The organism is Wansuia hejianensis (assembly GCF_014337215.1).
GTDB classification, from domain to species: Bacteria; Bacillota; Clostridia; order Lachnospirales; family Lachnospiraceae; genus Scatomonas; species Scatomonas hejianensis.
In genome coordinates this window covers 310,515-425,321 of record NZ_CP060635.1, presented here as the reverse complement: position 1 = coordinate 425,321, position 114,807 = coordinate 310,515, and the positions used below count along the sequence as shown (strand labels likewise).

Sequence of the window (114,807 nt, the reverse complement as noted above, 5' to 3'; positions counted from 1 at the left end):
CTGATGCTGGCCCACGTCTGTGCAGATGATCGCCTGCCCCTTCGTCGCACGGTATATCTCTTCTATCACAAACGGGCCAGTCAACCCATCCGGGCTATAAGCGAGCGGATAGGCTTCTTTCATTTTCATGATGTCTGAAACCCATTCTCCACCCTCCTTCTCGGCGACCATGGGAAGCAGCCGTTTCAATACCTCTTTGATATCACCGATGACGCTGCCAGAGACAATCACATTTTTGTTAATCTCCGCCGGGTCCACATCAATCTGAAGGATTTTTGCCTGTTCTGCGAAAGACTTCGGATTGCCCACATCCCGGTCTGAGAACCTGGCCCCCAGAACGATCAGCAGGTCGCAGGCATACATTCCCAGATTGGAGGTCTTGGTTCCGTGCATACCCAGCATCCCCGTATATAACCTGTCATCCCCAGGAAAAGCGCCTTTTCCCATGAGTGAATCGCAGACCGGCGCCTGAATCTTATGGGCCAGCGCGCGCACCTCCTCAGAAGCGCCAGAGATTACTGTACCTCCGCCCACGAACAGAAATGGCTTTTTGGACTGGTTAATCATCTCGGCCGCCCGGTTCAAATCTTTTTCTGTAATTCTATCAGTCTCCGGGACAATCTCTTCCGGTTTCTTATAAGTATATTCATAAGTCGCGGCGGTGACATCCTTCGTCACATCCACCAGCACAGGGCCGGGCCTGCCGCTCTTCGCAATCTTGAACGCCCGGCGCAGAGTATCGGCCAGGCGGTCGATGCTTTTCACAATCATGCTGTGTTTCGTGATGGGCATGGTGACGCCCGCAATATCAATTTCCTGAAAGCTGTCCTTGCCCAGAAGCGGCTTTCCCACATTAGCAGTGATCGCCACGACCGGTACGGAGTCCATATAAGCAGTAGCGATGCCGGTCACCAGATTGGTTGCCCCCGGACCGCTGGTCGCCAGACAGACACCCACCTTCCCGGTAGCTCTCGCATAACCGTCAGCCGCATGGGAAGCCCCCTGCTCATGGGAAGTCAGGATATGACGGATCTCCGGATGCTTATACAGCTCATCATAGACATTCAAAATCGTTCCGCCCGGATATCCGAAGACAGTATCTACACCTTGTTCCTTTAAACATTCAATGATAATCTCTGAACCATTTAACTGCATACGATCTGTTCTCCCTTCTTCCATATTCAGTCCGGAATCTCCAGCACCGCTCCCCGGTTGGCGCTGGTCACCATTCTGGCATAGCGCGCCAGATATCCGGTGGTAATATTCGGCTTTCTCGGCTTCCATTCCGCCTTCCGCCTCGCCAGCTCCTCGTCGGACACAGCCAGCTCCAGACGGCATTCAGGAATGTTAATCCGGATCGTATCTCCCTCTTCCACGAGTGCAATCGGCCCGCCCACAGCCGCCTCCGGGCTCACATGTCCGATAGAGGCCCCACGGGAAGCACCTGAAAAACGGCCGTCTGTGATCAGAGCCACGGAAGAACCCAGTCCCATCCCTGCAATGGCAGAAGTAGGGTTCAGCATCTCTCTCATGCCCGGACCGCCTTTAGGACCTTCATACCGGATGACCACAACATCTCCGGCCACAATTTTTCCGCCTTTGATCGCCGCAATCGCATCTTCCTCACAGTCGAACACCCGGGCAGGTCCTTCATGAACCATCATCTCCTCACAGACTGCGGAACGCTTTACGACTCCGGTATCAGGAGCCAGATTGCCCTTCAGGACGGCAATTCCGCCTGTTTTACTGTATGGATGATCCACTGTCCGGATAACCTCCGGATTCTTATTTTTCACGTCTTTTATATTTTCCCCTACAGTCTTTCCTGTCACGGTCATGCAGTCCAGATTCAGCAGGTTCAGCTTTGACAGCTCATTCATCACCGCATATACGCCGCCTGCCTCGTTCAAGTCTTCCATATAAGTGGGGCCTGCAGGCGCCAGGTGACAGAGGTTGGGGGTCTTCGCGCTCAGCTCATTGGCCATCTCAGGGCGGAGATCAAATTCCACCTCATGAGCGATTGCCGGAAGATGCAGCATGCTGTTGGTGGAACAGCCCAGGGCCATATCCACGGTCAGAGCATTCAGAAACGCTTCCTTGGTCATGATGTCCCGCGGACGGATGTTCCTGCGCAGCATCTCCATTACCTGCATTCCCGCATGCTTCGCCAACTTCAATCGTTCCGAATAGACTGCCGGTATCGTACCATTGCCCTGAAGTCCCATCCCCAGCACTTCCGTCAGGCAGTTCATGCTGTTGGCCGTATACATGCCGGAACAAGAACCACAGGTAGGACAGGTCTTGCACTCATATTCTTCCACATCCTCCGCAGTCATGATCCCGGCCGCATAAGATCCTACAGCCTCAAACATGGAGGACAGGCTTCTCTTCTGGCCTTTGACATGACCTGCCAGCATCGGTCCGCCGCTGACAAAGACAGTGGGGACATTGATCCTGGCCGCCGCCATCAGAAGGCCGGGAACATTCTTATCACAGTTCGGAACCATCACAAGAGCGTCGAACTGGTGTGCCAGAGCCATGGCTTCTGTAGAGTCTGCAATCAGGTCTCTGGTGACCAGGGAATATTTCATCCCAATATGACCCATGGCGATTCCATCGCAGACTGCTATGGCCGGAAATACTACGGGAGTTCCGCCGGCCATGGCCACACCCATCTTGACAGCTTCCGTTATCTTATCCAGGTTCATATGGCCTGGCACAATTTCATTATAGGAGCTGACAATCCCTACCAGAGGGCGCTCCATCTCTTCTTTTGTCATTCCAAGGGCATTGAAGAGGCTTCTGTGCGGAGCCTGCTGCATGCCTTTTCTTACCGCATCACTTTTCATTCTTCTGTTCTCCTTCTGATTAAAGATAGCTGACGATCAGATCTCCCATCTCGGATGTGGACACCTGCCTGCAGCCATCAGACATGATATCAACGGTCCGGTATCCGGCCGCTAGTGCTTTCTTCACTGCGCTCTCCACTGCATCAGCCTCCGTATCCAGATCCAGGGAATAACGGAGCATCATGGCCGCTGACAGAATCGTGGCAATGGGATTGGCGATATTCTGGCCGGCGATATCAGGCGCCGATCCATGGCTTGGCTCGTACAGGCCGAACTTCGTCTCATTCAGGCTGGCCGAAGACAGCATTCCGATGGAACCCGTCACCATACTGGCCTCATCAGACAAGATGTCGCCGAACATATTCTCTGTCAGGATCACATCAAACTGGGCGGGATTCTTCACCAGCTGCATTGCGCAGTTGTCTACCAGCATGTGCTCCAGCTCCACCTCAGGATAATCCTTCGCAACCTCCTCCACGACAGCTCGCCAGAGCCTGGAAGAATCCAGCACATTTGCCTTGTCGACGCTGGTCACTTTCTTTCTCCGCTTCATGGCGATATCAAAACCGCGTTTCGCAATCCGCCGGATCTCCTGTTCATTATAAGTCAGGGTATCGACAGCCGTTCTCACACCGTCCACTTCCGTCGTCTTCCTCTCGCCGAAATACAGCCCGCCGGTCAGCTCCCGCATGATCATCATGTCGAATCCGCCGCCGATGATCTCTTCCCGCAGCGGGCATGCCGCCCGAAGCTCATCGTACAGATAAGCCGGCCGCAGGTTGGCGAACAGGTTTAGCGCCTTGCGTATCCCCAGAAGCCCTGCTTCCGGACGCCTGGAAGGCTCCAGCTGATACCAGGGCGATGTCTTCGCGTCGCCTCCGATGGAACCCATCAGCACGGCATCACAGTCTTTCGCCTGGCCCACCGTCTCATCCGTCAATGGCACGCCGCAGGCGTCAATAGACGCGCCGCCCAGCAGCAGTTTTGAATAAACAAAGGTGTGCCCATACTTCGTACAGACCGCATCCAAAACCTTCTTAGCCTCATCAACGATTTCCGGACCAATTCCGTCTCCATGGATCAATCCTATTCTGTGTTCCATCGTAATCTCCCTCTTTTCAACTAAAATCATTCACTCACAAACCCCTGATTTCACAGGAAATTCCGGTGTTCGTGTAGCTATAAACTATATCATACTTCATATTTATGGACTTTTCAACAAAAAAACTTAATAATTTCTGTGAAATAATGCCTATTCCGTATTATGAAGCAAGGGAATATCCGGTATTTAAACACTGTCTCTGACGAAACAGCCGGTAATGAGAAACCGTTACAAAAGCCCGTCCCAAAATTGCTTCCGGAACGGGCTTTTGTATAAAATTATCACTTATTTCTTCTTGGTATCTGTGGGCTTAGTGTCCTTCTCGGTCACCGCCGCTGCCTCTTCCGGCTTCTCCACCTGGGCGATCGCAGCCTTTCTCATGGGAATCCTGCAGTTTTTGTTGTTGCCGAATTCTACGATTACATCTTCTTCCGTTATGTCAATCACCACACCGTAAAAACCGCTGTTCGTTACAACGGCATCGCCGATCTCCAGGGCGGAAAGCATGGCCTGCATTCTTTTCTGTTCTTTCTTCTGGGGACGGATCATCATAAAGTACATCAGGGCGATCAACGCCACCATCAAAATAATCATACTCATAGAACCCATTCCACCGCTGCTGGCAGCTGTACTGCTTGCAAAAATCATTTCCATATCCTCCTAATTAACCATTTCGCTCTGCTATTATGCGCTACTACCATAATACACAATCCGACGTTAATGAGCAAGTGTTTTTTGTGCTTAATCCCTTAATTAATTATAAACTGTCCCCATCAGCAGCCGCTTTCTGAGATTAATCCCTCCAGCTTTGCTTTTTTATAAGACGCAAATCTCCCTTCATCCAGAGCCGCCCGTATCTCTGCCATCATTGTATTGTAAAAATACAGGTTATGGAGCACGCACAGCCTCATGCCCAGCATTTCCTTTGCCTTCAGCAGATGGCGGATATACGCCCTGCTGTATCTCCGGCAAGCCGGACAGCCACATCCGTCTTCTATAGGCCTGTCATCCAGTTCATATCTCGCATTCAAAAGATTTAGCCTGCCGTGGTTCGTATACACATGCCCATGGCGGCCATTTCTGCTGGGATAGACGCAGTCAAAAAAGTCCACGCCCCGCTCCACGCCTTCCAGAATATTAGCCGGAGTCCCCACGCCCATCAGGTAGGTCGGTTTATCCTGCGGCAGAAAAGGCACTGTCTCTTCCAGAATATAATACATCTCTTCATGGGTTTCCCCCACCGCCAGGCCTCCTACCGCATAACCGTCCAGCTCCATCTCACTGATCTGCTTCGCGTGGCAGATTCGTATATCCGGATAAATCGCTCCCTGATTGATTCCAAACAGCATCTGGCTGCGGTTTATGGTATCCTCCCTCTGGTTCAGCTCCGCCATTTTCATCTTACAACGCGCCAGCCACCGGGTCGTCCGGTCTACGGAATTCTGAACATATGTCCGGTCTGCCACACTGGAAGGGCATTCATCAAACGCCATTGCGATCGTAGAAGCCAGATTGGACTGAATCTGCATACTTTCCTCCGGTCCCATGAAAATCTTCCTGCCATCCACATGGGAGTTGAAATAGACGCCCTCCTCCTTAATCTTTCGCAAGGTCGCCAGCGAAAACACCTGGAACCCACCGGAATCCGTCAGGATCGGCTTATCCCACACCATAAATTTATGCAGGCCTCCCAGCTTCTTAACCACTTCATCACCCGGACGCACATGGAGATGGTAGGTATTCGACAGCTCAACCTGCGTGCCTATGCGCTCCAGATCCTCCGTAGCCACAGCCCCCTTAATCGCCGCAGCCGTCCCCACATTCATAAAAACCGGCGTCTGGATCGTCCCGTGAACCGTCTCAAACTCCGCCCGTTTCGCTCTGCCTTCAGTTTTTAAAATACGATATTTGCCCATTTTCTTCATCATCCATTTCTAATCTCATAATTCCCATAATAAAATAAACCAGTCCTACCGAAACAGTATACGCAACTTTTCCCAAATACGCAATAGCATTATGGTTTTCTGGCTGTTTCAGAGGGTACGGCGGCTCTCGCCAGAGGTGGGAACCCTGATGGTCACAGACGGTAGGTTTCGATATTCAATAAAGAAATACTGGCACCAATCAGCTACAATCAGCCAGTGACTGCTGTCTGAGACCATACTGATGACACTTTCGGAGAACCATGGTGAAGTGTTTTAAATCACCAGAAAGGCTGGGCATCCAACCTCTCACCCCTCCCTGTGTTTATTCTTATTTAATAGTTTTTAAGGAAAGGTGTGAATTTTACCAATTGTATTTGGGCGAATCTTGTCGTATAATCTTAAGCAGTGATAGATTAGGAGAATGTGATATTTATGAATAACAAAGTATATACCCTGGGAATCGATATCGGTTCCACTACGGTTAAGATTGCCATACTGGACGAAGGAATGAACCTCCTTTTCTCAGATTATGAAAGGCATTTTGCCAACATCCAGGAGACGCTCGCTGCGCTTCTTGGCAAGGCCTACCAGGAGCTGGGAGAGATGCGCCTGAAGCCGGTCATCACCGGAAGCGGCGGCCTGACGCTGGCCAAGCATCTGGAGATTCCATTTGTTCAGGAGGTGATTGCGGTTTCCACAGCTCTGCAGCACTATGCGCCTCAGACAGACGTGGCGATTGAGCTGGGCGGCGAGGATGCCAAGATCATCTATTTTGAAGGCGGCAACATTGAACAGCGCATGAACGGGATCTGTGCCGGCGGTACGGGTTCCTTCATCGACCAGATGGCCTCTCTTCTGCAGACAGATGCCGTCGGCCTCAACGAATATGCGAAGAACTACAAAGCGATTTATCCCATTGCCGCACGCTGCGGCGTGTTTGCTAAAACTGACATACAGCCTCTGATCAATGACGGGGCCACTAAGGAGGACCTTGCAGTATCCATTTTCCAGGCAGTTGTTAATCAGACGATTTCCGGCCTGGCCTGCGGCAAGCCCATTCGTGGACATATCGCCTTCCTGGGCGGCCCGCTCCACTTCCTTTCTGAACTTCGTACATCCTTCATCCGGACTCTGAAGCTGGATGACGAGCATACCATAGTTCCCGAGAATTCTCATCTGTTCGCGGCTATCGGATCGGCCATGAATACCGCCGAAAGCTCTGACATATCTCTGGAAGAGCTGAAGCAGCGTCTGGAATCCAAGGTCAAGCTGGACTTTGAAGTCGCGCGTATGGAACCGCTGTTCGCCAGTCAGGAGGAATATGCTTCTTTCCTGGACCGCCAGAGTGTCAACAATGTGGCGACGGCAGATTTTTCCTCCTACGAGGGCAATTGCTATCTGGGCATTGACGCAGGCTCCACGACGACTAAGGCCGCCGTAGTAGGCGAGGACGGCTCTCTTCTGTACTCCTTCTACAGCAACAACCACGGAAGCCCGCTGGCCACATCCATCCGGGCCATCCAGGAGATCTACCAGCTGATGCCGGACTCCGCCCATATCGCCTATTCCTGCTCCACCGGCTACGGTGAAGCTCTGATAAAGGCCGCCCTGATGCTGGACGAGGGGGAAGTGGAAACAATCGCACACTACACGGCGGCGGCTTTCTTTGATCCGTCGGTAGATTGTATCCTGGACATCGGCGGACAGGATATGAAATGTATTAAAATCAAAGATCATGCGGTTGACAGCGTGCTTCTCAACGAGGCCTGCTCCTCCGGCTGCGGTTCTTTCATAGAGAATTTCGCTCAGTCCTTGAACTACAGCGTACAGGACTTTGCCAGAGAGGCTCTTTTTGCCGAACATCCCATCGACCTGGGCACCCGCTGTACCGTATTCATGAATTCCAAGGTGAAGCAGGCCCAGAAAGAAGGCGCCACCGTAGCGGATATCTCCGCAGGATTGGCATATTCTGTAATCAAAAACGCCCTTTACAAGGTAATCAAGGTATCCGACGCCTCCGAACTTGGGAAACACATCGTCGTGCAGGGAGGCACCTTCTATAATGATGCGGTTCTGAGGAGTTTTGAACGAATCGCTGAATGCGAGGCAATCCGGCCGGACATCGCCGGAATCATGGGCGCCTTCGGAGCCGCCCTGATCGCCCGTGAACGGTATGAAGGCAAGAAAAGCTCCATGCTCCCCATTGAAAAAATAAACACCCTGGAATATTCTACGAAGATGGCCAACTGCAAGGGGTGCACCAACAGCTGCCGTCTGACCATCAACCGTTTTTCCGGCGGACGCCAGTACATCAGCGGCAACCGCTGTGAACGGGGAATCGGCAAGGAAAAGAATGCGAACCACATCCCAAACCTGTTTGAATATAAATACAAGAAGCTATTTGACTATACGCCTCTCTCTGAGGACGAGGCTCCCCGGGGCAAGGTGGGCATCCCGAGAGTTCTGAATCTCTTTGAAAACTACCCGCTGTGGTTTACCTTTTTTACCAAACTGGGGTACCAGGTTGTGCTCTCTCCCACTTCCACCAGGAAGATTTACGAACTGGGCATTGAATCCATTCCCAGCGAATCCGAATGCTACCCGGCCAAGCTCGCCCACGGCCATGTGACCTGGCTGCTGCGCCAGGGTGTGAAATACATATTCTATCCCTGCATTCCTTATGAGCGAGACGAATTTGACGGGGCCGTCAACCATTATAACTGCCCCATTGTAACCTCCTACGCGGAAAACATCAAGAATAATGTGGATGAGCTGAACGATCCTTCCATCACCTTCCAGAACCCATTCCTGGCGCTGACTAGCGAAACTGTTCTGGCCGACGAGCTGGTAAAGGTCTTTCCTCAGATCCCCGAAGATGAGATCCGCATGGCCTGCCGCGCGGGCTGGGATGAAATGGCCCGGATGCGTGAAGACATCAAACGGAAGGGCGAAGAAACCCTGAAATGGATGGAAGAGACAGGGCACCGCGGAATTGTACTCGCAGGCCGCCCTTATCACATCGATCCGGAGATCCATCACGGCATTCCGGATATGATTAATTCCTACGACATCGCCGTCCTGACAGAGGATTCCGTCTCCCATCTGGCGCCTCTGGAACGGCCGCTGCGCGTCAATGACCAGTGGATGTACCATACCCGGCTGTATGCAGCCGCCAATTACGTCAAGACCCGGGAGGATCTGGACCTGATCCAGCTGAACTCCTTCGGATGCGGCCTGGATGCCGTCACCACCGACCAGGTATATGAGATTTTGACCAGAAGCGGTAAAATCTATACGTGCCTGAAGATCGACGAGGTCAACAATCTGGGCGCCGCCCGGATCCGTGTCCGTTCGCTTCTCGCAGCGCTCCGCGCCAGGGATAAGAATCCAGAACAGCGGACCATCAAGCCGGCCTCCATCGAAAAAGTGGTATTTACGCCGGAGATGCGCAGGAACTACACGATCCTCTGCCCGCAGATGTCACCGATCCATTTCGAGTTGATCCAGCCCGCCTTTAACGCCGGCGGCTATACACTGGAGATCCTTCCGAATGATAATAAAGAGGCGGTGGATGTGGGCCTGAAGTACGTGAATAATGACGCCTGTTATCCGTCCCTGATGGTTGTCGGCCAGATCATGCAGGCTCTGCTGTCCGGCAAGTACGACTTACATAAGACCGCAGTCATCATGACCCAGACCGGCGGAGGATGCCGGGCTTCCAACTACATCGGATTCATACGCAGAGCACTGAAGAAAGCAGATATGGCCTACATTCCGGTCATCTCTCTGAACCTGAGCGGTCTGGAGAGCAACCCAGGCTTCAAGATCACGCCGAAGCTGGCCATGCGTGTGGTCTATGCGGCTGTATTTGGAGATATACTGATGAAATGTATCTATCGGATGCGCCCCTACGAGAAAGTGAAAGGTTCTGCCAACCGCCTGCACCAGAAATGGAAAAAGATCTGCACAGACTTCGTCAGCGGCTCCAAGCTGTCTCACACGAAATATAAGCAGATCTGCCGGACCATGATCCGGGATTTTGACCGGCTGCCGATAACCGATGAGAAAAAGCCAAGAGTAGGCATTGTAGGCGAGATCCTGGTAAAATTTCTTCCCGCCGCCAATAACCACCTTGCAGAACTGCTGGAGAAAGAGGGCGCCGAAGCTGTCTGCCCGGACCTGATTGATTTCTTCATGTACAGCTTCTACAACGCCAACTTCAAAGAAAAACACCTGGGCGGTAAAAAATCCACCTCCGTCCTCTGTAATCTGGGAATCAAGGCGATTGAATGGCTGAGAGGCGCAGCCTCCAAAGAATTTGAAAAGAGCGTCCACTTCACACCGCCCGCCAGAATTGAAGACCTCGCAGAGTACGCGACTCCAATTGTCTCCGTCGGCAATCAGACCGGAGAGGGTTGGTTCCTGACCGGAGAGATGATGGAGCTGATACACGGAGGCGTGGAAAATATTGTCTGCATTCAGCCTTTTGGCTGCCTGCCGAATCATATCGTAGGAAAAGGCGTCATCAAAGCCATCCGCAAGAATTATCCGAAATCTAACATCGTAGCCATTGACTACGATCCCGGAGCGTCCGAGGTAAATCAGCTAAACAGAATCAAATTGATGCTCTCAACAGCCAATAAAAACCTGGAATCCGAAGCATAATTATAATTCCTATAGAAAATGCCCTGTGAGCAGTCATGCTGTATTAGCGGTGACTTCGCTCACAGGGCATTTTCTATGGCCGCCTTCCATACAGCGCCCTGTACCCGCAGAATACCAGAAGCGCCAGCACCGCGCCATCTGCCACAAGCAAAACGCCGACCCATCTCACAATCCCCTTCGTAAACAGAAGTGTGAAAACCTCTGCGGAAAGTGCCACAAAACATAAATAATTCGTAATATAATCCGCCATACTTTTCCGGAAAACCGTCCGCCGCTCCAGCCATTGCAGCAAAAACGGCCGCAGCAGGAAGCGGACCAATACGCAGGCTGCCGGATAGGCAAAAATCCATCCTCTGTCAGCCAGCGACGATGCCGTCTCTCCACTCCACTGAACCGGAATCCTCTCCGGCAGCCCCTTATAGGACAAAACAGCCGTCAGAAGGCTGGCCATCACCAAAAGGCCCCAGACAACAGCTCCGCCCCAGAGGCAAAAGAACCCTGCCGCATCCGCTGCAAATACCCTCCTGTTTTCTTCCCAATATTCCGGGAGTTTCCCGATATACCGCTCCACCTCAAAGCTCTCGAAATCATTTTCTTCATTCTTAATCATGCGGGCGCACAGCTCTTTTGCTCTCTTCAGAGCCTCCTCCTGCGCATTCAGGCTGCGCAACTGCTCTTCCAACACCTGCCTCAGCTCCTTCTCATGCCCAATAACTTTCCGTATGCCGTCTACGGGTATCCCAAGCGTCCGCAGAAATGCAATCTTCTGAATCGCCCTCACATCTTCCTCCGAATAATCCCGGTACCCATTCCGGCCGTCCCGTCTGGGACAGAACAGCTTCTCCTTCTCATAAAAACGAATGTGAGAGCGGGAAAGTCCTGTTGTCTCTTCAACCTCTTTAATCGTCATAACGCCGCCTCCTCTTACCCGGAAGTATAAGGTATAAACCTTATTTACAGTCAAGCATATTCAGAAAAATCATCACCCCGCCTATGCTTTTCGTCCGGGAATTCACGCTCCCGCCTTAACGGTTTCTTCACTTTTAAGAGGGCAGCTCACCTCCGCTTTCTGAATTTTCCGGAATATCCTCTTCCCCATATCCCGTCACGTCCGTAATATACTGGCTGTATTCCTCCAGCTCCGCGGACGGGCTATACTCCAGATCAGGATACAGGAACTGATGCAGCTTTATCACATTGCTGCGCAACGTCACCGGCACTACGCAGTCAAGCCCAGTCGCATCCTGAGCGATCTCACCCCAGATATGGTCAAACGGAAATCCCTTCGTGTCCTCAATGGAATATCCCCGGACCGCCAGCCCCAGCTGTATGATGTCCTCTTTGGAAATATTCGTATACAGATTCGGCATCAGGGCATCCAGCGCCGTGTACAGCGTCCCCAGATCCGAGGTTTTCAGCTTGTCAACCAGTTTATACAGGACTGCTCTCTGACGCAGGGTTCTCCTGAAATCATATCCCTGTCCCTTGCGTATCCGCATATAGGATACAGCCTGGACGCCATTTAGATGGTAGGTTCCCTCCACCTCAGGCTCTATGCGGGTATATTCCTTCCCTGTAACCTGAGAAGTCTCCACACAGTAATTATTCACATGAACCGTCTCATCAGCAGTCAGCGTCATATCAATACCGCCTAACAGATCAATCATATCCGCCATGACTGAGAAATCTACCGTCACAAATTCCGTCACGTTCAGATCCAGATTTGTGTTAAGCATACTCAGAAACTGTTCTGCCCCTCCCCGGTTATACGCGGCGTTGGCTTTTTCAAAATCCCCCTGGCTGACTCTCAGATAGGTATCCCGGTACAAGGACACGATTTTAATCCCACCCGTATCATTATTGATCACGACGATCATCATGGTATCGCTGTTTCCGGTATCTTCCACATCTTCCCGCGAATCCACGCCCACCAGAGCGATGGTACGGTATCCGGTCAGATGGGGGTTCTGGGACGGGTCCTGATTCTGTACAGAAGAATTCACCTGTACATTTCCAAAATCAATTTCCGCCTGGTTCACTTTGTCGAGAGTTGCACTCAGCTTAAAGTATAAAAACAGGCCGCAACCCACCAGTGCTGCCAGAACCAATTCGATAATCAATATATTTCTGGCAGTGCGCTTCCTTCTTCTACGTTTTTTTCTTACAGACATTTTTCCGCCTTTCCTGTAACGCAATGGATAGCAGTCAGTGATATCTAACGATATACTTTTATCATTCTCAGCACTTTCACCAGTTTGCTCCCCATAGGGAAGCGAAGCATTTCCTCTTCTGTAGTCCTTGATACAATCACATACAAGACCAGATAGGCCAGCACGGCCACCAGCACGGCAATGACCAGGGAAATAAACGGCCGCCTTGTCAGATGAAACAACCCGTAATACACGGCTGCAGCCACCGCTCCCATCAGCGCCGACGCCACCAGCGGCTCCACATACGTCTTTCTCAGCTCGTTCCGGTGCCCCAGATATTTTCTCAGAGCAACCCCGTTCATCACGCAGTAAATCACTGAAAAAAGAATATTTGCCAGCATCACCCCATAGATATCCATCTGCGGGAATATGAGAAGCAGAATCGTAAGCACTATCAGATTCACCACCAGGGCGATCCCTGCATTGATCAGGGCCACCTTCTGTTTCCCTATGGACTGCAGCACGCTTCCGGTAATGGTAGCCAGCGCTGTGAAAATCACATATAAAGCGCCTGCCATCAGCAGCCTGGAAGCCAAAACCGTCGCTGACGGGAACAGCACGCCCATGATCGGGAAAGCCAGGACCGTCAGGCCAACAGTCGCGGGAATACAGATGAACATGGTCAGACGGATAGTCTGATTGATCTGCCGGTTGGCTTCCTTCATGCTGCCCGTAGCATACCTGGATGAGACCTCAGGCATCAGGGCAGATGCGCTGGCTGACGCCATCGCCAGGGGAATATTGATGATGGGAAGATAGTAATTGCTGAATTCCCCATAAGCAGCGGAGATGCTGTCCGCCGCGATGCCGTGCATCCCCTGAACGCTGGAATATATATAGCTGTCCAGATAATTGCTGGCATTATTGATAAACGTTGTGAAAATAATGGGAGTCACCATAAAGAAGATGATCTGAAACACTTCCCCATAGCTCTCCTCTCTTCTATGCCTGTCCCTTGCCGTCTGCCTTCCGAAAACCGGACGGTTCAGAACGAACACAAACAGCATGAATAAAAGCCCCGTCAGAACACCCGCACCTGTTCCCAGCGTACCGCCCATGGCTCCATAGACGGCAGCATCCGTGCCTCCGGCAGGCGCCAGGTTCTTAATCAGAATCCAGGCTGCCAGCACGCTGACAACCGCGTTGACAATCTGCTCCGCGATCTGTGAAATTGAGGTGGGAGTCATCGTATGGTGAGCCTGAAAATACCCCCGGAACACGCCCAGTATTGCGGAAAGGAAAATCGTAGGCGCCAGCACCTGCAAGGCGGGCACCGCATTCTGCTGATTCGCGGGAAGCAGGATGCCGCCGCCGAAGAACGCCACAAGCGCTGTCACACCGCCCACAAGGACCGCATACAGCAAAGCCCCTTTAAAAACCTTATGCGCATTTTTATATTGTTTCAGCGCCAGCCGCTCCGACACGATCTTGGAAACAGCCATGGGAATACTGTAGGAGGATATCAGCAGCAGAATCGAATACAGGTTGCTGGCATATCCATAATAGCCTAGTCCTACTGACCCCAGCACCGCTCCCAGCGGGCGGCGGTAAATCAATCCGATAATCCTTGAAATGATCGACGCGATCATCAGAATTGATGCATTTTTTATCAGTGTGTTCTTCTTTGACATGCTCTGTCTCCCTTGCCCAACAGATATTTTCTTATGCTTTAATATTCTCGATCTGCCAGTCTACCGGCGTGATGCCGTTCCGGGCCAGATAGTCATTGGCCTGTGAAAAAGGCCTGCTGCCGAAGAATCCACGGTAAGCAGAAAGCGGGCTGGGATGCGGAGCCTCCAGCACCAAATGCTTGGGATTGTGAATCATCGATTTCTTCATCTGGGCCGGTTTGCCCCAGAGTATAAAAACCATGGGCCGGTCCTGCTCTGCCAGCACACGGATGGCAGCGTCAGTAAATTCCTCCCAGCCAATATCCCGGTGGGAATTGGCCTGATGGGCCCGGACGGTCAGAACCGTATTCAACAGCATGACGCCCTGTCTCGCCCATTTTTCCAGATATCCATTATTGGGAATATAGCAGCCCAGGTCATCCTCCAGCTCCTTGTAAATATTCACCAGGGACGGCGGAATTCCCACGCCGGGCTTTACAGAAAAGCACAGGCCATGGGCCTGCCCCTCCTCATGATAGGGGTCCTGCCCCAAAATCACCACCTTCACCTGGTCCAGAGGCGTGAAATGAAACGCATTGAAAATGTCGTCAGCCGGCGGATAAATCCTCTTTGTCCGGTATTCTTCACCCACAATGGTAAACAACTTCTTATAATAAGGTTTCCGAAACTCCCCCTGCAAGGCCTTTGCCCATTCTCCCGCAATCGGCGGCATCTTCTCTCCTCCTCTCTGTTCCTCAGCGCCTTACGGATACTCCGCGGCCGCTAAGGTATTCCTTTACCTCCCGTATCTCCAGTTCCTTATAATGAAACAGGGATGCCGCCAGAACCGCATCCGCCTTCCCGTCTGTCAGAGCTTCATAGAAATGCTCCAGCTTTCCCGCGCCTCCCGAAGCAATCACAGGTATTTTTACGGCTTCCGCGATCCTGCGTGTCAGCTCAATATCATAGCCGGCTTTCGTTCCGTCGCAGTCCATACTTGTCAGCAGGATCTCTCCTGCCCCCAGCCGCTCCGCCTGCGCCGCCCATTCTACCGCGTCCATTCCCATGTCCACCCGTCCGCCGTTCTTATAAATATTCCAGCCGCTTCCGTCGCCCCGGCGCTTGGCGTCTATGGCCACCACCACACACTGGCTGCCAAATTTGAAGGCCGCCTCGCTGATCAGACGCGGATGGTTGATTGCCGCAGAATTAATAGAAATTTTGTCCGCTCCTTCCCGGAGCAGCATCTTGAAATCATCGACTGTGCGGATTCCTCCGCCCACTGTAAACGGTATGAACACATTTTCAGCAACCCGGCGCACCATATCTACCACTGTGCCCCGCTGATCACTGGAAGCTGTAATATCCAGAAAAATCACTTCATCCGCTCCGGCCTTGTCATAGGCCTTTGCGATCTCCACCGGATCACCAGCATCCTGCAAATTCACAAAATTGACGCCCTTTACCACCCGTCCGTCATTCACATCCAGGCATGGAATAATCCTCTTTGTAAACATCCTCATGCCCCCTTTCCGATTGATGCAAAATTTTTCAGGATCGTAAGCCCCACATCAGAGCTTTTCTCAGGGTGGAACTGGCATGCAAAAACATTCCCCTGTTCCACGGAGGCATGGATTCTAGTGCCATATTCCGCTGCGGCACGTACAATCCCCTCGTCAGAGGCTTCTAAATAATAGGAATGGACAAAATATACATATGGCTGTCCTTCAATCCCCCGAAACAACCGGCCATTGTTCTGTAGCTCCAGCGAATTCCATCCCATATGGGGGATCTTCAGCCCCTCTTTTTCCGGAATACGAAGAATCTCACCCTTCAGAATCCCAAGTCCGGGTATCCCCGGACTCTCTTCACTTCTCTCAAACAGCAGCTGCAGCCCCAGGCATATCCCCAGAAAAGGCGTTCCCCTGTCAGTGATCTCATGGATCACCGGAACCAGACCAAACCTGTTCAGATTCTCCATCGCGTCCCCAAAGCTGCCCACTCCCGGAAGGATCACTCTGTCAGCGGCCAGCAGCTTATCTCTATCCCTGGTCAGCACCACTTCCTCGCCCAGAAGCTGCAGTGCCTTCTCCACACTCTTAATATTGCCCGCATCGTAATCAATCAATGCTATCATTTATATTTTCCTCCACCAGTTCAGGCCAGAACAGGCTGCGTCCGCGCCTTAGCCAGCAGCCAGAATAAACCAAAATATAGGAGTATTTTAACACAAACCTACATAAATTGCAATTTCCTATGCAGAAGCCGTCCCGATTCCAGAATATCCTCTTTTTTCGTACATTCCACCGTCCAAGTCAGTCCGGGGTTCCCCCTCTCCAGGGCCGGAAGCACCTCATCCAGCGGTATATTCCCCCGCCCAAGAGCCCGGTGGGCATCGCAAGAGCCATCGTTATCATGAACATGGACATGACGAATATGCCCGCTCAGCCTCTCTGCCCATTCCAGAACCGGATGCTCAGAAAAGCAATGGGCATGCCCGATATCCAGGCACAGGCCAAAATCTGGATGGCTGATCTTCTCCGCCACTTCCAGGAGGCCGGAATACTCCGGATCAAACACATTCTCCATGCAAACTGTGATTCCCGATTTCCCTTTCAGAAATTCTTCCCAGAATTCAACCATTCTCACGGCCCATCCTTCCAGATATACTGTAGCTGGAATCAGTCCGCTGTGATAAACGACTCTGTCTGCACCGAGAATCCGCGCCGCTTCATACGCCTGCTCAAACCGTTCCTTCGTCACCTGGCGCACTCTGCTGTCAAAACTCATGGGATTCAGGTCCAGAAAAGGCCCGTGAACGGAAAGCGGAGGGTTCCCCAGATCCCTGAGGTCTCCCCTGGCAATCTCAATCTGCCGGCTGAATTCATCCAGATTCATCGCCACACTGAAACGGATTGTCTCGACCCCCATTTCCGCCAGTTCCAATACCTCTTTTAATTCTTCCTTCGGTATCAGATCCGAAGCATAGCACTGTCCCATAATCTGAATATCCTTTCCTATTTAATGGCAGTTCTTCGCCGGCACCGTTCCCAGATACCATTTCTCATAACTGAAGCTCATTATAACACGTTCCCTTCTTGCTTGCAAACTGGCGGAAACAATGCTATTATTACCCTGTTAATCAGAATTTTACAAAGGAGCTTACTCACATGAATCACCAGAATATCCGCAATTCTTTTCTTCTCCTGCTTGCCGCCGTCATCTGGGGCGTGTCTTTTGTCGCCCAGAGCGTCGGCATGGAATATATCGGACCCTTCGCATTTAATGGTATCCGCTGCCTGATCGGCGGCCTGGTGCTGATCCCGGTCATTCTGCTGCTAAACCGCAATAAAGCTTCCGGCCAAAAGGAAGCAGAACTCTCAGGTCATCCCGTCAACCGTCATAACTGCCTGCTGGCCGGCGGGATAATCTGCGGCATCTGCCTGTTTCTCGCCAGCACCTTCCAGCAGTTTGGCATCCAGTACACCACCGTTGGGAAAGCAGGCTTTATCACTGCCTTCTACATTATACTGGTGCCCGTATTCGGCCTGTTTTTGAAGAAAAAATGTACGCCTCTGATCTGGATATCCGTCCTCCTGGCTCTGGGCGGCCTGTACCTGCTCTGCATTAAGGATGGGTTTTCCATCGGCCTCGGCGATATTTATGTATTTATCTGCGCAATCCTGTTTTCCGTACATATTCTCGTAATAGACTATTTCTCCCCGCGGGTTGACGGTGTGAAGCTGGCTTGTATTCAATTTTTTATCTGCGGAGTTCTGTCAGTCATCTGCATGCTTATTTTTGAAAGTTCCACCACCCTGACGGCTGTCCTGTCGGCCTGGAAGCCCTTGCTCTATGCAGGAGCCCTTTCCTGTGGGGTGGCTTACACGCTGCAGATCATCGGACAGCGGAACATGAATCCCACAGTGGCCTCACTGCTGCTCTCCATGGAATCCTGCATATCAGTCATCGCAGGCTGGCTGATCCTGGGCCAGGCGCTCACCCTGCGGGAGATAGGCGGCTGTGTGCTGATGTTTATCGCCATTGTCCTTGCACAGGTGCCTGCTAAAAACCCCTTTACATCTGGTAATAAAAACTATATAATGTAGATAGTTACTTCGCAAATTTATCACACATAAAGAGGTATTTCATGAAGATTGATACAAAAGAAATGCTGCATGACATTTTAAGGGAAATTGCTGCGCTGGATTATATCAAGCCGGATTCTATTCCAAATATCGATCTGTATATGGATCAGGTTACGACTTTTATGGATGAACATCTGGCCAACAGCCGGCGTCATTCGGAAGATAAGATTCTTACGAAAACCATGATTAATAATTACGCCAAGAACCATCTGCTGCCGTCACCTCAGAAGAAGAAGTACAGCAAGGAACATATGCTCTTGCTGATTTTTATCTACTATTTCAAGGGCATACTGTCCATCTCCGACATCCATACACTGCTGGGCCCTCTGACGGATCAGTTCTTCTCCCAGGAAGAAGGCCTCACGCTGAAGGATATCTACAATGAAGTATTCGGCCTTGAGCGCACACAGATGGAACATCTGATGCAGGATATTGTTCAGAAATTCGAGCTGTCACAGACCACCTTCCAGGATGCCCCCGGAGACAAGCAGGAAGAGCTTCAGTTCTTTTCTTTTATCTGCCTGCTCAGCTTTGATGTTTATATGAAAAAACAGATGATTGAACGGATGCTGGACCGGATACAGGGTCCTGAAAAGCCTTCTTCCGATGACATACAGGCATGAAATAACAAATACCAGATACAGAAAACCTTTTGGGTCAGTTCCGTATCTGGTATTTTTATTATGAAAACAGCTTTTCAATCCTTTTCTGGCCGCTCACCAGCAGCTCTGAGATCTTATCGGGTTTTTCCTGCATTTCCAGAAAAAGATCTTTGATAATCAGTTCGATCTCTCTGGGCTTCACCAGCTTCTGTTTCCCCCTGTAAGGGTAGATTCTGGACCGGGAGCTCTTCTGACCGCTCTCACTCAGCGTCAGCCAGGGATACAGCTTAATCAGCTCATGATTCTTATGGGGGTAGACGACCGCAGACTGTCCCGACAGAATCGTCATATAGTAGCTATTCTGACGGCCGCTGCACCAGTCAAAAAACTTCTCGATTGCCTCCATCTTCTCTGTTCTGGGATTGACCCCCAGGTTCCATCCAACATTGGCCGGCATCCTGCCAGGCATCTGGCTGTAGCCGATTTTCGTAATGATATCGCTGTGAGTCTCATCCCTGATCTTCGATGCATATTCACTGAAGGAGATCATCATCGCTATTTTACCGTTTCCGAAGTCCTGGAATACTTTGTCACGGGAAGTTTCCGTCGCGTTCTGGCAGGTATAGGAGGCTGTCTCCAGAATACTCTGAAAACCCCGGATATTCTGAGGCGTGTTCAGCGTCAGTTTGCCATTCTCATCCAAGAGCCCGCCGCCAAAACTCCAGAGCCGCACCAGAATCTCCAGTGTCAGATCCTCCGTGAGGCCGCCTTCTATGGCCGTCCCGGCCAGGGTGGGTGAATCCGGGTTGTATTTTCGGGTAAAAAATTTAGCAATCCCGTTAAATTCCGTCCAGGTTGCGGGTGGACGCAGGGGCAGGTGATGCTGCTGCTGGAACGTCCTCTGGATAGACGGAGTCTCAAACAGATCCCTCCTGTAAAACAGAAGATGTGTTCCGCCTATGATCGGCACTCCATAACAGACGTCGTGATAGTAACAATTGCTCAAATTCTTCTTCATGAATCTGGCTTTCAACTCCGGCCGGTCCTCCAGCAGATTCGTCATGTTCTTCAACACGCCGGCATTCGCCAGGTATCGCAGCCAGGATACGTCATAGACACAGATATCATAAGAACTCTCCGGCTGATCCGCTTCCTGAACAATCCGGTCGAACAGCTCCTGCAGATCACAGGTCTCAAATTCCACGTCAATCTGTGTCTGCAGCGTAAAATTCTCTGCCAGAAGCTGGATGGCCTGGATGGAATTCAGTGTCAGCGAGGTGGCCAGTATGCGAAGAACGTCGTTTTTCTTCTCCGGCCTATTCCGCGGCGCAGGTCTGACTGCCTCTGGTATTTCCAGTCTGGACTCTTCCAGATCTTCCAGGTTATCATCCAGCAGATGGAATTCCTTCTGAAACAGCGCAGGCGCCTCCATGTCTTTTAAAAGAAGGCGTGTACACTGCTCTCCCATCGCATAGGCCGAACGCGAGGTGTGCAGCACACCGGGATAAGAATTTGAACGGTTCCATGTTTCCTCTCCGAGCGTCAGCACGCATATATCTTCCGGCACTCTCAGCCCACACACCCGGAAAGCCTCCAAAGCTCCCTTCAGGATAGATTCCGAGGGGGTGATCACTGCCTGAGGAGGATTTTTTATCAACTGCTGCATCGTTTCACGGAAAGAGCTTTCCTTAGAGGAATCTGTATGCACTACCAGCGCTTCATCCACTTCTTTTCCCTTGCTCTTAAGCGCGTCTTCATAGCCTTTGATGGCGCTGTACGCAGGAGGGAGCCTCCAGGGGCCGGTAACCACGGCAATCCTTTCATAGCCCTTTTCCAACAGCTTCTGTGTCAGGTAATAATATGATTTATAATTATCAAAAGCCAGGAAGTTCACGTTCAGGCCTTCCGGACAGTGTTCAATAAAGACGTTTGAAATATTTCTCTCCAGTACATTTTTCCTGAAATAATCTGCATTTTCAGGCTGACAAGTGTCAATAATCAAGCCTCTGACATTTTTCCCGACAAAATCATTGATAATCTTCCGCTCCATCTTCGGTGAATTATAGGAAAACGCCACTGTTACCGAATAGTTCTTCCCTTCTGACTGATCGACAATCCCCTTAAGAATCTCCGAACGGTAATAATCGTCAATATCAGGAAATACAACGCCTATTTCCATAATCGATTCACTTTTCAGACTTCTGGCAGCAGCATTGGGGACGTAATTCAGCTCTTCAATGGCCTTCATCACTTTACTTCGGGTAGCAGCCGAAACGGATTTTGTCCCATTCACACAGTATGAAACTGTCGCTATGGAAACTCCCGCCCGTGTTGCCACTTCTTTTAATGTAATCACTTCACTGCTCCTTTCTCTATTTATCAAACTGCTCTGTTTTCCAGATATTGGGCCCTACACTTAGGATAAACCGGGCTGCCTTTCCTTAGCGCGAAGGCATTGGCTCACTTAGCGAATGAAATGAGCTTAGTGAACAAGCCCACATCGTGTTGCGCATCCCCCGAAGGGTTTTATTTCATAGGATGAACTTTCCTATGAAATAACAAAAGGCCGCCGCCTCATGACTGTCCATTCATGAAACGGCGGCCTGCGCTCTCTCTGGCTCATTATCTCTCAGTCCAGATGGTAAATCTCCTCCATGTCGGACCAGAATTCGCCTTCGTTGCGGTCATCCAGCGGCTGCATCAATGGCTTTACCAGACTCCACCAGTGCTGGGTAGTCGGATCGGCTGCCATTTTCTCCATATCAGCCTCATAGTCATCCCCATCATATTCAAAGTAGGAAAACATGTAGTCGCCCCTCTGATAGATCGAATAATTTTTTAAATTACATTCCTTGATCATCTCATTCACACCTGGAAGGGGATTGGCGTGATAAGCTTTGTACTGCTCCAGCCCTTCCGGCTTGATTTTAATCATCGAACCAAATCTGCGTACCATACAGGCTCCTTCCTTTCAGAACGATCAATAAATTTTATTAGCCTCGTCAAACAGCGCTTTGATATTTCTGGGAGGAACATCCGCCTGAAGCCCTTCATGGCTCGGGGAAACAATCAGTCCCGTCGGGAAATAAGTCCGCAATTCCTTCACTTTTGCCGCTACCTGCTCAGGAGTTCCATTGGGAAGCAGATCCTGCGTGTCAACACCGCCGCAGAAAGAAACCTGTCCCTCAAATTTCTCTTTCAGGTTAGCCGGATCCATGCCAACTGCCAGCGCCTGGATCGGGTGGATCACATCCACGCCTGCTTCAATCAGCAGCGGGATCGCATCTACGATAGACCCACAGGAATGATACATCACTTTCACGCCGTAGCTGTGAGCCAGCTCAACCAGCTTCTTAGCTCCCGGAATAACAAATTCAGAAATCAGGGACGGGCTGATCATAAGACCTCTCTGGCTTCCCATATCATCACCGATCAGGATCGCATGTACTTTACCCTTTGTCGCCTCCAGGAAAATTTTAAGTGCTTTCAGATAGAAATCGACAATGTGATCATCCACATAATGAACCATCTCCGGCTCAGCCACCATATTCATCAGGCAGGTCTGCATGCCGAAAGCGGCGCATACATCCTGGAAATGACAGGCCCAAAGCATGCCCATAACAGCTTTATCTGAAGGAGCTTCTTCCACCAGACGTCTGCACTCTTCCGGATCAATATATTTCTCCGGATCCGGCCACGGGAAATTCACAGCTTTCACGTCTTCCAAGTCTTCACAATTCGCGAAGCAGCCGTCAGCTGTCAGCGTACGATGCTCGGTGTCCACATTGCTTCCGTTCATATACCAGTCAAATGCTGCGAAAATCGCATTACAGGTCTCTGAATGGTAGGGAATCTCCACAGCGTAGAAATCATCTCCACATACTCTCTTGAGCTCTTTGATATCTTTCACTTTATAGTAATCACAAAGCGCCGGTACAGCTTCCGGAGTTGGATCTCCCAGCCAGCAGGCAGGCCTGTCAACCGGTTTCCGTTCTACAGTTGCTAAAAATCTCTCAATACTGTTCATTTTCAAATCCTCCCTTGTGCTTGATTATGACCTTCGCATATCATTTTTTAACATTCCGCCTGTTCATGGTGCTGTCAATTGCACCTCTCATGTCTATGGATTGATTATAGCACATATTTACTCAGGATACATTAATTAAATAAAAATTCATTTAAACGTTTAGCTTAACTTTGGATAAAGGGGAGCAGCTCCGGTCTTTTGCAACCGGAAGATGCCCCTTCCTTGTGGATTATTCCGTCTTTTTAATTTTCTTAGTCTTTCGGAATTTAAACCCGTCACCCTGCATGAAGGTACTGAGAATCAACACGACGATTAACAGTCCGCCATAGATAAAGCTGCCGTGATAGGTATTCAGTCCTTTGAACATATTCACTCCAGATGTAATCATCTGAATGATCAATACAGAGAAAATCAGGTTGCCGATTTTACCGATACCGCCATCCGGAAGGATACCTGCCAGTACCAGGATCAGGATGATCTTCATAACATAAGACTCACCGTTATCTGCTTTCGCGCTGTTCAGAGTGGAAACCATCAGCATGCTTCCGATACAGCAGATCACATCACAGACAATGAAGGTGGTGATAATCATGCGGTCGGTATTAATGGCAGAGAATTTCGCAGCCTTCAGGTTGGTACCGCACATATACAGCTTCTCGCCATATGCGGTAAAGCGCAGAATCAGAGCCGCTACTATAAATACGAGAATAAAGATGAACAGCGGGAAAGGAATAAAGCCCAGCACATCTGAGTGGCCGATCTCTGCATACAGCGGAACTCCCTTCAGCGACAAGGTATTACCCTGAGTGACGCCGGTGGAAAGGCCCAGCCATACCATCTGCATGGCGATTGTGGCTATTACAGGAGGTATATTCAGCTTACAGACCAGAAGGCCGTTAATGATACCGCCAACAACTCCCACAGCCATTACAATCAGGAACGCGACAACCATGACTCCAAATACCTGCGCGTCTGACATGCCGTCCGACGTATGTCCCAGAATATACTGCACGCCCATAATCGTAGCAAAATTGCCAAGCATAACAAAGGACATATCAATACATCCGATAATAAAGCAGAACAGCACGCCGATGGCCATAACGCCAAATTCGGGGAACTGCATAACGATGCCCTTCCAGGTGCCCGGCTTCCAGAAGGTACCGGCCTTTGTTACTGTAAAAATCAACATAACAACTACCATCAGGATCAGCAGTATCGTGGTATACTGATTTTTCTTAAAAAACTCTTTTACTTTCATCGAATACGCCTCCTCCTTTAACCATTGCGCCGTTTGGCCTGAACTGCAGATACGGTAATACCGATCAGGATGATGATTCCGTTAAACAGGTTCTGCCATTCTGTACCAATATTCAGCAGCAGCATACTGTTGGACACTACCGTTATAAGGCCCATCGCACAGACAGTACCAAATACGCTTCCCTCACCTCCGAAGATACTGGCGCCTCCGAGGATAACAGCCGGGATGATGGTCATTTCCTTACCGATCAATGCCTTCGGAACAGATTGGCTGGTCAGACATACACGAAGCATGCCTGCAAAACCGGCAACTGCACCAACAACTGCATACAGAATGAATTTCACTTTCTTAACATTGTATCCGGCACGCTCAGCGGAAACTTCATTGCCTCCGATGGCATACAGCGCACGTCCAAACATGGTCTTATTCAGAATAAAGGAAGTGAGGATACAGAAAATAATCAGGAATATAATTGTAACAGACAAATCGGAGCTCACCTGACGGTTGCCCACAGTAGTCGTATATGTAGTCAGAGACGCTTTTCCCAGATTCTTAAAGCCAGCCGGCAGGGTTGAAGTAATCTCCTTCATTTTCAAAAGACCCATGGACAGGCCGGTGAAGAAGGTCTGGGTTCCCAGTGTAACCAGCATGGTGTTCAGTTTAAAGTTGGAAATAATCCAGCCGTTGAACATACCCAGAACAAAGCCGATCACTATCGCCAATATGAAACCGGCAATCGGGTTATCATTACACCAGCCGTTGTTCAGGCAGATAGTGGTTGACAGAGAATATGCCAGCGCCGCAATCGCGGGGAACGACAGGTCGAATCCGCCGGATATCATGACAACCAGCGAACACAGTGCGAAAATACCGTCAACAACCATTGCGCGCAGGATTGTAAAAATCTTATCCGGAACCAGCAGCTGCCCGCTGGACGCAATATGAATCACAATGCACAAGGCAATCATTACAATAAAGATATAAAATTCCGTGCGCTTTGTCATGCGCTTAAACGAAGATTTATTCATTATACCATCCCCCTTAGCGAATTATTTCGAGGATATTTTCTTCTGTAAGATCCTCGCTGGTCATTTCACCTACGATTAAGCCGTCCTTCATGACGATAGCACGGTTACAGTTCACAACAACCTCAGGCAGGTCATCAGAAATCATAATAACCGCCAGGCCTTCATTCGCCAGCTCATGAACCAGATGATGAATATCCTGTTTTGCACCGACATCCACGCCAACAGTGGGGCCGTTCAGAATCAGAACGTCCAGGTCGTTGGAAAGCCATTTGGAAAGAACAATCTTCTGCTGATTACCGCCGGACAGAGTGGAAGCGAACTTCCTGACATCATCTGTCTTGATGGCAAATTTTTCTTTCCATATGTTAGCATCCGCAATGATGTCTTTCTTCCGGATAATGGATAATGAATTGGACAGGCGTTTCAGGGACGCCAGCGTAATATTGTCCGCGATCGGCTGCTGCAGGCAGAGTCCCTCTGTCAGACGGTCCTCAGGCACATAGCCGATCTTCGCCTTCTGTGCAGCCATTGGAGAGGAAATTTTCACTTCCTTGCCTTTCAGCTCAATCCTGCCGGATTCAATCTTCTCCAAACCAAACAGCGCAAGCGCAAGCTCTGTACGGCCAGAACCCAGCAGACCTGTAACGCCGAGGATCTCACCTTTTTTCAGTTCAAAAGAAACATTCTTACATCTCTTATCCTTTAAAGTCAGATTCTCAACCTTCAAAATCGGCTCTTCACTGATATTCTTCGGAACAAAGTAATCCGGCTCCAGGTTACGTCCGGTCAGATAATATGTATATTTCTCGCGGGTCAGCTCTGCAGTCGGTCCGGAATATACATTCTGGCCATTCCGCATGATACAGACATCGTCAGAAATTTCAAAAATTTCTTCTGTTTTATGACTGATGAACATGATGGCGATACCGCTGTCACGCAGCTGCCGTACAGTCTTAAAGAGAGCCTCAACCTCTTTTTTGGTTAACGCAGTTGTGGGCTCGTCCATGATAATCAGCTTCGCGTTAAAAAGAAGTGCACGGCAGATGGCAACCAGCTGTTTGTCAGCTACGCTCAACTCACCCATGCGTGCGTGCAGATCTATATTATATCCTATTTTAGACAATGCTTCTTTTGCTGTCGCTTCCCAGCGCTTTTTATTAACAAGTTTTTTTCCGGCAGTAATTTCGGAGTTTATTGCCAGATTCTCCATAACCGTCAGGTTTGGAAAAATAGACAGATCCTGATAGATAACCTGTATTCCCAACTGAGTAGCCTCGGCCGGAGTAATTTTAGATATTTTCTTACCCTCGAAGGTCACTTCACCTTCATCTTTTGTATATACACCCGAAATAATTTTTACCAATGTAGACTTTCCGCAGCCATTTTCACCGGCCAAACACATAACCTTACCAGGTCTAACTTTAAAATCCACATGGTCTAATGCATGAACACCCGCAAATGATTTGCAAATCCCAGACATTTCAAGTAAGTATTCTGACATAGACGCGCATACTCCTTTTCCATAGACTTGACCTTTGTAAATGGTCAGCAAAACACAGACGCTGTAGGATCTCTTTTCTTTTTAACTTCCACTTTGTATAAAAGCAAATGATACACTACAGCGTCTATGATTATCGAGGCAGAGAAACTCGCTTCTCTGCCTCAAAATTATGTTTAATACTTATTGGTGCTCTTACCCTTGACAGACATGAGAGAATTAGATTCCAACTTCCAGCCACTCGTCGATGTTGTCTTTTGTGATTGCGATCTGGCCATCACCGATTACCAGCGTGCCGTCCACTGCACATGCATCATATCCGTCAACGCCAAGGTCAACAGTAGCTCCGATCTCTTCTCCGCTGAACATCTTGACAGCCAGATTACACATAGCTTTTGCGGTTACGCCTGCGTCCCAGAGAGCTACAGACTGCAGAGTGCCGTCATTAATATAGTCAGCCACTTCGCTGGGCATAGCTACGGAAATAGCGAATACCTGTCCTGTCAGGCCCATTTCCTGAATCGCACGGGCTGCACCAGGAGCATCGAAAGAACCTGTTCCCAGGATGCCCTTCAGATCCGGATATTTCTGGATCAGCTCTTTTGTCTTGTTGTATGCTATGTCTGCATCAGAGTCATCAACAACTCTTTCATCCAAATATTTCATGTTCGGATATTCTTTTTCCTGCTGCGCGATAGCAGCGTCTGCCCAGTTGTTCTGTGATTCCATGGTCAGAGAACCTACCATTGTTACATATTCGCCTTCTTCGCCCATCTGAGCAGCCAGCTCATCCATCAGGAATGCGCCGAGTCCGCTTTCATCAAAAGCTTCGATGTCGTAATCTACGTTGGTCATTCCGGATGCCTCGGTAGCGATAACAATGATTCCCTTGTCCATAGCTTCTTTGCAGATAGCTTCGCAGGCATCAGGATCGTTCGGGGAGAACAGAAGTGCGTCGATCTCGCCCTGGTTAACCAGGTCTGTCATAATCTGTACCTGAGCGGCTGCATCAACCTCCGCCGGTGCCTGGTATGTAACTTCAACGCCTGTATCTTCTGCCCACTCATTCACGCTATCCTGTACATGATCCCACCAGGCCTGGCCTTCAACCTTACCTACGAAAGCAATCTTCGGGGTTTCACCATCAGCCTTCGGGGTGGATGTGGATTTCGCCTCTGATCCAGAGCTGGAAGCGCTGGATGCACTGCTGGCTGCGCTTGACGCGCTGCTGGCTGATTTGGATGAACCTGAAGCCGCTGTGCTGGAAGTGTTATTTGAGTTTCCGCAAGCTACCAGCCCTACCGACATTGCTGCAACAAGCAACATAGCAATCCTCTTTTTCATTGTGTTTTTCCTCCTTTTATAAACTTTATTTATGAGTTCCGCTCTCGCGGTAACTGCCGAACATGTACAGCGGAATCCCTGTCATGATTCCGACGCATGCTCCCTTCTCTTCCACGCCTGCCGCGGCGCACAAAAAAAGCTGAAAGTCCACTTCACTCTGATGATACAGGAGTGACATGCGTCTGCTGTAGTCAGTGTTAATAAAGAATAGTATCCCTCAGCTGTCCGTTACAAATCCGCAGGCATAAGCTTACTTTATGCTGCCGGATTTTTTTCTTAAGACTATATTACCACAGTTTTAATTTTTTGCACATTAGTCAAAAAAAATTTCTTCTAAACGTTTAAATATTTTTTATTTACCAAAGCACCTCCCTGTTTACATTTTCATTCTATCATATCTCACAAAGAACTGCCAATTTTATTTATTTCCATATTCTCCTGATATTTCTTCACCGGCCTCTTTTATATAACCCTGGAAGCCTTTCCGGTACTTTTCATCGTCGGCGGGGCTCAGCGTTCTGATCACCCGGCAGGGATTGCCTGCTGCCAGAACATTGTCTGGGATGCTCCGGTTCACAATACTTCCTGCCGCAATCACACTGTTGCTGCCTATGCTGACCCCGCCCATGATCTTAACTCCGCCCCCGATCCATACATTGTCACCGATCCGGATGGGCCAGGCGTATTCCACGCCTGTCAGCCGCAGATCCACATCGAAAGGATGGCCCGCCGCATACAGGCCGCAGTCCGGAGCGATCCAAACATTATCCCCGATCTCAATCTTATTGCCTGCCAATACAACAAAATTGTAATTGGCAAAAAAATTGTCTCCTACAAATACCCGCTCCCAGAAATCGCAGTGAAAGGGCTGCTCAATCACACAATTATTTCCCGCGCGCCCCAGATGTTCCCGGATCATGCGCTCCCGTTCTTCCAGCTGGCACGGAGCCAATGTGTTATAAGCAAAGCTCAGATCCTGGCTCCTTCTTCTGCCCCTGTCTACTTCGGGATCGGAATGGGCGTCATACAGAAGTCCGGCTTCTGCCTTTTCATATTCAGTCATGTAACTCTCCTTTTCCTTTGCTGCCGACGGAATCCTGGCCGTTTTCTTTCAGACTATGATTTTGTCCAGCGTTTCCAGGGCGCATTGTACCATGTGTTTTCCCAGCTCCATGCTGGTCTCTACGGAATTCAGCGCAAACCATTCTGTGTTCTTCTTGGTCCGCTCCAGATCCACATGATCTGGATACAGCGCATACATCAGGCTGGATTCATATTTTCCCGCATGATCGAAGCCGCCGCATTTATGCTGCGCCTCTGCGGATAAGAGAGGGATCACCTTAATGTACGAGAACGGATCATCTCCGGATCCCAGATTCTCATAATAGTCCGCATAATCATTGCTGCCCCACCAGCCCTTGCCGCGTGTCTCTTCCATATATTCCATAATCACCTTTTTACCGGCCTTATGGCAGGCCAGCGTCATCGGCATAAGCCCGGCCTCTTCGGTCTGATGGTGGGCCACGCAGTAAATATTCTTGACGCCCCCGTATATCATAGATTTCAGAATGCAATAAAGGTAATTCTCATAAGCATCCACATCCACCTGTATCGTGCCTTTCTCCGGACCGGATACCGCATAGCTGGCAACGCCGTACCAGATTGGAGGACATACTACGATTTCCTTGGTTTTTTCCAGCTCTCTCAACACCCCGTTGATCACCATGGTGTCCGTCCCGCAGCTCGCATGAAGGGCATGGTACTCAATTGTTCCGATCGGAATTACAAACGGGACCTTTCTCTGTTTGGCATCTTCCAGTTGATCATAAAACATATCTACCATCTGCATAATTTTTTCTCTCCTTTTCATATATCCTCAGTGCACCCCGTAATGCATTCCTGACAGGCAGGGGCATAAGTTACGGGATACTCTGGAGTATGCACAGCGGTCCCCGGCATTCATCGCCGGGAACCGCGGGAATTCTCTTATTCAATCAAAAATCAAGCTCATACAGTGTCCCGATCTCCGGCGAGAGCACGTCGCAGCCGCTCTCGGTTACAGCGATGCCTTTTTCCCAGCGGACGCCAAAGGTTCCTGTCGAGATGAAGGTATCAATCTGGTAGCACATATTCGGCTTCAGCGCATAATCAGAAGTAGTCTCTACCCATGGAGCCTCAACTTCTATCATTCCTGTTCCATGGAGAGGTCCGTATACGAAATTATCTTTGTATCCGTTATCCACAAAATACTGATAGAAATTCTTGGCTATGTCACAGGCCATCACACCGGCCTTAACCTGTTTCTGGGACCAGTTATGAGCTTCCAGGCCAAACATTACAACATCCCTTCTCTTGCCCTCTAGCTTGCCCAGAATCACTGGGTACCCGATAGCTGCAGAATAGCCGTCAATCTTGGCTGACAGATTCAGCTGCACGATATCTCCTTTTTCAAACTTCCGGTAGCTGGAACGGGAAATCGCATGGCGGGTTGAAGCCTCTGAAAATACATACATGGGAAGTCCCTCGTACTCTGCTCCGTTTTCATAAACCACACGCTGAGCCACACCTACCATCTGCAATTCTGTCATGCCTGGCTTGATTTCCTTGATTACCTGCTGGGAAGCCAGCTCTGCAATCCTGTAGCCCTCCCTCAGGCAGTTGATCTCATTGGCTGTCTTGATGGAACGCAGCTCTACCATAATATGGTCGGCGCGCACGATCTCAGCTTCCGGGAACGCCGCTTTAATGCCTTCCATGATGACCACTGAGGTGTCCAGATAGCTGGCGACGCCGATCCGCAGCTTCTGTCCTGTGATACCCAGCGCTTTAAATACGTCATGATACGTATCCGCCTGCAGCTCCGGATATGCCGGATCTGCACCTTCCCGGTATTCTTTCAGGACAAAGATCTTATCGATTTTTGATCTGTCGGCAGCGAAATGACGGCTTTCAGGTCCTACCATCAGAACAGCATCACCTGCCGGTGAAATCGCGACGCCGCACCGCTCAAACAGCGGCCAGAATCCTGAAAAATAACGGGCGTTCGCATAGTCGGACTCGTTAGAATTAACAATCAGGGCGTCCAGGCCCTCTCTCCTGATGATCTCCGCTGCTCTCATTGCTCTCTCTTTGTACTCGTGATCCGGAATCCGGATGGTTCCATGTTCTGCCATAATTTTTTCTCCTTTTCTTAAATGCTGTTATATATTTGTATTACTTGCTTCACCGTTTCCTATAAAAGCCCCGGACGCCTGCCGTCTTCCGGCCTTTTAATCAGTGCAGTAACCCGGCGTGGTATAGAACGCCACTGCTCTGGGCTCCGCCCGTCCGTACTGGGCAACGACCGGCTCGTCGCTCTCCAGCATAATCGCGTACTGTTCTTCAAACGCAGCCGTATGTACGCCAAAATCTTCCGGATTGTTGGTGCGCAGACACCGGACTCTTTCTGCTCCGACAGTCACCTCAATCTCCTTCACCGGAGGCTTGTCTGTGTAAAACAGGGTAATTCTCACATGGGCATCCCTGCCGCCGGTATTCGTAATGATGATAGATTCATGTCCCGGGATGCTGTTGACACCCACAGGCGGCAATTCCGCATCCGGAAACACCCAGACTTTCTTTCCATAAGCCATATCACTCTCCTCCTTTACATTCAAGATTCCCTTCCAGATAAAAGATCTGTTCCATATCCCGGTAAAATTCACTGTCCTGTCCCATGGAGAACTTGACAAAACAGGGTTTTGTGTGCGTCCACCAGTCCTGGGTCACCGGGTCCTGCGCCATTTTTTCCATATCCTTTTCATAATCCTCGCCCGTATACTCAAAATACGCAAAGACCAGATCGTCATGAATGAAAATGGAATAATTCTGCAGGTTACAGTCTTCTATGGTCTTCAACACTCCCGGCCAGGCATTGGCGTGCAGTTCCCTGTATTCTGCAATCTTGTCTCTCCTGAGCCTGCCAATCTGGCCAAATATCTGTTTTTCCATGGGCACCTCCTGATCAGCCACTGACTGATTACTGCTATTTTATTATTTTCTTCATTTTGTGTCAACCAAATCGGCCTTTGTTCACCTCATTTAAATTAAAACGTTTTACTTTACTTTAATTTTTTTATTTGTTAAAATATTTTCATAAAGAAGCAGCAGCGTACGATGATAACGCAGACATCTGTCGGAAAGGATTATCATGGCAACTATTCGCGATGTGGCACAGCTGGCGGAAGTATCCATTGCCACTGTCTCCAATTATCTGAATCACACCAAACCTGTAAAAAAAACAACTGCAAAAAAAATCCAGCAGGCGATAGATACCCTGAAGTATTCTCAGAATCTGTCTGCCAGAAGTCTCAAATCCAACACTTATCTGGATGTGGGCGTGATCCTGCCGAACTTTGACGACTCCTACTATGTTCAGATCTTTCAGGGCATTGAGAACGCTTTTCAGAATTCCGGATATTTTACTAATCTGGCTTTTTCCTATGACATTCCCGATTTTGAGCAGAATATCCTTAAGGGCTTTCTGCAAAAACAGATTTGCGGCCTGATCCTGGTATCCTGCCAGCCGGATAACCGGAAATTATTTCACGATCATTTTTCTTCAGAAACACGGCCGCTGGTTCTGATCGACCGGGATATACAGAACCTGGACGCCAATTTTATCTCTTTTGATAATTATTCCATGATACACAGAATCACGTCTAATCTGCTGGCTCAGGGCCTGCGCCGCCTCATACTGATCTCAGGGCCGGACAGATTTGAATGTGAGGCCAACTGCATTCAGGGCTTCCGCACCGCGATGGCACAGGCGGGATTTATTCCCCCGTCCAAAACCGTCATTCAGACAAACCTGAGCCGGGAGGACGCCTTCCGCAAAACGACTCAGCTCCTGCGCCTGAAGACGCCGGATGCGATTGTGACAACTTCCGAATCCCTGGCCTCCGGCGTTATCGAGGGCCTGACGGTCCACGGCTATTCTCCCGATGCCATTCCGGTCCTCACCCTGGGAGAGGAGCACTGGAATTATCACACCCATTCTTTTGCCTCCGGTTCCGCACCGCGCCCCGCCATCAAGCTGGGGCAGACCGCCGCCAACCTCCTGCTGGCTCAGCTGAAAGCGCCTCTGACAAAAGAAAATGAACGGGTCTTATTAAAGGCCAGCCCTATTCCTGCTTTCCCGGTCCAGGCCCCGGCTGCTTCCGCCGTACACCAGACGCCGGATGGACCGAACTCAAAGCCTTTGAGAATATTAATGGTCAATACGCCACAGGTACACACGTTTCTCGGCCTCCTGAAGGATTTTGAAAATCAGCATGGAATCCGTACGGAAATTACGATCCTGCCCCACCACCATTTTTATGAAACACTCCTGGAAAAGCACGGCTCCGCCGGCGATATGCCATTTGACGTCTTTATGTATGACATTCCCTGGCTCCCTTCCCTGGCTGTCAACCATGTCCTGGAAGACATCACAGAAGATGTGAACCAGATGGATCTAAACATTTTTCTGCCAGACTGTCTGAAATATTTCAGCGCTTTTCAGGATCACTATTACGGCATCCCTTTCATGTATGCGCCCCAGATCCTGTATTACCGGAAGGATTTATTTGAAGACCCGGAGCTGAAGAATCTGTACGAGCATCGCAATAACATCACCTTAAGACCCCCTCGGACGCTGAAGGAATTTAACACTGTCGCGGATTTTTTCTCCTGTCATACAGATGCAATTCCTTATGGGCTCTCCATACCTGCCGCCTACAATGAATGCCTGGCTCCGGAGATATACATGCGGCTCCGGGCCTACGGCGGAAGACTGTTCAGCAGCAGCGGCCAGGTCTGCCTGGATGAAAAAATCGCCCTGAAGGCTTACGTCAGCTTTTTGCGCTCCATCCAGGCCGCCAAACCGGATTACCGCACCGCCACAGATATCAGCATCGTCCAGGACTTCCTTAAGGGTGAAACTGCCATGCTGATCACCTACCCCTCCTTCCTCACCGATGTGGTGGACTTGCAGAAAAGCAGTATGATCGGCTCTATCGGCTATTATCATATTCCCGGGCGCAGTCCCCTGCTGGGTGGCTGGAGCCTCGGCATCAGCAGCCGTTCTGAAGCCCGGGGGGCCGCCATGAAGTTTCTGAAATGGAGCTGTGACCAGAAAACAGCTAACTATTTCTCACTCCTCGGAGGCCAGACGGCCATCACCTCCACCTATACGAATGATGAACTGGTGAAGCTGTATCCCTGGCTGCCGCTGTATTACTCCACCTACCCTTATACCCGTCCCATGCTGCCGCCCCGGCTGAACCACCGGACAATTTTATCCCAGGCAGACATTGATTCTATCGTTTGCCACGAACTGTTCGAGCTGATGGACGGAAAACTGGAGGTGCAGGACGCCATTTCCAACACCCGGCAGAAGCTTCAGGCTCTGACAGAACAATACGGCACTTAAAAGGGGCTGTCCGCAAAATATTAATTGCAGCAGCCCCAAATGGGATCTTATTACAGATATTTTTTCAGCAGTTCCGGATGCTCCTTTAAAGGATTTACATAGACCGGGTATGCTTCAGACTCCGGGACAGGCTCCGGATCAAGGATCGCTCCGTGGGCGACCAGGGCTTCTTGAATCTTCCTCACATCCATATTCCGCGGGGTCACGCCCTCCCGTATACTCAGTGCGCTGGCCGTGCCGGCCGCCTCGCCCATCGCCATGCAGATACCGGAGCATAGCACGCCGCTCGTGGCGTCGTCGTCTGCCGATACGCATTTCCCGGCAACCAGCAGATTCTCCACCTCTGTCTTCGGCACCATAACACCATAGGGTACCCCATAATACTGGCCTGGCTCCAGATAGAAGAGGACGTTCTGTCCGCCCACTTCAGGACTGTGGAGATCAATCCCATAGGCTGTGATCGCGATCCGGTCCTCCGGAACAATCTGATTCATAATCATTTCCTTTGTCATCGACTGAACGCCTGACAGATGAGGCTGGCAGATAGTCCCCAGAACCGGGGCCGAATCAATCAGGTAGGCGTCCTCAAATCCGGTCCAGTGGTCCTTCAGATACTGCAGAACCTCCCCGCACTGCTTTCTGCAGGCTATAGTGCCCTGCGTGTAATCTTCCGCGCTGGTTTCACTTCCGATGTACCGGGTCATTTCCACACGAAATTCTCCTTCACGGATCAGCGGAAAAAAGTTCACCGCCCCATAGGGGATTTCTTTTACATTTGGCTGATAGGAAGGAACAATATTCTTCACATTGCCAACCCGGAACATCAGAGTCATGGAACCTCTAAATCCCACCCCTCTGCATTCCACCCCGGCCTTCCTCGCCAGGATCAGGTTGCCGCTGCTGTCAATCAGCCGTTTTGCCCGAATCACCTGGCGTCCTGAGCGGTTCTCAATGATGACGCCTGTGAGCACATTCCCGTCCATCAGCACATCTGTTACCAGCGTATAGTAAAACGGCCGGATTCCATATTCCTGAATCAGCTCATCTGCCGCAAGCTTAAAAACCTCCGGGTCCCAGGGAGTGATCTGAAGGTCATTTTCACAGCGTGACGTGTCAAAAGGATAGTATTTATTAGACCTTTTCAGTTCGTATCCCCGAATGGCCCCGCCCTTTTCGACCATGCGGTCCACCAGCTTCTCAAACACGCCCCGGATCAGTATATTATCTCCTGATACCGCCACCGCCGCTTCACAGTTAGTGATGTAGCCGCTGGTCAGAAGCCCTCCCAGGCAGCCATTGTACTCAACAATCGCAACGCTGGCGCCATTCTGCGCCGCTCCCACGGCCGCCCCTATGCCTCCTGCTCCGCCGCCGACCACAAGTACATCCACTTCCGCCACTACCGGGCACTCCTGCGCCGGTAAAATCACTGTTCCGGACATCTTTATTCCTCCTCTGATTTCATCCTCTGAAAGACCATCTCATATCCGTCATTCCCATAGGTCAGCGAACGGTTCACCCTGCTGATCGTAGCAGTGGAGGCTCCGGTCTTCTCGGATATCTCCAGATAAGTCTTTTTCTCCCTCAGCATCTTAGCCACCTCAAATCTCTGAGACAGAGACAGCAGCTCATTAATCGTACAGACATCTTCAAAAAAGGTGTAGCATTCTTCTTTACTTTTCAGGCACAGAATCGCCTCAAACAACTGATCTACCGCATCTGTATGTATATTTTTGCTCATTTCCCAAACCCTCCTGCTAGAGAATGCCACCGGCATATTTTAGACAACGTCTATTGATATTTTAACACAGTAAAACTTTACAGTCAAACATATTACCGCCCGAAATCGGTCTGCCCCTGTAAACTCTATAAAACTGCCGGAAGCCGCGATAAAAGCAGCAGACGGCCTGCCTGCTGCTTTTATTCAAAAAATGCCTGCGCATCCTGCACATCCCGGCGGAGCTGCGCCTTCAGTTCCTCTACCGAATGAAACTTCTGTTCCGGCCGGCGGTAAGATAATATCTCCACAACTGCGTCCTGCCCGTACAGGTTCTGGTCACATTGGAGCAGATATGTCTCCACACCTACTTCCTTTCCCTTTACCGTGGGTTTTTTACCGATATTCGTAACACTCTGGTAACGTTTCCCCGCCACCTTTGTCATGGAAACGTAGACTCCTCTGGGCGGAAGCATCTTGTCCGGCTCCGGAATCTGGTTAATCGTGGGGAAGCCCAGGCTGTGCCCCAGATGGCGGCCATGGATGACTTTGCCGCTGATAAAGTAAGGATTCCCCAGCAGGTTTCCCACCTTTTCCATATGCCCTGCTGTCAGCTCTTCGCGGATATAGCTGCTGCTGATATCCCGTTCCCCGTCTTTTTCCTTCGCCAGCACCTCCACCGCAAAGCCGCACTGTCTGCCCATCCTGCGCAGAAACTCCGGATTCCCGCTTCTCCCTCTTCCAAAATGGAAATCAGCTCCCACTACAATTGCGGCTGCATGCAGCTGCCCGATCAAAATTGACCTGACAAATTCTTCCGCTTCCATATTCCGGACAGTATCTGTAAAAGGGCATTCCACCAGCGTATCCACTCCCATGGAACGCAGAATGTTATATCTCTCCCGATTAGTCATCAGCATGCTCGCCTTCATGGCGCCCATGCGCACCTGCGGGGAAATATCAAAGGTAAAAATGACCGTCTTCAGATCCTTCTGCCTGCCGATCTCCTTTACTCTGCCGATCAGTTTCCTATGCCCCCTGTGAACACCGTCAAATTTACCCAGTGTAATCACAGAAGGACTGTTCAGTTCAAAATGATCCAGTTCTTTTACGTACTCCAATCTTCTGCTCCTACGTATCTCTTATTTTTCAGCCTGCCTGCCCGTCATAGAACATTTTAACCAGTCTGAAATACGCTTCCTCCGCGTCGTACCGGTATATCCCGATAAACGCCTGTTTTGAATCATAGACACGGTATTCCCTGCCATCCTGCCAGGCCGCCGGCTCTCCGCAGCTCCTGACCTGTTCCGGACACAGACAGCCGCCGTTCCGGGCAGCCTGATCCCCTTCCGGTTCCGCCTGCAGCGCCGGAAGCGAACTGAACACCTTGTCCAGCGGCAGGATACATTCTCCAAGTCTGGCCTGGTCTGACAGAAGCTGCACCTGGGATAGCCTGAAAGCATCTTTCCATTCAAAACGGCCCACCCTTGTGCGGGTCAGATGCTCCATGCAGCCGCCGCAGCCCAATGCTTCCCCGATATCATGGCAGAGCGTCCGGATATATGTGCCCTTTGAACAGGTCACCCGGAGCCAGGCTCTGGGAAATTCTGTTTTCATGACTGTTATTTCGTAAAAATGAACCGGCCGTGCAGCTCGTTCTACCTCTTTGCCCTCCCTGGCCAGCTCATACAGTTTTTTACCATTCTGTTTCAGGGCCGAATACATGGGAGGGACCTGAAGCTGTTCCCCCAGAAAGGCTTCCGCACATCTGCGCACTTCTTCCTCTGTGCAGGACACCGGACGACTCTCCCTGATGATCCCTCCTGCATCCTGGGTGTCCGTCGTCACACCCAGAAGCAGAACTGCTTCATATGTCTTTGTCTCACCGGCCAGCATATCACAGAGCTTCGTGGCTTTCCCCAGACAGACAGGAAGAACGCCTTCCGCATCCGGATCAAGCGTTCCTGTATGGCCGATTTTCTTCTGTTTTACAATTCCCCGGAGCTTCGCTACCACGTCATGAGATGTAAAGCCCGGTTCCTTGTATATATTTATCAATCCGTTAATCATCTGCTTCCTGCTCTTTTAATTGTTTTTCCACATAAAGGCTGATATTATTCACCACATCATAGGGCAGTCCCTGCATCGTACAGCCTGCAGCCCTTTTGTGGCCGCCGCCGCCGAACACCATGGCAATTTCGCTCACATCTACCCTTGCCTTGGAGCGAAGGCTCACTTTAAATGTCTGGAATTCCGTTTCGTACAGAAAGATAGCCACTTCCACGCCGATTGTATTGCGCAGCTGGCTGACAATCCCGTCCATATCTCCGGGATTCAGACCATAAAAGTCCATCTCCCGCTGCCGTACCACTCCTACAATGCACTTTCCGTCCAAAAGCATGATGCTTTCCATCAGCGTCCTGCCCATGATCTGGTTCTGGGCATAAGTTTTCTGATAAAAGGATTCATCCACAATTTCGGAAAACGGGATTCCTTTTTCCATCAGCCCCGCGGCGATGCGCATGGTCCTGGGCGACGTGCAGGAATACTGGAAAACGCCTGTATCGTGGACAATACCTGTATAGAGCGCCTCCGCACAGGCTCTGGAAATCTTATCCTCTTCCAGAAATCCCCAGACCACCTCACTGGTAGAGCTGGCTTCCGGATCATTGTACAGCCAGGTGTATTGTTCCTGATTCGTAATATGATGGTCAAAACAGAGGGTTTTCCCTGCCGTCTCCAGATACGGTCCGGCCACGCCGATCCGCTCTCTGCTGCTGATATCCAGCAGTATCAGCAGATCATATTTTTTCTCAGTATCACATTCCGTATGTATCTGGTCCAGCCCCTCTATGTAGCTGAACACCTCCCGGACCGGCTGCAGATATACATCAGCCCTGACATCCGGGAAATTGTCCCGCAGATACAGCCAGACTCCCATACAGGAACCGATACAGTCGCCATCCGGGTTCACATGGCCCGCGATGGCAACTGTCTTGATCTCTTTCAAGTAATCGGCAAGATTATGCATCTTCTTCTCCTTTTTCCTTCTCCCTGACAGTATCAATCAGCTTTGACATATTCACTCCATATTCAATAGATTCATCCAGCACGAAGGACAGCTCCGGAGTATTCCGCAGATTCAGGTTCTTGGCCAGCATCCGGCGGATATAGCCCTCTGCACTGCAAAGGCCTGCAATCGTATCTGTCTTCGCCTTATCGTCTCCCAGAACGCTGATATACACCTTACAGGTCTTCAGGTCGGGAGCCACTTCGGCGCCTGTCACAGAGGTCATCAGCGCGATTCTGGGGTCTTTAATCTCTCCCCGTATGATCTGGCTCAGCTCTCTCTGCACTTCTCCATTGATTCTGGTATTTTTTATGCTGTTTTTTCTCACTCTTTTACCTCAATTCCGCCTACCTGGGTACTTCCACCATAATATAGGCTTCTACCTGATCCAGCTCCTGGATGTCGTTGAAGCCGTCGAACACCAGGCCACATTCGTAGCCGGTCTTGACTTCTTTTACATCGTCCTTGAAACGCTTCAGAGATGCCAGGGGGCCTTCGAATATCTGCTTGCCCTCCCGGGTAATCCGGACAGAGGCGCCTCTCTGGAAGATGCCGTCCAGCACATAGCTTCCCGCAATCGTACCGACGCCGGAGGCCTTGAACAGCTGGCGGATTTCCGCATGGCCGATCACTTTCTCCTCGAAAACGGGGTCCAGCATGCCCTTCATGGCCGCTTCCACGTCTTCAATCGCCTGGTAGATCACGCGGTAAAGGCGCATATCCACGCCTTCCTGCTCCGCAATGGCTTTTGCCGTTACGTCCGGACGGACATTGAAACCGATCACGATGGCATTGGACGCTGCTGCCAGAGTCACATCTGACTCATTAATGGCGCCGACGCCGCCGTGTACGATCTTAACCACCACCTCTTCATTGGACAGCTTCACAAGCGACTGTTTTACCGCTTCCACGGAGCCCTGAACATCTGCTTTCACAACGATGTTCAGTTCCTTCAAGTTACCTTCCTGAATCTGGCTGAACAGATCATCCAGAGACATCTTCGCTTTTGTATCTTCCAGCAGCCTGTTCTTCCCTTCGGATACGAAGGTGGCCGCAAAGTTCTTGGCTTCCTTGTCTGTCTCGGTGGCCACCAGGATCTCTCCCGCGTTGGGCACATCATTCAGGCCGAGAACCTCCACTGGAGTGGAGGGACCAGCCTCCTTCAGCCTCCTGGAATTCTCATCCATCATCGCACGCACCTTACCGGAGCAGGCTCCGGCAGCGATATAATCTCCCACATGCAGGGTGCCCTTCTGAACCAGAATGTTGGCCACAGGGCCCTTGCCCTTATCCAGTTTCGCCTCCAGCACCAGGCCGCGGGCATGCCGCTTCGGGTTAGCTTTCAGCTCCAGCACCTCGGCCGTCAGAAGAATCATCTCCAGCAGGTTGTCAATTCCTTCATGTGTCTTGGCAGACACCGGGACAAATACGGTGCTCCCGCCCCAGTCTTCTGGAATCAGTTCATATTCAGACAGCTCCTGTTTTACGCGGTCCACATTGGCGCTGGGCTTATCAATTTTGTTGATTGCAACAATGATCTCTACACCCGCTGCTTTTGCATGGTTGATCGCCTCAATGGTCTGCGGCATAACTCCGTCATCGGCAGCCACCACCAGTACGGCAATATCCGTTGAATTGGCCCCTCTCATCCGCATGGCAGTAAACGCCTCATGGCCGGGCGTATCCAGGAATGTGATCCTCTGGCCGTTAATGGATACGCCATATGCGCCGATATGCTGGGTAATCCCGCCGGCCTCACGGTCTGTCACATGGGCGTCACGGATGGCATCCAGAAGTGAAGTCTTACCATGGTCAACGTGACCCATGACACAGACTACCGGAGGACGCGGCACCAGAACGCTTTCATCCTCATCTTCTTCCTTCAGAAGCTCTTCAATCACGTCTATCTTTTCTTCCGGTTCTGCAATGATGTCGTATCCCAGAGCGATTTCCTGAGCCTTCTCGAAATCAATTTCCTGGTTTACCGTGACCATTATGCCATCCAGGAACAGCTTTTTAACGATTACGGACGGCTGCAGCTTCATCTTCTCAGCCAGTTCCCGAATCGTCATCTTCTCCGGAAGGATGATCTCTTTGATCTCCTCCTTCTTCTCCTCCCTTGGCTTGTGAGCCGGTTTCTGGAGTGCCTTCGGAAGATTCTGGTTCGGCCTCCGCCCCTGGTTCGGGCGATTGGCGCCGCTGCCGCGGCGGTCGCTTACAAATTTATTCTCTCTCAAAGAATCTTTGTTTTTGTCTTTGTCCTTATGGCTGGTATCTCTTGAGGGTTTCTTCAGTCCTAAATCGATTGTCTCGGGTTTCTTGTCCCTGTCTGTTCTCGGTCCGCGGCTGCGGTTGTCAAATCCACCTCTGTTATCGCCGTCTTTTCTGTCATTGCGTCCCTGGCCTGCGTACCCGGGGCGGTTCCCCTGGCCCGGACGGCTCTGGCCCGCGTATCCGGGACGGTTCCCCTGGTTTCTGTCTCCATAAGGTCTCTGCGGACGGTCTCCCTGGTTCCTGTCCCCGTAAGGTCTCTGCGGACGGTCTCCCTGATTCCTGTCCCCGTAAGGTCTCTGCGGACGGTCTCCCTGGTTCCTGTCCCCGTAAGGTCTCTGCGGACGGTCTCCCTGGTTCCTGTCCCCGTAAGGTCTCTGCGGACGGTCTCCCTGGTTTCTGTCCCCGTAAGGTCTCTGCGGGCGGTCTCCCTGGTTCCTGTCCCCGTAAGGTCTCTGCGGGCGGTCTCCCTGATTCCTGTCCCCGTAAGGTCTCTGCGGGCGGTCTCCCTGATTCCTGTCCCCATAGCTTCTCTGCGGGCGGTCTCCCTGGTTCCTGTCCCCATAGCTTCTCTGCGGGCGGTCTCCCTGGTTCCTATCCCCATAGCTTCTCTGCGGGCGGTCTCCCTGGTTCCTGTCCCCGTAGCTCCTCTGCGGACGGTCTCCCTGGTTCCTGTCCCCGTAGCTCCTCTGGGCGGAATCGCCCTGGCTCTTCGGCTGACGGTCCTCTGCCGGCCGTTCATTCGATGACTGCTCAGCAGACGGCCGCTCATTGGGGATGCTTCGGCTCTCCGCACTCTGTGCGGCTACCTGGGGACGGGCTGCCGCTGCCGGCTGGCCTGCTGCAGTTCCTGCCGGCCTGCCTTCCGCCTTTTCCTGAACCGGACGCTCTCCGCCTGCCGGCCTGCTGCCTGAGGGGCGTGGTTTCTGACCCGGACGCCTGTAATTTTTTGCTTCTTTACTTGTGGCGTTCTGGGGACGGAACACCTGTATGATATTTGATTTTTTCTTTGGCGCCTCTGCGGGGGCCTCTCTTTCTTCCTTCTTTTCAGGCTGGGAAGAAAATGCCTTTCTTACCATTGCCTCCTGGTTTTCTTCCAGTGTACTCATATGGCTTTTAACCTCTATCTTTTTTTCTTTTAAATATTCCATCACTTTTTTGTTGTCTATGTTTAACTCCTTCGCAAGCTCATGTATCCTTATTTTTGGCATCTGCTGCACCGACCTTTCCTACTTTCCTCACTGCTCGTTTAACTGTTTCTCAATTGCCCCTGCAAGATTTTCGTCCAGCACTGCGAGGCAGGCCCGGTATTCCTTTCCAATGGCTCTTCCCAGCTCATCTTTGCTGAGGAAGCACCGGAACGGCACCCGGTAATATGCGCACATATTCCCAAATTTCTTTTTTGTGTTATCGGAGGCGTCCTCCGCTGCCACGACAAGGTGTGCCCATCCCTGTTTCACAGCTTTTTCGGTTGCAAATTCACCGCTTGCGACTTTTCCCGCTTTCATCGAAAGTCCGATCAGGGAGGCTGCTTTCTTACTGTTCAAACGCATCCATCTCCTTTTTCAGATTTTCGTAGATCTCCTCCGGAATCTTCATGCCCAGAGAACGTTCCAGACCCTTATTCCTGGCGGCCATCACCAGGCATTCCGGGTTTTTGCATAAATAAGCGCCTCTTCCGTTTTTTCTTCCTGTGATATCCAGAAGGATCTCTTCCTCCGGGGTCTTCAGAATCCGGATCAGCTCTTTTTTGCTCTTCATTTCATTGCATCCGACGCATTTTCGCATCGGCACCTTACGAATTGTACTCAACAAATCCCTCCCGTGCTATTTCATTCAACTGACGGCTCCTCTTCATAGCCGTCATAACCCTCTTCTGTATAATCTTCCTCATACTCTCCGTCGTATTCTTCATCGTACTCTTCTTCATAAAAATCGAAATCCCCCGCTTCACGCGCCTGGGTCTCGCTCTTGATATCTATCTTAAAGCCCGTAAGCCTTGCGGCCAGCCTCGCGTTCTGTCCTTCCTTACCAATTGCCAGGGAAAGCTGGTAATCCGGGACAATAACCTTGGCTGTCTTCTCATCCGGATCAGCCATGACGGAAATGACCTTGGCCGGTGAAAGGGCGTTCTCAATCATCAGGGCAGGGTTCTCATCCCAATTGATGATGTCAATTTTCTCTCCCCTGAGTTCTTCTACGATGGAATTCACACGGATTCCATTCATGCCGACGCAGGCGCCAACGGCATCTACGTCCGGATCGTTGCTGTACACGGCGATTTTAGTCCGGGAGCCTGCCTCTCTGGCGATGCTCTTCATTTCTATGATTCCCTCTCTCACCTCTGCCACTTCGGACTCAAACAGCCGCTTTACCAGTTCCGGATGTGTTCTGGAAACCAGGATCTTAGGTCCTTTCGGCGTATCCTTGACCTCCAGCACATAGAGCTTGATGCGCTCGCTGGATTTGAAGGTTTCGCCCTTAACCATCTCATTCTCAGTCAGGAGTGCATCCACCTTGCCCAGGTTGATGCTGACGTTCCTTCCCACATACCGCTGCACGATACCCGTAACCACATCATGCTCTTTTTCATAATACTGGTTATAGAGGACTTTCCTCTCTTCCTCACGGATCTTCTGCAAAATGACATTCTTGGCATTCTGTGTGGCAATGCGCCCGAATTCCTTGGACTTGATCTCCACATTCACGATATCGCCCACTTCATACTTGGGATCACGCATCTTGGCGTCCGTCAGGCTAATCTGAAGGACAGGATCTTCCACGTCTTCCACAACTTCCTTCTCCGCATAGACGGAAAAATCACAGGTTTCAGGGTCAATGTTTACTTTTACATTATCCGCTTTTCCGAAATGATTTTTACAGGCCTGCAAAAGTGACTGCTCAATTGCCTCAAGAAGCGTTCCCTTGCTGATGTTCTTTTCCTGCTCCAGGATATTTAGTGCTTCCATTAACTCTGTGTTCATTTTTTCTCTTTTCCTCCTGATATTCAAGTGCGCTTTTCTGCGCTGACTGCTCTGCCGCCTGAAACCTAAAACTCAAATGCGAGTCGGATCAGCGCCAGCTCCGGTTTCTGGAATGTCATCTGCCGGCCGTCCTCCAGTTCTATAGTCACACTGCTTTCATCATATGCTGTCAGAACCCCATAGAATTCTTTTTGTCTGTCGACCGGACGGAAGGTGCGAATCTCCAGCTTCTTCCCCATGCTTCTGGCATAGTCCTTCTCCTTCTTCAGCGGACGGCCCAGACCTGGCGAACTCACCTCCAGAATATAGGAATCCTCAATAAAATCTTCCTCATCCAGCTTATCCCCAAATGCCCGGCTCACTGTCTCGCAGTCATCGACTGTGATCCCGCCTTCCTTGTCAATGTACGCCCGGAGATACCAGTTGCTTCCTTCTTTCACATATTCCACATCCACGAGTTCAAACCCATTTGCCGTAATAATCGGTAAAAGCAGGATTTCCGCCCTCTTTTCATAGCTCTCTTTTTTACTCATGTTTTCCTCCGGCGGCGATCTGTCGGGTTGCTTTCCTGAGACGCCGCTTCACACCAATAAAGAAGAGTGGACCCGCGTCCACTCTTCAACTAGTAACCTTTTTAACATATTCAGTATAGCACCCAATTCCTGTAATTGCAAGTAGTTTCCGGTAAATTACTGAAAAAGTCACCCCGGGCAGCAATAAATTGCATATCTCGCCATAAAAGAATTGCCTCTGGTGTCATGCACGATAATCGTCAGGTAATTTTTACCTTCCACAAATACTGTCTCATATTCCATCCTGCCATCCGCTTCTCCCAGCAGGACTACTTCGTTTCCACTGTTATTCCTGACTGTAACATTTTCCGCTTCAATCGGGATGCCCCAAAAATCTTCAGCAATGATTGCGAATCTCCAGACCGTTTGATCAACAGTCATATTTCCCTTTAAGTTTTCAAAAGAAACACTCGGAGATCCTGCCTCTCCGTCACCTCCAAGATCCGGCGGTGGATCTGTATGCATGCCGTCATCACTGCCGCTTTCGGTGGGACTCGGTGTTGGTTCCCTTGTCGGTTCCTTTGTCGGTTCCGGACCCACAGTCACTGTCGGCGTTGGAGTCTGGGGAACTGCCGGCTCTGGCGTCTCCGACACAACCAGTTTATTATCCGTTTCCAGTCCAGTGTCCGGTTCAGGTATGTCTGTAACAGCAGTTCCGCCGCCGCTGCCATCACCAGAATTTTCTCCGGCTTCCTCACTGGCGGTGACAGTATCGTCGTTCGGATACGACTCCAAATACTCTTCATCATTCTCCGGATACGGTGTATTCACGACTTCATTCTCCTGAACATATTCAGATCTATTCTGTTCCCGTTCTGTATCGTCCAACCTGTTGACAAACAATCCGCTTTCAATCTTGATCTGCGCGGCAGCTTCCCTATCATTCTTGTATTCAGTATAATCCGGGTAGCTGGCCGATCCTACCACAAAAATACAGAAAACAACAACAAAAACAACTAGTCCTGCCTTTAATACCGGTTTCACTGTTCTTTATCACCAAACCCCTTTTCCTTTATATTCACATCCAGTTGGTTATACGGGATTTCAATTCCCTCAGAATCAAAGCTTTCTTTAATACGCTCATTCATCTTCCATTTTACCGGCCAGTAATCCTCTGTCTTCACCCAGGCGCGAAAACCCACGGTAACAGCGCTCGCATCCAAAGAAGCTACAAACACCTGACGTTCTTCCTGTTCGATCCTTTCGTCCTCATCCAGCAGCTCCAGAAGAATGTTCTTTGCCCGATGCATATCTGCCTGGTAGGAAATGCCCACCTTGATCTCCAGCTTCCGTTTATCCATAGCCGTTACATTTGTTATTGTATTATCTGTCAGAGCGGCATTTGGAATCATGATCACCTGGTTGTCAATGCTTGTCACCGTCGTATAATACATTTCTATTTTCTTGACGGTACCCTCCACCTCTGCCGCCGGGACCAGTATATAATCCCCGACCCGGAAAGGTTTCAGCAGAAGGATGAGAACGCCTCCGGCGAAATTAGACAGCCCGCCCTTCAAAGCCAGAGATATGCCCACGCCGGCTGATGCGATCACCGCCGCAATCGCTGACGCTTCCACTATATGAAGCTGCACAACTATTGTTATAACGGTAAAAATCAGCGTACCGTATCTCACCAGAGAGACAATAAAGCTTTTCACCGACTGTTCTACGTGCAGCTGGTCCATCCTTTTTGACAGCCACTTACACAGCTTTTTAATCAGCTTGCTGACCACATAATAGATCAGCAGGGCGAGCAGAACACGGATTAAAAACTTTAATGCGGTGCCGCCTGTATCCTTCAGCCAGGTTTCCAACGCCTCCCACGTAAACATTTGTTGTTATTTCTCCTCTTTTTCGAACTTTTCCTCCAGCTCCTCTTTCAGGTTCTTCGCCTTTGCCGCTGGTTTCTTCTTGCGTTTTGCGGACTGGTTATCCGCCAGCTTTTCTACCGCCTTCGTATACTGGTATATGGAGATTCCAAGCGGCGGTATCTTTACCTTGATGGAATTCTTTCTCTCATCCCATTCTTTTTCACGGCTGAATTTCACTCTGGGGTTAACCGCTCCGCTTCCTCCGAAAGTCTCCGCATCACTGTTGAAAATTTCTTTGTATTTGCCCGCATAGGGCACTCCGATCATATAGTCATCGTATTCCACATTGGAAAAATTGCACACGATCAGCAGTGTATCTTCCTCTCTCTTCGTCTTGCGGAGGAAAATCAGAAGATTTTTTTCCCATTCCAGGCAATTGATCCATTCAAAACCATCCGATGAAAAATCCAGCTCATAGAGGGCGGGATGGCTGGTATACAGTTTCACCAGCGCCTGAGTGTATGCCTGCATCTGACGGTGCTCCTCCTGCTGAAGTTCCGGCCAGTCCAGTTCTCTCTTTTCAGACCATTCCGGCTCTTGACCGAACTCCTGCCCCATAAAAAGGAGCTTTTTCCCAGGATGCGCCACCATGTAGCCGTAGGCAGCCCGCAGGTTGCCGAACTTCTGCTCTGGCGTACCAGGCATTTTATTTAACAGCGTCCCCTTGCCATGCACCACTTCGTCGTGGGACAGGCTCAGGAGGAACTTTTCACTGTACGCATAGACCATGCTGAACGTCAACTCATCATGATGTGCCCCCCGATAAACCGGATCATAACGCATATATCCCAGGAAATCATTCATCCATCCCATATTCCATTTATAATCGAATCCCAGCCCGTCGCTGTCCAGACTGCCCGTAATCATCGGCCAGGCTGTGGACTCTTCGGCAATCATGAGAACTTCTGGATACTTTTTCTTCATAATGGAATTCAGATGTTTCAAGAATTCCACTGCTTCCAGGTTCTCGTTGCCTCCATAGATATTCGCGACCCACTCGCCGTCGTTTTTTCCATAGTCCAGATAGAGCATGGAAGCCACTGCATCCATCCGGATACCATCCGCATGATACTTATCCGCCCAGAACAGCGCATTGGAAATCAGGAAATTTTTCACCTCCGGACGGCCGTAATTATAGATCAGGGTTCCCCAGTGGGGATGCATTCCTTTTCGCGGATCCTGATGCTCATACAGGCAGGTGCCGTCAAAAGCCGACAGCCCAAACGTATCCTTCGGGAAATGTGCCGGCACCCAGTCCAGTATCACACCAATTCCGGAACGGTGCATATAGTTCATAAAGTACATGAAATCTTCCGGAGTCCCGTATCGGCTGGTCGGCGCATAATAACCCGTTACCTGGTATCCCCAGGACTCGTCCAGCGGATGCTCCATGACAGGCATCAACTCCACATGAGTATAGCCCATATCCCTCAGATAATCTGCCAGCAGGGGAGCCAGCTCCCGGTAATTGCAGAATTCCCGGCCCTCCTCCTCTGGCTTTTTCCAGGAACCTAAGTGCATTTCATAAATAAACATAGGCCTGTCCGGCCGCTGGAGCTTCCTCTGTTCCTGCATCCAGCCCTCGTCATCCCATACAAACCGTGTCAAATCCGCAACCACAGAGGCTGTATCCGGCCTGAGTTCAGCGGCGTTGGCATAGGGATCAGCCTTCAGGTAAGTAAGCCCGCCTTTCGCCTTGATTTCATATTTATATAAGGCTCCGGCCTCCAGTCCCGGAAGGAATATTTCAAAAATCCCGGAATCCAGCCGGTTCATCTGATGGACACGGCCGTCCCAGCGGTTAAAATCACCTACCACGGAAACCCGGACGGCATTTGGTGCCCAGACGGCAAAATACACACCCTCTACTCCGTCAATTGCCATCGGGTGGGCGCCCATTTTTTCATAGATCCGGTAACACACCCCGGCCTGGAACTTGGCTTCCTCTCTCGCAGTGATCCGCGGCGGAAAGGCATAGGGATCAAGCACTTCTTTTCCACCCCGTTCTCCGCCCAGCACATACATATATTTGGGAATCTGCCTGCCTTTCAGCAGTACGGCGAAAAATCCGGCTTCGTCCTCCAGCACCATGGGGTGAAGGCGGTTATCAGAAAGGGTTTTCACGCTCACCCGGGTTTCACCAGGAAAAAAGCACTGGATCAGTATCCCTTCCGGAGTTACCCTGGGTCCCAGAATCTCCCTTGGATGATCCTCCTCCGAGTATACGACCGCCTCTATCTCCGCCCAATCCATCAAATCATATAGTTTATCTTCCATTCTGCCGCCTCCCTCTCTGTTTTTCTGAATCTCCTGCGATCTCTTAACAGATTCCTCTGATCTTACTCTTCCGTATCGGCTGTCACAAACCTGGTTGCCGTCAGTTCCTCCGGCTTCCGGTTCAGAATATCCATAAACTCATCTCCCGTGATGGTCTCTTTTTCATAAAGGAATTTTGCCAGCTCATGAAGCTTGGAAATATTCTCCTGTATAAGATTCCGGGCTTTCTCAAATTGTTTCTTCACGACTGCCACGACCATCTCGTCAACTTTGCCTGCGGTGCTCTCCGAACATGCCAGAGACGTATCGCCGCCCAGATATTTATTAGTGACAGTTTCCAGCGCAACCATGCCAAAGCTGTCGCTCATCCCGAATCTGGTAATCATAGCTCTGGCCATCTTGGTCGCCTGCTCAATATCATTGGCAGCGCCCGTAGTCACAGAATGAAACACCAGATCCTCGGCCACACGGCCGCCGGTAAACGTGGCGATCCTGTTCTCCAGCTCTTCTTTGCTCATCAGGTTATGTTCTCCCTCATCCACCTGCATGGTATAACCCAGCGCTCCGGATGTCCGGGGTATGATCGTGATCTTCGTAACTGGCGCAGAATGGCTCTGCAGCGCCGCAACCAGGGCGTGCCCCGTCTCATGGTAGGCAACGATCAGCTTTTCTTTGTCCGTGAGTATCTTATTTTTCTTCTGATATCCTGCGATAACGACCTCAACGCTCTCTTCCAGGTCAGACTGGCAGACGAACTTCCGTCCGTCGCGGACAGCGCGGAGCGCCGCTTCGTTAATCATATTTGCCAGTTCAGCGCCGCTGGCGCCGGACGCCGCCCGCGCGATCGCGTTAAAATCCACGTTGTCGCTGATCCGTATTTCTTTGGCGTGAAGCTTCAGGATTTCTTCTCTGCCCTTAAGATCAGGAAGCTCAACCGGAACTCTACGGTCGAACCTTCCCGGCCGCAGCAGAGCCGGGTCCAGGGAATCCGGCCTGTTGGTTGCAGCCAGAATGATGACACCCTTCCGCGCGTCAAAACCATCCATCTCAGCCAGAAGCTGGTTCAGTGTCTGTTCACGTTCGTCATTTCCAGAAAAACCGCCACCGTCCCTCTTCTTGCCGATTGTATCAATCTCATCTATGAATACGATACAGGGAGCTTTTTCATTGGCCTGTTTAAACAGATCCCTGACCTTGGCTGCACCCATACCGACGAACATCTCCACAAATTCCGAACCGGAAATAGAGAAGAACGGAACATTCGCCTCCCCGGCAACCGCCTTAGCCAACAGAGTCTTGCCGGTTCCCGGAGGCCCTACCAACAGGGCGCCCTTGGGCATCTTGGCACCGATTTCTGTGTATTTCTGTGGGTTGTGAAGGAAATCTACAATCTCTGTCAGAATCTCCTTGGCTTCATCCTCTCCCGCCACATCTGAAAATTTAATTCCGGTCTCAGACTGGACGTATATTTTAGCATTGCTCTTGCCGAAGCTCATGGCATTGCCCATGCCGTCACCCATCCGTTTGGTTACGGAACGCATCAGAAGCTGTCCCACCAGGATCACCAGGACGATCGGGATCACCCATCCCAGAAGTGCTGAGAGAATTGGGGACATTTTCGTGATGATGGGGGTCTGGTACTCTGTAATGCCTGCCTCCTCCAGCCTGTCCACAAGCTTGTAATCCTCCATCAGCCCCGCCTTATAATAATTCTCCGGTTCTGACTTATCCCCAAAGGTCACTACTCGGTCATCGTAATTTACCTCCGCTTCCTTGATCTCTCCGCTTCCCAGCATCTCAAGGAACTTGCCGTATCCAACTTCTTCCACCTTGGTTTTTGAAAGATTCGGCACTAAAAACATATTTAAAAGCAGCAGCACAATTAACGCAATTCCATAGTAAAACATAATTGGCCGCCTTGGCTTTTTTACTTCTTTCATCTTGTCTCATCCCCTTTCACAGCTTTTATTTTTAGTATCTCCCATGCGCTTTTTAAAGTCAAGGGAAACTGATTGTATTCACGAAAATTTCATGGATTTTAGAAAATATTTTTATTATTATCTGTCGATTCGGGGAATTTCAAAATTTCCTCAGCTGATCGCCTTCCTCTTCACCTGTATTTTCAATAGAACGCACAATCACATAATATCCTGCATTGTCATTGATTTTCACATAGACCCGGTCTCCTGCCCGATGACCCATCAGCGCCGCGCCGAGGGGGGAATCGCTGGTAATCAGCCCTTTTAACGAATTCCCCCGGACAGATGTCACAATCTTATATTCTTCCGTCTCGTCATCGTCTTCAAAATAGACAGCCACCCGCTTATTCAGGCCTACCTCGTCCTCTTTGGAGGTATCTTTTATAATCACTGCCGTCTTAATCATGTTTTCCAGATAACGTATGCGGCTCTCATTCTGATTCTTGTCCTTTTTTGCAGCGTAGTATTCAAAATTCTCACTGAGATCGCCCTGCGCCCTCGCCTCTTTTACAGCCTCCAGCGCCTGCCTGCGCACTACCAGCTTCCGGTAATCGATTTCTTCCTGCATCTTGTCGATGTCACTCTGCGTCAGTCTGTCGTGCATGGCTTTGCTACCTCCTGCTCCTGCGCCCTAACCGGCCTGCGTTTACCTGTATAAGAATCAACCGTAATCCTTGCCACTGTCACAATGCCCGCAAGCCTCTCTGTAAATGAAAACTCTCTGCCTGTCATGCATCTCATCAGAACAGCCAGAGCCTCTGTCTTTTCCTCCGGACTTTCCACGATTTCCGCACGGCCGCTCCCCATGATACTGGCATATCCATACCCATACTGGCACGGGACATTGCCAGGGATCAGATAGTGATCACAGTCCATTTCAAAAGCCACACGGCCATTCTCCCGGAGCAAATCCCACTTTTTGCCCTCAAGGCTGCCATGTATATACAGTGTCAGTTTTCCCTCTTCCATAGTATAGCCATAATTCATGGGTAAAATATAAATATCCGCTTTATCATGCATACCAATATGTACTACTTCACAGTGATCCAGCACGTATCGTATCTCATCCATCTCAGTAATTTCTCTGTCTCTTCTTCTCATTTTTAACCTCCCGGGCGTAATAGAAAATACTTTGTCCTAAGTATAGCCCACCCCTAATTTAAATACAACAATAAAAATCACGGTTTTGTGGCGAGGGGGGGAGGTTCCCCGCTGCTTTTCTGGCTGTTCCAGACGGTACAATGGCTCTCGCCAGGGGTGGAGACCCCGATGGTCTCAGGCGGTAAATTTTCGATATTTAATAAAGAAATACTGGCGCCAGTCGGCCGCGATAAGCCAGTAATTACTGTCTGAAACCATCCTGATGACACTTTCGGAGAACTTGGGTGAGGAGTTTTAGATCACCAGAAGGGTTGGAAGCAAAACCATAATTCAACTGTGAACGCTTACCATTTTTCATTCTTTGCCTCCCGGAAACAATTTGGAATAAAGTTTAAGTATTTATTTACAATTTCTTGTCCAGATGGCATAATAGAGATGAATTCTTATAGAAAACAGCAAAGGAATCCATTATGAGCAAAAAGAAAAAAATTATTATTCTAGCCTCTTCTGTCGGCGCAGTCGTCTGTATTCTGCTGGCCGTCGTTATTTATCTGACTTTGGGCAGTAAATACCGGAGTGAGTTTTTTCCAAATACGACTATTAACGGCGTGGACTGTTCTAACCTTACAATACCCGAGGCAGAGAAAAAAATTCTGGCCTCTATTGAAGACTATACTCTGGAGATTCATTTCCGGGGCGGGGATACTGAGTCCATCAGTGGTGCTGATTTTGATTTCACTTACCACTCAGACGGCTCCATCCAGTCTCTTCTGGAGCAGCAGGACCTTTTCTCCTGGCTCAGTGAATCCAGAAAAGAACATACATATACGATTGCCACTTCATACACTTATGATGAAGAACTGCTTGCTGAATGCGTAAATGAGCTTCCCCCTCTGCAGACCGCTTCCATGACGGCTCCGGCAGACGCCCGTGTGGAGTATAAAGACAACCAGTATACTGTGATCGATGCCATCGAAGGGAATACTCTCGATCCCGGGGAAGTTTTGGAGGCTGTGACCGAGGCGATCACAGGCAGTCTTTCCGAGCTTGATCTGGAAAAAGAGGGGCTTTACGCAAAGCCGGCAATTTCCTCCGACGATGAGGGTCTGGCAGCACAAGCAGCGTTGCTGAATGAATTTGCCAATGCCCATGTTACCTATAATCTGCCTGACGGTTCCACCGCAGAGCTGACCCCTGATATGCTGCGGAGCTGGCTGGTTCAGAATGAAGACGGAACCTATACCAGAGATGAGGCAAAGTATGAAGAAAATCTCCGGAATTTTGTCACAGATTTGGAAACTAAAACAACTGCTACCACTGGTGACCCGCTCTTTGATACGACTTTGGATGGAACCATTTCGATCCCCTATGGGGAGCTGAGCACATATACCGGCTACCAAATGGATACAGAAGGCGAACTGGCAGCATTAAAAACCCAGATTGCCGAACATCAGATAATCACCCGCGAACCCGTCTATCTCACAAAGGGCGGCGGAACAGGCAACCATGGTGTGGGGGATACTTACGTGGAACTGAATCTCTCCCGCCAGCATCTGTGGTATTACCAGGATGGGGCGCTTGTATTTGATACAAATATCGTATCCGGCTCCATGAGCACCTGGCGGTATACTCCTCCCGGCTGGTATAAACTGGCGTCCAAGTCCAGCCCGCACACCATGAAGGGAGAGATTGATCCTGCCACCAACAAGCCTATTTATACTGCGAAATGTACTTATTGGATGAACTTTATCCCCAGCGTGGGAATTGGTTTCCATGACTATGATACGGGACGCTCTGACTGGAGCAGTTCTGCGTACATTTACAACGGCTCTCACGGCTGTATTAATATGCATATGAGCGACGCGGCGACCCTCTATGGAATGTTGGAGGTCGGCACTCCTGTAATCGTGTATTACTCTGAGCCATTTACTCTCAGAAAGGAGCTCTCCCCTGCGGAAAAATATGCCCAGAACGGCGGCGGCTCCGGAAGTTCCACACCGACACAGGCGCCAGATCCCACGCAGACTCCGGCGGCTCCGGATCCAACTCAGCCTCCGGCGACTCCCAATCCAACTCAGCCCCCGGCAACACCAGATCCCACGCAGACTCCGGAACCTACTGATCCTCCGGTAACTATTGAACCAACAGACACTCCGGAGCCTTCCGAGCCTCCGGTGACCTCTGACCCGTCACAGCAAACTGGCGGTTAATTACAGGTAAGAATTGACTTTACTTCAGGGCCGCCGCCTGATGGATGATCTCTCATCTATCGGGCGGCGGTCCTTTTAGTCGTTCCAGTTCACCTTAACGCCCAATTCTCCAGCCAGATTTTGTACCATCACCTTTTTGACCTGTTCCCTGTCCTCATACTGTCCCAATGCCCACATGAGCTTAGTGATGGCCGCCTCTGACGTCATATTGCCTGTTTCTACGGCTCCCTGTTCCACTACCCGCCGGCCCGTTTCGTATACCGAAAAGTCACTTCCTTCATAAAGGCACTGGCTGCCAACAGCCACCACCATTCCGCGGCGTACTGCGTTTCCTATCGCCTCCGTCAGATCTCTTCTGACAAACGGCACGCCGCCGATGCCAAATCCTTCCACATATACCCCTTGACAACCTGCCTCTTCCATCTGCCGGAACACCAGTGGCGAAATTCCCGGAAAGAGTTTCAGAAGAAATACTGCTCTGCTGAAACAGTCCCGCAGCCCACATCCCCGCTGGCTTCTTTCCGCCAATTCAGGATTAATCACCAGGCCGCCGCTGTCTATTCTTGCAGCGTAAGGGTAATTGATACTTTCAAAAGCGTCAAAACTCCTGGTTTTTACCTTGCTCGCACGGGTTCCCACTATGATTTTGCGGTTAAAGGCCACATAGACCCCGGGGCATCTGCTGGCCGCCATATACAACGCCGCCCGGCAGTTTTCCGTCGCATCTGCAATAGGGTTCTCAATCGGTACCTGGCTGCCTGTCAGCACTACGGGTATCTCTATCCCGGGAAGTGCAAAAGACAGAGCGCTTGCTGTATAGGCGAGCGTATCTGTCCCGTGTATGACAACAATCCCGTCATAGGCTTTCCGGCGGATATATATCCGCCGGGCGAGCTGCGTCCATTCTTCCGGCTGTACATTGGAGCTGTCCAATGAAAACAGCTCCTCCTCATCCACTTCAAATCCGGCTGTAAGGCCTGAGATCTTTTTTAGTATCTCACTTCCGCCCAATCTGGGAGACAGACCGTTCCCACCATGCGATGAGGCGAGCGTCCCCCCTGTGCTGATCATTAAAATTTTGCTATTCATAGATCCTCTTTGTCTTTTTTTTATTGCCCGCCAATACGCTGTTGTGGATTGGCGCGAACCATTCCTCCGCATCTCCGGGGAGCATGTGTTACGGCATATTCTGGATCATTCCCCCTGTTTTATTAGAAACAGCGATGGAATCCAGCGTGATCTCCAGGTTTTCACTGCCCGCGCTCAAGGTATATGTCTCTCCCAGCTTTAATTCCGGGGACGTCAGGACCACACAGGAATATTGCACAGCCGGGGACCAGCTGAGAAAAGTTTTTCCCGCTGAATCTGACAGTGTAACCGTGCTGCCCGCCTCCTGGCTCTCATCCAAGACCCGCAGAATGGAGCACTGGGAAGAACTGCTGCTGAAACCCTGCGCCATCCCTGAACTTCCCGAGGCCATAAGGACTCCACCTGTCACCTCAGCAATGCCGTTATAGTCAAGGACGCTGTCCCCTTGGCTGGCCGTACCGTTAATACAGACGGTACCCCCGGAGAGAAAGAGGCTTCCATTTGAATCCAGGCCGTCGCCTCCGGCTGTCACTGTGAGCTCACCTCCGGTAATTTTAATATAAGCATTTGAATCATTTTCTATACTCCCTCTGCCCGTATCTCCGCCGCCAGGCATCTGACCTCCGCGCCTGCCGCCTGCCGCCGGCATTTCGCCATCTTCAGATAATTCTCCTTCCGGCATCCCGCCAGCCTGAGGCAATTCCCTGCCGGGCAGTTCTTCAGCCTGAAGCAGCTTTCCATTCTGAGACAGCTCTCCATTCTGCGGTTCTCCGTCCAGGGACTCTTTTTCATCTGGCATATCGCTATTCTGGAGCGCTTCGCCGCCTGGCTGCATTTCTCCCTCTTGCCTTGACGTACGATCCTGATTTCCCGTGTCTGACGCATTTTTAGGAGCAGCCGCATTTATGGCATCATCACTGGCCGTAATGTCAACAGTACCTCCGTTTATCACAACCCGGTAGCCTTCCAGCCCTTCATAGCAGGAATTCACCAGAACCGTCCCTTCATTTATAACCACGTCTGCATCCGCATGACAGGCGTCATCGCCGGACTCTACGATGAGATCTCCTCCGTCAATGACGATGCTGCCTGACGCGTGGAGACTGTCGTCCTCTGTCCGGATTGTAAATTTTCCTCCTGCAATATATATATTTCCCAGGGTAGAATCATCTGTATTTTCCGCTTTAATCCCTTTACCCTCACTGTTCAGCACAAACACCCCATCCGCGATTTTAACACTGTCTTTACCAGACAGGCACTGGCTGACTGCATTCACAGTGATACTTCCTCCGGTGATCACCAGATCATCCTTTGAAACAATTCCATGCTTATATTCCGCGTTAATTTCCAGACTCCCTGCTCCATTTAGAGTCAGGTCAGCTTTACTGAATATCGCACCGTCCACAGTGTTTTCATCAGTATCCGTATATTCTGCTCCTCCGCCCAATACATTCCTGCTGCCTTCTGCAAGTGTGAGAAAAACCTTATCCGCCTCCCGGATATAAATTGCCGCACTAGTTCCGCAGTATATTTCCGCATTTTTCAGAACGATCTGTATTTTTGCGCTGTCAGATGCGTCCACCAGAATCTGTCCGTCGTTCAAGTGTCCGCTCACCACATAAGTTCCTTCCTCGCTGATTGTAACCGTATTGCCTGACACAGATACGCCGCGGCCATCCGCAGAAATACTGTTCCCTTCCAATTCAATCTGAACAGCCTCCGACTCCGTATAGCTGCTGTCCCGATCGCGTTCCGTAAATTCCCGGCCGATCTCAGAGCCAGCCAATTCCATATTCTGATCCGTCTCTTCTGCATTGTCCCTGTTTCCTGCATCTGCTTCTCCATCTAAAGAGGAGGCTGACGTTTCCCCGTCTCCACTGTCTCCGGCACAGCCGCACAGCATCGCCGCCATCAAGACGGCCGCAAGTAAAGCCATCAAAAGTTTTTTTCTATATTTTGTATCAGTCATAATAATTCCTCCCTGCCTGCAGCCATCCTGCTGCAGAGGATTTCCAGATTCCCGTTGCGGCAGCGCAGCCCATCTATCATTTTCTTCTCATCCGCTGCGTTTTTCATCTTCACCTGGTATTCCAATTTAAACAGGCTGCCCATATTACTGGTTTTCACACAGACCAGATCCCATTTTTTCAGGTATTTATTAAAAATGTCATCAAAAACCTCTGTATAGTCCAGGGATTCCGGTATCGTTATCCTCAGGGACCGTTCCAGAACATTTCCCGCTCCAAACGGGCTGACGGTAAACACTATACTGGCAATACCCAGCACAGCCACAAACAGAACGGCGATGGCCAGATATCCCATGCCTGTTGCCAGGCCGACGGCCATGGCGAGAAATATACTGCTGATCTCCCTGGCCGTTCCCGGAGCCGACCGGAACCGCACCAGTGAAAAAGCGCCCATAACGGCTACCCCCGCCCCGAGATTACCGTTGACCAGCATAATTACCATCTGGACAATCGCCGGCATCAATGCCAGCGTGACCACGAATCCTTTCGTATAGCTGTTCCTGAACATATAAATTGATGCGATCAGGACTCCAAGACCCAGTGAAACTACCGTGCAGATGATGAAAGTGTTTAGTGAAAAAGATGTTGTTGTATCACTCACTACTATTGACTGAAACCAGCTGTCAAGCACAGTCCTGCCCTCCTTTTTCTTCTGTTTTTTGCGCTGCCCGCTCCTGATATGCCCTTCCGTATTTGGAGAAGGAAATGGGATATACTGTAAACTCATCCAGCAATTCACCCAGCCACAGCGGCATGGCCCCGGCGATTTTGATTTCCATAAGCCGGACTCCGGGCTCCAGCAGTTCCTGGCCCCAGGCCCCCTTACTCAGCTCAAGCTGGCTGTCTCTCCAGAGGATATGGCTGTCGAAGGTCAGCCTCAGATCCGGATCTTCCAGTCCGCACAGAGCGACCCTCTCATATGAAATATACATGGCTGGAACCAGATTTTTATAATAGGCAAGGAGCCAGTCTATTTCATGAAGAATCTGTGTATCAAAACCGGGCCTTTTCCAACGGTACAGATAGTCCCAGGCTTCTGACAGAACCATCTTTTCTCTCCGCTTATATACCACGCCTTTATATTTCTTCTTCAATTCCGCAAACACCTCGCTGCATTTTTCAGGCACCCCATAGCTGCGCAGCCGAAGCTTTTCCTTATAGACTGGCTTCTCCAGAGAACTTCTGACCAGCCGTGCGTCCGGCGTGTCAAAATAGATGTTGCAGATCGTTGTTTTCCCGTACTGGTCCTCCGCCGTTTTTCCCTCCAGACGTGTTCTCAGCTGCCGGTATGTATGTTCCTTCAAAAGATATTTCATTTCATACCTTTGAAATGTCATTTGATAATTGCTCATTTTACATTCTCCTAACTGTTATTTTTCTGATTCTTTATCCGAAGTATATCGGATGAACCTTAAAACAGCTTTAAAGAAACAGCGTTTATCTGTGAGGTTTTTGTGAATTTTCCTATATAAAGACTGTGGCCGCTGGCCCGGTCATCATCAATGAGGAAATGCGAAGCAGCCAATGTTCACAAAAAATAGCTGCTGTCCCACCGATGATTTACCATCCATGTCCAGCAGCCTGACAGAAGAAGCGCGGGTGCTTCCAGTTCTTGTTCATTAACGCTTTACAGTACAGGCAGGCGGGAATACCGCCGTGAAACAGATCCCCTGCTCCTGCCGTCTTACGGTGATTCTTCCTTTATGTGCCCGGACAACCGCCTGGGCAACTGAAAGGCCAATGCCATATCCTCCGCTCTCTCTGGAACGTGATTCATCTGCCCGGTAGAACCGGTCGAAAAGCCGGTTCAGATCTCCTTCCATCGGCACCTGACAGCTATTATACACGGAAAGCTGTATCTGTCTCTCAGAGCCTGACAGCTGAATTCTTATTTTTCCCCCCTCCGGGGCGTATTTCATCGCATTGTCCAGCAATATGGAAACCAGCTGGCGGACGGCGTTCTCATCGCCTTTCATCATAAGCTTTTCTTCAATCTCCTCCGTTACCCGGAGCTTCCTGGCCAGCGCTACCGCCGCAAACCCCTCTGCGGCCTCTTTTACGACGCCTCCGCAGGAAAATTCGCCGGTCTGAAGCCCGCTTTCCGCCTCATCCATCTTCGTCAGTGTCAGCAGATGCTGTACCAGCGTCTGCAGACGTTCTACCTGATGATGGATGCTCCTGGTCCATTCGCTTTCCCCTCCGCACATCTCAATCACTTCTGTGTTGGCTGAAATGATAGCGACCGGGGTTTTGATTTCGTGTCCCGCATCTGTGATAAACTGCTTCTGCTTCTCAGCATTTTCGAGCACCGGACGGATGGCCCGCCTGGAAAACAGGATCACCAGAATCAGCACAAGCGCCAGGCAGACCGCGCCCACCAAACAGGAAGTCACCGCGAACACTCTGATTGTCTGCAGATCATTTCCGCAGTCCACAAAGATTGCCAGAATGCCATCCTCCCCTTCAGACAACAGATAACGGTACTGTCCCTGATATCCCTTTTCCTTTCCTGATCCGGCTGCCTTCCCCGCGAGGCTCTTCGCCTGTTCCTCTGTGACCGCCGCAACATGAGAGATGTCCGCTGCCATCTCACCTGAGCCGTCAATCACAACCGAAAAATACCGGGTCTCGAAAGGCGTCTCCGCCGACATCTGAAAGCCAAACAGCCCGTCATTCTCCGGCTTGCCTGGTCTGGGCTGCGGAATCTTTCCATCCGACATATGGCCATTCTCAGGAAAGTTCCCGTTATTGTCCGCGAGCATCGTTAACAGCTCGTCTGATTTCCGGCTGATCTGATAGATATTCATACAGTTAATGGCGATGACCACCAGTGTAAGCACTGCCAGCAGGGACACCATGGTGATCCACACAAACTTTCTCTGAAGCTTCTTTATCATTGCTGCCTCTCCGCCTCCCGGCCTTCCAGCTTATATCCCACACCCCGCACGGCCCTGATCTCCACAGGCGCTCCCAGATTCAGAAGCTTTTTCCTCAGGTATGAAATATATACCCACACCACATTTAGTTCCACGTCTGAGTCATAACCCCAGATCTGTTCCATGAACTGCTCCGTGGAAATCAGCCGTCCGGGGCTTCTCATGAGCAGCTCCAGCAGCTGAAATTCCTTGTTCCCCAGGCAGACCCTCTGTTTTCCGTAGCCCAGCTCAAAAGTCTCCCGGTTCAGAGTCAGTCCTCCGAACTCCTGCACATTCGGCGAAAAATCCGTCTTTCTCCGCGTCATAGCCCGGATCCTCGCCAGCAACTCCTGCATGGCGAAGGGCTTCGTCAGATAATCATCCGCCCCAGAATCCAGCCCCAGCACCCGGTCCTCCACCTCGCCCCTGGCAGTCAGCAGTAAAACCGGCACGTCATGCCCCTCCTGCCGCAGCTCTTTCACCACCTGAAGCCCGCTCTTTTTCGGCATCATAATATCCAGAATCAACCCGTCATAGTTCGCCATTGCCGCCCAGGCATATGCTTCCTCCCCATTGTATACCACATCCACCGAATAGTGATTGTGAATCAGAACCGCCTTCAGCGCGCTGGCCAGCTCCTTCTCATCCTCAGCCAGTAACAGTCTCATGATTATTCCCTTCCCGTAAAAGTCCGGCCTTTCGTCAATACTTGTTTTAATTATAACACACTTACCTTAAAACAACTTAAAGAGATTGGAATTCTCTGCTCTGCTGCTCCTGTCAGCCGGCTTCCCAGGCGAGACAGCAGTTCATTTGTGATAGTTCCCGACTGCTCTGCCACTTCTTCTGCCGTGATCTGCTCCGCCCCGTCCGAGCCAATTACCGTAGCCACATCGCCGGCCATAATGTCCGGAACAGCCTCTGCCTCTACCGTACACTGGTCCATGCAGATGCGCCCTATAATCCTGCACCGTTTTCCGCGTATCAGGACGCTGCCGCCTTTTAACGAACGGGGAAGCCCGTCGGCATAACCGATTGTCAGCCCGGCGATCCGCATCCTCTTCTCTGCCTGATAGCTTCGCCCGTAGCCTACGAAGTCTCCCGGACAGATTTCTTTTACGGAGGCCACCCTCGCCCGGAGCGACAGCACCGGACGGATTCCCAGCCTTTTTTTCAATTCCTCATCTGAGCTGCTCAGAACGCCATAGAGAACGATCCCGGCCCTGGCATAGCTTCCTCCCGCTTCCGGATAATGAATGATGCCATAGCTGCTCTGAAGATGACTGCAGATCTGTCTATAGCCCAGGCTGCGGACCCATTGCTCTGTCTGCCGGAACCTGCTGATCTGCAGGCGTGTATATTCCTGATCCTCCGCACCGGTTCCATCTGCTGCACAGAGATGGGAAAATATCCCCTCAACCTGCAGCCTGGAGAGACGGAACATTTCAAGGATGCCTTCCCTGTCCTGCCAGGAGATTCCCATCCGGTTCATTCCGGTGTCCACCTTCAGATGGACGGGCAGGCGGACGCCCGCCCTGCGGTTTAATTCCAGCCCGTAGGCCCTGTCCACTATGGTCTGGATCAGGCCGTATTCTGCCAGCTCCTTCCAGTTTTCAGGCGGCGTATAACCCAGAATCAGAATTTTTCCCTGAATCCCTCCGTTCCTCAGCTCGATCCCCTCCGTCAGCGTGGCCACTGCAAAAGCCTCTGTCCCGCATTTTTCCAGAATCCTCGAGGTTTCCACCGCCCCATGCCCGTATCCGTTTGCCTTCACCACTGCCATGATCTGGCTGCCGGGCGGCAGCATTTCCCTGAGACATTCCAGGTTCCAGGCCAGATTTTCTTCCCGGATCTCCGTCCAGGCTCTCAGTCTGCTGTTTCTTTTGATTTCCATTCCGTTATTTTTCACCATCGGATAACGCCTCCTTTCTTCTGTGCAAAATTCCAGGCATTGCGGATAACACTGCTGCGCTGGCCGTCACAGCCGCAAAATGGACCAGGCTGTTATCTACCAGCAGCCACCGCAGGCCCAGCGCGCCGCCCACACCCCGGACCGCTATGATACAAAGAGGGTGTATCAGATAAATCAGGGCGGACATCTGGCGGGCCTTAGGAAAAGCAGGCACCCTCCAGGTACGTACCCAGGAAAAAAGGAAATACATGGCGGGCAGCAGCAGCAAATACATGCTGTCGTGGCGCTGGAGGGAGAAGCGGTGCAGCACCATCCCCTCCGCCAGCATCAACCCCAGGCAGATTCCTGTTCCGATCCCACTCTGCTTTCCTGACAGCGGTTTCTGTTTTCTCAGCACCAGGCCCAGGCACAGGAACACCGGCGCAAAGAACAAACCCGTCCTCGTATAATCCATCCACTGCCACAGCCATTCATAAAAGGCTTTCAGCGGAGCGGCCTGTACGGCGGCGCCGTAATAGCTGTCTCCCAGAAGCCCTGCCACATACAGGATCAGGACTGCAAACACCGTCTTCCGCATTCCCAGCCAGCGGATCAGGAACACCGTCAGCCCCATTCCCAGAAGAGCCGCCGGAAAATACCAGAGATGGTAAAACGTCCCGTTCCACAGAAGCTCTCTCAGGACGGCGCCGGCCGTAAGCCCTTCCAGGCGCCCCGCGTACAGATTCACCGGCAGATAGATAAGAACTGCCGCCCCGTATAACAGTGCCGTCTTCCGAAACCACCCGGCCAGCTTACGGCTGCCCTTCCCTATTTCCAGGCAGCCCGGCAGCACGTAATAGCCTGTCACCATGAAAAAGAAAGGGACCGCTACCCTGCAAAGAACTCTGGTGACCAGAAAATCCCCGGTCTCTGACAGGCTGGCCAGCGGGTAAGTGTGGATGGCCACAACCATCAGCGCCGCAATCAGCCGCATGAGATCAATCCCTGTATTCCTTTCCTTTTCGGTCATCATTCCCGTCTCCTTCATAAGCTGCACCAGGCGGTGATCAGGAATCCTGCCTCATTATCTCCCGAAACCTGCACTTTTTGTTCCTCGCTGACACATACCTCTGTCTCCGGTCCCTGGCACTTCTGATAATAGATTTCGTACCGTTTTCCGTCCAGGCACACCTTCAGATGCTCCGGACCGCAATCGCGCAGAAGCCTCACATATTCTTCCAGCACCAGCTTCCACTTTGTCATCAGCGCCGCATGGGGAGCCCCCACATAACGGAAATGCCAGGGCTCCCTTCCGATTCCCGTAACAGCCTCCTTTCCCTCCGGATACCGTTCCACAAAGCCGAACTCAGGCGCCCTCTTCCTGAATTCCTGACAGATTCCGGAATACGGAAAATCCGGACAGATCAGATCAATCTGGCCTCCCTTCTTTCCCAGATCTATGGCCAGCCCTGTCTCATGTTCGCTGCATCCCGGCATTGCCACAAATTTTGCGGTAAATTCCTCCCCGTTTTCCCTCAGGGATTCCGCATAAAGCTTCCTCTGCTCTGTTTTTCTCCTAAATCCGCTGACCAGGGCCAGCTCTTCTTCCCTGTCAACCGCTCTCAAAAGCTCCAGCAACGCTTCCCCGGCCCTCCATTCCATCTCTTCCTCACTCTCAGGAAAACCGATGCGCGTGATTCCTCCTTCCTTTCGGATGGGATGGTTTTTATTGACCAGAATCAGATTTCCCCGAAAAACCTGGTTCCGGTTCAGGCAAATCCTCTTCATGAAGGCTCCGCCAGCCCGATCAGTGTATTTACCACATCCCCAAAGCTCCGGCCAACGCCCTTCATCATATTGGGATAGCGGCTGTGTGAAGTGAATCCGGGGATTGTGTTCACCTCATTAAATACCAGAGAGCCATCCGGCTTCAAGAACAAATCGACTCTGGCAAATCCGCTGCAGCCCAGCACCCGGTAGATCCTCACGGCGGCCTCCCGCACTCTGCCGGCGGTTTCCTCTGTAATCCTTGCGGGCATATGGATCTTTGATGTCAGCAGATGATATTTTTCCGTGAAATCAAAAAGCCCTCCTGACAATTCAATCTCATCTACCTTTCCCACCGTGAGCTGTTCCGTTCCCAGGATGGCGCAGCCCACCTCAAACCCATCCACACTCTCTTCCACAAGAACCTCCTGATCCTGCCTGAGGGCTTCCCGAACTGCCTCTTCCAGTTCTTCCGCCCGCTCAACCCGGGTGATCCCGAAGGAGGAGCCTGCTTTTACCGGTTTCACAAACACAGGACGTCCCTTTGACAGCCCCAGCCGTTCCGCAGCCTCCTTCAGCCGGCCGAGCTCCCCGGAGGCGCATTCCTTCCTGCCGAACACCTGACCTTCGGGGACCTCTATCCCCGCCGTTTCTGCCAGCAGATGCGCCCTGTGCTTGTCCATGCAGAGCGCCGAGCTTAAGATACCGCAGCCGACCACCGGTATTCCCGCCAGAGCGCACAGCCCCTGGACGCTTCCATCCTCGCCGTTCCTGCCGTGCAGCACTGGAAATACGGCATCCACATATACCAGCTCCGGTCTTCCCTCTTTCCATACCATGACGCCGTGATCCTTCCTGTCCGCTGAAATCATCGCCGGAGTGCAGGATGGATGGGACGCCCAGCCATCATTCCTGATTTCATCCGTCCCGCCTTCGTATTCCAGCCAGGTACCGTCTCTGGTAATGCCGATCTTCAGCACCTCATATTTTTTCCGGTCCACCGCATCCAGCACCGCAGCAGCTGACTGCAGGGATACCTCATATTCGCTGGAGCATCCTCCGAATAGAATTGCTATGGTTTTCCTCATCTCTCTACCTCCTGTCTCTTGATGACATAATCATACGCAAAAAAAGAGAGCGATATCTATACGCTCCCTTATCACTCTCTTAAGAAACTATTACGAAGATTGTGTTTTTTTCTGAACCTCGCCATTTTTCGGTAATTTTACGATAAACGCCACCGCATGCTCCCTGCTTTCCGCCTGGACGCTGCCTCCGTGCAGCTCTACAATTTCCCGCGCGATCGCCAGCCCCAGCCCGGCATTGCCCGTATCGCTGGCGCGGGAATCATCCAGACGGTAAAACTTTTCAAACAACAGCTCCAGCTTCTGGGGCGGGATCTGCCTTCCCTGGTTTTCAATGGTAATCTGAAGCTCTTTTCCCGTCTCCTCCACATTGATCCTGATCTCACTGTCCCGGTCGCCATAGGCGATGGCATTTTTCAGAAGATTGTTAAACACTCTGGCCAGCTTGTCCGGGTCCCCCTCAGCATACAATTCCCGGCTCTGTTCCAGACAGATTTTCTGGTTCTTATCACCCAGCATCGGATAGAATTCCTCGATCATCTGCCGGAGCATATACGTCAGGCTAAAGCTCTGCCTTTCCAGCAGGATGGTCTGCTGGTTGAAGCGGGTGATATCAAAGAATTCGTTCATCAGCGTTTCCAGACGACCGGCCTTCTCCAGCGCGACACGGAGATAACGGCTCCTCTGCGCTTCCGGCATCTCAGGCACCTCCTCCAGCAGCTCCAGATAACCGATCACGGAGGTAAGGGGCGTTCTCATATCATGGGCCAGGTACATCACCAGATCATTTTTCTTCTCCTCAGCCTCTTTTGCCTTCCTTTCCCGTACCTCCAGAAGCTGCCCGCACTGTTCAAGTTTTTCCTCCATCACACGCAGTTCCGGCGACAGGGACGGGGGCTCCTTCCCCTCAGCGAGGACGCTGTCCAGGCCGTGGCTGATTTCCGTAAAGTAACGGGTCATCCGGTGCACAACCACCCGGAACCCCATCAGTACCACGATGAGCGACACCGCGGCCAGAATCAGCTCCATATGGTTCCGGATGGTGAACTGATAGATGGTATGGGCGTCCGGAACCGACAGGTAAAAGGTATGAATCAGGAAGTCCACAACCAGATCCCCCACCCTGCCCCGCAGCAGCTCCCTCAGCAGAAGGATACCTGCAAATCCCAGAACCAGGATGCCCACCAGCTTCCAGTACAGCTTTCTCTCGAATTTGGAATAGTCACTTTTTCTGTGTCTCTCAGCCTTCAATTTTATACCCCACTCCCCAGACAGTCCTGATATATTTTGGATGCTCCGCAGAATCCTTCATTTTTTCTCTCAGGTGGCGGATGTGGACCATAATCGTATTGTTGTTGCTGCTGTAATATTTGTCGCCCCAGACTTCATGAAACAGACGGTCGGATTCCACAACCTCCCCTTTATTGCTGCACAAAACCCACAGGATAGAAAACTCAGTAGGAGTCAGCGACAGCTTTTTGCCGTGCAGGGTACAGGTATGGTCCCTGCAGTCTATCCGAAGTCCGGAAACTTCCGCGACATCCCGGTCCTCCTGGCCCGGATTATAGTGGATAAAACGGCGCAGCTGGGCCTTTACCCTGGCTATCAGCTCCAGAGGGCGGAAGGGCTTCGTGATATAATCATCCGCCCCCAGAGTCAGACCGGTTATTTTGTCAATTTCCTGATCCCTGGCTGTCAGCATGATTACAGGATAATTATGGTTTTCCCGAATTTTCCTGCAAACGTCGAAGCCGCTCTGATCCGGAAGCATCACATCCAGAAGCACGAGATCAATCTTTTCCTTATCGATACATTCTAACGCTTCCCTGGCGTTTTCACAGACGAATACCCGGTATCCTTCATTCTGAAGATATACCCCGATCAGCTCTCCGATCGCCGCTTCATCATCCACTACCAAAATCTGTTCCATCGCAATCTGTCCCCTTTCTGCCTGCAACTCGGTGATGCTACTATTGTAGCAGGCAGATCATAAAGGGACCTGAACATTTCCTGTTATATTTCTTAAAAAGCCCTTAATATTTACACTGCTCAAAACTAAAGCGAATGAAGAGGCAGCCTGCAGGTATGCACCCAGGATAAATCTTCCGGATAACGCTGATTGGCACAGCCGCACCAGTGTATAATACCTCCTCCGAAAGCTTTCATGATTCTCTCGTTATAAGGAATCACGAACTCCTCATACAGCGCCGGGGACATGATGACGGTGTCGTCGTCTGACAGCCAGATCCCGATTCCCTCCGGTACATAGACCCCCTGGTCGCCTGCACAGCAGTCCAGAGGCTCCCCGATGGCTTCCTTCTGAAGCTTCGCCCACCGGATCAGCGCTTCCGTCACCAGTTCCATCAGCTGATGTATTTTCTCCGGATAATCATACATCCAATAGAACATTTATCATAGCCGCAGAGCTGCAGATCCGTGGTCAGCGGCCCCTGGCAGTCTGTAATCCCCACCGGTATGCTGCTGTTCTCTTTAAAATAGCGGATGAACTGAAGGACATGAGGCATCAGACCGTCCTTCCCCGCCTCCGGCATACGCAGCCGGTCCAGGTCCTCAACAGAATCAATGATAAAGCCTGTCTGGGCCGGGTCCATTTTATCAATGAATTCCACCTTGCTCCCAAAGGCAGAGCACAGCACCCCTGTTCCCATAAATGGCATCAGATAGGGAACATAATGGTCGTTGACCAGCTCATAGTAATGCCGGAACTGCCCAATCTGTCGGCGGTACATCCCTCAGGGTCCTGGAAATACCCATCGGGAATCAGCTCCGGCTCCTCCCCGAACACAAAATAATTGGCGTTGTTGACGACAAAGGGGAACGCGTCTGCCAGTCCTCCGTCAAATGCCCGTCTGAACAGGTCTTTTGATACTTTATTTCTGTCTCTGTACAGTTCCTGAATATGATCCACGTCCTACCTCCTGTGAAAACTGAATTTTACTCTTTAAAGCTTCAGCCAGATCTCCTGGGAGCTCCGCATAATCGCTGCACACATCGGAATTCTCAACGATCAGCACAGACGCTTCCTCTGTCATTACGATATGGTGCCAGAAGCTCCTGTGAACATTATAGATAACGTCCTGCCCCATGGGAAAGGCCCGTACCTGAGCGGGCGCTTCACCGCCGCCCCCCAGGATCAGCCAGGCTTCTCCCTGACGCAGCAGGAATATTTCATCTGTCTCCGTATGGCGTTCCAGCCTTTGGATCAGCCCCTTTTCAACGATCTCACAATAATTCAGGACAGCCACCCGCCAGCTGTTATATTCTGCTGCCACGGTAAACCCTCCGCCTGCCAGATTAATGGCTTCTAAGCCCTGAATCACACCATCTCCCATGTCCATCAGCACCTCCCTCCTTCAAGGACTGTTCCCAGCATCGCCCGGATGTTTTCAAAAGGAGTCTCACCGCCCAGCGCACACCCGGGGCCCAGGATCACTCCTGTGGCCTTTTTTCCTCCCACGGTCCGCAGCATCGCCTCTGTCTCCGCAGTAACCTGCTGCGGCGTGCCATTCATGAGAGAAACCGGCGAAATCTGCCCTAATATTGCCACGCGCCCTTTGACCGCAGGCCATACGCCCGCCAGATCTGTCTTCTGGTCAATCTCCAGGATATCAGCCTCAGACTCCGCCATCTGCCCGATGATCCCGGTGGCATTTCCACAGATATGCAGAGCTACCAGCCCCCCTTCTTTATGCACTGCCCGGATCATCTCCCTCTCATAGCGCATGGCATACCACCCGTACATGGCGGGGGAGATCACATCCGGTCCTGCCGTACTTTCGCCAATGGACTGCATTGGGCGCCAGCTTCGATCATCGCCGTACAGCACAGGATACCTGCCTGCGTGCTGATCTCCAGCAGATGATCCAGCTCCTCTTCCAGCCCTCCGTCGGCCAGCGCCATCAAAAGCTCGCTCATGCCGGTCACCTGCGAAGCCAGGCTGAAGGGGCCCTGGTCCCCCCGCCCCATGATGGCGACGCTGTTACCCAGTTTCTTTCTCAGGATCTGAACCGTTTTCAGATTAGCTTTTAACAGCGGGGCATCCAGTATCTTCCTGGAAACCACCAGCCGGTCATATTCTTCAATCGCCCTCAGCGCCGCTCCCGTCACTGCGGGAGGAGCGTCTTCCCTCAGGCTGACTTCACACCCCATGGCCTGTGCCAGTGACGCGGTTCCATTCTCCACCAGCAGCACGTCATGACCGAATTCTTTCTGCAGTCTGATCTGTGCTTCTGCCATATCTTCCGGACCAAAAGCAAACCGGTCAAAGGTTTTCCCCGATATCTTGGCACACACTGCAAAATCGTGGAGATCCACAGGCATCCGGTCCACCTCCTGAAAACGGACGGCAGCATAAAATCTCTCTAATGATGTCATCATAACGATTCACCGACTCTTTCTGTAAATGTAGCTGCTCTCATAATCTTCTCCTGGCTCACTTCAGCCTTGGAATATTCTGCCCGGTACTTCCCGCCGCTCAGAACCAGAAACCGGTCGCACATGGCGATTAACTCCGGCATTTCCGATGAAACCATGACCACTCCCAGCCCGCTCTCCGCCATCTCGCTGATCAGCCGGTAAATCTCTGCCTTCGCCCCCACATCAATCCCCCTGGTCGGTTCGTCAAAGAACACAACCTTCATGAGTGTCTTTACGGACATGCTGGAATCACATCCGGAGATTAACGCAGTCTTCGTCACTTCCGGCGATGCTGTCAGTAATTATGGGAAAATTCTGGCGGAAAAAGGCCTCCAGGACAAAATCACGCTTATTGGAATGGACGCCATAGATTCCAACATACAGGCAATAAAAAACCATGAGATATACGGCGTAATGGACCAGGATTTTTACCAGATGGGATTTCTGAGCGGAGAATACGCAATGAAGCTCCTGAACGGTGAAGCTGTTCCGCCCGAAACTTTCTGTGATTCCATGTTGGTCACCGCAGACAACGTCGCTCAGCTTCATCCGGAGGTAACATGAAAAAACGTTCCATAAAAACCCAGCTGACCTTTTTTACCATCGCCGTCATCGCCGCGCTGAGTGTTATCACAGTTTCCCTGCTGGGCGGCTGGATCGTCAACCTGAACCAGTATAACCACGTAATTCAGCAATACTATTCCTTTACAGCGCTATCAAATGAAATTAACCAGGCCTATATTGACCTCAACAGCTATATTCAGAATCCCAACCACGAAATTCGTGATAAATACAGTCAATCCATGGACAATGCCAAATCCGCGATCACCGATATCAAAGACAGTTCCGCAGAACCGGATATTTACTACGCCATGGTCGGAATAGAAAATATGATTCTCGAAGCAGACCGGATCAACCGGGAGATCATGGAACAGCTGAATCTGGATTTCTTCAATATTACTATCTGGGTGGAAACAATGCAGGAAATCAAAGCCCGGCTGTCACTGCAGAACCAGGCTTTCTCTGAGCTTCTTCTGAATCCGGTCGCAGACTTTATCGCCGCCAGCAGCCTGGCGGCACTTCACAGCTGCTATCAGAAATATTTCGACACCGCGCTGAACCGGCTCCGGCAGATTACAAGCGAAAATAAAAACTATACAGTTTTACGCGCCCAGCGCTATATCAAAGCTCATTATCCGGAGGCACTCACCCTGCAGTCCATCTCCGACGCGTTGCAGATCAGCCCCTATTACATCTGCCACATATTCAAATGCAGCGCCAATACCGGAGTCATGGAATATCTCAACACTTGCAGGATCGAGGCGGCAAAAAAGCTTTTGCAGGCTGAAAACATGAGTGTAAAGGATGTTGCCTTTAGAGTGGGCTTTTCTGACCCCAACTATTTCTGCCGGGTCTTTAAACGCACCACCAGCCTCACCCCGTCGGCCTTTAAAAACCTGGAGAATGAATCATCTGTCTATTGATATCCTGAAAAAAAACGCTATACTGTTATTTGTAGACAACTGAAAAAGGAGCAACAGCAGAAATGAAAAAAGAAATTTTATGGAAAAAAGAGGAACTGGACCTCCCTGCGATGAATTCTTTCTGTGAGGACTACAAAGAATTCCTTTCCTCCTGCAAGACAGAACGGGAATGCACCGCTTTCATGGAACACGGCTTGCAGGCCGCCGGCTGCATACCGCTGTCCGACGTGATTGAGAAAAAACTGGTCCCCCGCCCCGGAGACCTGATCTGTGCTGACATGATGAAAAAAGCACTCTTGATCTTCCGAATGGGAACCCGCCCGCTGCTTGACGGAATGAGGATTCTGGGCGCTCACATCGACTCGCCCCGTCTGGATCTCAAGCAAAATCCCCTTTTTGAAGACAGCGGCCTGGCTTTCCTGGATACTCACTATTACGGAGGTATTAAAAAATACCAGTGGGTGGCCCTCCCTCTGGCCCTTCACGGCGTCGTGGTCAAAAAGGACGGAACCGCCATCACCGTCTCCATCGGCGAAAAAGCTGACGACCCTGTGCTGGGCGTGTCTGACCTGCTGCCCCATCTGGCCGGAAAGCAGATGGAGAAAAAAGCCCGCGAAGCCATAGAGGGCGAGAATCTTAACATACTGGCCGGCAGCCGCCCGCTGGAGGGTGAAGAGAAGGATGCCGTCAAAGCTATGGTGCTCTCACTCCTGAAGGAACAGTATGGAATCGAAGAAGAGGATTTCATCTCCGCAGAGCTGGAAGCCGTGCCCGCCGGTACGGCGCGGGATTACGGCCTGGACCGGAGCATGGTGATGTCTTACGGGCAGGACGACCGTGTGTGCGCCTACACCTCTTACCAGGCGCTCTTACAGACAGCAGCGCCGGAATACACCAGTGTCTGTCTCCTCACCGACAAAGAGGAAATCGGCAGCGTGGGCGCCACAGGCATGCAATCCCGTTTCTTCGAGGATACCGTCGCAGAACTCATGGAAGCCCTGGGCTGCTACAGTGAAATTGCCTTCCGCAGGATGCTGAAACGGACAAAGGTACTTTCCTCCGACGTGAGCGCCGCCTTTGACCCCAACTATCCCGACGTCATGGACAAGAATAACAGCGCCTACCTGGGCCATGGTCCGGTTTTCAACAAATATACCGGCTCCCGGGGAAAATCCGGCTCCAATGACGCCAACGCGGAATATCTGGCCTGGCTCCGGAATCTGCTGGACAGAGCCGGGATCACCTACCAGACCGCAGAGCTGGGCAAGGTGGACGCGGGCGGCGGCGGAACCATCGCTTACATACTGGCAAACCTGGGCATGGAAGTCATTGATTTCGGCGTAGCAGTGCTGAATATGCACGCCCCCTGGGAAATCACCAGCAAAGCCGATATTTTTGAGACCTACCTGGCTTACCGGGCCTTTCTTCTGAGCTGACCTGCAGGCTTTCGACTAAATCATATCTGAAAAGGCCGGCCAGAGCTGGCCCTCATATAAAGGAGCTGAAGGCTCATCTGTCCCCCAGATAAGCTTTCAGCTCCTTCATTCTTTTCTTTGCTTCCGCAATTCCCTCCCGGTAAAGCGGCTCCAGCCTGCCCCAGTTCCCCTCCGTCAGCTTCACCCCATAGGTATCTTCCGGAGCTATGACAAACACCCTGCCCTGACGCTCCAGTTCAAACAGCTCCCGGCTGGCCCTGTTATATTCCGCATTCCTCTGTTTCAGCCTCTCCACAATTTTGGGATATTTCCTGCACAGCCTGCAGACCAGTCGCTCATTTTTATCCTCTTTCTTCAGATACCCCCGTTCCCTCGTGAGTATCACCACTATTTTATCACATCCGTCTTTCATCGCCTGACGGTAAGGGATAGGGTCTGCGATTCCTCCGTCCAGATACCTTTCCTCACCCAGCTGAACCGGAGGAAACAGCACCGGAATTGAACAGCTGGCAATGGTGGTCTCCCAACGCCTCTCATACTCTGGCAGCCGTTTGTACTCCGCCTCTCCTGTCCGGACATTGGTCACAACCGCTACCACTTCTCCAGGAAACCTTGCCAGCGCCTCATAATCATAGGGCACCAGCCGGTTAGGGATCTCGTCAAAGGCAAAATCCAGATTATAATAGCATCTTTTGGCTGGATTCATCCAGTGCCTGAAACCCATATATCTCTTTTCATGCATATATTTTCTGGTAAACTCTTCATTCCTGCCTCTCTGTCCCGATATGTAAGAGACCCCATAAGCAATCCCTGCCGAAACCCCGATAAAATAATCCGGTAAAATCTTCTCATCCAGCAGCACATCTGTCACACCACAGGAAAAAATAGTACGGCTGGCGCCGCCTTCCATAACAACTCCCAATTTCATCTTCTTATTCCCTTCCAACCGCAATTCTTAAATCTCCTCAGAGGAGAATCCTCTGGCAACCCTTACAAATTATACCGCTTAACTCTCCGGATTTCAATGCGTAAAAGCTTCTGCCGGACACCTGGGATGCACACTCCTCCCCGCGCCCGGAATAATTTCACTCGAACAACTCATACTTGACTCATGGGGAAATAGTGTTAAAATAATTAGTGTAATTGGTAATACCAATCCACAAAAGGGAGATACAGAGCGATGAAATATTTTAAACAGTTTGGGATTATCCTAACCGTTTCTTTTCTGGGCGAACTGCTGCACGCGTTAATACCCCTGCCGGTTCCGGCCAGCATCTACGGGCTGGTTCTGATGCTGGCCGCCCTGATTACTGGTTTGATACCCCTGGACAGAGTACGGGAAGCCGGCTCATTTCTCATTGAAATCATGCCCATGATGTTCATTCCGGCGGCCGTCGGCCTCCTGGATTCCTGGAGTGTGCTGCGCCCGGTACTGCTTCCGGTCCTCATCATCACTGCGGCCACCACCGTATTAGTCATGGCGGTATCCGGCAGAGTCACACAGTCTGTCATACGTTTGGAAAAGAGGAAGAAAAAATGAAAGACTTTTTCAGCAATTCAGTTTTTTTTGGCGTGGCAGTGAGCATTCTCGCTTACGAACTGGGAATTTTCCTGCGGAAAAAGTTCCGGCTCGCCATCTTTAATCCGCTGCTGATCTCTATCGTAGCAGTCATGGCCATACTCGGCCTTTTCCGCGTGGATTATCAGGCTTACCAGGAGGGAGCGAAATACCTGAGCTATCTACTGACGCCGGCCACGGTCTGTCTGGCGATCCCTCTCTATGAACAGCTGGCCCAGCTGAAGAAAAATATTGCCGCTATTGTCGCAGGCATAATTTCCGGTGTGCTCACCAGCCTCACAGGAGTTTTTGTCCTCTCCCTGGCCTTTCATCTGAATCATGAACAATACGTCACACTGCTGCCCAAATCCATCACCACCGCCATAGGGATGGGAGTTTCTGAAGAGCTGGGAGGAATTGTGACTATCACAGTGGCCGTTATCATCGTAACCGGTGTCCTGGGCAATATCATCGCCGACGCCGTATGCAGGATCTTCCGCATCGTGGAACCTGTTGCCAAAGGAATCGGCATCGGCTCTGCAGCTCACGCCATCGGAACTGCCAAAGCACTGGAAATGGGTGAAATAGAGGGGGCCATGAGCAGCCTTTCCATCGCCGTTTCCGGTCTTCTGACTGTCGTTGGCTCTTCTATATACGCTATGTTCTTATAATCGGCAACATGTATGTACTGAGAAAGGAGAATCATATGGTCATCACAATCGGCAGAGAATATGGAAGCGGCGGCCATGAGACCGGACGGCTGCTTGCTAAACGCCTGAACCTGGAATTCTATGATAAAGTCCGGCTAATAGAAAAGACAAAAGAGCTTCACTGCGAAGAAGAAATGTATTCATTTTTAAACGAAATGCCTGCGGACAGCCTGCTGTATTCCATCGCCATGGAAGACACCGGGCACAAACCGGGCAGCTATCCCTTCCGTTTCCTCCGGAAGCTGGCAGAACAGGAATCGTTCGTCCTGGTCGGCCGCTGCGGCAACGTGGCGCTCCGGGAATGTCCGGACGCCACCTCCGTCTTCCTCTATGGAAGGACAGAAGCGCGGATCAAACGTCTGGAACTCACACAGGGCATGAGCGAACATGCCGCGCAAAAAGCCATCCGAAAAACAGACATGGACCGACGCCGTTTCCATGAATATTATGGCGGTGAGGAATGGGGCCTGGCCCGCAATTACCAGCTCTGCATCGACAGCACAATTCTCGGGCCGGAGGCCACAGCCGGGCTGATCTGCGACTATCTGGAAAGGGCCGGCCGGTAACTCATCCCTCCGGGTACACCATTTTTTCATACTGCTCTATGGGCATCGGTCTGGCAAACCAATATCCCTGAGCTTCTTCACAGCCGGCATCTCTCAGTATGCCAGCCTGTTCCTGTGTCTCTACCCCTTCACACACCACATGATATCCAAGCCCCTTCACCATGGCGATCACCTGTTGAAGGAAATAGATGCCCCGGTCACTGGATTCACAATTCATAATGAAAGCCCGGTCAATTTTTACCGTATTGACTGGTATATCAATGACTGTATTCAGAACAGAATAGCCTGCTCCAAAGTCATCAAGAGAGGTCATCATATGTACCTTTCTCAGACGTTCAAACAGCTTCTTCACATTATCATAATAAGAAACCGTGGCAGTTTCCGTCAGCTCAATCTCCAGCAGGGACGGATCTACCCCATATTTATTCAATATCTGCAGATACTTCTTCACCGTACTGTCGTCTCTCGCATGAAGGATCGAAGCGTTGACTGAAATAGGCAGCTGAGCCCTGCCGAGCCTCCCGTTCTTTGCCTGAAACGCCACCACCTGCTCAAACACATAATAATCCAGCTCAACGATTCTGCCATTGTTCTCATACAGAGGGATAAAGCTCTCCGGGTGCAGGATCGTCCCGTCCGCTTTGATCCACCTGACAACCGCTTCCGCCCCGACCACTGACAGATCAGCCAGAGAAAACCTGGGCTGCAGGTAAATCTGAAATTGCCGCTGCCGGAGCGCCGTATCAAAGCTGTTAAGGATTTCATTTTCTTCCGCCTGCTTTCTGCCCAGCTCCTCGTCATACAGACGCACTGCGCAGTCAGCTCTGCCCGCCAGCTCTTTTCTGGCATAGTTGGCCGCATCAATCGCCGCTGAAGCACTGGTACAGCCCGGCTTTACATAATAGATACCGCTCCGGAGCCGAAGCCGCACTTCGGGAAACCGCAGGCTCTGCCTCCGGATGAATTCCGCATTGAACACACGCACCCGTTCCGCTGCTTCCTCCTCGTCCCGGCAGGGCATGAACATCAGAAACTGATCTGCTACAATGCGCGTAAAATAGACGTCCGCTTCACACTCCAGGCTGTCAATCACATGGCTGCTGTATTCCTTCAGAAGCAGGTCTCCCATGGTATATCCGCACCGCTGGTTAAAATACTTGAAATTTTCAAAATCGCTGTATACAACCACATGGGAAGTCGCATACCCTCCTACGATCATCCGTTCCACCTCTTCACGGAACCTGTCAAAAGAAATCAGACCAGTCAGCGGATCATAATTCGGGAAGGACAGCAGCCCCCGCTGGCACGCGTTCATCGCCTGGTTCTTGGCCAGATGGGCGGAAATGATCTTCGTCAGCTCACCGAACCGGCTCCTGTCATCTTTGGACCAGTACCGCTTATTCTCACACACCACATATGAAATGGCTCCCGTATACTGGCCCTCGCAGTACATGGCCGCATAGAGAACTGTCTTAGCCTCTCCCTGCATCAGCAGATTAGCCGCATCTTCGGAATACATTTCCAGATTATCATATTGAAGGACTGTCGTCCCATATTCGTCATAGCTGTGAAACAATGTCAGGAAGTCTTCCTTGGTAAAGCTTCCAGGCTTCTGCAGAACCTCCGGTGCTCTTGCCGACGTCCACTGGTACTGGCGCCCCGTGGTTTTTGCCTTGATATCCGTCCGGATAATTGTGATCCTGTCCAGTTGGTACCGGACTCCGATCACCTCCAACAGCAGCTCAATTGCCGCGTCGAAGCTGTTCATCTTCTCAAATATTTCAAAGGCCGTAGCGACGATATCATTCTGAAGATATCTGGCGTCGATCTCCGGATGGCTAATATTCCCTTCCTTCTGTACGATCTCAAACCGCTGCAGCGTGTCGCAGAACACGTACCTGTTCCTGCCGTTAGCCTTGGCCTGATAAAGCGCCCAGTCCGCGTTGCTGAACAGCTGGTCATAAGTGTAGCCGGAGACATTTTCCGGAAGATAGCAGACTCCCAGACTGCAGGTCATGGCATAATCATTTTCGGAAAATGTCAGCTTCCGCACCGCCTTCACCAGCTGCATGGCCTTTCTGACAAGTACCGAATGGCTGATGTTTTTCAACAGGACTACGAACTCATCCCCGCCGGCCCGCATGATAATATCCCCGCTGTCAAACACCATCTCCAGCAGGTGAGCCAACTCAATCAGCGCCGTATTCCCAAAAAGATGCCCGTACTTATCATTGACGTTTTTAAAATAATCGATGTCAACAACCATCATCCCGCAGGAATCATAGGGATTCTTACTGCTGAGATAATAATTGATCAGCTCTTTACCGAAAAACTGATTGTATAGCCGGGTCAGAGAATCCCTGCGGGCCTGCTCTTCCAGAACTTCTTCCCTCTTTTTCTCTGCCGTGACGTCCTTAATACTGCCGATCAGACGCCTGCTGGCAGCCCCGTAACCCGAAATCTGGGTGGCATCCAGACGTTTCCTGAGGAGTGAACCATTCTCGTCCATAACCCTGATCTCCGCCGGCCCACGAACGCCGCCCTGAAAAAATGATATCGCCTTCCAGCGGTCCTCCGGATAGATCTTTGGGTCTGCCTCAAGATAAGACAGATATTGTGAAACCTCTTCTACCGTCTTCAGCCTCTCATCATAGAGAACAAACCGGTCTTCCTTCAGATAATACTCAAACACGGAAATCCCGGTATTCTTTAAAACAGCGGCAATTTTCTCAAGTTTTTCATCATCAGCCAGAAACTGTTCCTGCCTGTCCTTTCCTGAATTACACATCATATCTCCTCTTTTCTAACCCGGCAGAACAATCTATAAAAGTGTCAGCGCCTCTGTCAGCCTTCTGATCACCGTTACATCTTCATATTCCTGCCCTTCTGTCCTCTGTATGAGCACCGGCCGGATACCGGCCGCCGCAGCTCCCTGCACATCAGAACTGTAGGAATCGCCAATATGCAGCACCTTCTCTGCCCGGCATCCGCTTACCTCCAGAGCCTTATCAAATATCTCCCTGCGGGGCTTATACGCCCGCACCATGTCCGCACAGATGATGCCGGCCGTTAAAAGGCCTTTCTGCTTCATCGCCTTTTCCACATACTGTATCCCATTATTGCTGATTACGTAGACCGGAATCGGACATTAGATATCCTGTCATACCTGCGTCAAAAGCTTCTTTTTTATCTTCCCCAAAAGCATTGGCAGTCATAGCCACAATCGGAATTGTCCCCGCATCCGGATGATCCAGCCCACGTATCACCTTTGTCGCCTCAATCCCATCCATGACGGACATTCTGATATCCATAAGGATCACCTGATAATAACCCGGCTCTCTGTTCCTGAAGCATTCCACTGCTATTTCACCGTTTTCCGCCACCTCAATGCTTCGAAATCCTCCTGATAAGAAGCGGAAACATCAACGGCGCACTCCTCCTGCATTTCAAAATAGCATCCTTTATTAGGAACCAGTTTTCAAGAATCCGTTCCTGCTCCTGGGCTTTCTCCAGGCGCATCTGGTCTGTGATATCCGTAAACACTGCCTGTATCACTTCCTGGCCATTGCTGTTCACAATCCGTCCCATCACCACATTGATCCAGGCTTCTTCCCCGCTTTTCCGGATGCATCTCCGGTGATAGGATACTGCTCTTCCGTTCAGCGCAAGCCCTTCAATGGTGTTCACGATCCAGTCATAGTCCTCCGGCTCAACCGCCTGCAGCGGACTTTTAATATGGCTGCGGTACTCTTCCTCTGAATCGTACCCATAAAGCTTCCAGGTCATGGGATTCAGCGCAATCAGCTCATGGGCGGCATCCGTTGAAAACTGCAGTATTCCGCAAGGCACCGTGTTATATAGCTGTTCCAGGAACTTAGCCTGATGCTCATATTCAATATTCCTGATGTTCAGAGCAGACTGAAGCCTCTCAAATTCCCTGCGGCCCTCCTCCAGCGGAAACAGCTCATCGTCCTTAATGGGCGCATAGGGAATAGAATTGTGGATATGCACCGTTTCCAGCCGTCCGTCTTTCTCACGAAATACGAATGTGTCCCGCTGGACCGTGTTGAGATACGCTCCGCTTTCCGGCCTGCTCCGGAGCCTGCTGACAGCTTCACACAGGTAACTGCCGCCTCCCAGGTCAATAGAATGGTACACCTCTTCAGACATATCGCAGGCTATCATACCATCCTTCCCCATCCGGAAGCTGGCCGCAACGGCTTCCTTCCCTTCTGCCTTCTGCTTTTCTCCGCCTCCCAGCCAGATTATGTCATCTGCAAAAGTAGAGATCATAAATTCCATATCAGATTCGCAGAAATACGTGACCAGTATCTTGCGGGCCAGGGCCTCTGCCTCCTGCAACATCTTCTTACCCAAGGAATTACCTCCTCCATCGACCGCACGTTCCGTCTTTGGTCTTTCCCATCATTTTATCACAAGCGGCTGGATTTGTATGTATTTACTTTCAAAATATCCTCCCGCTTAACCATCTCCCCGGCGGCTACTGCCTCCGTCAACCCTCATTATCTCTCCGTTTATGTATAACCGGATAGTGCTCCACAATATCCTGATACCTGAAGCACTCCTCCACATGGTCATTGACCATCCCACAAGCCTGGAGATGGGAATATACGGTCACAGAACCCAGATATTTGAAGCCCCGTTTTTTCAAATCTTTACTCACTGTATCTGACAGCCCGTTTTTCGCCGGTATCCGTCCTTTCTGATGTCCGGCGTAAAGGATTGTTTTCCCTTTTGTAAAGCTCCACAGATAGTTGCTGAAGGACCCGAATTCTTTTCTCACCTCCAGAAAACATTCCGCATCATGAATGACCGCCTCAGTTTTGCGCCTCGACTTTATCATCCCCTCCGTCTCCAGGATCTTTTGTATATCCTCTTCTCCGTAGCGGGCCACCCTCTCATAATCAAAATCTTCAAAACACTGGCGGAAAATCTCACGTTTCTGGATCATCATGTTCCAGTTCAGGCCGCACTGCATTACCTCCATCATCAGATATTCAAATTGTTTCCTGTCGTCATGGAGGGGAATTCCCCATTCCTCGTCGTGGTATTTTACCATTTTTTCATTGCCCAGACACCATTTACATCTTACCATCCTGCCGTCCTTTCTCTGATAACAGTCTGCCGGTTTTGGTCTTGTCATATTCTGTCTATTATAATTGATCCTGCGGCCGATCTCAACTATAGAAATATTAATTTTTGCACAGTAAAGAGGCCGCCGTCAGGAAGCTTCCTTTGCTTCCCCGCACGGCGGCTATTCGAATCCAGTTTAAGTTAATGACTGAAGAACAGGAAATCGCCCTGAAACTCCTGGACGGACATATAGATATGGAACAGGCCCACAGCGGAGAACTGGCAGCCTTTCAAGAATCTATTTAGGGTAATGGGCTGACTAGCCGGATACGGCCGGCTCATTACTTTCACCCGTTTTCATGTATGCCTGAGCCACAGGGTCCTGGAAGGGGATGGTTCTGCTCCATTCTTTCGTGGAATCATCCCTGACCGTCTCCGATTGATTCTGATACAGGAAATTTACCAGCGGATATACGTCAATCCAGATCTGATTATTTCCATCCCGCTGGGATTCGTCAAAAATCAGCTGCAACCCGAAATGCAGATGATATTCATCGATGTTGTTTACATTCTCAGCCGCACTGTAGCCAGTCCGTCCCACGTAGCCGATCACATCTCCCGCCTGAACCACACTTCCCTCTTTCAGCCAGCCGGCATAGGGAAAGTCCTTTCGGAGATGGGCGTAATAATAATAGCGCTTCCCGTCAAAGCTGTTGATTCCGATCCTCCACCCGCCGTACTGGTTCCACCCCAGCAGATACACGTATCCCGATTCCACGGCTACCACAGGCGTCCCTACCTGTGCCATCATATCATGTCCCAGATGGGGCCTGCTGTACCCATAGCTGCGGGAGCTTCCGAAGTCATCATAGTCAGAATATGGAAAGCTTTTTGCGATCGGATGAAATGCCTTTAATCCATATTTCATTACCCAGTGAGTACCGGTCGCATCCTTCTCTTCCACCTGATATTCTCCGACCATACCGTCCAGCACGGCTCCATACGCTTCCCGGTAATAGGAATAATATTTCATTTCCGCGGCCATCTTTTCCACGGAGGTCTCCCCCGCCTGCAGCCGCTGTACTACCTCCTCCAGATCGCTTTCCTTATACCTGCTGAAATCCCCGCCGTATTTTGCCCCCAGATAGGCCAATAAATCCACCCAATGTACTGGCTGTTCCATCTCATGCGTACTCAGGTCATACTCATATGCCTTCTGCATGGCTTCTTTCGTCACATCAAAATCAACCCACTTAATATATGTTTCCTCGGCCTGAGCCCCGGCAGCGGCGCTGGCTCCGGCCCCGCCGGAAGCGCCTCGCTTCGCAGCAAAATTTCCGGCGAATCCGGCGAGCATAGCCAGTACCAGAAGTCCGGCTGTCACCAGATATCTTCTCCGGATATAAATTACACCTGAAGATTTGCGCATAAAATGCTCCCATATTTGTTTCAAAACAATATATGTGTATTCAGGCTGCTTTATCCCTTTACTTAACCTGGGCACTCTTTGGGCGGCAGGCTGCGCTTCTCCTATTTAACAAAGGAACCGATCTCTATCAGATTCCCCTCTGGATCAGAGATATAGCAAGTCCGCTGGCCCCATTCCATCGTGGCAGGCTTCATAATGGCAGCCGCGCCCTTGGAAACCACCTCATCAAAGACCCGGTCAACGGCCGCATAGTTTTCCACGCCCAACGCGATTTCATAATGCCCGTTCACTCCGCCCGCATACTGGAGGGAAGCGCCCGTCATCGATTCAAAATCCTTTCTCCGGTACATCAGGAACAGAGTGCCGTCCTTCTCCAGATAAATATTTTCCGCATCTTCCGCCTCTCTGATCTCAAAGTCAAGCACATCCCTGTAAAACCGCACCATGGCAGGCATGTCTGTTACAAAAATCCCGAATCCTTCCAGCTTCATGTTATCCCTCCTGCTTTCACTTTTTTTCAACGCCGTGATTTCATTAGTTTAACACAGCTTCCGGCTCTCCTGCTTGTAAAAAAGCGACGTGCTGCAGGGCCAGCTGCCTGGCATTACCTGGCGACAAGGTATGAAATCTTTTAAAATCTTTCAGCAGATGTGCCTGATCGGTATATCCGTATTTAAAAACCGCATCCTGTATATCGAACCTGTCCTGATAAAGAATATCCTTCCACAGATATTGATACCGGACCAGAGACGCCAGTTTCTTCGGTGAGATCCCAATATTTTCAAGAAATACCCGTTCCATCTGACGGCTGCTGATATGTATTTCCCTGACAGCCTCTGCGATCTTTATCTGTCCGCGGTTACGGACAATTGCCGAAACTCCTTCCATCACCAGCCGGTTTTCTCTGCCGGGCCTGATGTGGGCCAGCAAATACTTCTCTGCTATAGCGATGCGTTCTCTCAGGGTGACCGCATCAAACAGACGTTTCCCAATATCTTTTTTCAGCCGTGAAAAGAGCTGCCCCGCGTCCATGTGAGTATTGCGCACATGTTTTAAAGAATCTTCTGAAAAAAGGACCGCACTCCAGGCATAGAAACGGATTGCGAACGTTGAAACCGTCTCCTTCTGCATCAAACTGCCTCCGGCCTGAAAAGCCCTGTCGTCAATACCGCTGAAGCTGCTGTCGATTCTGTTCTTTGTCTCATTTACAGTAAAAATGATATCCATACAGGTATCTGGTGTTACCAGATTTCTCGGTATCACTTCGTTTTCCCCTGCCTTATATGGCCATTCGCTCCCCCAGAAGCATCTCACGTATGGTTTTAGAGCGCTGCACGGGGATATTTCCGTGTGTCTTTCATGATGCGCAAACGGCGCTGCTGTAATTGGGGTATAAATCTGATATAATTCCATCTCTTCTGTCACCTGTCAGCCACAAAGGCCTGTAAGCTGCCTGTTCAATGTTACCGCGCTTTTTGCTTTATTTAAGCGATACACAAACTGCTTCTTAAGCTCAGTCTGCTTCAGCACATATTCCCGCGTCTGGCTCTTCGATCACTGTCTTTTCCATTGTAATCACTCTAATGATTTCTTCAATGTACAAATCCATTCCTCTATCGCTTTCGCCAGCATATATTGCTGCTGTAAAACAGCCATGCCCGTTGCGGGAATATCATCGACACTTTCTTTTAAAGCTATGTTTTTTTCGAGATATGTTTTTAACACTTTCATATTGTTTTCAATATTATCCAGACATTCCTTTTGACTCTCTTTTGTCATACTTTCTAAATTCACAACAACAGCATTAAAATCCAAAAAAATATTGATTGGTTTACAGGATATTTCAACCATCAGTTTCTCAAATTCCTGCTTGCCTGCTTCACTTAAAGAATAGACTGCTTTTTCAGGCATTTTGCCGTCTTTTTCAATATGGCTTGTAATATATCCTTTCTCCTCTAACTGAATCACCTTTTTATAAATAGACGGGGTGCTGATTTTTACCCATTTTGAAATATTACGGTACTCCACCAATTTTTGAATGTCATATGCACTCATTGGCTCTTTTTTTAATATTCCCAACACAATCAGGTCAATGGTCGCCATATCAGTTCCTCCTTTACTCTCTTGACAACTACTATACTTTATAGCAGTATATTTTATTTCATTTGTCAAGTGAAAGGAGAACACTATGAACAGTCAAAACAGAAAAATCGAATTATTGGGAAGTACTCCAATTCCAAAAGCCCTCTTAGCTATGGGTATTCCAACGATGATTGGCATGCTTATCAATGCCTTATACAACCTTGTTGACGCCTACTTTGTTGGTGGATTAGGTGAGAGCCAGATGGGTGCCATCTCTGTCGTTTATCCACTCGGTCAGGTTGTCGTTGGGTTAGGGCTTCTATTCGGTACCGGTGCAGCTTCCTATATTTCCAGATTATTAGGTCAGAGAGATAAAGAACAGGCAAATACAGTTGCCAGTACCGCATTGTATAGCAGTCTTGCCGTGGGTGCAGTTATTATTCTTCTTTCTGTTATTTTTCTAAATCCTATTTTAAGGCTTTTAGGTGCAACAGAAAGTATTCTGCCCTATGCGTCTACTTATGCCGGTATCTATATTATTTCCTGTATTTTCAATGTATTTAATGTAACAAGGAACAACATCGTCACAAACGAAGGTGCAGCCAAAACCACAATGTGCGCTTTATTGTTTGGCGCTGTCCTCAACATCGGATTGGACCCGTTGTTCATTGATACTTTGAATTTAGGCGTTGCAGGAGCAGCCATCGCCACGGCAATTTCACAGCTTGTATCTACTGTGGTATATCTGGTTTATATTTTCCAAAAGAAAAGCACTTTTCGTTTTACCATTAAGGATTGTGCTTTTTCCAAAGATGTTTTATCTGAAATCTTTAAAATCGGTATTTCTACCCTTTTATTTCAACTCTTAACAAGCCTGTCTATTTCCATGATAAACAATGCGTCTGGAAATTATGGTGACGCCGTCATCGCAGGGATGGGCGTGGTGACCCGCCTTGTATCTATGGGCAGCCTAACCGTATTTGGTTTTATCAAAGGTTTTCAGCCAATCGCAGGTTTAGCATTTTCACTGTTTTCAACCGCCATCGTTTCCCAGTTTACTGCCGGAAATACTGAAATGATTCGCACTGGCGCAAACTCCTTGAGGATAAATGGCATCACCTTTATGCTGTTTGGATATTATACCGTTTATTCTTCCTTATTTCTCGCACTGGGAAAAGGAAAAGAAGGCTTCCTTCTTGGGGCTTGCCGGCAAGGGATCTGCTTTATTCCTGTTATCTTAATCCTGCCCGCTGTGTGGGGATTAAACGGTATTTTATATGCGCAGCCGATCGCTGATGTACTATCGGCACTTATTACGGTATTTATGGCAATTCCTTTACACAAAAATTTATATGATGCGGAAGTGAAAATGAAAGAAACAGCATCACCTATACATTGTGTTAAATAATAATTTTTAATACTCCATTACAAACAGAGCCGATGAGCTCCTTGTTTTGTTCGTATTGGAGTTTTAGTGCCTGCTGCGCTTTTGTGCCGATCCCTTTGTCCCTTAATTGGCTGTTGATTTTTCTTGGCATACACTTTGGATCGATTTTGCATTCCTCAATTTAAAAGGGCCCTTGCTGTCTAAATATTGTTTTTCCTACTTGCATCGTAGCATCTGAAGCATATACTACCTTGTTGTTTTGAATGATATTAAGTGCATCATCTAGTGTGACCGTACCTTTAATAAAACTTTCAGTCAGTTCTGAAATGGTACAGCTATTCCTGTCCCTAATATATCTTCCGTTTTCATTACCATTCACATAAAACAAAGTACCAACATTTCCGTTTTTATTTTACGTGAAATGAATGATACTCTCCATCAGGCATTTTGACACCAATGTAAAATCTATCTTTTTCTTTTATAATGGTATGTGTCCAAACTGCAAGATCTATGTCAAAATTAAATCCTGCAATCGTATCATTCCCGTTATAAACAAATCTTGTACACATCATCTGATCTCCTTAATTCGCTTGATATTCCCAGACTGCATCTCTTACATATTCTGAACGATTTTTTATTTAACCAGTTCCACCATGGAATACTTAATAAGTAAGAAATAATTTTATCATCAAAGCGATTTCTAAAAGGCTTTGATGGTATGCCACCGACAATAATTTATGGAGGTACATCCTTTGTGACAACGGCAAGAATGCCGATAATTGCTCCATCGCCAATACTAATGTCCCCCTTATTATCCCATGCTTTCGTGACATCTCCCTTTTCCAATTCCCCTTCTACAAAAAACAAAGGAAAAGGGTATGTAAATAAAGAGGCCATCTTATGGTAATCAGCTTATCGTAGTTATTAGGATATTGTAAAACCCCACCTAGAATCAAGGTTTCCGCACAAGCAACACGGCGGTTTCAACATGTACCGTGCCCGGAAACATATCAACACAGCTCATCCGCTCCACCCTATACCCATTCTGCAAGATGATCTCCAGATCCCTCACCAGACTTGTGGGCTTGCAAGATATATACACCATCCGTTCCACGCCAAATTCAATGATCTTAGGCAGCGCCTTAGGATGTATCCCCTCTCTCGGCGGGTCCAGCACGATAAAGTCCGGCCGCTCCTGTATCTCATCCAGCACCTTCAGCACATCCCCGGCCAAAAAGCTGCAATTGTGCAGCCCGTTCAATTCCGCATTTTCTTTCGCGGCCTCTACCGCTTCCTCCACGATCTCCACGCCGATCACGCGCCCTGCCACCGGAGCGAGCATCTGCGCGATTGTGCCCGTCCCGCTGTAGAGATCGAACACAGTAGCGTTCTCCACGTCCCCAATCATCTCTCTCGCAGTCTCATACAGCACCTCGGCCCCTTGGGAATTCGTCTGGAAAAACGAGAACGGCGTGACCTTGAACTGCAGCCCCAGTATTTTTTCATAAAAATAATCCTGCCCCCACAGCACTCTTGTCTCATTGCTCTTCACCACATCAGCCAATGAATCATTAATCATATGCAGTACGCCGGCTAACCGGCCCTCCAGCGGAAGGCTGCAGATCTGTTCAGCCAGCAGCTCCAGATCCCATTCCTCCTGGCTGCTGGTAACCAGCGCTGTCAGTATCTCTCCTGTCGCCTCCGACCGGCGCACCAGCAAGTGGCGAAGATATCCCTCATGGGTCAGCTTATGATAATAGGTCCCGCCCCGGCTCCTGAAATATTCCAGCACACAGCTGAGAATCCTGTTCAGGTCCTCATGGACGATTTTACAGTCTGAAGCGGTCAGCACGTCATATGTGCTGCCTTTCTTATGGAGCCCCAGCGCCAGAGGACCTCCCTTATATTCATCGCCGAAAGAATATTCCATCTTATTCCGGTATTCAAATTCCTTTGGGCTGGCTTTGATGCCTTCAAAGCAGTAATCCGGCTTCCCCTCAGAATCCACCTGCCCGGCGCCGGCAATCGCCTGATCCATCAGCTCCCGGATCTGACCCGCTTTCATCTCCAGCTGTGCTTCATAATCCATCGTCTGATACATACAGCCTCCGCAGGCCGGAAAGATACTACACAGAGGGCTGCGCACTTCCTCCGGGGACTTCTCCAGCACTTCCAGCAGACGCCCTTCCATTCTGTTTTTTCTCTTTTTATTGATCTGGAAACGGATTCTCTGCCCCGGAATGCCATTTTTGACCGTCACCGTGTCCTCACCCACAAAAATTATTCCTTTGTTGGGAAACACAACCTTATCTATAACGCCCTCATAAATCTCGCCTTTTTTCATCCTTCAATCTCCATTTTCTGCAACGCTGCATCCTCATTTACCAGCCGGCCCGGCGGAGGAAGACGTCCCTAGTCCGGGCCGGCCAGTCAGCTTGCGTATCCGGATATAATATGTAACTGCAACCAGAACGGCAGCCCCGGACCAGGCCATGACTTCCGCATAAAAGATGCCGGTCTGCCCCAAAAGCGCCGGCAGCACTTTCGCAGCCAGCACGCGCATCCCAAATTCCACAAAACCAGAAAGCAGCGGAATCAACGTATCCCCCATCCCTCTCAGCGCACACAGATACGCATGCAGCAGATACAAAACAGGCAGGCACACCGATAATATAGTCAGATAATAGTAAGCTACTCGGAGAACCTCTGCCGCTTTTTCAGGGCTGGCGGATATGAACATGCTCAGAATCGGCTTTCCAAATATCAGCATCACGGCAGAAATCAGAACTGCCGTTAAAAGCGCCATCAGAACTGCCCTGGAAACTCCTTTTTTAATCCGCTCATATTTACCTGCCCCCAGATTCTGCCCCACATAGGTAGTCACCGCAAAACCATAGGATATGGCCGCCATCTCCATCATCCCATACAGCTTATTAGTGGCCGTAAAGCCCGCCACAAACAGCACCCCCACTTTATTAATCACTGACTGCAGCACCATGCCTCCTACCGAAATAACCGTATTCTGGAACATGATGGGAAGCCCCAGGCGAAGCAGCGAAGATACCAGGTCCCCTTTCAGCCGCAGATCTTCTCTGGAAATCTGCAGAATCTCAATTTTCCGTATTCTTAGCAGGCAAAACAGGAAAGAACAGCCCTGTGCGATCACTGTAGCCCCCGCCGCCCCGGGAATCCCCCAGTGAAATACCATAACAAACAAGAGATCCAGCCCCACATTCACTCCGGCTGCTACTATCATCGCGTAGAGAGGCGACTTACTGTCTCCCAATGCGCGCAGAATGGCGGCTGCCAGATTGTAGGCCAAAATGATCGGAACTCCCGCGAATAAGATTCTCAGATAGATAGCCGCGCCGTCAAAGATATCCGCCGGCGTCTGCAGAATCCCCAGAACCGGATCAATCGCCAGCTCTGTCACCACCACGAACAAAACTGCCGCACCAGCGGTCAGCTTGATTGAATTACCCACCGCCTTTTTTAAACCGCGGTAATCCTCAGCACCATATAACTGGGAAAACAATATGGAAAAGCCCTGGGTGAGGCCTGTAACCAGCCCGAGCACCATCCAGTTGATCCAGTCGGCCGCACCGATGGCTGCCAGAGCGTCAACGCCAACACCCTGTCCGACTACAATTGTGTCCACCAACATGTAAAACTGTTGAAACAAATTCCCCAATATCAGAGGAATTGCAAATAGAAATATCAATTTTGCCGGATTGCCCCGTGTCATATCCTTAATTGTTGCTTTCATCTTTCCCTCCAGAATCGCTGTCTCCAACAGGACGTTAAACACCCGTCCCCTCTGCGCAGAAAAAGAGCTTCGACACCCAAAAGTGCCGAAGCTCCAGAATCATTGTCTCCCATTTCAAAGCAGACCTATTCCTTCTCTTCGTCTTCATCCTCGAAATAGTCGTCAAAGTCGTCTTCGAAATCATCCTCAAAATCTTCCAGGTAATCCGGCGTAAAATAACGATATACCGCATATGCTATGCCGGCAACTGCAGCTACTGCGCCTATAATTGCCAGTATCCAAAGCAGAATGTTCTTTGGTTTATCTGCGTCTTTCTTCTCTTTCTTACGCATTAAATCAACCAATTCATCAATCTTATTCATATCAGCCACCAACCTTTTCTAGTATTCAAATGCTTATTTGCTATAGTATACCATACTATTACCCTTTTTACCACTATTTCAAAAAATTTTATAAATTGCGGAGAATTTTATGAAATTGGCCTCCGCACCGCTCTATTTCGCTCAGAACCTGATCAATTCCCTCTCCGCTGTCCATCCAGTTCTCACGGTTGATACCTGTATCCGCGGGGCATACGAGAAGTTCTGCATCCGGGAATAACAGCTGGTAATACAACAGACATCTCCTGGCATGGTATTCTTTACAGCATATAATGCCCGTCTTCACCACCCTGCCCAGAGTATCCAGCACCTGGCGGGAATAGATTGCATTTTCATAGGTGTACATTGCCTGATCTTCTCTGAGAACCGCCGTTTCAGGCACGCCGTTTTTCACCAGCACATCCTTCAGGAACTCCCACTCCGTCTGATAATCACCCCCATACACTTCCGCCTTCGCCAGCACGCCGCTGAAATGTCCTGTCAGCACACTGTATCTGCCCGATGGCAGAATCTCCGGGGCAACCCCTTCTTTCCAGAGCCAGGCGGCCTTTTCAGCCATCTGCGGATAACCGTTCCCCGGCACGAATATGATATCCGCTTCACGTGGCGGATCATTTACAAAGATAAAATCCGTAAAATTCTTCAGTAATTTATCGTGCATTACAATCTCCTGCATATTTTTTAAATTAGGTATTGACAAAACTTGTCTTATAATTGTATAATAGCAAAGCGGGTTGTGAAAAGCAACCTGAAAATGGGGTCTTAGCTCAGCTGGGAGAGCATCTGCCTTACAAGCAGAGGGTCACAGGTTCGAGCCCTGTAGGCCCCATTCAACAGAAATCATATGATATGGCGAGATAGCTCAGCTGGCTAGAGCACGCGGTTCATACCCGCGGTGTCGAGGGTTCAAGTCCCCCTCTCGCTACTGTTTTTCGGCCCGAAGCACTATGCTGATATGGTGTTTCGGGCTTCGTTGTTTTTGCGAATTTGCACCGTCTTAGTAATCAACTCATTTAATAAAACATTTTCTTGCTACTCTTCCTCTTCCGTATTTGTATTTCCATTAAAGCAATAATATTTTAATGTCATTCTTCTATCACCAGGCCTGGCAAACACTCTGATGTTATCGATATTATCCCTATGCCAATCGAAAAAGAATTTGGACGCTATGTTTTATTCGGAATGTCATGTGTTTTTCAGTTATATCGCATCAGAAAGAGCAGGAAGACTGATCCTGCTCTTCTACATTCAATAACAATTTTTGCAGGGACGGCTCTTTCCACTTTGTGCAATTGTCCCGCTGTGTATATTTTTTGATCTGCTCAATGACGGACAATCAGGAGTTGAGTGATAGACCTCCCCGTTAGTTACCCAATATACAGTTTCGCCCCCGGCATTTATATTATTATTGGCCGGCGTATTAGACTGATTATTCCGCGCAGTCTGAAGCTGAGTATTTAAACTTTCAATTGTCTTTTGACAACCCTGGTGTTCTGCGGTGAGAGTATCGTATTGCTGTTGGAGTGTAGACAGCTTGCCATTTAATTCTTCAATAGCACGCAACTGCTCCTCTATCGTCTCACTCTGATCGACGTATTCACTGATCCTGCCTTCATATTCCTCGACACTATCCGACAATTCTTCAATCTGTGCCGACTGCTTCTTATTAATCTTTTCTAGTTCTGATTTCTCGCCTTCTAACGCTTCTATGCTGTCCTGGGCATCCTTTAACTGTGTATCCAGCTCAGAATTCCTGGAAGTCAATTCGTTGATAGCAGTCTGCTTCTCCGCACTGTCTGAATTCCATAACACTCCGAAAATAACCGTCGCTGCCAGCAGAATGGCTGCCGTAATTCCTAATACTTTTATATTTAGTATTTTCTCAATAATTTTTTTCATCTGTTTCCCCCGCCCTCATTTTAAAGATTTATATACAAAGAAAGATAACTATGGCTCATAGTATATGAAAACTATTTAAACCTGTATTTAGAACGGCATCTTGATATTGCAAGGTCGCCGTTCACTTAATTTCAGATAAGAATATCACTTACCTGGAATGAAAGGTTCATAAGCAAACTCTTGATGCCGCAATAGAAATGGCTGTTATTGATTTTCTAATGAGCCAATATCATAAAGATTAGTTCATTATTCCCATCAAAATAAATTTATATAACCGCAGTACCTTCACAGGTATATCCAATTTAGTAATCCCATACTCCACAGGCACAACAACCATTCACACGCTCCCTCAGCCCGCATATATTAAAAAAAACAAGGCTATCGTATGAACGAGCACTACAAATTCGTAAACCGCCCTCTCCCCTATGCATATGACGCCCTGGAACCTTACATTGACGCGAAGACCATGTGGCTTCACCACAGCAGGCACCTGCAAACCTATATTGATAATCTGAATAAGGCTCTCCTTGAATACCCTCAGTTCCAGGATTGGACACTGGAAGAGCTTCTCGTAAATATTCCAAGCCTTCCGGATGCCATTCAGACTCCTGTCCGGAATAACGGCGGCGGAGTATATAATCATCAGTTTTATTTTTCCAACCTGTCAAACCCTGCTCCCATGCATCCGACCGGAATGCTGAGTGAAGCCATACAGACGGAATTCGGTAGCTTCCGATCCTTTAAAAACAGCATGAAAGATGCCGCGGCCTCAGTCTTCGGTTCCGGCTATGCCTGGCTGGTGGTCGATGCTGCCGGACGCCTCAAAATTCTGACAACCGCCAACCAGGATACCCCTCTTCCGCTGGGACTGTGCCCGGTGCTGAATATAGATGTCTGGGAACACGCCTATTACTTAAAGCATTACAATCTACGGGCAGATTATATAGAGGACTGGTTCCAGGTGGTGAACTGGACACAGACAAACAACAACTACCTCAACTGCTTTCCGGCAAACAGCCGGTGACCTAAAAAGCCTGCCGGCACAACACTGCGTCCGGCAGGCTTTTTCTTATGCTTCGTCAATTGCCTTTCCAATGTCATGGCGGAAATACTTGTTATCAAAATCCACCAGTTCCACAGCCCTGTATGCATTCGCCCTGGCAGCTTTCAAATCCTCACCCAGCGCGGTTACCCCCAGCACCCGGCCGCCATTGGTGACAATCTCTCCTTTTTCATTAAACTTCGTTCCCGCATGGAACACATAATAGCCGTCTTTCCCAGTGAAATGATCCAATCCTCTGACCGGGAAGCCTTTTTCGTAAGAGACCGGATATCCGTCGCTGGCCAGGACCACACAGACCGCCGCCTCATCGGTGAACTGCAGGTCTACCTGATCCAGTGTTCCGTCAATACACGCCTCAATCACTTCAATCATATCGTTCTTCATCCTTGGCAGCACAACCTGAGCCTCAGGATCTCCGAATCTGGCATTATACTCCAGCACCTTCGGACCGCTGGCTGTAAGCATCAGTCCGAAAAAGATGACCCCTTTAAAGGGCCTGCCTTCCGCGGCCATCGCGTCCACTGTAGGCTGGAAAATATATTTCTGGCAGAATTCATCTACCTCCCTGGTATAGAACGGAGTTGGGGAAAAATTGCCCATTCCGCCCGTATTCAAGCCCTGGTCTCCGTCCTTTGCCCGCTTGTGGTCCTGGGCGGAAGCCATGGTTTTCACAATTTTCCCATCCACAAAGGACAGCACAGACACTTCCCGGCCGGTCATGAACTCCTCGATGACCATTTGGTTGCCTGCCGTGCCGAATTTCTTGTCCAGCATAATTTCCTTCACACCTGCACGGGCCTCTTCCAGAGTGCTGCAGATCAGCACGCCCTTGCCCAGCGCCAGGCCGTCGGCCTTCAGCACTATTGGGAATTCCGCATGCTCCAGATATTGAAGAGCCGCTTCAGGCTCTTCAAAAGTCTCATAGGCTGCTGTCGGTATGTTATATTTTTTCATCAGATCCTTAGAAAATGCCTTCGATCCCTCCAGGACCGCCGCATTTTTACGTGGGCCGAACACGCGGAGGCCTTCTGCTTCAAACACGTCCACAATCCCGCCTACCAGGGGATCATCCATGCCCACGATTGTCAGGTCAATCTCGTTTTCCTTGGCGAAGGACACCAGTCTGTCAAACTCCATGGCGCCGATGTTCACACACTCCGCAATCCCGGCAATCCCGGCATTTCCCGGAGCGCAGTAGATTTTCTCTGCCTTCGGGCTCTGCGCCACCTTCCAGGCGATCGCATGCTCTCTTCCGCCGCTTCCAACAATCAGAATCTTCATTGGTCCCTTTCCTCCTCTATCTGCCGTCAGCTGATATGTACCCGGCCGTCCTTCACTGTCACCCGGCCGTTGGCGATCAGGTCAATCGCCTTCGGCATGATGACCCATTCAGCTTCTTCCATCACTCTCCGCTGCAGGATCTCCGGCGTATCATCCTCCCGGATCTCCACAGCCTTCTGCAGGATGATCGGCCCGGTATCAGTTCCCGCATCCACAAAATGAACCGTAGCTCCCGTGATCTTCACTCCCCGCTCCAACGCCGCCTCATGGACCTTCAGCCCATAATATCCGGTCCCACAAAAGGCCGGAATCAGCGCCGGATGGATGTTGATGATCCGGTTCGGATACGCGTCTACCATGATCTTGGGAATCACCACCAGACAGCCTGCCAGCACTACCAGATCCACACCATAAGACTGGATCTTGGCCAGAAGCGCTTCGTTAAACGCTTCCCGGTTCTCAAAGCTCTTCGGTGAAATGCACACTGCGTCTATCCCTCTGGCCTCCGCCCGCTTCAGGGCATAGGCTCCGGGATTATTACTGATCACCGCTGAAATTTCCGCGTTGGTAATTATGCCATTATCCATCGCATCCAGGATGGCCTGCAGATTGGTGCCGCCTCCGGATACGAGTACCGCCATCTTTAACATATTATCCTCCATGCTGTTCCTTATACCAGCTGAACGCCCTTCTCACCGGTCTCGATGTGCCCGATCACATAAGGAGCTTCCCCGGCCGACCGGATCGCTTTCATCGCGGTATCGACGTCCTCTGGATTCACCGCCAAAATCATTCCAATGCCCATGTTATAGGTATTATACATCATCTTCTCTTCCACCTGGCCCTTTTCCGCCATCATGCGGAAGATCGGCGGCACCGGATAGCTGTCCTTCGTGATCACGGCAAAAACGCCGTCCTTCAGCATTCTCGGAACGTTCTCATAGAACCCGCCTCCCGTGATATGGCTGCAGCCCTTAACGGTCACCCCGGAATCCTTCACACTCTTCAGCGCTTTTACATATATCTTTGTCGGAGCGATCAGCGCGTCTCCCAGCGTAGTTCCCAGCTCTTCATAATAAGTATCGAGAGACTCTCTTGTCATATCAAAGATCTTGCGCACCAGGGAAAATCCATTGCTGTGTACTCCTGAAGAAGCCAGGCCGATCAGCACGTCTCCTGCGCTCAGGTCCCTGCCGGTAATCAGGTCTTTTTCATCCACTACGCCCACGGCAAACCCGGCCAGGTCATATTCGTCCTCCGGATAAAATCCAGGCATCTCAGCCGTCTCTCCGCCGATCAGCGCCGCTCCTGCCTGGCAGCAACCCTCCGCAACTCCCTTCACGATCTCCGCGATCTTTTCCGGCGTATTACGGCCGCACGCAATATAATCCAGGAAAAACAGAGGCTCCCCGCCCGCGCAAGCGATGTCATTCACACACATGGCCACACAATCAATGCCGACCGTATCATGCCGGTCCATGAGAAATGCCAGCTTCAGCTTGGTGCCGACGCCATCTGTCCCGGACACCAGTGTGGGCTTTTCCATGTCTTTAAACTTCTCCATGGAGAAGGCGCCTGAAAATCCGCCGATACCTCCCAGCATCTCCGGACGCACCGTTTTCCTGATGTGCTCCTTCATAAGCTCTACTGATTTATATCCGGCTTCTATATCCACACCTGCGTTTTTATAGTCCATAGTGACCTCCGTTTATTTTGTGTAGTTTTTATATCCGACTTCCTGCAGCTTGGCGTCCTTAGCCACCACCTGGTCCTTCAGTTCAGCCGCATAGGCTTTTACCTTCGCAAGCAGCTCCGGATCTGAAGCAGCCAGGATCTTGGCCGCCAGAATGCCCGCATTGGCTCCCCCGTTAATGGCGACAGTAGCAACCGGAATTCCGGAAGGCATCTGAACGATGGAATACAGAGAATCACGGCCTCCCAGCGATGTTGTGTGCATGGGGATACCGATGACAGGCATCGGAAAAATAGCCGCGCACATGCCCGGCAGATGCGCCGCCATGCCGGCTCCCGCTATGATTACTTTGAATCCTTTATCCTCCGCCGTCTTCGCATATTCAAAAAATACGTCCGGCTCCCTGTGCGCTGAGATAATTGTCATCTCATATTCAATGCCGAATTTCTCAAGCATATCTGCCGCCTTAGCCATAACCGGCATGTCAGAGTCGCTTCCCATTACAATTCCCACTTTTGCCATAATCGTCTCTCCTTTTCAATACTCATTAGTTATACTTATAAGTTACATTTATTAATTAACCATTGCTTATAAGTTATTTTACTAACCTATGAAGTCATTGTCAACCTGTTTATTTTTTTCTGTCCCGCCTCCGGTTACTGTCCGCCTGAGGCGCCGTTAATGCCCGCAGGCTGCTCCGGCCGCGTCTTCGCAGCGTCCTTCTTCACCGATTCAGGGGTTCATTCAGTTCTTCCGTCCCCGGAAGCACAAAACGGCCGTTTTCAATCAGAGAGACTTCCGTACCGTCTTCCCTCACAACCCGGATGCTGCCCAGCTCTTCATAGGGGATCGTGATGTCGGTATGACATCCGAAATACGCCTGGCTCACGTCTGTCTTTCTCAGGAGAGAACGCTCATTATCCCTGGCGACAATCTCTTTTCCGTCGGGGTTATAGACTTTCGTCTCCTCCTGCCAGCTGTAACAGGTATCTCCGAAGGCAAAATGCGGCCCCATCTTCTCAGCGATCAGAATCGGCAGCTTGTCCGCAATCTGATAGTCCCTGGCCATCCGGTAAGCTGCCGTATTGGTCCCTATGGCAAATTCCCCCATAGGAAGGCTGTCATGGTGAAACAGGATATTTTCCTCTATATATCTGCGGTTATCTTCTTCCTTTTCAAAATTAGAACAGGTATAGCCACGGATCATTCCGTCTTCCACAGTGATCTTCAAATCCAGATACCGGAACTCCTCCAGATACACCTGCTTCACATGCAGGACTCCGCCGGTCCCTTTCAGAATCGGGGACGTGAACACCTCTCCCACAGGGATATTGACATCCGCCAGGCAATTCTCAAAATTCGTCTCCTTTGCCGGATTGCCGAGAGTATGCAGCTGAACGGTCAGATCGGTCTCATTGCCGTCCATTCCCCGTATGCGGACACTGCTTCCTTCGTCAAGAGCGTCGATGAGCTTCTGTTGAATCTTCTGATATTTTCTGTTATCCAGAGTATTAATTTTTACAACCTCACGGAAAATTTCTTCATAGCCAGACCCTATCTCCGGAACCGGATAGGCAATGATCGTAAAGCTCCTCTCTTCCCCGATGATATACCGGTTGGTAATCTGCCCCGACTCACTGTCATACCGCACCTGTAGTCTCTGCTGATCTTCTGAGAGCTGGCAGGCCGCACGCTTGTTTTCCGGAATGAAAGGGGTTTCCCCGAACACATCCATGCAGGCCGGTCCGGCATGGGCGTTGGCCTGTTCCCTGTATTTTTCAAAAGCCAGCTGCATAGCCTGAAGCTTTCTGGAGACCAGCTTTTCATCCAGGTAAATGGCCGCGTCATTCTTGTGATCGTAATCAAATTGTTGATTGGGGACCGCCCCATAATACCCGATGCGCAGATGCTGCCTTTTGTTGACAGAGTGGCTGGCCGCCCGGTAGATCACCGGCCTCAGCCCCATTTCCGCAAATTGTTTCACTGCCTCACGGATTATTCGTTCAAAGCCCAGGCAATAACGAATATTGACCGTCTTCTTTTTGCTCAGATCTTTGCCGCCGTTCACGAACCCCATCCGGTAACCCTCCGTAAAGGTGCGGGCCATCGCCCCAATCTCCTCCTGGGACAGCGAATTGAGGAATTCCGCCGTCTTTCTTTCATTTTCCGTGATATATTCACCAAAGCGGTAGAGATACCGGACGTCCGATAAATCTTCCTTCATAATCAGGTCTGCCGCAAAACTGAGAGAGGGATCTACCATTTCCCTGACGCGGTATTCCATCATCTCCTGGCTGTAATCACTCACATACCAGTAAATAGCCGACCTGAGAGCCTGAACCCCGGGAAGTTCTTCTTCCTCAAACATGTGATAGCATTCCAAAAACAGCTCCATGGACGTCAGCATATCCCAGAGCCTGTCCTCATAAGCAAAGACAATCAGCCCCCGAAGCTCTGCATACAGAAAGCTCAGCAGCCGCCCGTATTCCTCTCCGAACATAGCGGCAGCATACGCCGGATTCCCATAACACGTCTCATAATTCTCCGGCAGAATGTCGGCATAGAGTCCATGGTTCATCAATTCCAGCTCTGACAGGCAGGCGTCACGGTATTCGCCCCTCTCCAGCTTCACCCGCAGGCCGTTCATCTGTATGATAAAAGAAGCCTCTTTCTCAAAAAAATCCTGATAGACCACCGGCACCGAACGGTCCATGGGGATCTGCCTGATCCGTTCCAGAGCCAGCTCATACCGTTCCCATTCGTCGAATTCTTCTGTCATGTGCAATTCATCCTTTCCATGTCCGTCGTCCTCATTGCCGTAAGGCCGTCCGGTTTTATTCATCCTTCAGACTTCCTTTTGCCACGTTGGCGTCCAGCAATGTTTTCATATATTCCCAGATCTCCCTGGAACCTGTTCCTGTCTTTTCATTCCTCTTCTCCGTCTGGGACCGTTTAATGCCCCGGGCTTTCCAGTCTCCTCCTCCGTTGGAATCATTCAGAAGCATCGGCTGAAAGTTGTCCATTGTGTGGGCAAACCGGGCCTCCGGCGTCTCATATGCCTCAAACTCTTCCCACAGGCCCCGCATCAGCCGGCCCTGATCCTCCGGCAGCAGCCCGAAGATCCTGTCCGCCGCGGCCGTCTCACGCTCATGCTCCGTAGCCTTTCCTGCCGCATCATACGCATATGTATCCCCGGCGTCAATCTCCACCAGATCATGAGTCAGCACCATCATCATAGTTCTGGCGATATCTATCGGTTCGTTAGCATATTCCTGCAGCAGGTAAACCATGACCGCCATATGCCAGGCATGCTCCGCGTCATTTTCTCTGCGCCCGCCTCCGCTCAGATGTGTCTGGCGGAAAATACTCTTCTCTTTGTCGATCTCCAGAATAAAATTTTTCTGTTTTTCAAATCGTTCTCTGTCCATTTTACTTCACTCCTACCAAAAACAGGGCCAGCCAGATTATGGACATGACCCCCGCAAATATCGTACCGATCGCCGCAAAACGGTGTCCGGTGTTCTTCTCCGCCAGCCCTTTCAGCCCCAGGTAACAGCCGTACACAGCCAGAAGCATGGCCACCAGCCCTATCGCACCCAGCACGGCTCCGCCCTTTCCTGAAAAGGCGAAGGAAATAATCGCCAGCACAATAAAAGCAGCAAAAGAGATGCCGGATAGCACCAGCGCTTCCAGCCCCTCTTTTGCCTCATGATCTCTGGTAAAAGAATACTTATATTTTTTTGCCATAATAAATCTTTCTCCTCACCCGGTTGCAGACCGCAAACACCAGATATCCCAGCGCGGCCCCCAAAGTGTTCAGCATCAGGTCATCCACATCGAAAATACCGACTCTGGTCACCAGCTGTATCGTCTCTACCGCCAGGCTCACGCTGAAGCCCAGCAAAACCACCGTAACAGCCCTCCGCATTCTGGCGCTCAGAACCGGCAGAAGAAACCCAAAGGGCATAAATCCCAGCACATTGCCGCCAAGATTCAGAAATGCGGCCAGAAATCCCACGTTTTTCCAGTAGACCGCAAACCGGCGGATCTCCTGGAATGGCTGCAGATTATAGCGGTATTGCCGCGCCGCAAAATCCTGCCGCCCGTAGCTCTCGGAAAAAAACAGCAAATAGATCAATAGAGTCAGATAAATCAGGAACAGCACCCAGCCGGCTGTCCGAATCACCCTTTTCGCCTCTCTGCTCACAGCAGCCCTTTCTGAAATCCCGCCGCGCCATATTCTTCATAATATTCATCAATTGCTTTTTTAACCGCGTCATCAATGACTACCCGGCCGCAGCAGGGACGGTTATACAGGTATTCTATGACCTCAGCCATGGTCACTATCGCATTCGCAGGAAATCCGTACTGTTTCTGAATCTCCTGAAGCGCGCTTTCCTGTCCTCTGCCACGTTCCATACGGTTCAGAGACACCATCAGGCCTTTGATCTCCACATTCCCCTGGGCTTTCAGGATCGGAAAGGTCTCTTCGATAGACTTGCCGGAGGTGGTCACATCCTCGATGATCACAACCCTGTCCCCGTCCTTCAGGCCGCTGCCCAAAAGGATGCCTGTATCGCCGTGATCCTTTGCTTCTTTCCGGTTGGCGCTGTAGCGGACGTCTGCCCCGTAAAGCTCACTGATCGCCATGGAGGTCGCCACTGACAGGGGGATTCCCTTATAGGCGGGCCCGAAGAGCACATCAAAATCCAGTCCGTAATTATCATGGATCGCTTTCGCGTAATAGGTCCCCAGCCTGCGAAGCTGTGTACCAGTCACATAAGCTCCTGCGTTCATGAAAAACGGGGACTTTCTCCCGCTCTTGAGGGTGAATGATCCAAACTTCAGGACGTCACTTTCCACCATAAATTCGATAAATTCCCTTTTATAACTTTCCATCTTACATTCTCCTTTATTGAAAGGCATTCCTGGCCCTGTGATACCAGATTTTCACATAATTTTATCATACCCTGTGGCTATTTGCAATCTTGACGGGGACTTTTCAATATTATTCACTAAGTCTCTGAATCTTACTCATACTGCGGACAGTCAGACAAAAAAGCCGGCAAAAGGAACCTCTCTCCCTCTCACTGGCTCTTGTATTTTTCCATCAGGTAATTGGTAAGGAATGTCCCATCCCTTTCAACCTGCTGTTCTTTTATTACCCTGTATCCTCTTTTTTCAAAAAAGGGCCTTGCGGTTATGGAAGCGCAGGTGGTGATCCTGGCGCCCGGGACCGCCTGTTCCAGTTTATCACAGATAGCCGCTGCAATTCCCTGCCGCTGGTATTTGTGATGGACATACAGCCTGTCCAGATACCCGCTCCCGTCTATATCTCCAAAGCCTGCGATACTCTCGTTCTCCACCGCCACATAGGTATAATGTTCTGAAAATGACCGGTCCCATTGTTCCAAATCCACCATTCCTCCCGCCCAGGCGTCCAGCTGTGCTTCTGTGTAATCTTTGGCGTTGACGGTGTGGACTGTTTTATAAAAGAGCTCTGCCAGGCTTCTGCAGTCTGAGGCTCTGTATTCACGGATCTTCATAGTTCTATGCCTTCTTCCAGAGAAGCATATTTTTCTCAAATACGGCTTCGATACGTCCGTTGTCTTTTAACCAGGCCAGATAGGAACGGACGGTGCTGCCCACCAGCACATACTGTTCAAAATCCATCGCCAGTCCATATGCTGAAAATACTTTTTGCAGCAGGTTCTCAAAGCAGAGGGGCTCTTCGCAGAGGGAAACAATCTTATCCGCAATCTCCCACACCTTGCCGATGTTGTACTGTGCCAGCGGAGCGATGTCTTCCGCCGGCTCCGCGTGAGCCGGAATAAACATCACTGCGCGCAACGCCTTGACCCTCTCAAGGGTATCCAGGTATGCACCGACGTCATAGATAAAACTGATCTGGTATTTGTCCAGGGTCTGTCTGCTGGACAGGCAGTCGGCCAGATAGACGACGCCATCCGGGGTTCTATAGCCCACCATACCGAAAAAGTGTCCGGGCAGCGGAAGAATCTCAAAGCCCTCCGGCAATACTTCTTTCGTCAGATATGCCGCGTTACTCTCCTGCGCCATGAGGAATTTATGACGCAGTTCCCGCGGCGGAAACGCGCCGTATAGAAACGCCGGCTCTAAAACCGGATGGCTTGTGAACGCACATTCAATGCCCGGCGCATAGATCTTGCATCCCGTCTGACCCTGCAGATACCGGTTGCCTCCTATGTGATCGGCATTGGAATGAGTATTGTAAATGGCCGCTAAATGCCAGCCGCGCCCGTTCAGAATCTGACGTATCTTGCGCCCCGCGTCTTTATCATTGCCACTGTCAATCAGGCATACATCCGAATCGTTTAATCTCACAAGGCCAATTTTGGAAGGGCTTTGAATATAATAGCTCCGGTCTGTCACTTGTATCAATTCATACATTCTCCCTCATACCTCCGGCTTCCTGCGTTTTTTGTTTCGCTCCACTCGCAAAAAACAGTAACCTTTATTTTACTGCGCCGATCAGTTCCTGTATCTCTTCGACGCCGTTCTCTTTCATGTAATTTACAATCCCTTCCGCAATCTCCATCGTTGCGTATGGATTGTAGAAGTTTGCCGTCCCCACTGATACAGCCGAAGCTCCTGCCAGCAGGAATTCCAGGGCGTCCTCCGCGGTAGAAATCCCGCCCATCCCGATGACCGGCACCTTTACCGCGCGGGCAGCCTGGTAGACCATCCGGAGCGCCACTGGCTTAACTGCCGGGCCTGACATTCCTCCCGTCTTGTTGGCCAAAGCAAAGGTTCTTTTCTGAATATCTATCTTCATGCCGGTCAGCGTGTTGATCAGGGAAAGCACGTCGGCCCCTCCCGCCTCGGCAGCCCGGGCCATTTCTGTTATATCCGTCACATTGGGGCTAAGCTTCATAATTACCGGTTGTTTCGCGTGTTTTTTCACCTCGGCGGTGATAGCTTCCACTGCCCTTGGATCTTGCCCGAAAGCAATCCCGCCCTCCTTCACGTTGGGACAGGAAATATTGATCTCCAGCAGATCAACCGGCTCATCTCCCAGCCGCTCCGCCACTTCACAATAATCCTCTACGGTCCTGCCGCAGACGTTCACGATGATCTTCGTGTCGAACTGCCTCAGGTACGGAATATCCCGCTTGCAGAACACGTCAATGCCCGGATTTTGCAGTCCAATGGCGTTCAGCATGCCGCCGTAGACCTCAGCGATCCTGGGTGTCGGATTACCTGGCCAGGGCACGTTGGCCACACCCTTGGTCACCACCGCTCCCAGCCTGCCGAGATCCACAAATTCACTGTATTCCGCCCCTGAACCAAATGTTCCTGAAGCTGTCATAACCGGATTCTTCAGCTCCACTCCGGCCAGGTTTACTTTCGTATTCATCACAGCTCCACCTCCGACGCTTCAAATACCGGACCGTCCTTACAAATCCGCTTATTGTGTACGTGAGAATGCCCGTCCACTTCCCTGGACTGGCAGACGCAGGCCAGGCAGGCTCCGATCCCGCAGGCCATTTTCTCTTCCATGGAAATCCAGCAGGGGATGCCCCGCACCGCCGCATACTGCTTGACAGCGCGCAGCATGGGCGTCGGGCCGCATGCAAAGATCACCTCTGCCGAAAGCTCCTGCTCTCTGACAGCGTCCAGAACATTCCCCCGGGTCCCCCGGCTTCCGTCTTCTGTAGCCGTATAGACTGTCCCGGCCTTCTCAAACTCTTCCAGTAGAAAGCAATCGTCCCGGTATCCCAGAATCAGCTGTTTTTCTGCCCGAAGCTGCTTCGCAGTCTCCAGCATAGGCGGAATTCCAATCCCGCCGCCCATCAGAAACACAGATTTTCCAGCCGCCTCTTCCAGTGGGAAACCGTTTCCCAGAGGTCCGAGCACAGAGATCTGGTCTCCAGCCTTCAGACCGGAAAATTCTGCTGTTCCCTTTCCTGCCACACGGTAGACCAGACGCAGCCGGCCATTCTTCCCGTCAATCTCACAGAGGCTGATTGGCCTCGGAAGCAGACGGCTTCCGTCCTGACAGTAAAGAGATACAAACTGTCCCGGCCTGGCCTGTGCCGCTATAGATGGTGTCTCCAGCCACATGCTGTAGATCCCCGCGGCTATTTCCTCCTGGCTGGCCACCCTGCACCATTCCTTTACCTTCATTTCACCGCCTCCAGTGCCCCTCTGATATCTGAAACCATATCCAGAACCGCCTGTCTCGATGCCTCCGCAAAATGCTCAGGCCCGAAGGATCCATACTGTTCATGACGGTAAGCGGCAATAATGCCTCTCGAGGAATTAACAATTGCACCCAGGCCGTCTTCATTGAAGAAATGCACCAGGTCTTTGCCTTTCCCGCCCTGGGCGCCGTATCCAGGCACCAGGATGTAGCTCTTAGGCATTATTTTCCGCAATATCCTGCCCATTTCCGGATAGGTGGCGCCCACAACCGCGCCGACGTAGCTGTAGTCATCACCCATCGCCTCTTCACCCCACTGGGCTACCTTCTCGCCCACCAGCTCATACAGAGGACGGCCGTCCACCAGACGGTCCTGGAATTCCCCACTGGAAGGATTCGAGGTTTTCACCAGAATAAAGATGCCCTTCTTCTCTTCCCTGCAGACCTTCAGAAAAGGTTTCACGCCGTCGCTGCCCAGATAGGGATTAACCGTTGCAAAATCTTCATGGAAACCAGCATAGCTTCTGCTTCCCACCCGGACTCTGCCCAAATGCCCGACCGCATAGGCTTCAGAGGTGGAGCCAATATCGCCTCTCTTGATATCTCCGATCACAACCAGCCCCTTTTCCTGGCAATAGGCGACTGTCTTTTCATAAGCCGCCATGCCCGGAACGCCAAACTGTTCATACATGGCAACCTGGGGCTTTACAGCCGGAATGAGATCGCAGACCGCGTCAACGATCGCTTTGTTAAACTGCCAGATGGCCTCGGCAGCGCCCTCCAGAGTCTCTCCGAATTCACCGAAAGCTTTGTTCTGCACCTGTTCCGGCACATAAGACAGCATCGGGTCCAGCCCTACCACGATGGGGGCGTTCGTCTTCTTGATTTTCTCTATCAGCCTGTTAATCATTGTACTAAGTTCCTCTCTTTATCCTGATATACAATTTTTCCTCCGCAGATTGTGGCCATAATCCGGCCTTTTACCTTCTTCCCTGCAAAAGGAGTATTTTTCCCTTTTGATTCAAAGTATCTCGTGTCTATTTCATACTCCTTATCCGGATCTATGATTACTACATCCGCCTCGCTCCCCGGAGCCAGAGACCCCCGTCCCTCCAGGTGCAGAATCCGGGCGGGGTGATAGCTCATTTTTTCCGCCATCTGCATAGGCGTCAGGATTCCCGTATCCACCAGCTCAGTCAGCGTCAGCGCTGCGGCCGTCTCCAGACCCACAATGCCAAAGGGAGCCTTCCTCATGGTGGCCGTCTTCTCTTCCGCGCTGTGCGGAGCGTGATCCGTACTGATCACCTCAAAGACGTCTTCCTTCAGCCCCTGACGGAGCGCTTCTCTGTCTTCCGCTGTCCTCAGCGGAGGATTCATCTTGTAATTCGTATCTCCGGGAATGATATCGCCGCTCGTCAGTGTGAAGTGGTGGGGGCAAACCTCGCCTGAAACATCCATTCCCCGCTTTTTGGCCTCCCGCAGAATATCCATGCTTCCCTTAGTGGAACAATGGCACAGATGCAAATGGGCGCCCGTTTCCTCCGCCAGCAAAATATCCCTGGCGATGATCACATCCTCCACCGCATTAATGATTCCCGGCAGCCCGGCAGACCTGGAGTTCTCATCCTCATTGACGCAGCCGCCGTTCACCAGGTTCGCATCCTCACAGTGGGCCAGCACCGGAATCCCATGCCGTGCAGCCAGTTCCATGGCCTTCTTGTAGAGTCCCGCATTCATGACGGATTTCCCGTCCTCACTGATGGCCGGAATTCCATGGGCGATCATCCCTTCAATATCCGCCAGCACCTCACCCTTCTGACCTTTTGTGATGGCTCCTGCCTGGAGCACATGGATGGGAGCAGAATAGTCCGCTTTCACCTTCACATAGTCCACCCGGTCGGGAGAATCTATCACAGGCTTTGTATTGGGCATCGCCAGGACCGTCGTAAAGCCTCCCCGGGCGGCAGCCCTGGCCCCGCTCACCACATCTTCCTTCCATGTCTGTCCCGGATCACGCAGGTGCACGTGCATGTCAATCAGTCCCGGCATCACATAACAGCCCGTCGCGTCCAAAATCACATCCGCCTCCGCCTCTATATTCTTCCCGCACGCTGTGATACGGCCTTCCTCTAACTGTAAATCACAGATTTCATCCAGCTTTGTGTCCGGATCGATGACCCGTCCATTCCTAATCAATATGCTCATACTCTCCGCTCCGTCCCCTTCCGGACGCGCGGCGGCGCATCCAAAAGGCATTATAATTACTGACTTTGCCCCAAGTATACAGGAAAATAACGGATATTTCAAGTTCTTCCGATTTGCCGGAAAGATTGGAAGTTTTTCCTTGACTTTTTACACCAGCATGTCTATAATAAATACAAATAGAAATGAGGAATTATTGAGATGTATATGAGGTCACTGGTTATTAGAGATTATATTTCATTCACCTTAATATAATCTGTAATAGCCAGTGAATTTTTTTACAAATTCACTCGCTGGCATCAATTCATTTTTCTATTTAGTTATGGAGGTACTACAACATGAACAAGGGAACTGTAAAATGGTTCAACGCTGAAAAAGGCTATGGCTTTATCACAGGTGAGGATGGAAAAGATGTATTCGTACACTTCTCTGCTATCCAGGGCGACGGATTCAAATCTCTGGACGAAGGCCAGGCTGTTACTTATGATTTAACCGAAGGCGCCAAAGGAATGCAGGCTGCTAACGTTGAGAAATGTTAATCAGGTAATACAGATAAGCGAATGAAGGAAGGACGCCGCCCCGCAGCTGTGACAGCTGCGGGGCGGCATCATTTTTATTCTCATACAATTAAATTTTTCATCCGGTTCGATAGTCCCGTTTATTCAGACGCAGTAGCTGCTGAATTCGCCTCGTTCATATAATCATTGATCGCCGACACATCCAGTGAAGTTGTCACCGTCTCAGCATTCGCCTGGGCCTGGGCCTTGGAATTCTTATACACAGCCACGCTGAACCAGCTGACCAGCCCCACCAACACCAGCGCAGCAACTGTAATCTCCAGCCTGCGGAGAATCTTCTCTCTTCTCATGATCTTCTGACGATTGGCCTTATTCTTCTTATATTGATCTACTTTTTCCTGACTCATGATATTTCTCCTTCTTTTGCATCGAAATTCATCTGGTAAAAAGTATACAACATTTTTATCAAAAAGGAAAGACCCACACAATAAAATCACAAAATTATCATATTTGCATCGCGATTATGGTTTCGTGACGAGGCGGCATAACCTGGACGAGAAGCAACGGAGACGGCTTCTTCTCAGATCGCGACTATGATTCCGCCGTCATTGGCATACATGGTGCTGACGCCCCCCGTATTCACCAGTACGACATCCTTGACCTTAATTCTCTTAAGAATCGCCTCTTTTACCTGCTGCGCCCTTTCTTTACAATTGCAATAGGCGATCGCCAGTGTCCGGTGTTCGCTGTCTTTCACCTGGTCTACGATGAAATCTATCATCTTCATCAGGGCTTTGTTGATGCCCCGCGCCTGGCTCAGCTGGCAGATGCTCCCGTCTTTGGTCGCTCCCATGATGGGGCGGATCTTCAGGGCGGATGCCACGAAGGATTTCAGATTGCTGAGTCGTCCGTTTTTACGGAGCACATCCAGATTCTCAAGGACAAAAAAGGTGTTCTGGCCCTTTATATAACGTTCGGTATCTTTTACAGTTTTTTCAAAATCAAAGCCTTTTTCTTCACACTCACGAATATGGGTGGCGATCAGTGTCTCACCGATGGATGCCGACCTTGAGTTGAAGATATGGATTTTCAGATCTGGATTTTCTTCCTTCGCCATCTCCATGCCCAGCCTCGCGCTGTTATAGGAACCACTGAGCTGTTCAGATAATGTCACTACATAATAACGGTCTTCACCGCTCAGAAATGTCTCCATATATCTCTGAGGTGAAGGGCAGGATGATTTGGGACATTCCGGAGAAGCATCCATCTTCTTCAGACATGCTTTCTGGTCAAAGCTCTCGTCATCCACCATCTCTTCGCCGTCGACTACAAGTGTCAAAGGCACGCTGATAAAACGGTCGTCTTTCTTCATCTCCTCGGTTAAATCCCCACAACTGTCTACAACGATTTTAAATCCCATAAAATGCCTCCTTGCGCTTAAATCTTTGATTCTTTTACCTTCTTTAGCAAATATTTATATTATTTTATATATTTTTCATTTCTTTATTATTTTGTTTTTATTATTATGCTACGTAGTTTTAGTTACTATGTACACTATAGCATAATTTCCGGAAAAATGCAAAACATTTTTATTGTCTAATACTATTCATTTCGTTATAATAAATACAGTCCCCTGGAGGTGATCTTTTATCCGTCGTTATTTACTGGAAACTACTTTTCGCGAAATAGACGATTTATATGAACCAACGCCTGAGGAACAGGTTTTTGAGCTGCTGACTGTGGAGGAAGCTTCCTCAAGATGCAAAAATTTCCGTTTTTTCCGGAACCTGAAACGGAATTTCAGTGAACCGGCCGAATACTGTGAAGCAGAGGTTCTGCCGGACTGTATGATCGGGACGCTTCTGATCCCTGATAAGCAGGAAACTCATCTGGACTCTCTGTCGCTGACCTATTACCTGAGCAAGCAGCAGCTCCTGCTGATTGACTCCGGCGAACACTTCCCGGCCCTTATGGACGCGGTGGAGCAGGCCGGACTTTTGGACTGTTCCAGCATTTTCCACATTTTTTTCTGTTTGCTGGAATATCTGATACAGGGAGACATGGCGCTGCTGAGAGGCTATGAAAAACGTCTCGCCACTATGGAAGACGCCATCGAAACCGCTTTTCCCAAAGAGCTGCAGCGCGGCATCACATCCGGCCGCAGGGGCCTCCTTCGTCTGCTTTCTTTTTATCAGCAGATGATCGACATGTGCGTCATACTGTCACAGAACGCCACAGACCTGTTTCCGCCGGAATACGTACAGCATTTTTCACGGCTGCAGGCGCGGATCGACAGGCTTTATGACCACACCCAGATCCTGCGGGAATACGCCCTGCAGATCCGGGAATTTTATCAGGCGCAGATGGACCTGAAGCAAAATGACACCATGCGGATTCTGACAGTCGTCACCACTATTTTTCTGCCGCTCACACTGCTGACCGGCTGGTATGGGATGAACTTCGCCAATATGCCGGAGCTCATGCATCCCTTTTCCTATTTTATTCTGATTGCTCTCTGTCTGTTTATCGTCGGGGGAGAAATCTGGTTTTTCAAGAAGAAAGGCTGGCTGTAAGATATGATTGCACTACCGATAAAACATGTAAAAGATTTCATGAATAAACTACTGCTTCAGGATACCTTCGACCGCTTTCTGGTATCGGAAGCCTCCATCACTACCTTTACCACTTTTTCCATCGACGGTCAGCTTCACGCAGATTTTTATGACACAGAAAAAGCAAAAGAGCTGAAAGCCCAGGAACGGACACAAGTTACCTGGCAGGAAATCAAACCCTTTTGCTATTCTGTGATTAAGGGGCGCCGCACGCCCCTCGCTTTTAAATTCGTGTTCCAGCTGCCGTCAGATGAAGTGGACCTTCTTCTGGCCCGCAGCGGCCTGCCGCTGACTCCCCAGGACGTCTTCGGCCTGTTCTTCAACTGCCAGTATCACGGGGAATCCCTGACGCTGACTACCGGTTCATCCCTGCGCATCTTCACCATGGATAAATCCCTGGATCAGGCCTGGGATGGGATGCTGGAAGATTTTCTGCGGCAGCAGGAGCTGGAATGACCGTAGAACGGGTAACAACGGCACTCAGTCCGCAGGAGTTCCCTGCAGCCTCTGGAATATTTCCCGGCAGATCTCTTCCACCTTTTTTCCATCTGTGGCTATGGTCAGATCCGCGGCCGCTTCATAGCAGGGGCGGCGCTGTTCCATCAGAGCCTGAATGCCCGCCACGTTCTTCCGTCCCTTCAGAAGCGGCCGGTTGTCATTACCGGACACCCGTGTCAATATCGTCTCCGGAGACGCAGTGAGCAGGATCACCTTCCCGTTCCGTTTCATCGCCTCAACATTGCAGGCACGCATGGGAACTCCTCCCCCGCAGGAGACAACCGTATTCTGATTGCTCTGAAGTTCAATCAGGAGAGCCGTCTCAGCGGCCCGGAAATACTCCTCTCCCATCGTCTCGAACAGTTCAGGGATCGACATGCCTTCCCGTTCCGCTATCGTCTCATCCATTTCAAACAACGGCATTTCATATTTTCTGTGCAGATAAGCTGCAACAGAACTCTTACCTGACCCCATGAAACCAATCAAGAACAGGTTATAAGGCAGGCTATATTCTTCGTTCATCGGCATCCCGCTTTCTCTGTCAATTGGCAAGCTTCATCATAATCTCGTTGCTTCTGGCAATGAATTTCGTCATTCCTTCCGGAGTCAGCGGCTTATTGCAGATCATGGCCAGATCATAAAGCTGTTCACAGAACACCGGCACGTCTTCCGAATCCCTGTGCTCAAAAATATATTTTACCAGAGGATGCTTGGCATTCAGGATCAGCGTCTGCTGCCCGCCGAACATGGAAGTATCCATCGTTCCCATTCCATACATCTTCATCATCTCTTCCATACGGCGGCTCTCCTCAGACAGTGTGACCATGGAAGAAATTTTATCATTTTTCAGGTTCTCCACCTTAACTTCCAGCTTGTCATTATTCAAGGCTTTTCTGAACAGCTCTTCCATCGCTTTGGTTTCCTCTGCCAGATCCGCCCCTGTTTCCTTCAGATCTTCCGTCAGATCTGCGTCTATTCGCTGGAATTTCACTTCTTCATTGGCTCTCTCCACATGAGTGATAAACGCAGAATCAATATTATGCTTCAGGATCACGGCGTCCATTCCCTGTTCACGGAACATATTAATATACTGGCTCTGCTGAACGGGGTCAGTCACATAGTAAATTGTCGTTTTCTTCTTCTCTTCCGCATCTTCACCGGTCTCTTTTGCCTCTGCGCCTTCTCCGCTCTCCTTCGCCTCTGCGCTGTCTTCGGATTCTTTTACTTCCACGGCTTCCTCTCCGTCCTCAGCGGACTTTTCATTTTCCTCTATACAGTCCTTGAGAGTCAGATATTTATCGTCTATGTTCTTATACAGCACATAATCCATCATCTTCTCGGAGAATTTGCTGTCCTTGATGCAGCCGAACTTGATGAAAGGATTGATATCATCCCAGTATTTCTCATAATTCTCCCGGTCTGTCTTGCACATGCCCGACAGCCTGTCCGCCACCTTCTTGGAGATGTAATCGGAGATTTTCTTCACAAAGCCGTCGTTCTGCAGCGCGCTCCGGGACACGTTCAACGGCAGGTCGGGGCAGTCGATCACACCTTTCAGCAGCATCAGGTATTCTGGAATGACCTCTTTGATGTTATCCGCGATAAAGACCTGGTTGTTGTACAGCTTAATAGTCCCCTCAATGGAATCATACTCCGTGTTAATCCTGGGGAAATAGAGGATTCCCTTCAGGTTAAAGGGATAATCCATATTCAGATGAATCCAGAACAGCGGCTCCTTATAATCCAGAAATACCTTCCGGTAAAATTCCTTATATTCCTCTTCTGTGCAGTCATTGGGATGCTTCGTCCAGAGAGGATGGATATCACTGATGGAAACGGGACGTTTTTTAATCTTCACCTGATCGCGGGCCGGGGATACTTCAACGGTTTCCTTCTCCCCTTTGTCGTTCTCACGCTCTTCCGTCTTGGCTTCTTCGTGGATATGCTCAATGACCTCGTCGTCCTCTCTCAGATCCGCCTCGTCAATCGTCTCATATTCCGGCTCTGCGTTGGCCTTGGAAAGGAAAATCTCTACAGGCATGAAGGAACAGTATTTCTCCAGAACCTCCCGGACACGGTATTCGTTGGAGAATTCCAGGCAGTCTTCGTTCAGATACAGGGTGATCTCCGTCCCAACCTCCTGTCTGCTGCCCTCATCCATATCATATTCTGTGCTTCCGTCACATTCCCAGTGAACCGGTTTCGCTCCCTCCTGGAAAGACAGGGTATCAATGTGGACGTCGTCCGCCACCATAAACGCTGAATAGAAGCCCAGTCCGAAATGTCCGATGATCTGATCCTGGTCTGTCTTATCTTTGTATTTCTCCAGAAATTCCGTTGCACCGGAAAATGCGATCTGAGTGATATACTCTTCCACCTCATCCGCCGTCATCCCGATTCCGTTATCGATGAACTTCAGAGTTTTCTCTTTGTCGTCCACGATCACCTGTATCCTGGGCTTGTAGTCCTCCGGAAGTGTATACTCCCCTGCCCCGTCCAGCTTCTTCAGCTTCGTAATCGCGTCGCAGCCGTTGGAAATCAGCTCTCTCACGAAAATGTCGTGATCCGAATACATCCATTTCTTTATGATCGGAAAAATATTGTCACTGTTAATAGAAAGATTACCATGCTTCATTCCCATGATAACATCACGCTCCTTTTAAGATAATTTGTTCTGATCTTATATTAGTACCACTTTGACCGAAAGTCAAGAAAAAATTAGCACTCATTTTAAATGAGTGCTAACAAATTCATAGTGAGATTTCTCCGCTCGCCCTGGCTTTCCGGTTGACGAAGGATTGTATGAGAGGGACGAGAAACATAGCGACAATGCCTCCTGCAAATCCATTGTTGTACAGGTTCATCCCGCTGTATACAATTCCCACGTTCAACGCCACCGAAGAATGCAGAAAACCCGCCGCAATCCCCCACAACATCCCGAACTGCCCGGCAATCGGCGCTAATGTCGTTGACAAAAGCAGCGCAAGCACAGCCGATGGATCAGAGATATCCCACGATTTCGTAAGGCTGGCAATCCACACCCCTGCCATGACGGGAGCGATATTCCTCAGGTGCTTTCCCGTCGCGCTGAAGCCCAGGATCGTGAACACCGAACCGATCGTCGGCCCGTTCAGATCGCCTCCCGTCAACAGCACAAAACCCACTGCGAAGTACCCGTTAATGCCCATATTGAGCAGTACCGGACGGATGCCCACTTCTTTCACATAATCGCTTCCGCCCGTACCCGCAGCTTTTAATATGCGCAAGTATCCTCTGAAAGTTGTCCGCGGTGAAGGAAGCAGGCCAGCAGTGATGAAGGCTGCCAGGACCGTCGCCAAAATCACGGCAAACTCCCCGGTGTATTCTGAAGACCAGATCAACCGCGTTTCTATCTTCAGCCCGAAGGATTTGAACAGGGATACCACCGCAATTGCGATGATCCCTCCTGCAAACCCAACATTATACAGAGAAAAACCTCTGTGGGCAAAATGAGCATGGGTACAGAGAGGCGGGAGCACAAACCCGATGACAATCCCCACCGCAATAGCCAGCAACAGTCGTCCTGCCACAGGCAGATGGCCCAGCTGCATCAGCTGTGTGATAATCGGCGACAGGCTTGTCCCGTAAAATCCTATATATATGTAACGTGATAGAGATGTCCTGTGATATCTGGCATAGATCCAGACACCCAGCAAAATACTCCAGATATTCATCACGTTCTTGCCGAACAGCGAAAAGCCGAACATCAGGCAGACCGACGTGATCGTATGGCCGTCTATTTCCATCCCCAGCCTGTAGACCAGGTAAATACAGATCAGTGTCACGGCGCCTGCGTTCAGAAGCGTAGCGCCCGGTCCCCCGACAGCGAAATAATCCGTAATCAGGAAATCAGGTTCCTTCAAAATCGCCGGAATTCCTTCCTCCAGCGTGTGCAGCGGCTGAAGGAAGACTCCCAGGACGGTAAAACAGGCCGGAACCAGAGCCAGTAAAAAAAACTGCGTTTTTCTGGACAGAGGTTTCTTTTTTCCCATGTACGGTACCCGTTAAATTCTTTCCAGTATACTTCTGGCTACAGAAATACCGTTTGCCGAAGCCTGCTGCAGCCCACGGGTTACAGAAGCCCCGTCCCCTACGGCATGGAGGCCGTGAACACTGGTCTCAAAGTTCTTGTCGACTACTACTTTATTAGAATAGAATTTGACCTCCACACCGTACAGCAGCGTTTCGTCGCTGGCGATTCCGGGCGTCACTTTATCCAGCGCCATGATCATTTCCTCAATATCCACCATAATCCGGTGCGGAAAAACCAGCGACAGGTCACCCGGAACGGCATCCTTCAGTGTGGGGATCAGGTTATTCCGGCAGAGCCTTTCCTCAGTCGTCCTTCTGCCCCGCTTGTAATCGCCGAAGGTCTGCACCAGGATCTTCCCGTCGCAGAGCATGTTCGACAGCTGGGCAATCTGCTTGCCGTATTCTATCGGAGTTTTAAAAGGCTTCGTAAAATTCTTGGATACCAGCAATGCAAAATTGGTATTATTCGTCTTATACTCCTGGGATTTATAGGCATGGCCGTTGACCACGGCCAGCCCGTTCTCGTAATACTCTGTTGCCACCTCTCCGGAAGGATTGGTGCAGAAGGTTCTGACCTTATCATCAAAGGTGGGCGTGTGGTAGACCAGCTTGGCTTCATACAGATTCTTATTCAGGAAATCCATGATCTCATCCCTGACCTCCACGCGGACGCCGATATCTACCGTGCCAACCTCGGTCTCAATCCCATGGTTCTGGCAAATGTGTGAAAACCAGTCGGCTCCTTCCCGTCCCACGGCTGCCACCATCTCATCCGCGTAATAGGTCTCGCCCTTATCCGTGGTCACTGACCTGACCCGTCCCCCTTCGATTCCGATATCACTGACCATGGTCATAAACTGCATCTCAACGCCCACCTCCACAAGATGGTCCTGCAGCCTGTGATAGATCTTGTAGC

115 protein-coding genes and 2 tRNA genes (2 of these 117 running past the window's edge) are annotated in these 114,807 nt (G+C 50.3%); 19 read left to right on the top strand and 98 right to left on the bottom strand.

What is annotated here, in order from left to right; translation table 11 throughout:
- The 5 genes from ilvB to tgt form a co-directional block, all read right to left on the bottom strand.
- Positions 1-1,155, bottom strand: partial view of a biosynthetic-type acetolactate synthase large subunit gene (gene ilvB, locus H9Q79_RS02015; protein WP_249329095.1) — the 5' portion only. It extends 528 nt beyond the left edge of the window; the window shows 1,155 of its 1,683 coding nt (coding positions 1-1,155); it begins with the start codon at positions 1,153-1,155; its stop codon lies off the left edge, out of view.
- Between the two features lie 26 nt (positions 1,156-1,181).
- Positions 1,182-2,849 (bottom strand): dihydroxy-acid dehydratase, encoded by a 1,668-nt coding sequence (gene ilvD, locus H9Q79_RS02010; protein ID WP_249329094.1) that lies wholly within the window; start codon positions 2,847-2,849, stop codon positions 1,182-1,184.
- Between the two features lie 19 nt (positions 2,850-2,868).
- A complete protein-coding gene (gene leuB / locus H9Q79_RS02005; protein ID WP_118642440.1) occupies positions 2,869-3,951 on the bottom strand; it encodes a 3-isopropylmalate dehydrogenase in 1,083 nt (360 codons plus the stop codon).
- Between the two features lie 285 nt (positions 3,952-4,236).
- Positions 4,237-4,560, bottom strand: coding sequence for a preprotein translocase subunit YajC (gene yajC, locus H9Q79_RS02000; protein WP_456341163.1), 324 nt, complete (start codon positions 4,558-4,560; stop codon positions 4,237-4,239).
- 164 nt (positions 4,561-4,724) lie between these two features.
- Positions 4,725-5,867, bottom strand: a complete 1,143-nt coding sequence (gene tgt / locus H9Q79_RS01995) for a tRNA guanosine(34) transglycosylase Tgt (RefSeq protein ID WP_249329680.1) — start codon at positions 5,865-5,867, stop codon at positions 4,725-4,727.
- 441 nt (positions 5,868-6,308) lie between these two features.
- Between tgt and H9Q79_RS01990 the strand changes: the two genes are divergently transcribed.
- Positions 6,309-10,541: a 2-hydroxyacyl-CoA dehydratase gene (locus H9Q79_RS01990; protein WP_249329092.1), complete on the top strand. Its 4,233-nt coding sequence runs from the start codon at positions 6,309-6,311 to the stop codon at positions 10,539-10,541.
- Positions 10,542-10,614: 73 nt separating this feature from the next.
- Here the strand turns inward: H9Q79_RS01990 and H9Q79_RS01985 are convergent, their stop codons facing one another.
- The 7 genes from H9Q79_RS01985 to H9Q79_RS01955 all read right to left on the bottom strand — a co-directional run bounded on the left by H9Q79_RS01985 (position 10,615) and on the right by H9Q79_RS01955 (position 17,361).
- Complete coding sequence (locus tag H9Q79_RS01985) at positions 10,615-11,451, bottom strand: MerR family transcriptional regulator (RefSeq protein WP_249329091.1); 837 nt, start codon at positions 11,449-11,451, stop codon at positions 10,615-10,617.
- A 133-nt stretch (positions 11,452-11,584) separates the two neighbouring features.
- Complete coding sequence (locus H9Q79_RS01980) at positions 11,585-12,712, bottom strand: LCP family protein (RefSeq protein WP_118642446.1); 1,128 nt, start codon at positions 12,710-12,712, stop codon at positions 11,585-11,587.
- 44 nt (positions 12,713-12,756) lie between these two features.
- The gene (locus H9Q79_RS01975; protein WP_249329090.1) at positions 12,757-14,382 is read right to left on the bottom strand and encodes a putative polysaccharide biosynthesis protein; all 1,626 of its coding nucleotides are present in this window, start codon (positions 14,380-14,382) and stop codon (positions 12,757-12,759) included.
- 31 nt (positions 14,383-14,413) lie between these two features.
- On the bottom strand, positions 14,414-15,094 hold the full coding sequence (locus H9Q79_RS01970; protein ID WP_249329089.1) for a uracil-DNA glycosylase: 681 nt from the start codon (positions 15,092-15,094) through the stop codon (positions 14,414-14,416).
- Between the two features lie 22 nt (positions 15,095-15,116).
- Positions 15,117-15,878: an imidazole glycerol phosphate synthase subunit HisF gene (gene hisF, locus H9Q79_RS01965; RefSeq protein ID WP_118642452.1), complete on the bottom strand. Its 762-nt coding sequence runs from the start codon at positions 15,876-15,878 to the stop codon at positions 15,117-15,119.
- A gap of 2 nt (positions 15,879-15,880) precedes the next feature.
- Positions 15,881-16,498: an imidazole glycerol phosphate synthase subunit HisH gene (hisH, locus tag H9Q79_RS01960; RefSeq protein ID WP_118642454.1), complete on the bottom strand. Its 618-nt coding sequence runs from the start codon at positions 16,496-16,498 to the stop codon at positions 15,881-15,883.
- A 98-nt stretch (positions 16,499-16,596) separates the two neighbouring features.
- Positions 16,597-17,361 (bottom strand): sugar phosphate isomerase/epimerase family protein, encoded by a 765-nt coding sequence (locus tag H9Q79_RS01955; protein ID WP_118642456.1) that lies wholly within the window; start codon positions 17,359-17,361, stop codon positions 16,597-16,599.
- A gap of 170 nt (positions 17,362-17,531) precedes the next feature.
- Here H9Q79_RS01955 and H9Q79_RS01950 point away from each other — a divergent pair, with 170 nt between their 5' ends.
- Both H9Q79_RS01950 and H9Q79_RS01945 read left to right on the top strand, forming a co-directional pair.
- The gene (locus H9Q79_RS01950) at positions 17,532-18,470 is read left to right on the top strand and encodes a DMT family transporter (protein ID WP_118642458.1); all 939 of its coding nucleotides are present in this window, start codon (positions 17,532-17,534) and stop codon (positions 18,468-18,470) included.
- 41 nt (positions 18,471-18,511) lie between these two features.
- Positions 18,512-19,132 (top strand): DUF1836 domain-containing protein, encoded by a 621-nt coding sequence (locus H9Q79_RS01945; RefSeq protein ID WP_118642460.1) that lies wholly within the window; start codon positions 18,512-18,514, stop codon positions 19,130-19,132.
- 58 nt (positions 19,133-19,190) lie between these two features.
- Here H9Q79_RS01945 and H9Q79_RS01940 read toward each other — a convergent pair whose 3' ends face one another.
- From H9Q79_RS01940 to H9Q79_RS01885, 12 genes are all read right to left on the bottom strand, one after another.
- On the bottom strand, positions 19,191-21,467 hold the full coding sequence (locus H9Q79_RS01940) for an extracellular solute-binding protein (RefSeq protein WP_249329088.1): 2,277 nt from the start codon (positions 21,465-21,467) through the stop codon (positions 19,191-19,193).
- 273 nt (positions 21,468-21,740) lie between these two features.
- The gene (locus H9Q79_RS01935; RefSeq protein ID WP_249329087.1) at positions 21,741-22,067 is read right to left on the bottom strand and encodes an L-rhamnose mutarotase; all 327 of its coding nucleotides are present in this window, start codon (positions 22,065-22,067) and stop codon (positions 21,741-21,743) included.
- 24 nt (positions 22,068-22,091) lie between these two features.
- Positions 22,092-23,138, bottom strand: coding sequence for a uroporphyrinogen decarboxylase family protein (locus H9Q79_RS01930; protein ID WP_118642466.1), 1,047 nt, complete (start codon positions 23,136-23,138; stop codon positions 22,092-22,094).
- Positions 23,139-23,367: 229 nt separating this feature from the next.
- A complete protein-coding gene (locus tag H9Q79_RS01925; protein ID WP_118642468.1) occupies positions 23,368-24,396 on the bottom strand; it encodes an ABC transporter permease in 1,029 nt (342 codons plus the stop codon).
- A gap of 17 nt (positions 24,397-24,413) precedes the next feature.
- Positions 24,414-25,424 carry an ABC transporter permease gene (locus H9Q79_RS01920; RefSeq protein WP_118642470.1) on the bottom strand — a complete coding sequence of 337 codons (1,011 nt, stop codon included), beginning with the start codon at positions 25,422-25,424 and terminating at the stop codon, positions 24,414-24,416.
- A gap of 13 nt (positions 25,425-25,437) precedes the next feature.
- Entirely contained in the window at positions 25,438-26,925 is a 1,488-nt protein-coding gene (locus H9Q79_RS01915) for a sugar ABC transporter ATP-binding protein (RefSeq protein WP_249329086.1), read from the bottom strand.
- Positions 26,926-27,141: 216 nt separating this feature from the next.
- Positions 27,142-28,266, bottom strand: a complete 1,125-nt coding sequence (locus H9Q79_RS01910) for a substrate-binding domain-containing protein (RefSeq protein ID WP_118642472.1) — start codon at positions 28,264-28,266, stop codon at positions 27,142-27,144.
- A gap of 418 nt (positions 28,267-28,684) precedes the next feature.
- Positions 28,685-29,329: a sugar O-acetyltransferase gene (locus H9Q79_RS01905; RefSeq protein ID WP_249329085.1), complete on the bottom strand. Its 645-nt coding sequence runs from the start codon at positions 29,327-29,329 to the stop codon at positions 28,685-28,687.
- Between the two features lie 48 nt (positions 29,330-29,377).
- Entirely contained in the window at positions 29,378-30,115 is a 738-nt protein-coding gene (locus tag H9Q79_RS01900; protein WP_249329084.1) for a creatininase family protein, read from the bottom strand.
- Between the two features lie 145 nt (positions 30,116-30,260).
- Entirely contained in the window at positions 30,261-31,439 is a 1,179-nt protein-coding gene (locus tag H9Q79_RS01895) for a M24 family metallopeptidase (protein ID WP_249329083.1), read from the bottom strand.
- 96 nt (positions 31,440-31,535) lie between these two features.
- Positions 31,536-31,898, bottom strand: coding sequence for a sensory rhodopsin transducer (locus tag H9Q79_RS01890; RefSeq protein WP_118642478.1), 363 nt, complete (start codon positions 31,896-31,898; stop codon positions 31,536-31,538).
- Between the two features lies 1 nt (position 31,899).
- A complete protein-coding gene (locus H9Q79_RS01885) occupies positions 31,900-32,256 on the bottom strand; it encodes an L-rhamnose mutarotase (RefSeq protein ID WP_118642480.1) in 357 nt (118 codons plus the stop codon).
- A gap of 199 nt (positions 32,257-32,455) precedes the next feature.
- Between H9Q79_RS01885 and H9Q79_RS01880 the strand changes: the two genes are divergently transcribed.
- Positions 32,456-34,717: an extracellular solute-binding protein gene (locus H9Q79_RS01880; protein ID WP_118642482.1), complete on the top strand. Its 2,262-nt coding sequence runs from the start codon at positions 32,456-32,458 to the stop codon at positions 34,715-34,717.
- Between the two features lie 50 nt (positions 34,718-34,767).
- Here H9Q79_RS01880 and H9Q79_RS01875 read toward each other — a convergent pair whose 3' ends face one another.
- The 17 genes from H9Q79_RS01875 to H9Q79_RS01795 all read right to left on the bottom strand — a co-directional run bounded on the left by H9Q79_RS01875 (position 34,768) and on the right by H9Q79_RS01795 (position 52,559).
- Positions 34,768-36,159, bottom strand: coding sequence for an FAD-dependent oxidoreductase (locus H9Q79_RS01875; RefSeq protein ID WP_118642484.1), 1,392 nt, complete (start codon positions 36,157-36,159; stop codon positions 34,768-34,770).
- A gap of 2 nt (positions 36,160-36,161) precedes the next feature.
- Positions 36,162-36,458: a YerC/YecD family TrpR-related protein gene (locus H9Q79_RS01870; RefSeq protein WP_118642486.1), complete on the bottom strand. Its 297-nt coding sequence runs from the start codon at positions 36,456-36,458 to the stop codon at positions 36,162-36,164.
- A 179-nt stretch (positions 36,459-36,637) separates the two neighbouring features.
- Complete coding sequence (locus tag H9Q79_RS01865; protein ID WP_118642488.1) at positions 36,638-37,555, bottom strand: bifunctional riboflavin kinase/FAD synthetase; 918 nt, start codon at positions 37,553-37,555, stop codon at positions 36,638-36,640.
- Between the two features lie 28 nt (positions 37,556-37,583).
- On the bottom strand, positions 37,584-38,504 hold the full coding sequence (gene truB / locus H9Q79_RS01860; RefSeq protein WP_118642490.1) for a tRNA pseudouridine(55) synthase TruB: 921 nt from the start codon (positions 38,502-38,504) through the stop codon (positions 37,584-37,586).
- On the bottom strand, positions 38,497-39,465 hold the full coding sequence (locus H9Q79_RS01855) for a DHH family phosphoesterase (RefSeq protein ID WP_118642492.1): 969 nt from the start codon (positions 39,463-39,465) through the stop codon (positions 38,497-38,499). Before H9Q79_RS01855 ends, truB begins: the two co-directional genes overlap by 8 nt.
- Positions 39,458-39,832: a 30S ribosome-binding factor RbfA gene (gene rbfA, locus H9Q79_RS01850; protein ID WP_118642494.1), complete on the bottom strand. Its 375-nt coding sequence runs from the start codon at positions 39,830-39,832 to the stop codon at positions 39,458-39,460. Before rbfA ends, H9Q79_RS01855 begins: the two co-directional genes overlap by 8 nt.
- Positions 39,833-39,851: 19 nt before the next feature.
- The gene (gene infB / locus H9Q79_RS01845) at positions 39,852-42,986 is read right to left on the bottom strand and encodes a translation initiation factor IF-2 (protein ID WP_249329082.1); all 3,135 of its coding nucleotides are present in this window, start codon (positions 42,984-42,986) and stop codon (positions 39,852-39,854) included.
- Between the two features lie 27 nt (positions 42,987-43,013).
- Positions 43,014-43,328: a L7Ae/L30e/S12e/Gadd45 family ribosomal protein gene (locus tag H9Q79_RS01840; RefSeq protein ID WP_118647985.1), complete on the bottom strand. Its 315-nt coding sequence runs from the start codon at positions 43,326-43,328 to the stop codon at positions 43,014-43,016.
- On the bottom strand, positions 43,312-43,563 hold the full coding sequence (rnpM, locus tag H9Q79_RS01835) for an RNase P modulator RnpM (protein ID WP_408646472.1): 252 nt from the start codon (positions 43,561-43,563) through the stop codon (positions 43,312-43,314). Before rnpM ends, H9Q79_RS01840 begins: the two co-directional genes overlap by 17 nt.
- Positions 43,564-43,607: 44 nt before the next feature.
- Positions 43,608-44,759, bottom strand: coding sequence for a transcription termination factor NusA (nusA, locus tag H9Q79_RS01830; RefSeq protein WP_118647981.1), 1,152 nt, complete (start codon positions 44,757-44,759; stop codon positions 43,608-43,610).
- A gap of 65 nt (positions 44,760-44,824) precedes the next feature.
- Positions 44,825-45,292: a ribosome maturation factor RimP gene (locus H9Q79_RS01825; protein WP_118647979.1), complete on the bottom strand. Its 468-nt coding sequence runs from the start codon at positions 45,290-45,292 to the stop codon at positions 44,825-44,827.
- 168 nt (positions 45,293-45,460) lie between these two features.
- Positions 45,461-46,315 (bottom strand): hypothetical protein, encoded by an 855-nt coding sequence (locus H9Q79_RS01820; RefSeq protein ID WP_118647977.1) that lies wholly within the window; start codon positions 46,313-46,315, stop codon positions 45,461-45,463.
- Positions 46,312-47,163: a mechanosensitive ion channel family protein gene (locus tag H9Q79_RS01815; RefSeq protein WP_118647975.1), complete on the bottom strand. Its 852-nt coding sequence runs from the start codon at positions 47,161-47,163 to the stop codon at positions 46,312-46,314. Before H9Q79_RS01815 ends, H9Q79_RS01820 begins: the two co-directional genes overlap by 4 nt.
- 6 nt (positions 47,164-47,169) lie before the next feature.
- The gene (gene glgB / locus H9Q79_RS01810) at positions 47,170-49,479 is read right to left on the bottom strand and encodes a 1,4-alpha-glucan branching protein GlgB (protein WP_249329081.1); all 2,310 of its coding nucleotides are present in this window, start codon (positions 49,477-49,479) and stop codon (positions 47,170-47,172) included.
- Positions 49,480-49,541: 62 nt separating this feature from the next.
- Positions 49,542-51,419 (bottom strand): ATP-dependent zinc metalloprotease FtsH, encoded by a 1,878-nt coding sequence (ftsH, locus tag H9Q79_RS01805; RefSeq protein ID WP_118647973.1) that lies wholly within the window; start codon positions 51,417-51,419, stop codon positions 49,542-49,544.
- A 139-nt stretch (positions 51,420-51,558) separates the two neighbouring features.
- Complete coding sequence (locus H9Q79_RS01800) at positions 51,559-52,062, bottom strand: GreA/GreB family elongation factor (protein ID WP_118647971.1); 504 nt, start codon at positions 52,060-52,062, stop codon at positions 51,559-51,561.
- The gene (locus H9Q79_RS01795) at positions 52,047-52,559 is read right to left on the bottom strand and encodes a pyridoxamine 5'-phosphate oxidase family protein (protein WP_118647969.1); all 513 of its coding nucleotides are present in this window, start codon (positions 52,557-52,559) and stop codon (positions 52,047-52,049) included. The genes H9Q79_RS01800 and H9Q79_RS01795 overlap by 16 nt, the downstream gene beginning before the upstream one ends.
- A gap of 470 nt (positions 52,560-53,029) precedes the next feature.
- Here H9Q79_RS01795 and H9Q79_RS01790 point away from each other — a divergent pair, with 470 nt between their 5' ends.
- A complete protein-coding gene (locus tag H9Q79_RS01790; protein ID WP_118647967.1) occupies positions 53,030-54,769 on the top strand; it encodes a L,D-transpeptidase family protein in 1,740 nt (579 codons plus the stop codon).
- A gap of 75 nt (positions 54,770-54,844) precedes the next feature.
- Here the strand turns inward: H9Q79_RS01790 and H9Q79_RS01785 are convergent, their stop codons facing one another.
- The 19 genes from H9Q79_RS01785 to H9Q79_RS01700 all read right to left on the bottom strand — a co-directional run bounded on the left by H9Q79_RS01785 (position 54,845) and on the right by H9Q79_RS01700 (position 70,222).
- Positions 54,845-55,858, bottom strand: a complete 1,014-nt coding sequence (locus H9Q79_RS01785) for an asparaginase (protein WP_118647965.1) — start codon at positions 55,856-55,858, stop codon at positions 54,845-54,847.
- An 88-nt stretch (positions 55,859-55,946) separates the two neighbouring features.
- Entirely contained in the window at positions 55,947-57,827 is a 1,881-nt protein-coding gene (locus H9Q79_RS01780) for a carbohydrate-binding domain-containing protein (RefSeq protein ID WP_118647963.1), read from the bottom strand.
- A complete protein-coding gene (locus tag H9Q79_RS01775; protein WP_118647961.1) occupies positions 57,824-58,516 on the bottom strand; it encodes a DUF4956 domain-containing protein in 693 nt (230 codons plus the stop codon). Before H9Q79_RS01775 ends, H9Q79_RS01780 begins: the two co-directional genes overlap by 4 nt.
- The gene (locus tag H9Q79_RS01770) at positions 58,509-59,237 is read right to left on the bottom strand and encodes a polyphosphate polymerase domain-containing protein (RefSeq protein ID WP_118647959.1); all 729 of its coding nucleotides are present in this window, start codon (positions 59,235-59,237) and stop codon (positions 58,509-58,511) included. Before H9Q79_RS01770 ends, H9Q79_RS01775 begins: the two co-directional genes overlap by 8 nt.
- A gap of 267 nt (positions 59,238-59,504) precedes the next feature.
- Complete coding sequence (locus H9Q79_RS01765; RefSeq protein WP_118647958.1) at positions 59,505-60,782, bottom strand: sensor histidine kinase; 1,278 nt, start codon at positions 60,780-60,782, stop codon at positions 59,505-59,507.
- Positions 60,779-61,468, bottom strand: coding sequence for a response regulator transcription factor (locus tag H9Q79_RS01760; protein ID WP_249329080.1), 690 nt, complete (start codon positions 61,466-61,468; stop codon positions 60,779-60,781). Before H9Q79_RS01760 ends, H9Q79_RS01765 begins: the two co-directional genes overlap by 4 nt.
- Positions 61,469-61,518: 50 nt before the next feature.
- Positions 61,519-62,712 (bottom strand): serine racemase VanT catalytic subunit, encoded by a 1,194-nt coding sequence (gene vanT, locus H9Q79_RS01755; RefSeq protein ID WP_118647956.1) that lies wholly within the window; start codon positions 62,710-62,712, stop codon positions 61,519-61,521.
- Positions 62,699-63,724 carry an acyltransferase gene (locus tag H9Q79_RS01750; RefSeq protein ID WP_249329079.1) on the bottom strand — a complete coding sequence of 342 codons (1,026 nt, stop codon included), beginning with the start codon at positions 63,722-63,724 and terminating at the stop codon, positions 62,699-62,701. Before H9Q79_RS01750 ends, vanT begins: the two co-directional genes overlap by 14 nt.
- A gap of 11 nt (positions 63,725-63,735) precedes the next feature.
- Positions 63,736-64,479, bottom strand: coding sequence for a D-alanyl-D-alanine carboxypeptidase family protein (locus H9Q79_RS01745; RefSeq protein WP_118647950.1), 744 nt, complete (start codon positions 64,477-64,479; stop codon positions 63,736-63,738).
- A complete protein-coding gene (gene vanG, locus H9Q79_RS01740; protein WP_118647948.1) occupies positions 64,476-65,546 on the bottom strand; it encodes a D-alanine--D-serine ligase VanG in 1,071 nt (356 codons plus the stop codon). The genes H9Q79_RS01745 and vanG overlap by 4 nt, the downstream gene beginning before the upstream one ends.
- A 90-nt stretch (positions 65,547-65,636) precedes the next feature.
- Positions 65,637-66,794, bottom strand: coding sequence for a sensor histidine kinase (locus H9Q79_RS01735; protein WP_118647946.1), 1,158 nt, complete (start codon positions 66,792-66,794; stop codon positions 65,637-65,639).
- Positions 66,784-67,473, bottom strand: a complete 690-nt coding sequence (vanR, locus tag H9Q79_RS01730; RefSeq protein ID WP_118647944.1) for a VanR-ABDEGLN family response regulator transcription factor — start codon at positions 67,471-67,473, stop codon at positions 66,784-66,786. The genes H9Q79_RS01735 and vanR overlap by 11 nt, the downstream gene beginning before the upstream one ends.
- Positions 67,474-67,598: 125 nt before the next feature.
- Positions 67,599-67,907: a uroporphyrinogen decarboxylase/cobalamine-independent methonine synthase family protein gene (locus H9Q79_RS18255; RefSeq protein ID WP_283245091.1), complete on the bottom strand. Its 309-nt coding sequence runs from the start codon at positions 67,905-67,907 to the stop codon at positions 67,599-67,601.
- Entirely contained in the window at positions 67,907-68,293 is a 387-nt protein-coding gene (locus tag H9Q79_RS18250) for a uroporphyrinogen decarboxylase family protein (RefSeq protein ID WP_118647940.1), read from the bottom strand. Before H9Q79_RS18250 ends, H9Q79_RS18255 begins: the two co-directional genes overlap by 1 nt.
- Positions 68,221-68,472 (bottom strand): hypothetical protein, encoded by a 252-nt coding sequence (locus tag H9Q79_RS01720; RefSeq protein WP_147371505.1) that lies wholly within the window; start codon positions 68,470-68,472, stop codon positions 68,221-68,223. Before H9Q79_RS01720 ends, H9Q79_RS18250 begins: the two co-directional genes overlap by 73 nt.
- Positions 68,435-68,902, bottom strand: a complete 468-nt coding sequence (locus H9Q79_RS01715; RefSeq protein ID WP_249329078.1) for a hypothetical protein — start codon at positions 68,900-68,902, stop codon at positions 68,435-68,437. The genes H9Q79_RS01720 and H9Q79_RS01715 overlap by 38 nt, the downstream gene beginning before the upstream one ends.
- Entirely contained in the window at positions 68,902-69,357 is a 456-nt protein-coding gene (locus H9Q79_RS01710; RefSeq protein ID WP_118647936.1) for a uroporphyrinogen decarboxylase family protein, read from the bottom strand. Before H9Q79_RS01710 ends, H9Q79_RS01715 begins: the two co-directional genes overlap by 1 nt.
- Positions 69,318-69,941, bottom strand: coding sequence for a uroporphyrinogen decarboxylase family protein (locus H9Q79_RS01705; protein ID WP_118647934.1), 624 nt, complete (start codon positions 69,939-69,941; stop codon positions 69,318-69,320). Before H9Q79_RS01705 ends, H9Q79_RS01710 begins: the two co-directional genes overlap by 40 nt.
- Positions 69,938-70,222, bottom strand: a complete 285-nt coding sequence (locus tag H9Q79_RS01700; protein WP_147371504.1) for a hypothetical protein — start codon at positions 70,220-70,222, stop codon at positions 69,938-69,940. Before H9Q79_RS01700 ends, H9Q79_RS01705 begins: the two co-directional genes overlap by 4 nt.
- Here H9Q79_RS01700 and H9Q79_RS01695 point away from each other — a divergent pair.
- From H9Q79_RS01695 to H9Q79_RS01685, 3 genes are all read left to right on the top strand, one after another.
- A complete protein-coding gene (locus tag H9Q79_RS01695) occupies positions 70,203-70,544 on the top strand; it encodes a sugar ABC transporter substrate-binding protein (RefSeq protein WP_118647930.1) in 342 nt (113 codons plus the stop codon). The genes H9Q79_RS01700 and H9Q79_RS01695 overlap by 20 nt on opposite strands.
- The gene (locus tag H9Q79_RS01690) at positions 70,541-71,464 is read left to right on the top strand and encodes an AraC family transcriptional regulator (RefSeq protein ID WP_118647928.1); all 924 of its coding nucleotides are present in this window, start codon (positions 70,541-70,543) and stop codon (positions 71,462-71,464) included. Before H9Q79_RS01695 ends, H9Q79_RS01690 begins: the two co-directional genes overlap by 4 nt.
- Positions 71,465-71,526: 62 nt before the next feature.
- Positions 71,527-72,900 (top strand): aminopeptidase, encoded by a 1,374-nt coding sequence (locus H9Q79_RS01685; protein ID WP_118647926.1) that lies wholly within the window; start codon positions 71,527-71,529, stop codon positions 72,898-72,900.
- A gap of 73 nt (positions 72,901-72,973) precedes the next feature.
- On the opposite strand, the gene H9Q79_RS01680 is transcribed toward H9Q79_RS01685, so the two are convergent.
- Positions 72,974-73,828 carry a patatin-like phospholipase family protein gene (locus tag H9Q79_RS01680; RefSeq protein ID WP_249329077.1) on the bottom strand — a complete coding sequence of 285 codons (855 nt, stop codon included), beginning with the start codon at positions 73,826-73,828 and terminating at the stop codon, positions 72,974-72,976.
- Between the two features lie 252 nt (positions 73,829-74,080).
- Here H9Q79_RS01680 and H9Q79_RS01675 point away from each other — a divergent pair, with 252 nt between their 5' ends.
- Genes H9Q79_RS01675 through H9Q79_RS01665 form a run of 3 tightly spaced genes read left to right on the top strand, consistent with a single transcriptional unit; the run spans position 74,081 to position 75,734 of the window.
- On the top strand, positions 74,081-74,440 hold the full coding sequence (locus H9Q79_RS01675; RefSeq protein ID WP_118646246.1) for a CidA/LrgA family protein: 360 nt from the start codon (positions 74,081-74,083) through the stop codon (positions 74,438-74,440).
- Positions 74,437-75,129, top strand: coding sequence for an LrgB family protein (locus H9Q79_RS01670; protein WP_118646244.1), 693 nt, complete (start codon positions 74,437-74,439; stop codon positions 75,127-75,129). The genes H9Q79_RS01675 and H9Q79_RS01670 overlap by 4 nt, the downstream gene beginning before the upstream one ends.
- Before the next feature lie 35 nt (positions 75,130-75,164).
- The gene (locus tag H9Q79_RS01665; RefSeq protein WP_249329076.1) at positions 75,165-75,734 is read left to right on the top strand and encodes a cytidylate kinase-like family protein; all 570 of its coding nucleotides are present in this window, start codon (positions 75,165-75,167) and stop codon (positions 75,732-75,734) included.
- Position 75,735: 1 nt separating this feature from the next.
- Here the strand turns inward: H9Q79_RS01665 and H9Q79_RS01660 are convergent, their stop codons facing one another.
- The 5 genes from H9Q79_RS01660 to H9Q79_RS01640 form a co-directional block, all read right to left on the bottom strand.
- The gene (locus H9Q79_RS01660; RefSeq protein ID WP_249329075.1) at positions 75,736-78,525 is read right to left on the bottom strand and encodes a bifunctional diguanylate cyclase/phosphodiesterase; all 2,790 of its coding nucleotides are present in this window, start codon (positions 78,523-78,525) and stop codon (positions 75,736-75,738) included.
- A gap of 30 nt (positions 78,526-78,555) precedes the next feature.
- Positions 78,556-78,825, bottom strand: coding sequence for an HAD family hydrolase (locus tag H9Q79_RS01655; protein WP_249329074.1), 270 nt, complete (start codon positions 78,823-78,825; stop codon positions 78,556-78,558).
- Positions 78,826-78,850: 25 nt separating this feature from the next.
- On the bottom strand, positions 78,851-79,117 hold the full coding sequence (locus H9Q79_RS01650; protein ID WP_249329073.1) for a response regulator: 267 nt from the start codon (positions 79,115-79,117) through the stop codon (positions 78,851-78,853).
- A 1-nt stretch (position 79,118) separates the two neighbouring features.
- Complete coding sequence (locus tag H9Q79_RS01645) at positions 79,119-80,111, bottom strand: PAS domain S-box protein (protein WP_249329072.1); 993 nt, start codon at positions 80,109-80,111, stop codon at positions 79,119-79,121.
- A gap of 136 nt (positions 80,112-80,247) precedes the next feature.
- Complete coding sequence (locus H9Q79_RS01640) at positions 80,248-80,850, bottom strand: DNA-3-methyladenine glycosylase I (protein ID WP_118646256.1); 603 nt, start codon at positions 80,848-80,850, stop codon at positions 80,248-80,250.
- Positions 80,851-80,954: 104 nt separating this feature from the next.
- On the opposite strand from H9Q79_RS01640, the gene H9Q79_RS01635 reads away from it, so the two are divergent.
- Positions 80,955-81,134: a hypothetical protein gene (locus H9Q79_RS01635; protein ID WP_147371464.1), complete on the top strand. Its 180-nt coding sequence runs from the start codon at positions 80,955-80,957 to the stop codon at positions 81,132-81,134.
- A gap of 13 nt (positions 81,135-81,147) precedes the next feature.
- Here the strand turns inward: H9Q79_RS01635 and H9Q79_RS01630 are convergent, their stop codons facing one another.
- From H9Q79_RS01630 to H9Q79_RS01615, 4 genes are all read right to left on the bottom strand, one after another.
- Positions 81,148-82,257 (bottom strand): M23 family metallopeptidase, encoded by a 1,110-nt coding sequence (locus H9Q79_RS01630; protein WP_118646234.1) that lies wholly within the window; start codon positions 82,255-82,257, stop codon positions 81,148-81,150.
- Between the two features lie 101 nt (positions 82,258-82,358).
- Entirely contained in the window at positions 82,359-82,748 is a 390-nt protein-coding gene (locus tag H9Q79_RS01625; protein WP_249329071.1) for a VOC family protein, read from the bottom strand.
- A gap of 43 nt (positions 82,749-82,791) precedes the next feature.
- Positions 82,792-83,670, bottom strand: coding sequence for a helix-turn-helix domain-containing protein (locus tag H9Q79_RS01620; RefSeq protein WP_118646230.1), 879 nt, complete (start codon positions 83,668-83,670; stop codon positions 82,792-82,794).
- Positions 83,671-83,832: 162 nt separating this feature from the next.
- On the bottom strand, positions 83,833-84,360 hold the full coding sequence (locus tag H9Q79_RS01615) for a PadR family transcriptional regulator (RefSeq protein WP_118646228.1): 528 nt from the start codon (positions 84,358-84,360) through the stop codon (positions 83,833-83,835).
- Between the two features lie 85 nt (positions 84,361-84,445).
- Here H9Q79_RS01615 and H9Q79_RS01610 point away from each other — a divergent pair, with 85 nt between their 5' ends.
- Positions 84,446-85,747: an MATE family efflux transporter gene (locus H9Q79_RS01610; RefSeq protein ID WP_118646226.1), complete on the top strand. Its 1,302-nt coding sequence runs from the start codon at positions 84,446-84,448 to the stop codon at positions 85,745-85,747.
- Here H9Q79_RS01610 and H9Q79_RS01605 read toward each other — a convergent pair.
- The 6 genes from H9Q79_RS01605 to H9Q79_RS01575 form a co-directional block, all read right to left on the bottom strand.
- Entirely contained in the window at positions 85,740-85,892 is a 153-nt protein-coding gene (locus H9Q79_RS01605) for a DUF2992 family protein (protein ID WP_330596983.1), read from the bottom strand. The two genes, H9Q79_RS01610 and H9Q79_RS01605, sit on opposite strands and share 8 nt — an antisense overlap.
- Positions 85,893-86,133: 241 nt before the next feature.
- On the bottom strand, positions 86,134-86,298 hold the full coding sequence (locus H9Q79_RS18720; RefSeq protein ID WP_330596880.1) for a hypothetical protein: 165 nt from the start codon (positions 86,296-86,298) through the stop codon (positions 86,134-86,136).
- 380 nt (positions 86,299-86,678) lie between these two features.
- Positions 86,679-88,070, bottom strand: coding sequence for a 23S rRNA (uracil(1939)-C(5))-methyltransferase RlmD (gene rlmD / locus H9Q79_RS01590; protein ID WP_249329069.1), 1,392 nt, complete (start codon positions 88,068-88,070; stop codon positions 86,679-86,681).
- 33 nt (positions 88,071-88,103) lie between these two features.
- On the bottom strand, positions 88,104-89,492 hold the full coding sequence (locus H9Q79_RS01585) for an MATE family efflux transporter (RefSeq protein WP_249329068.1): 1,389 nt from the start codon (positions 89,490-89,492) through the stop codon (positions 88,104-88,106).
- Between the two features lie 125 nt (positions 89,493-89,617).
- Positions 89,618-89,854, bottom strand: a complete 237-nt coding sequence (locus H9Q79_RS01580; protein ID WP_118646222.1) for a hypothetical protein — start codon at positions 89,852-89,854, stop codon at positions 89,618-89,620.
- Between the two features lie 88 nt (positions 89,855-89,942).
- Entirely contained in the window at positions 89,943-90,533 is a 591-nt protein-coding gene (locus tag H9Q79_RS01575; protein WP_118646220.1) for a YdcF family protein, read from the bottom strand.
- 95 nt (positions 90,534-90,628) lie between these two features.
- On the opposite strand from H9Q79_RS01575, the gene H9Q79_RS01570 reads away from it, so the two are divergent.
- Both H9Q79_RS01570 and H9Q79_RS01565 read left to right on the top strand, forming a co-directional pair.
- Positions 90,629-90,701, top strand: a tRNA-Val gene (locus H9Q79_RS01570).
- A gap of 22 nt (positions 90,702-90,723) precedes the next feature.
- Positions 90,724-90,797 (top strand) — tRNA-Met (locus H9Q79_RS01565).
- A gap of 323 nt (positions 90,798-91,120) precedes the next feature.
- Here the strand turns inward: H9Q79_RS01565 and H9Q79_RS01560 are convergent.
- Positions 91,121-91,771 (bottom strand): hypothetical protein, encoded by a 651-nt coding sequence (locus tag H9Q79_RS01560; RefSeq protein WP_118646218.1) that lies wholly within the window; start codon positions 91,769-91,771, stop codon positions 91,121-91,123.
- 385 nt (positions 91,772-92,156) lie between these two features.
- Here H9Q79_RS01560 and H9Q79_RS01555 point away from each other — a divergent pair, with 385 nt between their 5' ends.
- Positions 92,157-92,795: a superoxide dismutase gene (locus H9Q79_RS01555; protein ID WP_118646216.1), complete on the top strand. Its 639-nt coding sequence runs from the start codon at positions 92,157-92,159 to the stop codon at positions 92,793-92,795.
- A gap of 45 nt (positions 92,796-92,840) precedes the next feature.
- Here the strand turns inward: H9Q79_RS01555 and purD are convergent, their stop codons facing one another.
- The 15 genes from purD to H9Q79_RS01480 all read right to left on the bottom strand — a co-directional run bounded on the left by purD (position 92,841) and on the right by H9Q79_RS01480 (position 106,195).
- The gene (gene purD, locus H9Q79_RS01550) at positions 92,841-94,115 is read right to left on the bottom strand and encodes a phosphoribosylamine--glycine ligase (RefSeq protein ID WP_249329067.1); all 1,275 of its coding nucleotides are present in this window, start codon (positions 94,113-94,115) and stop codon (positions 92,841-92,843) included.
- 26 nt (positions 94,116-94,141) lie between these two features.
- Positions 94,142-94,765: a phosphoribosylglycinamide formyltransferase gene (gene purN / locus H9Q79_RS01545; RefSeq protein WP_118646214.1), complete on the bottom strand. Its 624-nt coding sequence runs from the start codon at positions 94,763-94,765 to the stop codon at positions 94,142-94,144.
- 20 nt (positions 94,766-94,785) lie between these two features.
- Positions 94,786-95,811 (bottom strand): phosphoribosylformylglycinamidine cyclo-ligase, encoded by a 1,026-nt coding sequence (gene purM, locus H9Q79_RS01540; protein WP_249329066.1) that lies wholly within the window; start codon positions 95,809-95,811, stop codon positions 94,786-94,788.
- Between the two features lie 12 nt (positions 95,812-95,823).
- Complete coding sequence (gene purE, locus H9Q79_RS01535; protein ID WP_118646212.1) at positions 95,824-96,330, bottom strand: 5-(carboxyamino)imidazole ribonucleotide mutase; 507 nt, start codon at positions 96,328-96,330, stop codon at positions 95,824-95,826.
- A 202-nt stretch (positions 96,331-96,532) separates the two neighbouring features.
- On the bottom strand, positions 96,533-98,587 hold the full coding sequence (locus H9Q79_RS01530) for an aminopeptidase (RefSeq protein WP_249329679.1): 2,055 nt from the start codon (positions 98,585-98,587) through the stop codon (positions 96,533-96,535).
- Positions 98,588-98,642: 55 nt separating this feature from the next.
- Complete coding sequence (locus tag H9Q79_RS01525) at positions 98,643-99,236, bottom strand: HD domain-containing protein (RefSeq protein ID WP_118646210.1); 594 nt, start codon at positions 99,234-99,236, stop codon at positions 98,643-98,645.
- 1 nt (position 99,237) lies between these two features.
- The gene (locus H9Q79_RS01520; protein ID WP_118646208.1) at positions 99,238-99,555 is read right to left on the bottom strand and encodes a DUF6142 family protein; all 318 of its coding nucleotides are present in this window, start codon (positions 99,553-99,555) and stop codon (positions 99,238-99,240) included.
- Positions 99,539-100,015, bottom strand: a complete 477-nt coding sequence (locus H9Q79_RS01515) for a VanZ family protein (RefSeq protein ID WP_118646206.1) — start codon at positions 100,013-100,015, stop codon at positions 99,539-99,541. Before H9Q79_RS01515 ends, H9Q79_RS01520 begins: the two co-directional genes overlap by 17 nt.
- Positions 100,012-100,707: an orotate phosphoribosyltransferase gene (gene pyrE, locus H9Q79_RS01510; protein ID WP_249329065.1), complete on the bottom strand. Its 696-nt coding sequence runs from the start codon at positions 100,705-100,707 to the stop codon at positions 100,012-100,014. The genes H9Q79_RS01515 and pyrE overlap by 4 nt, the downstream gene beginning before the upstream one ends.
- A 188-nt stretch (positions 100,708-100,895) precedes the next feature.
- Positions 100,896-101,354 (bottom strand): GNAT family N-acetyltransferase, encoded by a 459-nt coding sequence (locus H9Q79_RS01505; RefSeq protein WP_249329064.1) that lies wholly within the window; start codon positions 101,352-101,354, stop codon positions 100,896-100,898.
- A 4-nt stretch (positions 101,355-101,358) separates the two neighbouring features.
- Positions 101,359-102,237, bottom strand: coding sequence for an MBL fold metallo-hydrolase (locus tag H9Q79_RS01500; RefSeq protein WP_118646200.1), 879 nt, complete (start codon positions 102,235-102,237; stop codon positions 101,359-101,361).
- A 64-nt stretch (positions 102,238-102,301) separates the two neighbouring features.
- Positions 102,302-103,204 carry a dihydroorotate dehydrogenase gene (locus tag H9Q79_RS01495; protein WP_118646198.1) on the bottom strand — a complete coding sequence of 301 codons (903 nt, stop codon included), beginning with the start codon at positions 103,202-103,204 and terminating at the stop codon, positions 102,302-102,304.
- A complete protein-coding gene (locus tag H9Q79_RS01490) occupies positions 103,204-103,974 on the bottom strand; it encodes a dihydroorotate dehydrogenase electron transfer subunit (protein ID WP_118646177.1) in 771 nt (256 codons plus the stop codon). Before H9Q79_RS01490 ends, H9Q79_RS01495 begins: the two co-directional genes overlap by 1 nt.
- Complete coding sequence (pyrF, locus tag H9Q79_RS01485; protein ID WP_249329063.1) at positions 103,971-104,900, bottom strand: orotidine-5'-phosphate decarboxylase; 930 nt, start codon at positions 104,898-104,900, stop codon at positions 103,971-103,973. Before pyrF ends, H9Q79_RS01490 begins: the two co-directional genes overlap by 4 nt.
- Positions 104,897-106,195 carry a dihydroorotase gene (locus H9Q79_RS01480; RefSeq protein WP_118646173.1) on the bottom strand — a complete coding sequence of 433 codons (1,299 nt, stop codon included), beginning with the start codon at positions 106,193-106,195 and terminating at the stop codon, positions 104,897-104,899. The genes pyrF and H9Q79_RS01480 overlap by 4 nt, the downstream gene beginning before the upstream one ends.
- Before the next feature lie 335 nt (positions 106,196-106,530).
- On the opposite strand from H9Q79_RS01480, the gene H9Q79_RS01475 reads away from it, so the two are divergent.
- The gene (locus tag H9Q79_RS01475; RefSeq protein ID WP_118646171.1) at positions 106,531-106,731 is read left to right on the top strand and encodes a cold-shock protein; all 201 of its coding nucleotides are present in this window, start codon (positions 106,531-106,533) and stop codon (positions 106,729-106,731) included.
- 119 nt (positions 106,732-106,850) lie between these two features.
- Here the strand turns inward: H9Q79_RS01475 and H9Q79_RS01470 are convergent, their stop codons facing one another.
- Together H9Q79_RS01470 and H9Q79_RS01465 are read right to left on the bottom strand one after the other, a co-directional pair.
- Entirely contained in the window at positions 106,851-107,117 is a 267-nt protein-coding gene (locus tag H9Q79_RS01470) for a hypothetical protein (protein WP_118646169.1), read from the bottom strand.
- A 173-nt stretch (positions 107,118-107,290) separates the two neighbouring features.
- Positions 107,291-108,130, bottom strand: coding sequence for a DegV family protein (locus H9Q79_RS01465; RefSeq protein ID WP_249329062.1), 840 nt, complete (start codon positions 108,128-108,130; stop codon positions 107,291-107,293).
- A gap of 319 nt (positions 108,131-108,449) precedes the next feature.
- Here H9Q79_RS01465 and H9Q79_RS01460 point away from each other — a divergent pair, with 319 nt between their 5' ends.
- Both H9Q79_RS01460 and H9Q79_RS01455 read left to right on the top strand, forming a co-directional pair.
- The gene (locus tag H9Q79_RS01460) at positions 108,450-109,283 is read left to right on the top strand and encodes a magnesium transporter CorA family protein (RefSeq protein ID WP_118646167.1); all 834 of its coding nucleotides are present in this window, start codon (positions 108,450-108,452) and stop codon (positions 109,281-109,283) included.
- 39 nt (positions 109,284-109,322) lie between these two features.
- Positions 109,323-109,778 carry a DUF5721 family protein gene (locus H9Q79_RS01455; protein ID WP_249329061.1) on the top strand — a complete coding sequence of 152 codons (456 nt, stop codon included), beginning with the start codon at positions 109,323-109,325 and terminating at the stop codon, positions 109,776-109,778.
- Between the two features lie 24 nt (positions 109,779-109,802).
- Here the strand turns inward: H9Q79_RS01455 and H9Q79_RS01450 are convergent, their stop codons facing one another.
- From H9Q79_RS01450 to H9Q79_RS01435, 4 genes are all read right to left on the bottom strand, one after another.
- The gene (locus tag H9Q79_RS01450; protein WP_249329060.1) at positions 109,803-110,342 is read right to left on the bottom strand and encodes a shikimate kinase; all 540 of its coding nucleotides are present in this window, start codon (positions 110,340-110,342) and stop codon (positions 109,803-109,805) included.
- 19 nt (positions 110,343-110,361) lie between these two features.
- Positions 110,362-112,461, bottom strand: a complete 2,100-nt coding sequence (htpG, locus tag H9Q79_RS01445) for a molecular chaperone HtpG (RefSeq protein ID WP_118646161.1) — start codon at positions 112,459-112,461, stop codon at positions 110,362-110,364.
- A gap of 109 nt (positions 112,462-112,570) precedes the next feature.
- Positions 112,571-113,851 carry a DUF1576 domain-containing protein gene (locus H9Q79_RS01440; protein ID WP_118646159.1) on the bottom strand — a complete coding sequence of 427 codons (1,281 nt, stop codon included), beginning with the start codon at positions 113,849-113,851 and terminating at the stop codon, positions 112,571-112,573.
- A 12-nt stretch (positions 113,852-113,863) separates the two neighbouring features.
- On the bottom strand, positions 113,864-114,807 hold the 3' portion of the coding sequence (locus H9Q79_RS01435; RefSeq protein ID WP_118646157.1) for an NAD(P)/FAD-dependent oxidoreductase. 457 nt of this gene lie beyond the right edge of the window; only the last 944 of its 1,401 coding nucleotides appear in the window; its start codon lies beyond the right edge, outside the window; the stop codon is at positions 113,864-113,866.

Excerpts from the sequence above, each read along its gene's own strand:
- H9Q79_RS01815 (WP_118647975.1), bottom strand. The coding sequence starts at position 47,163 with ATGTTTACGTGGGAGGCGTTGGAAACCTGGCTGAAGGATACAGGCGGC.
- rlmD (WP_249329069.1), bottom strand. The coding sequence starts at position 88,070 with ATGAAAAAAGGCGAGATTTATGAGGGCGTTATAGATAAGGTTGTGTTT.
- H9Q79_RS01500 (WP_118646200.1), bottom strand. The coding sequence starts at position 102,237 with ATGTATGAATTGATACAAGTGACAGACCGGAGCTATTATATTCAAAGC.
- H9Q79_RS01470 (WP_118646169.1), bottom strand. The coding sequence starts at position 107,117 with ATGAGTCAGGAAAAAGTAGATCAATATAAGAAGAATAAGGCCAATCGT.
- H9Q79_RS01490 (WP_118646177.1), bottom strand. The coding sequence starts at position 103,974 with ATGAAGGTAAAGGAATGGTGCAGGGTGGCCAGCCAGGAGGAAATAGCC.
- H9Q79_RS01780 (WP_118647963.1), bottom strand. The coding sequence starts at position 57,827 with ATGACTGATACAAAATATAGAAAAAAACTTTTGATGGCTTTACTTGCG.
- H9Q79_RS01480 (WP_118646173.1), bottom strand. The coding sequence starts at position 106,195 with ATGAGCATATTGATTAGGAATGGACGGGTCATCGATCCGGACACAAAG.
- truB (WP_118642490.1), bottom strand. The coding sequence starts at position 38,504 with ATGATTAACGGATTGATAAATATATACAAGGAACCGGGCTTTACATCT.
- H9Q79_RS01920 (WP_118642470.1), bottom strand. The coding sequence starts at position 25,424 with ATGAATAAATCTTCGTTTAAGCGCATGACAAAGCGCACGGAATTTTAT.
- H9Q79_RS01705 (WP_118647934.1), bottom strand. The coding sequence starts at position 69,941 with ATGATGACATCATTAGAGAGATTTTATGCTGCCGTCCGTTTTCAGGAG.
- H9Q79_RS01855 (WP_118642492.1), bottom strand. The coding sequence starts at position 39,465 with ATGCATAATCTTGCCGATTACTTGAAAGAGATCAAGACAGTTGCCATC.
- H9Q79_RS01710 (WP_118647936.1), bottom strand. The coding sequence starts at position 69,357 with ATGCAGTCCATTGGCGAAAGTACGGCAGGACCGGATGTGATCTCCCCC.
- H9Q79_RS01770 (WP_118647959.1), bottom strand. The coding sequence starts at position 59,237 with ATGAGCAATTATCAAATGACATTTCAAAGGTATGAAATGAAATATCTT.
- H9Q79_RS01785 (WP_118647965.1), bottom strand. The coding sequence starts at position 55,858 with ATGAATAGCAAAATTTTAATGATCAGCACAGGGGGGACGCTCGCCTCA.
- H9Q79_RS01675 (WP_118646246.1), top strand. The coding sequence starts at position 74,081 with ATGAAATATTTTAAACAGTTTGGGATTATCCTAACCGTTTCTTTTCTG.
- H9Q79_RS01930 (WP_118642466.1), bottom strand. The coding sequence starts at position 23,138 with ATGAACAGTATTGAGAGATTTTTAGCAACTGTAGAACGGAAACCGGTT.
- htpG (WP_118646161.1), bottom strand. The coding sequence starts at position 112,461 with ATGGGAATGAAGCATGGTAATCTTTCTATTAACAGTGACAATATTTTT.
- H9Q79_RS01685 (WP_118647926.1), top strand. The coding sequence starts at position 71,527 with ATGAAAAAAGAAATTTTATGGAAAAAAGAGGAACTGGACCTCCCTGCG.
- H9Q79_RS01925 (WP_118642468.1), bottom strand. The coding sequence starts at position 24,396 with ATGAAAGTAAAAGAGTTTTTTAAGAAAAATCAGTATACCACGATACTG.
- H9Q79_RS01530 (WP_249329679.1), bottom strand. The coding sequence starts at position 98,587 with ATGACAGAAGAATTCGACGAATGGGAACGGTATGAGCTGGCTCTGGAA.
- H9Q79_RS01610 (WP_118646226.1), top strand. The coding sequence starts at position 84,446 with ATGAACAGTCAAAACAGAAAAATCGAATTATTGGGAAGTACTCCAATT.
- ftsH (WP_118647973.1), bottom strand. The coding sequence starts at position 51,419 with ATGAAAGAAGTAAAAAAGCCAAGGCGGCCAATTATGTTTTACTATGGA.
- H9Q79_RS01885 (WP_118642480.1), bottom strand. The coding sequence starts at position 32,256 with ATGGAAAAACAGATATTTGGCCAGATTGGCAGGCTCAGGAGAGACAAG.
- pyrE (WP_249329065.1), bottom strand. The coding sequence starts at position 100,707 with ATGGAAAGTTATAAAAGGGAATTTATCGAATTTATGGTGGAAAGTGAC.
- H9Q79_RS01945 (WP_118642460.1), top strand. The coding sequence starts at position 18,512 with ATGAAGATTGATACAAAAGAAATGCTGCATGACATTTTAAGGGAAATT.
- H9Q79_RS01840 (WP_118647985.1), bottom strand. The coding sequence starts at position 43,328 with ATGCGTTTGAACAGTAAGAAAGCAGCCTCCCTGATCGGACTTTCGATG.
- nusA (WP_118647981.1), bottom strand. The coding sequence starts at position 44,759 with ATGAACACAGAGTTAATGGAAGCACTAAATATCCTGGAGCAGGAAAAG.
- H9Q79_RS01795 (WP_118647969.1), bottom strand. The coding sequence starts at position 52,559 with ATGAGAAGAAGAGACAGAGAAATTACTGAGATGGATGAGATACGATAC.
- vanR (WP_118647944.1), bottom strand. The coding sequence starts at position 67,473 with ATGGAACAGATTTTGGTAGTGGATGATGAAGCGGCGATCGGAGAGCTG.
- H9Q79_RS01625 (WP_249329071.1), bottom strand. The coding sequence starts at position 82,748 with ATGAAGCTGGAAGGATTCGGGATTTTTGTAACAGACATGCCTGCCATG.
- H9Q79_RS01895 (WP_249329083.1), bottom strand. The coding sequence starts at position 31,439 with ATGGCAGAACATGGAACCATCCGGATTCCGGATCACGAGTACAAAGAG.
- infB (WP_249329082.1), bottom strand. The coding sequence starts at position 42,986 with ATGCCAAAAATAAGGATACATGAGCTTGCGAAGGAGTTAAACATAGAC.
- H9Q79_RS01560 (WP_118646218.1), bottom strand. The coding sequence starts at position 91,771 with ATGAAAAAAATTATTGAGAAAATACTAAATATAAAAGTATTAGGAATT.
- H9Q79_RS01455 (WP_249329061.1), top strand. The coding sequence starts at position 109,323 with ATGAATAAACTACTGCTTCAGGATACCTTCGACCGCTTTCTGGTATCG.
- hisF (WP_118642452.1), bottom strand. The coding sequence starts at position 15,878 with ATGTTTACAAAGAGGATTATTCCATGCCTGGATGTGAATGACGGACGG.
- H9Q79_RS01580 (WP_118646222.1), bottom strand. The coding sequence starts at position 89,854 with ATGAATAAGATTGATGAATTGGTTGATTTAATGCGTAAGAAAGAGAAG.
- vanT (WP_118647956.1), bottom strand. The coding sequence starts at position 62,712 with ATGGTGAAAAATAACGGAATGGAAATCAAAAGAAACAGCAGACTGAGA.
- H9Q79_RS01970 (WP_249329089.1), bottom strand. The coding sequence starts at position 15,094 with ATGCCGCCGATTGCGGGAGAATGGGCAAAGGCCTTGCAGGGGGAGTTT.
- H9Q79_RS01615 (WP_118646228.1), bottom strand. The coding sequence starts at position 84,360 with ATGGCGACCATTGACCTGATTGTGTTGGGAATATTAAAAAAAGAGCCA.
- H9Q79_RS01585 (WP_249329068.1), bottom strand. The coding sequence starts at position 89,492 with ATGAAAGCAACAATTAAGGATATGACACGGGGCAATCCGGCAAAATTG.
- H9Q79_RS01575 (WP_118646220.1), bottom strand. The coding sequence starts at position 90,533 with ATGCACGATAAATTACTGAAGAATTTTACGGATTTTATCTTTGTAAAT.
- H9Q79_RS01465 (WP_249329062.1), bottom strand. The coding sequence starts at position 108,130 with ATGGGATTTAAAATCGTTGTAGACAGTTGTGGGGATTTAACCGAGGAG.
- H9Q79_RS01630 (WP_118646234.1), bottom strand. The coding sequence starts at position 82,257 with ATGCGCAAATCTTCAGGTGTAATTTATATCCGGAGAAGATATCTGGTG.
- H9Q79_RS01505 (WP_249329064.1), bottom strand. The coding sequence starts at position 101,354 with ATGAAGATCCGTGAATACAGAGCCTCAGACTGCAGAAGCCTGGCAGAG.
- H9Q79_RS01495 (WP_118646198.1), bottom strand. The coding sequence starts at position 103,204 with ATGAATACGAAAGTAAACCTGGCCGGAGTGGAGCTGAAGAATCCGGTT.
- H9Q79_RS01700 (WP_147371504.1), bottom strand. The coding sequence starts at position 70,222 with ATGTCCGTAAAGACACTCATGAAGGTTGTGTTCTTTGACGAACCGACC.
- H9Q79_RS01760 (WP_249329080.1), bottom strand. The coding sequence starts at position 61,468 with ATGAGACTGTTACTGGCTGAGGATGAGAAGGAGCTGGCCAGCGCGCTG.
- H9Q79_RS01915 (WP_249329086.1), bottom strand. The coding sequence starts at position 26,925 with ATGTCAGAATACTTACTTGAAATGTCTGGGATTTGCAAATCATTTGCG.
- H9Q79_RS01935 (WP_249329087.1), bottom strand. The coding sequence starts at position 22,067 with ATGGTACGCAGATTTGGTTCGATGATTAAAATCAAGCCGGAAGGGCTG.
- H9Q79_RS01475 (WP_118646171.1), top strand. The coding sequence starts at position 106,531 with ATGAACAAGGGAACTGTAAAATGGTTCAACGCTGAAAAAGGCTATGGC.
- purD (WP_249329067.1), bottom strand. The coding sequence starts at position 94,115 with ATGAAGATTCTGATTGTTGGAAGCGGCGGAAGAGAGCATGCGATCGCC.
- H9Q79_RS01905 (WP_249329085.1), bottom strand. The coding sequence starts at position 29,329 with ATGACTGAATATGAAAAGGCAGAAGCCGGACTTCTGTATGACGCCCAT.
- yajC (WP_456341163.1), bottom strand. The coding sequence starts at position 4,560 with ATGGGTTCTATGAGTATGATTATTTTGATGGTGGCGTTGATCGCCCTG.
- H9Q79_RS01910 (WP_118642472.1), bottom strand. The coding sequence starts at position 28,266 with ATGAAAAAGAGGATTGCTATGTTGCTTGTTGCAGCAATGTCGGTAGGG.
- vanG (WP_118647948.1), bottom strand. The coding sequence starts at position 65,546 with ATGAGGAAAACCATAGCAATTCTATTCGGAGGATGCTCCAGCGAATAT.
- H9Q79_RS01440 (WP_118646159.1), bottom strand. The coding sequence starts at position 113,851 with ATGGGAAAAAAGAAACCTCTGTCCAGAAAAACGCAGTTTTTTTTACTG.
- H9Q79_RS01975 (WP_249329090.1), bottom strand. The coding sequence starts at position 14,382 with ATGTCAAAGAAGAACACACTGATAAAAAATGCATCAATTCTGATGATC.
- H9Q79_RS01990 (WP_249329092.1), top strand. The coding sequence starts at position 6,309 with ATGAATAACAAAGTATATACCCTGGGAATCGATATCGGTTCCACTACG.
- purN (WP_118646214.1), bottom strand. The coding sequence starts at position 94,765 with ATGTTAAAGATGGCGGTACTCGTATCCGGAGGCGGCACCAATCTGCAG.
- pyrF (WP_249329063.1), bottom strand. The coding sequence starts at position 104,900 with ATGATTAACAGGCTGATAGAGAAAATCAAGAAGACGAACGCCCCCATC.
- H9Q79_RS01620 (WP_118646230.1), bottom strand. The coding sequence starts at position 83,670 with ATGGAATTATATCAGATTTATACCCCAATTACAGCAGCGCCGTTTGCG.
- H9Q79_RS01765 (WP_118647958.1), bottom strand. The coding sequence starts at position 60,782 with ATGATAAAGAAGCTTCAGAGAAAGTTTGTGTGGATCACCATGGTGTCC.
- leuB (WP_118642440.1), bottom strand. The coding sequence starts at position 3,951 with ATGGAACACAGAATAGGATTGATCCATGGAGACGGAATTGGTCCGGAA.
- H9Q79_RS01950 (WP_118642458.1), top strand. The coding sequence starts at position 17,532 with ATGAATCACCAGAATATCCGCAATTCTTTTCTTCTCCTGCTTGCCGCC.
- H9Q79_RS01745 (WP_118647950.1), bottom strand. The coding sequence starts at position 64,479 with ATGAAGAGGATTTGCCTGAACCGGAACCAGGTTTTTCGGGGAAATCTG.
- H9Q79_RS01715 (WP_249329078.1), bottom strand. The coding sequence starts at position 68,902 with ATGGACATGGGAGATGGTGTGATTCAGGGCTTAGAAGCCATTAATCTG.
- H9Q79_RS01665 (WP_249329076.1), top strand. The coding sequence starts at position 75,165 with ATGGTCATCACAATCGGCAGAGAATATGGAAGCGGCGGCCATGAGACC.
- hisH (WP_118642454.1), bottom strand. The coding sequence starts at position 16,498 with ATGATAGCATTGATTGATTACGATGCGGGCAATATTAAGAGTGTGGAG.
- H9Q79_RS01790 (WP_118647967.1), top strand. The coding sequence starts at position 53,030 with ATGAGCAAAAAGAAAAAAATTATTATTCTAGCCTCTTCTGTCGGCGCA.
- H9Q79_RS18250 (WP_118647940.1), bottom strand. The coding sequence starts at position 68,293 with ATGTACCGCCGACAGATTGGGCAGTTCCGGCATTACTATGAGCTGGTC.
- rnpM (WP_408646472.1), bottom strand. The coding sequence starts at position 43,563 with ATGCGAAAATGCGTCGGATGCAATGAAATGAAGAGCAAAAAAGAGCTG.
- H9Q79_RS01890 (WP_118642478.1), bottom strand. The coding sequence starts at position 31,898 with ATGGCTTATGGAAAGAAAGTCTGGGTGTTTCCGGATGCGGAATTGCCG.
- H9Q79_RS01870 (WP_118642486.1), bottom strand. The coding sequence starts at position 36,458 with ATGAGCAAAAATATACATACAGATGCGGTAGATCAGTTGTTTGAGGCG.
- H9Q79_RS01695 (WP_118647930.1), top strand. The coding sequence starts at position 70,203 with ATGAGTGTCTTTACGGACATGCTGGAATCACATCCGGAGATTAACGCA.
- H9Q79_RS01800 (WP_118647971.1), bottom strand. The coding sequence starts at position 52,062 with ATGCACGACAGACTGACGCAGAGTGACATCGACAAGATGCAGGAAGAA.
- H9Q79_RS01640 (WP_118646256.1), bottom strand. The coding sequence starts at position 80,850 with ATGGTAAGATGTAAATGGTGTCTGGGCAATGAAAAAATGGTAAAATAC.
- H9Q79_RS01980 (WP_118642446.1), bottom strand. The coding sequence starts at position 12,712 with ATGTCTGTAAGAAAAAAACGTAGAAGAAGGAAGCGCACTGCCAGAAAT.
- H9Q79_RS18255 (WP_283245091.1), bottom strand. The coding sequence starts at position 67,907 with ATGGAACTGGTGACGGAAGCGCTGATCCGGTGGGCGAAGCTTCAGAAG.
- H9Q79_RS01880 (WP_118642482.1), top strand. The coding sequence starts at position 32,456 with ATGGCAACTATTCGCGATGTGGCACAGCTGGCGGAAGTATCCATTGCC.
- H9Q79_RS18720 (WP_330596880.1), bottom strand. The coding sequence starts at position 86,298 with ATGATGTGTACAAGATTTGTTTATAACGGGAATGATACGATTGCAGGA.
- H9Q79_RS01680 (WP_249329077.1), bottom strand. The coding sequence starts at position 73,828 with ATGAAATTGGGAGTTGTTATGGAAGGCGGCGCCAGCCGTACTATTTTT.
- H9Q79_RS01655 (WP_249329074.1), bottom strand. The coding sequence starts at position 78,825 with ATGAAGCAGAAAGGCCTTTTAACGGCCGGCATCATCTGTGCGGACATG.
- glgB (WP_249329081.1), bottom strand. The coding sequence starts at position 49,479 with ATGGAAGATAAACTATATGATTTGATGGATTGGGCGGAGATAGAGGCG.
- H9Q79_RS01955 (WP_118642456.1), bottom strand. The coding sequence starts at position 17,361 with ATGGGACAGTGCTATGCTTCGGATCTGATACCGAAGGAAGAATTAAAA.
- purM (WP_249329066.1), bottom strand. The coding sequence starts at position 95,811 with ATGGACTATAAAAACGCAGGTGTGGATATAGAAGCCGGATATAAATCA.
- H9Q79_RS01690 (WP_118647928.1), top strand. The coding sequence starts at position 70,541 with ATGAAAAAACGTTCCATAAAAACCCAGCTGACCTTTTTTACCATCGCC.
- ilvD (WP_249329094.1), bottom strand. The coding sequence starts at position 2,849 with ATGAAAAGTGATGCGGTAAGAAAAGGCATGCAGCAGGCTCCGCACAGA.
- tgt (WP_249329680.1), bottom strand. The coding sequence starts at position 5,867 with ATGGGCAAATATCGTATTTTAAAAACTGAAGGCAGAGCGAAACGGGCG.
- H9Q79_RS01450 (WP_249329060.1), bottom strand. The coding sequence starts at position 110,342 with ATGAACGAAGAATATAGCCTGCCTTATAACCTGTTCTTGATTGGTTTC.
- H9Q79_RS01900 (WP_249329084.1), bottom strand. The coding sequence starts at position 30,115 with ATGCAGATGGTAGATATGTTTTATGATCAACTGGAAGATGCCAAACAG.
- H9Q79_RS01985 (WP_249329091.1), bottom strand. The coding sequence starts at position 11,451 with ATGACGATTAAAGAGGTTGAAGAGACAACAGGACTTTCCCGCTCTCAC.
- H9Q79_RS01670 (WP_118646244.1), top strand. The coding sequence starts at position 74,437 with ATGAAAGACTTTTTCAGCAATTCAGTTTTTTTTGGCGTGGCAGTGAGC.
- H9Q79_RS01750 (WP_249329079.1), bottom strand. The coding sequence starts at position 63,724 with ATGATGACCGAAAAGGAAAGGAATACAGGGATTGATCTCATGCGGCTG.
- H9Q79_RS01825 (WP_118647979.1), bottom strand. The coding sequence starts at position 45,292 with ATGAGTAAAAAAGAGAGCTATGAAAAGAGGGCGGAAATCCTGCTTTTA.
- purE (WP_118646212.1), bottom strand. The coding sequence starts at position 96,330 with ATGGCAAAAGTGGGAATTGTAATGGGAAGCGACTCTGACATGCCGGTT.
- H9Q79_RS01660 (WP_249329075.1), bottom strand. The coding sequence starts at position 78,525 with ATGATGTGTAATTCAGGAAAGGACAGGCAGGAACAGTTTCTGGCTGAT.
- H9Q79_RS01555 (WP_118646216.1), top strand. The coding sequence starts at position 92,157 with ATGAACGAGCACTACAAATTCGTAAACCGCCCTCTCCCCTATGCATAT.
- H9Q79_RS01520 (WP_118646208.1), bottom strand. The coding sequence starts at position 99,555 with ATGGCAAAAAAATATAAGTATTCTTTTACCAGAGATCATGAGGCAAAA.
- H9Q79_RS01875 (WP_118642484.1), bottom strand. The coding sequence starts at position 36,159 with ATGTCCGGAACAGTGATTTTACCGGCGCAGGAGTGCCCGGTAGTGGCG.
- H9Q79_RS01525 (WP_118646210.1), bottom strand. The coding sequence starts at position 99,236 with ATGGACAGAGAACGATTTGAAAAACAGAAAAATTTTATTCTGGAGATC.